At 63.7% G+C, this 109,129-nt stretch carries 118 protein-coding genes and 2 tRNA genes (2 of these 120 only partly in view); 49 read left to right on the top strand and 71 right to left on the bottom strand.

Going from position 1 to position 109,129, the window contains the following annotated elements:
* The 4 genes from AC04SH_RS22300 to AC04SH_RS22285 form a co-directional block, all read right to left on the bottom strand.
* Window positions 1–697, bottom strand: the 5' end (the start) of a protein-coding gene (locus tag AC04SH_RS22300) for an FAD-binding oxidoreductase (protein WP_488576654.1). 743 nt of this gene lie to the left of the window's left edge; the window shows 697 of its 1,440 coding nt (coding positions 1–697); it begins with the start codon at window positions 695–697; its stop codon lies beyond the left edge, outside the window.
* 280 nt (window positions 698–977) lie between these two features.
* Window positions 978–1,337, bottom strand: coding sequence for an ArsR/SmtB family transcription factor (locus AC04SH_RS22295; protein WP_203278147.1), 360 nt, complete (start codon window positions 1,335–1,337; stop codon window positions 978–980).
* A gap of 367 nt (window positions 1,338–1,704) precedes the next feature.
* Window positions 1,705–1,781, bottom strand: a tRNA-Arg gene (locus AC04SH_RS22290).
* A gap of 72 nt (window positions 1,782–1,853) precedes the next feature.
* Complete coding sequence (locus tag AC04SH_RS22285; RefSeq protein WP_112560867.1) at window positions 1,854–2,159, bottom strand: ETC complex I subunit; 306 nt, start codon at window positions 2,157–2,159, stop codon at window positions 1,854–1,856.
* Window positions 2,160–2,332: 173 nt separating this feature from the next.
* Here AC04SH_RS22285 and AC04SH_RS22280 point away from each other — a divergent pair, with 173 nt between their 5' ends.
* From AC04SH_RS22280 to AC04SH_RS22270, 3 genes are all read left to right on the top strand, one after another.
* Complete coding sequence (locus tag AC04SH_RS22280; RefSeq protein WP_488576653.1) at window positions 2,333–3,517, top strand: flavin-containing monooxygenase; 1,185 nt, start codon at window positions 2,333–2,335, stop codon at window positions 3,515–3,517.
* Between the two features lie 51 nt (window positions 3,518–3,568).
* Window positions 3,569–3,645: transfer RNA gene (locus tag AC04SH_RS22275), tRNA-Pro, on the top strand.
* Window positions 3,646–3,810: 165 nt separating this feature from the next.
* Entirely contained in the window at window positions 3,811–4,119 is a 309-nt protein-coding gene (locus tag AC04SH_RS22270) for a hypothetical protein (RefSeq protein ID WP_488576652.1), read from the top strand.
* A 116-nt stretch (window positions 4,120–4,235) separates the two neighbouring features.
* Here AC04SH_RS22270 and AC04SH_RS22265 read toward each other — a convergent pair whose 3' ends face one another.
* Entirely contained in the window at window positions 4,236–4,421 is a 186-nt protein-coding gene (locus AC04SH_RS22265; protein WP_488576651.1) for a hypothetical protein, read from the bottom strand.
* A 209-nt stretch (window positions 4,422–4,630) separates the two neighbouring features.
* On the opposite strand from AC04SH_RS22265, the gene AC04SH_RS22260 reads away from it, so the two are divergent.
* Entirely contained in the window at window positions 4,631–4,891 is a 261-nt protein-coding gene (locus AC04SH_RS22260; RefSeq protein WP_488576650.1) for a hypothetical protein, read from the top strand.
* Between the two features lie 211 nt (window positions 4,892–5,102).
* Here AC04SH_RS22260 and hdaA read toward each other — a convergent pair whose 3' ends face one another.
* The 4 genes from hdaA to AC04SH_RS22240 form a co-directional block, all read right to left on the bottom strand.
* Window positions 5,103–5,807 carry a DnaA regulatory inactivator HdaA gene (hdaA, locus tag AC04SH_RS22255; protein WP_488576739.1) on the bottom strand — a complete coding sequence of 235 codons (705 nt, stop codon included), beginning with the start codon at window positions 5,805–5,807 and terminating at the stop codon, window positions 5,103–5,105.
* Between the two features lies 1 nt (window position 5,808).
* On the bottom strand, window positions 5,809–7,002 hold the full coding sequence (locus AC04SH_RS22250; RefSeq protein WP_488576649.1) for an AI-2E family transporter: 1,194 nt from the start codon (window positions 7,000–7,002) through the stop codon (window positions 5,809–5,811).
* Window positions 6,974–7,531, bottom strand: a complete 558-nt coding sequence (locus AC04SH_RS22245; RefSeq protein ID WP_488576648.1) for a CDP-alcohol phosphatidyltransferase family protein — start codon at window positions 7,529–7,531, stop codon at window positions 6,974–6,976. Before AC04SH_RS22245 ends, AC04SH_RS22250 begins: the two co-directional genes overlap by 29 nt.
* A 231-nt stretch (window positions 7,532–7,762) precedes the next feature.
* Window positions 7,763–8,752 (bottom strand): methyltransferase, encoded by a 990-nt coding sequence (locus tag AC04SH_RS22240; RefSeq protein ID WP_488576647.1) that lies wholly within the window; start codon window positions 8,750–8,752, stop codon window positions 7,763–7,765.
* A 286-nt stretch (window positions 8,753–9,038) separates the two neighbouring features.
* Here AC04SH_RS22240 and purM point away from each other — a divergent pair, with 286 nt between their 5' ends.
* From purM to AC04SH_RS22225, 3 genes are read left to right on the top strand one after another with little or no spacing between them, the layout of a single operon-like run.
* Window positions 9,039–10,103 carry a phosphoribosylformylglycinamidine cyclo-ligase gene (gene purM, locus AC04SH_RS22235; protein WP_477234814.1) on the top strand — a complete coding sequence of 355 codons (1,065 nt, stop codon included), beginning with the start codon at window positions 9,039–9,041 and terminating at the stop codon, window positions 10,101–10,103.
* The gene (gene purN / locus AC04SH_RS22230; RefSeq protein WP_192248541.1) at window positions 10,100–10,807 is read left to right on the top strand and encodes a phosphoribosylglycinamide formyltransferase; all 708 of its coding nucleotides are present in this window, start codon (window positions 10,100–10,102) and stop codon (window positions 10,805–10,807) included. Before purM ends, purN begins: the two co-directional genes overlap by 4 nt.
* A 28-nt stretch (window positions 10,808–10,835) precedes the next feature.
* Window positions 10,836–11,345 (top strand): SixA phosphatase family protein, encoded by a 510-nt coding sequence (locus AC04SH_RS22225; RefSeq protein WP_488576646.1) that lies wholly within the window; start codon window positions 10,836–10,838, stop codon window positions 11,343–11,345.
* Window positions 11,346–11,398: 53 nt separating this feature from the next.
* Here AC04SH_RS22225 and AC04SH_RS22220 read toward each other — a convergent pair whose 3' ends face one another.
* The 7 genes from AC04SH_RS22220 to AC04SH_RS22190 form a co-directional block, all read right to left on the bottom strand.
* Window positions 11,399–11,644 carry a DUF680 domain-containing protein gene (locus AC04SH_RS22220; protein ID WP_488576645.1) on the bottom strand — a complete coding sequence of 82 codons (246 nt, stop codon included), beginning with the start codon at window positions 11,642–11,644 and terminating at the stop codon, window positions 11,399–11,401.
* Between the two features lie 387 nt (window positions 11,645–12,031).
* Complete coding sequence (locus AC04SH_RS22215; protein WP_477234822.1) at window positions 12,032–12,274, bottom strand: DUF680 domain-containing protein; 243 nt, start codon at window positions 12,272–12,274, stop codon at window positions 12,032–12,034.
* Window positions 12,275–12,595: 321 nt separating this feature from the next.
* Entirely contained in the window at window positions 12,596–13,378 is a 783-nt protein-coding gene (gene dapB, locus AC04SH_RS22210) for a 4-hydroxy-tetrahydrodipicolinate reductase (RefSeq protein WP_488576644.1), read from the bottom strand.
* 63 nt (window positions 13,379–13,441) lie between these two features.
* On the bottom strand, window positions 13,442–14,245 hold the full coding sequence (gene speB, locus AC04SH_RS22205; protein WP_488576643.1) for an agmatinase: 804 nt from the start codon (window positions 14,243–14,245) through the stop codon (window positions 13,442–13,444).
* 108 nt (window positions 14,246–14,353) lie between these two features.
* Window positions 14,354–15,526 carry a M20 aminoacylase family protein gene (locus AC04SH_RS22200; RefSeq protein ID WP_488576642.1) on the bottom strand — a complete coding sequence of 391 codons (1,173 nt, stop codon included), beginning with the start codon at window positions 15,524–15,526 and terminating at the stop codon, window positions 14,354–14,356.
* A gap of 14 nt (window positions 15,527–15,540) precedes the next feature.
* Complete coding sequence (locus AC04SH_RS22195) at window positions 15,541–16,767, bottom strand: allantoate amidohydrolase (protein ID WP_488576641.1); 1,227 nt, start codon at window positions 16,765–16,767, stop codon at window positions 15,541–15,543.
* Window positions 16,764–17,972, bottom strand: coding sequence for a diaminopropionate ammonia-lyase (locus AC04SH_RS22190; RefSeq protein ID WP_488576640.1), 1,209 nt, complete (start codon window positions 17,970–17,972; stop codon window positions 16,764–16,766). Before AC04SH_RS22190 ends, AC04SH_RS22195 begins: the two co-directional genes overlap by 4 nt.
* Window positions 17,973–18,047: 75 nt before the next feature.
* On the opposite strand from AC04SH_RS22190, the gene AC04SH_RS22185 reads away from it, so the two are divergent.
* Entirely contained in the window at window positions 18,048–18,554 is a 507-nt protein-coding gene (locus AC04SH_RS22185) for an Lrp/AsnC family transcriptional regulator (protein WP_488576639.1), read from the top strand.
* Window positions 18,555–18,560: 6 nt separating this feature from the next.
* Here AC04SH_RS22185 and AC04SH_RS22180 read toward each other — a convergent pair whose 3' ends face one another.
* The 6 genes from AC04SH_RS22180 to AC04SH_RS22155 all read right to left on the bottom strand — a co-directional run bounded on the left by AC04SH_RS22180 (window position 18,561) and on the right by AC04SH_RS22155 (window position 25,467).
* Window positions 18,561–20,669: a molybdopterin-containing oxidoreductase family protein gene (locus AC04SH_RS22180; RefSeq protein WP_488576638.1), complete on the bottom strand. Its 2,109-nt coding sequence runs from the start codon at window positions 20,667–20,669 to the stop codon at window positions 18,561–18,563.
* A gap of 158 nt (window positions 20,670–20,827) precedes the next feature.
* Window positions 20,828–22,705 carry an ABC-F family ATP-binding cassette domain-containing protein gene (locus AC04SH_RS22175; protein ID WP_023819154.1) on the bottom strand — a complete coding sequence of 626 codons (1,878 nt, stop codon included), beginning with the start codon at window positions 22,703–22,705 and terminating at the stop codon, window positions 20,828–20,830.
* A gap of 126 nt (window positions 22,706–22,831) precedes the next feature.
* A complete protein-coding gene (locus tag AC04SH_RS22170) occupies window positions 22,832–23,278 on the bottom strand; it encodes a Ros/MucR family transcriptional regulator (protein ID WP_488576738.1) in 447 nt (148 codons plus the stop codon).
* A gap of 168 nt (window positions 23,279–23,446) precedes the next feature.
* Window positions 23,447–23,665, bottom strand: a complete 219-nt coding sequence (locus AC04SH_RS22165) for a hypothetical protein (RefSeq protein WP_488576637.1) — start codon at window positions 23,663–23,665, stop codon at window positions 23,447–23,449.
* A complete protein-coding gene (locus AC04SH_RS22160; RefSeq protein WP_488576737.1) occupies window positions 23,658–24,584 on the bottom strand; it encodes a DMT family transporter in 927 nt (308 codons plus the stop codon). The genes AC04SH_RS22165 and AC04SH_RS22160 overlap by 8 nt, the downstream gene beginning before the upstream one ends.
* Window positions 24,585–24,633: 49 nt before the next feature.
* A complete protein-coding gene (locus tag AC04SH_RS22155) occupies window positions 24,634–25,467 on the bottom strand; it encodes a hypothetical protein (protein WP_488576636.1) in 834 nt (277 codons plus the stop codon).
* 111 nt (window positions 25,468–25,578) lie between these two features.
* Here AC04SH_RS22155 and AC04SH_RS22150 point away from each other — a divergent pair, with 111 nt between their 5' ends.
* Window positions 25,579–26,547: a LysR substrate-binding domain-containing protein gene (locus AC04SH_RS22150; protein WP_488576635.1), complete on the top strand. Its 969-nt coding sequence runs from the start codon at window positions 25,579–25,581 to the stop codon at window positions 26,545–26,547.
* 502 nt (window positions 26,548–27,049) lie between these two features.
* Here AC04SH_RS22150 and AC04SH_RS22145 read toward each other — a convergent pair.
* The gene (locus AC04SH_RS22145; protein WP_203278129.1) at window positions 27,050–27,208 is read right to left on the bottom strand and encodes a hypothetical protein; all 159 of its coding nucleotides are present in this window, start codon (window positions 27,206–27,208) and stop codon (window positions 27,050–27,052) included.
* A 139-nt stretch (window positions 27,209–27,347) separates the two neighbouring features.
* Between AC04SH_RS22145 and AC04SH_RS22140 the strand changes: the two genes are divergently transcribed.
* The 3 genes from AC04SH_RS22140 to AC04SH_RS22130 all read left to right on the top strand — a co-directional run bounded on the left by AC04SH_RS22140 (window position 27,348) and on the right by AC04SH_RS22130 (window position 30,140).
* On the top strand, window positions 27,348–27,512 hold the full coding sequence (locus tag AC04SH_RS22140) for a hypothetical protein (protein WP_488576634.1): 165 nt from the start codon (window positions 27,348–27,350) through the stop codon (window positions 27,510–27,512).
* 88 nt (window positions 27,513–27,600) lie between these two features.
* Window positions 27,601–29,682, top strand: a complete 2,082-nt coding sequence (locus tag AC04SH_RS22135) for an ATP-dependent helicase (protein ID WP_488576633.1) — start codon at window positions 27,601–27,603, stop codon at window positions 29,680–29,682.
* A 155-nt stretch (window positions 29,683–29,837) separates the two neighbouring features.
* Window positions 29,838–30,140 carry a DUF982 domain-containing protein gene (locus tag AC04SH_RS22130; RefSeq protein ID WP_436259147.1) on the top strand — a complete coding sequence of 101 codons (303 nt, stop codon included), beginning with the start codon at window positions 29,838–29,840 and terminating at the stop codon, window positions 30,138–30,140.
* Window positions 30,141–30,171: 31 nt separating this feature from the next.
* Here the strand turns inward: AC04SH_RS22130 and AC04SH_RS22125 are convergent, their stop codons facing one another.
* The 4 genes from AC04SH_RS22125 to AC04SH_RS22110 all read right to left on the bottom strand — a co-directional run bounded on the left by AC04SH_RS22125 (window position 30,172) and on the right by AC04SH_RS22110 (window position 33,224).
* Window positions 30,172–30,669, bottom strand: coding sequence for a sterol desaturase family protein (locus AC04SH_RS22125; RefSeq protein WP_488576632.1), 498 nt, complete (start codon window positions 30,667–30,669; stop codon window positions 30,172–30,174).
* 177 nt (window positions 30,670–30,846) lie between these two features.
* Complete coding sequence (locus AC04SH_RS22120) at window positions 30,847–31,635, bottom strand: GGDEF domain-containing protein (protein ID WP_488576631.1); 789 nt, start codon at window positions 31,633–31,635, stop codon at window positions 30,847–30,849.
* 271 nt (window positions 31,636–31,906) lie between these two features.
* The gene (locus AC04SH_RS22115; protein ID WP_488576630.1) at window positions 31,907–32,482 is read right to left on the bottom strand and encodes a hypothetical protein; all 576 of its coding nucleotides are present in this window, start codon (window positions 32,480–32,482) and stop codon (window positions 31,907–31,909) included.
* A 229-nt stretch (window positions 32,483–32,711) separates the two neighbouring features.
* The gene (locus AC04SH_RS22110) at window positions 32,712–33,224 is read right to left on the bottom strand and encodes a DinB family protein (RefSeq protein WP_488576629.1); all 513 of its coding nucleotides are present in this window, start codon (window positions 33,222–33,224) and stop codon (window positions 32,712–32,714) included.
* Between the two features lie 71 nt (window positions 33,225–33,295).
* Between AC04SH_RS22110 and AC04SH_RS22105 the strand changes: the two genes are divergently transcribed.
* Window positions 33,296–33,988, top strand: coding sequence for a glutathione S-transferase family protein (locus AC04SH_RS22105; protein ID WP_488576628.1), 693 nt, complete (start codon window positions 33,296–33,298; stop codon window positions 33,986–33,988).
* 122 nt (window positions 33,989–34,110) lie between these two features.
* Window positions 34,111–34,746: a 5,6-dimethylbenzimidazole synthase gene (gene bluB / locus AC04SH_RS22100; protein ID WP_488576627.1), complete on the top strand. Its 636-nt coding sequence runs from the start codon at window positions 34,111–34,113 to the stop codon at window positions 34,744–34,746.
* A gap of 6 nt (window positions 34,747–34,752) precedes the next feature.
* Here the strand turns inward: bluB and AC04SH_RS22095 are convergent, their stop codons facing one another.
* Window positions 34,753–34,953, bottom strand: coding sequence for a hypothetical protein (locus tag AC04SH_RS22095; protein WP_352558018.1), 201 nt, complete (start codon window positions 34,951–34,953; stop codon window positions 34,753–34,755).
* Window positions 34,954–35,279: 326 nt separating this feature from the next.
* On the opposite strand from AC04SH_RS22095, the gene ndk reads away from it, so the two are divergent.
* Together ndk and AC04SH_RS22085 are read left to right on the top strand one after the other, a co-directional pair.
* Window positions 35,280–35,702 carry a nucleoside-diphosphate kinase gene (gene ndk / locus AC04SH_RS22090; protein WP_192259008.1) on the top strand — a complete coding sequence of 141 codons (423 nt, stop codon included), beginning with the start codon at window positions 35,280–35,282 and terminating at the stop codon, window positions 35,700–35,702.
* A 135-nt stretch (window positions 35,703–35,837) separates the two neighbouring features.
* Complete coding sequence (locus AC04SH_RS22085) at window positions 35,838–36,449, top strand: class I SAM-dependent methyltransferase (protein ID WP_488576626.1); 612 nt, start codon at window positions 35,838–35,840, stop codon at window positions 36,447–36,449.
* Between the two features lie 2 nt (window positions 36,450–36,451).
* Here AC04SH_RS22085 and AC04SH_RS22080 read toward each other — a convergent pair whose 3' ends face one another.
* The gene (locus AC04SH_RS22080) at window positions 36,452–36,868 is read right to left on the bottom strand and encodes a MarR family winged helix-turn-helix transcriptional regulator (RefSeq protein ID WP_488576625.1); all 417 of its coding nucleotides are present in this window, start codon (window positions 36,866–36,868) and stop codon (window positions 36,452–36,454) included.
* 103 nt (window positions 36,869–36,971) lie between these two features.
* Here AC04SH_RS22080 and AC04SH_RS22075 point away from each other — a divergent pair, with 103 nt between their 5' ends.
* Window positions 36,972–37,448, top strand: a complete 477-nt coding sequence (locus AC04SH_RS22075; RefSeq protein ID WP_488576624.1) for a cupin domain-containing protein — start codon at window positions 36,972–36,974, stop codon at window positions 37,446–37,448.
* 80 nt (window positions 37,449–37,528) lie between these two features.
* Here the strand turns inward: AC04SH_RS22075 and AC04SH_RS22070 are convergent, their stop codons facing one another.
* From AC04SH_RS22070 to AC04SH_RS22040, 7 genes are all read right to left on the bottom strand, one after another.
* Window positions 37,529–37,798: a hypothetical protein gene (locus tag AC04SH_RS22070; protein WP_488576623.1), complete on the bottom strand. Its 270-nt coding sequence runs from the start codon at window positions 37,796–37,798 to the stop codon at window positions 37,529–37,531.
* A gap of 199 nt (window positions 37,799–37,997) precedes the next feature.
* On the bottom strand, window positions 37,998–38,765 hold the full coding sequence (locus tag AC04SH_RS22065; RefSeq protein ID WP_488576622.1) for a YbaY family lipoprotein: 768 nt from the start codon (window positions 38,763–38,765) through the stop codon (window positions 37,998–38,000).
* A 69-nt stretch (window positions 38,766–38,834) separates the two neighbouring features.
* On the bottom strand, window positions 38,835–39,308 hold the full coding sequence (locus AC04SH_RS22060; protein WP_488576621.1) for a molybdenum cofactor biosynthesis protein MoaE: 474 nt from the start codon (window positions 39,306–39,308) through the stop codon (window positions 38,835–38,837).
* 4 nt (window positions 39,309–39,312) lie between these two features.
* Window positions 39,313–39,570, bottom strand: a complete 258-nt coding sequence (gene moaD / locus AC04SH_RS22055; protein ID WP_112560833.1) for a molybdopterin converting factor subunit 1 — start codon at window positions 39,568–39,570, stop codon at window positions 39,313–39,315.
* Between the two features lies 1 nt (window position 39,571).
* Window positions 39,572–40,168: a CDP-diacylglycerol--glycerol-3-phosphate 3-phosphatidyltransferase gene (gene pgsA / locus AC04SH_RS22050; RefSeq protein ID WP_140710699.1), complete on the bottom strand. Its 597-nt coding sequence runs from the start codon at window positions 40,166–40,168 to the stop codon at window positions 39,572–39,574.
* A gap of 157 nt (window positions 40,169–40,325) precedes the next feature.
* Window positions 40,326–42,404 carry an excinuclease ABC subunit UvrC gene (gene uvrC, locus AC04SH_RS22045; protein WP_488576620.1) on the bottom strand — a complete coding sequence of 693 codons (2,079 nt, stop codon included), beginning with the start codon at window positions 42,402–42,404 and terminating at the stop codon, window positions 40,326–40,328.
* A complete protein-coding gene (locus AC04SH_RS22040; RefSeq protein ID WP_488576619.1) occupies window positions 42,401–43,165 on the bottom strand; it encodes an SDR family oxidoreductase in 765 nt (254 codons plus the stop codon). The genes uvrC and AC04SH_RS22040 overlap by 4 nt, the downstream gene beginning before the upstream one ends.
* Window positions 43,166–43,577: 412 nt before the next feature.
* On the opposite strand from AC04SH_RS22040, the gene AC04SH_RS22035 reads away from it, so the two are divergent.
* Complete coding sequence (locus AC04SH_RS22035; protein WP_477234886.1) at window positions 43,578–44,228, top strand: outer membrane protein; 651 nt, start codon at window positions 43,578–43,580, stop codon at window positions 44,226–44,228.
* A 63-nt stretch (window positions 44,229–44,291) separates the two neighbouring features.
* On the opposite strand, the gene AC04SH_RS22030 is transcribed toward AC04SH_RS22035, so the two are convergent.
* The 3 genes from AC04SH_RS22030 to AC04SH_RS22020 all read right to left on the bottom strand — a co-directional run bounded on the left by AC04SH_RS22030 (window position 44,292) and on the right by AC04SH_RS22020 (window position 46,716).
* Window positions 44,292–44,888, bottom strand: coding sequence for a glutathione S-transferase family protein (locus AC04SH_RS22030; RefSeq protein ID WP_488576618.1), 597 nt, complete (start codon window positions 44,886–44,888; stop codon window positions 44,292–44,294).
* Window positions 44,889–45,185: 297 nt separating this feature from the next.
* Entirely contained in the window at window positions 45,186–45,593 is a 408-nt protein-coding gene (locus AC04SH_RS22025) for a hypothetical protein (RefSeq protein WP_488576617.1), read from the bottom strand.
* A 592-nt stretch (window positions 45,594–46,185) separates the two neighbouring features.
* The gene (locus AC04SH_RS22020) at window positions 46,186–46,716 is read right to left on the bottom strand and encodes a DinB family protein (protein ID WP_488576616.1); all 531 of its coding nucleotides are present in this window, start codon (window positions 46,714–46,716) and stop codon (window positions 46,186–46,188) included.
* Between the two features lie 62 nt (window positions 46,717–46,778).
* On the opposite strand from AC04SH_RS22020, the gene AC04SH_RS22015 reads away from it, so the two are divergent.
* Complete coding sequence (locus AC04SH_RS22015; RefSeq protein WP_488576615.1) at window positions 46,779–47,405, top strand: TetR/AcrR family transcriptional regulator; 627 nt, start codon at window positions 46,779–46,781, stop codon at window positions 47,403–47,405.
* A gap of 31 nt (window positions 47,406–47,436) precedes the next feature.
* On the opposite strand, the gene AC04SH_RS22010 is transcribed toward AC04SH_RS22015, so the two are convergent.
* The 5 genes from AC04SH_RS22010 to AC04SH_RS21990 form a co-directional block, all read right to left on the bottom strand.
* Window positions 47,437–48,273 (bottom strand): EamA family transporter, encoded by an 837-nt coding sequence (locus AC04SH_RS22010; RefSeq protein WP_488576614.1) that lies wholly within the window; start codon window positions 48,271–48,273, stop codon window positions 47,437–47,439.
* Window positions 48,270–48,851, bottom strand: a complete 582-nt coding sequence (locus AC04SH_RS22005) for a TetR/AcrR family transcriptional regulator (protein WP_488576613.1) — start codon at window positions 48,849–48,851, stop codon at window positions 48,270–48,272. Before AC04SH_RS22005 ends, AC04SH_RS22010 begins: the two co-directional genes overlap by 4 nt.
* Window positions 48,852–48,980: 129 nt before the next feature.
* Window positions 48,981–49,433, bottom strand: a complete 453-nt coding sequence (locus tag AC04SH_RS22000; protein WP_454577135.1) for a hypothetical protein — start codon at window positions 49,431–49,433, stop codon at window positions 48,981–48,983.
* Window positions 49,434–49,732: 299 nt separating this feature from the next.
* Window positions 49,733–50,581, bottom strand: a complete 849-nt coding sequence (locus AC04SH_RS21995) for a 23S rRNA (adenine(2030)-N(6))-methyltransferase RlmJ (protein ID WP_488576612.1) — start codon at window positions 50,579–50,581, stop codon at window positions 49,733–49,735.
* Window positions 50,582–50,588: 7 nt separating this feature from the next.
* On the bottom strand, window positions 50,589–51,203 hold the full coding sequence (locus AC04SH_RS21990; protein ID WP_488576611.1) for a hypothetical protein: 615 nt from the start codon (window positions 51,201–51,203) through the stop codon (window positions 50,589–50,591).
* A gap of 352 nt (window positions 51,204–51,555) precedes the next feature.
* On the opposite strand from AC04SH_RS21990, the gene AC04SH_RS21985 reads away from it, so the two are divergent.
* Window positions 51,556–51,750, top strand: a complete 195-nt coding sequence (locus AC04SH_RS21985; RefSeq protein ID WP_488576610.1) for an NAD-dependent epimerase/dehydratase family protein — start codon at window positions 51,556–51,558, stop codon at window positions 51,748–51,750.
* Between the two features lie 46 nt (window positions 51,751–51,796).
* On the opposite strand, the gene AC04SH_RS21980 is transcribed toward AC04SH_RS21985, so the two are convergent.
* Entirely contained in the window at window positions 51,797–52,456 is a 660-nt protein-coding gene (locus AC04SH_RS21980; RefSeq protein ID WP_488576609.1) for a TetR/AcrR family transcriptional regulator, read from the bottom strand.
* Between the two features lie 85 nt (window positions 52,457–52,541).
* Between AC04SH_RS21980 and AC04SH_RS21975 the strand changes: the two genes are divergently transcribed.
* Entirely contained in the window at window positions 52,542–53,012 is a 471-nt protein-coding gene (locus tag AC04SH_RS21975) for a carboxymuconolactone decarboxylase family protein (protein WP_488576608.1), read from the top strand.
* Window positions 53,013–53,190: 178 nt separating this feature from the next.
* On the top strand, window positions 53,191–54,357 hold the full coding sequence (locus tag AC04SH_RS21970; protein ID WP_488576607.1) for an ATP-grasp domain-containing protein: 1,167 nt from the start codon (window positions 53,191–53,193) through the stop codon (window positions 54,355–54,357).
* 45 nt (window positions 54,358–54,402) lie between these two features.
* Here the strand turns inward: AC04SH_RS21970 and AC04SH_RS21965 are convergent, their stop codons facing one another.
* The 10 genes from AC04SH_RS21965 to AC04SH_RS21920 all read right to left on the bottom strand — a co-directional run bounded on the left by AC04SH_RS21965 (window position 54,403) and on the right by AC04SH_RS21920 (window position 63,287).
* A complete protein-coding gene (locus AC04SH_RS21965; RefSeq protein ID WP_477234909.1) occupies window positions 54,403–54,705 on the bottom strand; it encodes an addiction module antidote protein in 303 nt (100 codons plus the stop codon).
* 2 nt (window positions 54,706–54,707) lie between these two features.
* The gene (locus tag AC04SH_RS21960) at window positions 54,708–54,995 is read right to left on the bottom strand and encodes a type II toxin-antitoxin system RelE/ParE family toxin (RefSeq protein ID WP_352557993.1); all 288 of its coding nucleotides are present in this window, start codon (window positions 54,993–54,995) and stop codon (window positions 54,708–54,710) included.
* Between the two features lie 52 nt (window positions 54,996–55,047).
* A complete protein-coding gene (locus AC04SH_RS21955; protein WP_488576606.1) occupies window positions 55,048–56,052 on the bottom strand; it encodes a Rieske 2Fe-2S domain-containing protein in 1,005 nt (334 codons plus the stop codon).
* The gene (locus tag AC04SH_RS21950) at window positions 56,049–57,182 is read right to left on the bottom strand and encodes a GNAT family N-acetyltransferase (RefSeq protein WP_488576605.1); all 1,134 of its coding nucleotides are present in this window, start codon (window positions 57,180–57,182) and stop codon (window positions 56,049–56,051) included. Before AC04SH_RS21950 ends, AC04SH_RS21955 begins: the two co-directional genes overlap by 4 nt.
* On the bottom strand, window positions 57,179–58,435 hold the full coding sequence (locus AC04SH_RS21945; RefSeq protein WP_488576604.1) for a F390 synthetase-related protein: 1,257 nt from the start codon (window positions 58,433–58,435) through the stop codon (window positions 57,179–57,181). Before AC04SH_RS21945 ends, AC04SH_RS21950 begins: the two co-directional genes overlap by 4 nt.
* The gene (locus AC04SH_RS21940; RefSeq protein ID WP_488576603.1) at window positions 58,432–59,256 is read right to left on the bottom strand and encodes an MBL fold metallo-hydrolase; all 825 of its coding nucleotides are present in this window, start codon (window positions 59,254–59,256) and stop codon (window positions 58,432–58,434) included. Before AC04SH_RS21940 ends, AC04SH_RS21945 begins: the two co-directional genes overlap by 4 nt.
* Window positions 59,253–60,251, bottom strand: a complete 999-nt coding sequence (locus AC04SH_RS21935; RefSeq protein ID WP_488576602.1) for an NAD-dependent epimerase/dehydratase family protein — start codon at window positions 60,249–60,251, stop codon at window positions 59,253–59,255. The genes AC04SH_RS21940 and AC04SH_RS21935 overlap by 4 nt, the downstream gene beginning before the upstream one ends.
* Window positions 60,252–60,253: 2 nt before the next feature.
* Window positions 60,254–61,243: a 3-oxoacyl-[acyl-carrier-protein] synthase III C-terminal domain-containing protein gene (locus AC04SH_RS21930; protein ID WP_488576601.1), complete on the bottom strand. Its 990-nt coding sequence runs from the start codon at window positions 61,241–61,243 to the stop codon at window positions 60,254–60,256.
* Window positions 61,244–61,338: 95 nt separating this feature from the next.
* Window positions 61,339–61,788: a DNA polymerase III subunit chi gene (locus AC04SH_RS21925; protein WP_112397329.1), complete on the bottom strand. Its 450-nt coding sequence runs from the start codon at window positions 61,786–61,788 to the stop codon at window positions 61,339–61,341.
* 8 nt (window positions 61,789–61,796) lie between these two features.
* On the bottom strand, window positions 61,797–63,287 hold the full coding sequence (locus AC04SH_RS21920; protein ID WP_488576600.1) for a leucyl aminopeptidase: 1,491 nt from the start codon (window positions 63,285–63,287) through the stop codon (window positions 61,797–61,799).
* Between the two features lie 373 nt (window positions 63,288–63,660).
* Here AC04SH_RS21920 and lptF point away from each other — a divergent pair, with 373 nt between their 5' ends.
* The 8 genes from lptF to AC04SH_RS21880 all read left to right on the top strand — a co-directional run bounded on the left by lptF (window position 63,661) and on the right by AC04SH_RS21880 (window position 71,933).
* Window positions 63,661–64,860, top strand: coding sequence for an LPS export ABC transporter permease LptF (gene lptF / locus AC04SH_RS21915; RefSeq protein ID WP_488576599.1), 1,200 nt, complete (start codon window positions 63,661–63,663; stop codon window positions 64,858–64,860).
* Window positions 64,861–64,862: 2 nt separating this feature from the next.
* Window positions 64,863–65,945 carry an LPS export ABC transporter permease LptG gene (gene lptG, locus AC04SH_RS21910; RefSeq protein WP_192258973.1) on the top strand — a complete coding sequence of 361 codons (1,083 nt, stop codon included), beginning with the start codon at window positions 64,863–64,865 and terminating at the stop codon, window positions 65,943–65,945.
* A complete protein-coding gene (locus AC04SH_RS21905; RefSeq protein ID WP_488576598.1) occupies window positions 65,945–68,389 on the top strand; it encodes an LPS-assembly protein LptD in 2,445 nt (814 codons plus the stop codon). The genes lptG and AC04SH_RS21905 overlap by 1 nt, the downstream gene beginning before the upstream one ends.
* Before the next feature lie 76 nt (window positions 68,390–68,465).
* Window positions 68,466–69,395, top strand: a complete 930-nt coding sequence (locus tag AC04SH_RS21900; RefSeq protein WP_488576597.1) for a SurA N-terminal domain-containing protein — start codon at window positions 68,466–68,468, stop codon at window positions 69,393–69,395.
* A gap of 13 nt (window positions 69,396–69,408) precedes the next feature.
* Window positions 69,409–70,437, top strand: a complete 1,029-nt coding sequence (pdxA, locus tag AC04SH_RS21895) for a 4-hydroxythreonine-4-phosphate dehydrogenase PdxA (protein ID WP_488576596.1) — start codon at window positions 69,409–69,411, stop codon at window positions 70,435–70,437.
* The gene (gene rsmA, locus AC04SH_RS21890) at window positions 70,434–71,273 is read left to right on the top strand and encodes a 16S rRNA (adenine(1518)-N(6)/adenine(1519)-N(6))-dimethyltransferase RsmA (RefSeq protein WP_488576595.1); all 840 of its coding nucleotides are present in this window, start codon (window positions 70,434–70,436) and stop codon (window positions 71,271–71,273) included. The genes pdxA and rsmA overlap by 4 nt, the downstream gene beginning before the upstream one ends.
* Window positions 71,274–71,336: 63 nt before the next feature.
* Entirely contained in the window at window positions 71,337–71,645 is a 309-nt protein-coding gene (locus tag AC04SH_RS21885; protein WP_436261941.1) for a type II toxin-antitoxin system RelB/DinJ family antitoxin, read from the top strand.
* A 39-nt stretch (window positions 71,646–71,684) separates the two neighbouring features.
* A complete protein-coding gene (locus AC04SH_RS21880; protein WP_488576736.1) occupies window positions 71,685–71,933 on the top strand; it encodes a type II toxin-antitoxin system RelE/ParE family toxin in 249 nt (82 codons plus the stop codon).
* Between the two features lie 33 nt (window positions 71,934–71,966).
* Here the strand turns inward: AC04SH_RS21880 and gmk are convergent, their stop codons facing one another.
* The 7 genes from gmk to fabD all read right to left on the bottom strand — a co-directional run bounded on the left by gmk (window position 71,967) and on the right by fabD (window position 78,756).
* Entirely contained in the window at window positions 71,967–72,641 is a 675-nt protein-coding gene (gmk, locus tag AC04SH_RS21875; RefSeq protein WP_162712060.1) for a guanylate kinase, read from the bottom strand.
* A gap of 6 nt (window positions 72,642–72,647) precedes the next feature.
* A complete protein-coding gene (locus AC04SH_RS21870; RefSeq protein ID WP_488576594.1) occupies window positions 72,648–73,538 on the bottom strand; it encodes a YicC/YloC family endoribonuclease in 891 nt (296 codons plus the stop codon).
* Window positions 73,539–73,793: 255 nt separating this feature from the next.
* Window positions 73,794–75,053 carry an endolytic transglycosylase MltG gene (mltG, locus tag AC04SH_RS21865; RefSeq protein ID WP_488576593.1) on the bottom strand — a complete coding sequence of 420 codons (1,260 nt, stop codon included), beginning with the start codon at window positions 75,051–75,053 and terminating at the stop codon, window positions 73,794–73,796.
* A 202-nt stretch (window positions 75,054–75,255) separates the two neighbouring features.
* Window positions 75,256–76,518: a beta-ketoacyl-ACP synthase II gene (gene fabF / locus AC04SH_RS21860; protein ID WP_488576592.1), complete on the bottom strand. Its 1,263-nt coding sequence runs from the start codon at window positions 76,516–76,518 to the stop codon at window positions 75,256–75,258.
* A 34-nt stretch (window positions 76,519–76,552) separates the two neighbouring features.
* Window positions 76,553–76,789, bottom strand: coding sequence for an acyl carrier protein (locus tag AC04SH_RS21855; protein ID WP_006203723.1), 237 nt, complete (start codon window positions 76,787–76,789; stop codon window positions 76,553–76,555).
* A 221-nt stretch (window positions 76,790–77,010) separates the two neighbouring features.
* The gene (gene fabG, locus AC04SH_RS21850) at window positions 77,011–77,748 is read right to left on the bottom strand and encodes a 3-oxoacyl-[acyl-carrier-protein] reductase (RefSeq protein ID WP_488576591.1); all 738 of its coding nucleotides are present in this window, start codon (window positions 77,746–77,748) and stop codon (window positions 77,011–77,013) included.
* Window positions 77,749–77,808: 60 nt separating this feature from the next.
* On the bottom strand, window positions 77,809–78,756 hold the full coding sequence (fabD, locus tag AC04SH_RS21845; RefSeq protein ID WP_488576590.1) for an ACP S-malonyltransferase: 948 nt from the start codon (window positions 78,754–78,756) through the stop codon (window positions 77,809–77,811).
* A gap of 281 nt (window positions 78,757–79,037) precedes the next feature.
* Between fabD and AC04SH_RS21840 the strand changes: the two genes are divergently transcribed.
* From AC04SH_RS21840 to AC04SH_RS21780, 13 genes are all read left to right on the top strand, one after another.
* The gene (locus AC04SH_RS21840; RefSeq protein WP_477234950.1) at window positions 79,038–80,963 is read left to right on the top strand and encodes an LTA synthase family protein; all 1,926 of its coding nucleotides are present in this window, start codon (window positions 79,038–79,040) and stop codon (window positions 80,961–80,963) included.
* Window positions 80,964–81,278: 315 nt separating this feature from the next.
* On the top strand, window positions 81,279–81,779 hold the full coding sequence (rpsF, locus tag AC04SH_RS21835; protein WP_112560792.1) for a 30S ribosomal protein S6: 501 nt from the start codon (window positions 81,279–81,281) through the stop codon (window positions 81,777–81,779).
* A complete protein-coding gene (rpsR, locus tag AC04SH_RS21830; RefSeq protein ID WP_006203718.1) occupies window positions 81,779–82,027 on the top strand; it encodes a 30S ribosomal protein S18 in 249 nt (82 codons plus the stop codon). The genes rpsF and rpsR overlap by 1 nt, the downstream gene beginning before the upstream one ends.
* A gap of 262 nt (window positions 82,028–82,289) precedes the next feature.
* Window positions 82,290–82,874, top strand: a complete 585-nt coding sequence (rplI, locus tag AC04SH_RS21825) for a 50S ribosomal protein L9 (protein ID WP_488576589.1) — start codon at window positions 82,290–82,292, stop codon at window positions 82,872–82,874.
* A gap of 176 nt (window positions 82,875–83,050) precedes the next feature.
* A complete protein-coding gene (locus AC04SH_RS21820; protein WP_488576588.1) occupies window positions 83,051–84,400 on the top strand; it encodes a cyclopropane fatty acid synthase in 1,350 nt (449 codons plus the stop codon).
* Between the two features lie 164 nt (window positions 84,401–84,564).
* Window positions 84,565–85,542 (top strand): small ribosomal subunit Rsm22 family protein, encoded by a 978-nt coding sequence (locus AC04SH_RS21815; RefSeq protein WP_488576587.1) that lies wholly within the window; start codon window positions 84,565–84,567, stop codon window positions 85,540–85,542.
* Window positions 85,543–85,760: 218 nt separating this feature from the next.
* Window positions 85,761–87,251, top strand: a complete 1,491-nt coding sequence (locus AC04SH_RS21810) for a replicative DNA helicase (protein ID WP_477234959.1) — start codon at window positions 85,761–85,763, stop codon at window positions 87,249–87,251.
* A 126-nt stretch (window positions 87,252–87,377) separates the two neighbouring features.
* On the top strand, window positions 87,378–88,781 hold the full coding sequence (gene radA, locus AC04SH_RS21805) for a DNA repair protein RadA (RefSeq protein WP_477288147.1): 1,404 nt from the start codon (window positions 87,378–87,380) through the stop codon (window positions 88,779–88,781).
* Window positions 88,782–88,829: 48 nt separating this feature from the next.
* Window positions 88,830–89,501 (top strand): CvpA family protein, encoded by a 672-nt coding sequence (locus tag AC04SH_RS21800; protein WP_488576586.1) that lies wholly within the window; start codon window positions 88,830–88,832, stop codon window positions 89,499–89,501.
* Between the two features lie 129 nt (window positions 89,502–89,630).
* Window positions 89,631–91,112: an amidophosphoribosyltransferase gene (gene purF, locus AC04SH_RS21795; protein WP_112397309.1), complete on the top strand. Its 1,482-nt coding sequence runs from the start codon at window positions 89,631–89,633 to the stop codon at window positions 91,110–91,112.
* 30 nt (window positions 91,113–91,142) lie between these two features.
* Window positions 91,143–91,898 (top strand): SDR family NAD(P)-dependent oxidoreductase, encoded by a 756-nt coding sequence (locus tag AC04SH_RS21790; protein ID WP_488576585.1) that lies wholly within the window; start codon window positions 91,143–91,145, stop codon window positions 91,896–91,898.
* 79 nt (window positions 91,899–91,977) lie between these two features.
* Window positions 91,978–92,607, top strand: a complete 630-nt coding sequence (locus AC04SH_RS21785) for a hypothetical protein (protein WP_488576584.1) — start codon at window positions 91,978–91,980, stop codon at window positions 92,605–92,607.
* 193 nt (window positions 92,608–92,800) lie between these two features.
* Complete coding sequence (locus AC04SH_RS21780; protein WP_023689120.1) at window positions 92,801–93,022, top strand: hypothetical protein; 222 nt, start codon at window positions 92,801–92,803, stop codon at window positions 93,020–93,022.
* Window positions 93,023–93,177: 155 nt separating this feature from the next.
* On the opposite strand, the gene AC04SH_RS21775 is transcribed toward AC04SH_RS21780, so the two are convergent.
* Window positions 93,178–93,684, bottom strand: coding sequence for an OsmC family protein (locus tag AC04SH_RS21775; RefSeq protein ID WP_488576583.1), 507 nt, complete (start codon window positions 93,682–93,684; stop codon window positions 93,178–93,180).
* A gap of 137 nt (window positions 93,685–93,821) precedes the next feature.
* On the opposite strand from AC04SH_RS21775, the gene AC04SH_RS21770 reads away from it, so the two are divergent.
* Complete coding sequence (locus AC04SH_RS21770; protein ID WP_488576582.1) at window positions 93,822–95,327, top strand: S10 family peptidase; 1,506 nt, start codon at window positions 93,822–93,824, stop codon at window positions 95,325–95,327.
* 10 nt (window positions 95,328–95,337) lie between these two features.
* On the opposite strand, the gene AC04SH_RS21765 is transcribed toward AC04SH_RS21770, so the two are convergent.
* Window positions 95,338–95,769, bottom strand: coding sequence for a nuclear transport factor 2 family protein (locus tag AC04SH_RS21765; RefSeq protein ID WP_488576581.1), 432 nt, complete (start codon window positions 95,767–95,769; stop codon window positions 95,338–95,340).
* Between the two features lie 350 nt (window positions 95,770–96,119).
* On the opposite strand from AC04SH_RS21765, the gene AC04SH_RS21760 reads away from it, so the two are divergent.
* Window positions 96,120–97,043, top strand: coding sequence for a DMT family transporter (locus AC04SH_RS21760; RefSeq protein ID WP_488576580.1), 924 nt, complete (start codon window positions 96,120–96,122; stop codon window positions 97,041–97,043).
* A gap of 151 nt (window positions 97,044–97,194) precedes the next feature.
* Here AC04SH_RS21760 and AC04SH_RS21755 read toward each other — a convergent pair whose 3' ends face one another.
* Window positions 97,195–98,058, bottom strand: a complete 864-nt coding sequence (locus AC04SH_RS21755) for a LysR substrate-binding domain-containing protein (RefSeq protein ID WP_488576579.1) — start codon at window positions 98,056–98,058, stop codon at window positions 97,195–97,197.
* 117 nt (window positions 98,059–98,175) lie between these two features.
* On the opposite strand from AC04SH_RS21755, the gene AC04SH_RS21750 reads away from it, so the two are divergent.
* The gene (locus tag AC04SH_RS21750) at window positions 98,176–98,583 is read left to right on the top strand and encodes a tautomerase family protein (RefSeq protein WP_488576578.1); all 408 of its coding nucleotides are present in this window, start codon (window positions 98,176–98,178) and stop codon (window positions 98,581–98,583) included.
* Between the two features lie 168 nt (window positions 98,584–98,751).
* Window positions 98,752–100,974 (top strand): AMP-binding protein, encoded by a 2,223-nt coding sequence (locus tag AC04SH_RS21745; RefSeq protein WP_488576577.1) that lies wholly within the window; start codon window positions 98,752–98,754, stop codon window positions 100,972–100,974.
* A gap of 442 nt (window positions 100,975–101,416) precedes the next feature.
* Here the strand turns inward: AC04SH_RS21745 and AC04SH_RS21740 are convergent, their stop codons facing one another.
* Window positions 101,417–102,232 carry a CDP-alcohol phosphatidyltransferase family protein gene (locus AC04SH_RS21740; RefSeq protein ID WP_352585029.1) on the bottom strand — a complete coding sequence of 272 codons (816 nt, stop codon included), beginning with the start codon at window positions 102,230–102,232 and terminating at the stop codon, window positions 101,417–101,419.
* Between the two features lie 3 nt (window positions 102,233–102,235).
* Window positions 102,236–102,985, bottom strand: a complete 750-nt coding sequence (locus AC04SH_RS21735) for a phosphatidylserine decarboxylase (protein ID WP_488576735.1) — start codon at window positions 102,983–102,985, stop codon at window positions 102,236–102,238.
* 149 nt (window positions 102,986–103,134) lie between these two features.
* Here AC04SH_RS21735 and AC04SH_RS21730 point away from each other — a divergent pair, with 149 nt between their 5' ends.
* Both AC04SH_RS21730 and AC04SH_RS21725 read left to right on the top strand, forming a co-directional pair.
* The gene (locus tag AC04SH_RS21730) at window positions 103,135–103,863 is read left to right on the top strand and encodes a lysozyme inhibitor LprI family protein (RefSeq protein ID WP_488576576.1); all 729 of its coding nucleotides are present in this window, start codon (window positions 103,135–103,137) and stop codon (window positions 103,861–103,863) included.
* A 96-nt stretch (window positions 103,864–103,959) separates the two neighbouring features.
* A complete protein-coding gene (locus AC04SH_RS21725) occupies window positions 103,960–104,832 on the top strand; it encodes an SMP-30/gluconolactonase/LRE family protein (protein WP_488576575.1) in 873 nt (290 codons plus the stop codon).
* Here AC04SH_RS21725 and AC04SH_RS21720 read toward each other — a convergent pair.
* From AC04SH_RS21720 to AC04SH_RS21705, 4 genes are all read right to left on the bottom strand, one after another.
* Window positions 104,811–105,158, bottom strand: a complete 348-nt coding sequence (locus tag AC04SH_RS21720; RefSeq protein ID WP_488576574.1) for an antibiotic biosynthesis monooxygenase — start codon at window positions 105,156–105,158, stop codon at window positions 104,811–104,813. The genes AC04SH_RS21725 and AC04SH_RS21720 overlap by 22 nt on opposite strands.
* Window positions 105,159–105,438: 280 nt before the next feature.
* Window positions 105,439–107,319, bottom strand: coding sequence for an ABCB family ABC transporter ATP-binding protein/permease (locus tag AC04SH_RS21715; protein ID WP_488576573.1), 1,881 nt, complete (start codon window positions 107,317–107,319; stop codon window positions 105,439–105,441).
* A gap of 24 nt (window positions 107,320–107,343) precedes the next feature.
* Window positions 107,344–107,673 (bottom strand): ArsR/SmtB family transcription factor, encoded by a 330-nt coding sequence (locus AC04SH_RS21710; RefSeq protein WP_477234990.1) that lies wholly within the window; start codon window positions 107,671–107,673, stop codon window positions 107,344–107,346.
* A 229-nt stretch (window positions 107,674–107,902) separates the two neighbouring features.
* A protein-coding gene (locus tag AC04SH_RS21705; protein WP_488576572.1) for a LysM peptidoglycan-binding domain-containing protein crosses the window boundary here: on the bottom strand, window positions 107,903–109,129 show its 3' portion. The gene runs 264 nt beyond the window's last position; only the last 1,227 of its 1,491 coding nucleotides appear in the window; its start codon lies off the right edge, out of view; its stop codon occupies window positions 107,903–107,905.

The raw sequence follows: 109,129 nt of genomic DNA, 5'->3' as shown, positions 1-109,129 counted from the left end.
GATGGACGACGAGCCCCGACAGAACCTGCGGACCCATCTGGTGGAGTTGGAACTCGAACGCCGTGACGACACCGAAATTGCCGCCGCCGCCACGCAGCGCCCAGAACAGGTCCGGATTGTCCTTCTGGCTGACGCGCAGCAACTTGCCATCGGCGGTGACCACGTCGGCTGAAACAAGATTGTCGATGGTCAGGCCGAATTTGCGGGTGATCCAGCCGAAGCCGCCACCCAGCGTCAAGCCTGATATGCCGGTGGTCGAGTTGATACCCGTCGGCACCACCAGGCCAAAAGCCTGTGTTTCCCGGTCGACATCGACGAGCGTGGCGCCGGGCCCGACCCATGCCCGCCGCGCCACGACATCGACCCGCACCGACTTCATCGCCGATAGATCGATCATCAGGCCGCCATCGCAGACGGCACTGCCAGCAATGTTGTGGCCGCCGCCGCGCACGGAGACGAGAAGCCTGTTTTCCCGGGCGAAATTCACGGCACTGATGACGTCGGACGCGCCGACGCAACACACAATGAGACCGGGGCGCCGGTCGACCGTGGCATTCCAGACTGTGCGCGCTTCGTCGTAGGCGGCGTCGCCCGCCTGAAGCAGTGTGCCGCGCAATTGTGCCGAAAGCGCTTCAAGGACAGCAGCGTCGACGGTCGTCTTGCCGCGTTCAAGCGTGGTGAGGCTCATGCTGTTCATGGTTTCCTCCCGATTTGCTTATGAGCCGTTCTCCCTCCGCCCGCTTTTGAACTGTGCTCTTATATTAGATATCGCGCAAGTTCGACGCTGGCCGGCGTTGCGCCCATGTTGGCGCCCAACGACGTGCGGTCTGGCCGGCATGGACGACCCAACGCTGGGGGACGCAATATCTTCGAAAATACTGGCGATTAACGCCGGGATGGCGCCGACATCGACTTCGCGCGTTAGCGACAATGAAGCCAGGCCTAAGGGTTCAACCAACCCAGGCCGATGCCTGCCCTCAGGCTGCTCGCGCCCGGCGCAGCCTTTCGGCGACGTAATGCGGCCCCGGCCCCGTGAGCGGTCTTTCGGTCGCCAGGAAGCCATCCAGCATGGAAAGCAGTTCGCGCGCCGCGCCGGACGAGCAGAAATAGTAGACCATCTGGCCGTCGCGACGGGTGTCGACAAGGCCGAAGGCGCGGAGCTTGGCAAGATGCTGCGACAGGGCCGACTGGCTGAGCAGAACTTTCTCGGCAAGAACACCGACCGAAAGCTCGCCGCCGGCCAGGTGGTTCATGATCAAAAGCCGCTTCTCATTTCCCATCAAATTGAGAAAGGCGGCGACAGTTTCTGCATTGGCGGCAAGTGTTCTCGAAATCATCGATTCCAGATCTTTACTTTCGCGCTCATCCGGCGCCGTGCCAAACGCGACCTTTGGATAAACCGTTGCGATGATTTCGTCGCATCTCGCCCACTCAACCGAGGCGACCTATGCGGCGAAAACCAGCGCCAAGTTCCAGCTGGCATAAGCCGAGACTCCAGTCAGAATCATCAGACCAAAGTCCTAGCCAATGTCAGACCAAAGACTATCAGCGCTGCGCTCTTTCTACAAGACCATAACGATATCTGCCGGCGGCCTGCTTTCAGGCAGCACGCAGGGATGGCGCTGACGCCCACTTCTCGCCCCGCGGAAACAGGGTGAGATGTTGGAACTTTGGAGCGGCGCCTGAGCTAAACCGTTGATTTGTTGGCGATCCCGACAGGATTCGAACCTGTGACCATCGGCTTAGAAGGCCGGTGCTCTATCCAGCTGAGCTACGGGACCGCTGGCCGGACAAGCCATTTGATATCCTGGCCGGCTGATGTCTATGTGCCGGACGCTGCCCGGCGATGCCGGTCAATGCGTCCAGGGTATCCTGCGGTCATAGCGGAAATTTTCCGCATAGGAAATCTGCCGGCGCTTGGTCTCCTTCGGCTCCTCGACGCGGAAGGTCAGCCCCTGCTTTTCGGCGTAAGCCACCGCCTCTTCCCTGGTGTCGAAGGTGAGCCGGATCTGGCTCAGCATGTCGCCCGATGTGGTGTAGCCCATCAGCGGGTCGATCTTCTTACGCTGGGCGGGATCGAATTCCAGCACCCAATGGCCGGTCTTGGCCTTGCCGGACTGCATCGCGGTTTTGGCTGGGCTGAAAATACGCGCGGACATGGGCACCTCGTGGCTGCGTTGGCGGTAGCGCCGCCTTATTTCAGTCAATACTGTGCAACACTGCCGACGGCAAGGCCGAAGCCGCTTGCAACCGCGCCGCTTCGGAAGCGGCATAGGCCAGATACACTGGCGTGGCATCAAAAGTCATGGTCATGATGGCGACATATAGAGGCATGGACGCAGGGATTTTGCACGCCGAGGCCGGCCAGCCAGCGATTTTCAAGGGCGCGATCGTCATCGGCGCCGGCGGGGCCGGGCTGACCGCAGCCCATGCGCTGCTCAAGGCCGGCGTACAAGTGATGGTGTTGGAAAAGGAAGCCCGGCTGGCCGAGCCATGGCACCGGCGCCACCCACAGCTTCACCTCAACACGCATCGCGATCTCTCGGCACTTCCGGGCGTCGCGTTTCCTGCCGGCACCCCTGCCTTTCCGCACCGAAGCGCGGTCATCCGCCATCTCAACGAATTCCGCGCCATGCACCGGGTGCCGGTCGAGTTCGGCGTCTCGGTCGATGAGATCGCCTTCGACGGTGACCACTGGCTTGTGCAGACAAGCGCCGGGCCGCGACTGGCACGCCATGTCATAATCGCCACCGGGCGCGACCGGCAGCCCTTCATTCCGGCCTGGAAAGGTATGAAGGCCTTTGCCGGGCGCGTCATCCATTCGGCCGAGTTCGGCGACGCCAATGACTATGCGGGCCGAAAGATACTGGTCGTCGGCGCCGGCAATTCCGGTTTCGACGCGCTCAACCATTTGGTGCGGGTGGATACGGCGCAGATCTGGCTATCAGCGCGAAACGGTCCGGCGCTGCTGCCCAAGCGCATCGGCCAGATCGCTGTCCACCGCTTTTCGCCGATTCTGGCGCGGCTGCCGTTCAAGCTTGCCGACGCGGTGATGGCAGCGACGCAGCGGCTGGTGTTCGGTGATCTCGCCGCCTTCGGCCTGCCGCCGACGCCCTCGGGCGGGGCAAGCCGGCTGGCGTCGGATTATACCGCCATCGCCGCCGATGACGGCGCCGTCGACGCCATCAAGGACGGCAGGATCATCGTCGTGCCGACGGTGCGGGAATTCACCCGCGACACGGTCATTTTCGACAATGGCGTGACGATCCGGCCCGATATCGTCATCGCCGCGACCGGCTACCGCACCGGACTCGAGGCCATGTTGGGCAAGCTCGGCGTACTCGACGAAAAGGGCGTGCCGCTGTTCAACGGCGCCGACAGCGACCCGAAACTGCCGGGCCTGTGGTTCACCGGCATGCGGCCGAGCATCCGCGGCTGCTTCGCCAACGCCCGCATCCAGGCCAAGGCGATCGCTGCCAGAATTGCGCGGGAGCGCAAACCGCCGAGTCCAGTTTGACGTTTTAGGGGTTGCGCGGCAGGGCCCGGAACCTTATACGCCGCAGGGCCTCGGAGTGTAGCGCAGCCTGGTAGCGCATCTGGTTTGGGACCAGAGGGTCGGGAGTTCGAATCTCTCCACTCCGACCAATTTTCTCCCCCTGCAAAGTTTGCCTGTCGCCAACGGCGCCTCGCTGCCAGCGCATGGCGGTGCGCGTTCGCACCCAGCAGGCCTGCATTGGCTGACCTGCAATTTGTATTGGAACGCGAAGCTCTCCCGCGAGTTGAGTATTATTCGACCCAAGGAGAGATATAATGAAAACCCTGATAATCGCTTCCATGATCGCTTTTAGCGGAACGGCAGCTTTGATTGCGCCGGCGCAAGCCGCCAGCTTGATCATCCAGTCGGATGAAGGCGATCAATATTCACCCGACAATGATCAAATACAAATTCGCCGTTATCACGAACGCCAAAGAGTCTACGACGACGATGAATATAGCGACAATCAGGGCAATGACGGTCAATGGCGCCGCCACCACCGTCATCACCGCTGCCATATCGAGCTGGTGAAGCATTGGCGCCATCACCACAGGGTCATCGAGCAGGTCAGGGTCTGCGGTTGATCCGATTGCTTTATAACGTGCTCCGGCTGGGTTTTCGGCCAGAGCACCGGTTGATCTAAGCGTCAACACCGGCCGCCACCACCTCTGCCAAGGCTGGTGCGCCCTTGATCGTCCGCTTACCATTTCCCGAGAATGCGATTTTGCCCATTGAAGCCGTCGAGCATCCGCATTTGGGCAGAGGGGTTCAATCGTATCAGCGAACGCCATGGCGCCGTCATGGACGGCATCGGCGTAAGATTTTGAACGCCGCACTGGCGGCTCACCGAAAGCGCGTCGGTCAGACTTGCCGTCTGGCCAGTCATTTCGGACCTGCTTGTATCGGGCAAGGTCAAGCCGGTCGTGGCGAAGGTCTTCGCGCTGGAGGATGCCGCAGAAGGCTTGTGGTATTTCATCGAGGAGCGCCCGTTCGGCCGGGTGGCGCTGAAGATTTGACGCAAGGTGCTCCGCTCGGATTATCCCCTCGCTTCCATCGCTGCCGTCGGTCTAGACTTTGGCAAAGGGGAGATTCCGGATGCTTGGTCTTGAGGCATGGCTGTCGCTGATAGGCCCTGCCTACTTCGCCTATATCGGCATCGCGATTCCGTTCGTGGTCGTCTGGGCCATTATCTGTGCTGCCCTGTGGATCTGGAACAACCGGCCAAGCAAGAGGCAGGGCCCTCCCCGGTCGTGGCCCGCCAGCCTGGCGTTCTTTGTCGTCGTCGCCGCCTGCTACGTGACGGCGCATACAGCGGTCTACCTGCTGGTCCGGTATCTGGCCCCGTTGTGGGCATGACAGGAGCGCGTGCCTAGGGGCACTCTGACGACCATCCTGCCTGAAGGTAAGCTCGCCGGGCGAGAACCCCAATCATCACTCCCGGCGAGCCTACAACCCGATCAGGAACGCGATCAGGACCGGGGTCAGCCGGCAGGCGTAGTGTTGCAAGATGGATGCCAGAGGTTTTTTCTCGAAATGGGACAGGAGCGGACTCTTCTCCTTCCACTGCCTAAATTTCGAACTCGCCCTGCCCTTCATCCATCGCACTGACGATCTCGGCGGCGAGTGTTCTTGTAATCGGCGTCTTGCGTTCGAGCGCGGTGCGATCCAGCCGTTCGACCACCCGCATGGCGGTGGCCAGCGAGCGCTCGATGCGGCGCACGAGATATTGCACGACATGCTGTTCGACCTCGACCTGGCGGTCGGCGAACAATTTGGTGATGACACCGGCCAGAAGCAGGTCATCGGGTTCGTGGATTTCGACGGTTGCCGCTGCCTTCAGCCGTGAGGCGAGATCGGGCAGCGTCACCCCCCAGGCGGCGGGGAAGCGCCGCGCCGTCAACAGCAAGGTGGACCCGGCGCCGCGCACTTCATTGATGAGGTGGAACAGGCCCGCCTCGTCGATGGCTGTCTTGTCGACATCGTCGATGAGCGCCGGCCTGCCGCCGAGCCCGGCGATGGCATTGCCGATGCGCTGGGCATCGACCGCCACAGCGTTGGCCCGCGCGTGCCAGATCGAGCCCAGATGTGTCTTGCCGGAACCGGCCGGGCCGGCCAGCACGATCACCGGCGACGGCCAGTCCGGCCAGCGGTCGACAAGGGCCGCCGCCTCGCGATTGGTGGCAGACACCACCAGTTCGTCGCGCGAATAGCCGGTGCCGTGGCCGAGATCGAGCGGTAGCTGGCGCGGCGGTTCAGTTCTCTGGTCGGCCACGTCAGCCGCGCCGCGTCCGATGACCGCCGCCGCGATCGGCGGGTAGCGGCGGGACGGGCTCAATGGCGTGCCCCTTGTAGAGCGGCGATTCGAGATAACGGGCGATTGCAAAGCGCACCAGCACGGCAACCGCGGCCGAGGCCGGTACGGCAATCAGCAGGCCGACGAAGCCGAACAAGGCGCCAAAGGCAAACAGCGCGAACATCAGCCAGACCGGATGCAGGCCAACGCTTTTGCCGACCAGCCTTGGCTGCAGGATGTTGCCCTCGATGAACTGGCCGACGAAGAACACGCCGGCGACCAACGCCACCATGGTCCAGTCCGGCCAGAACTGGACGAAGGCGACGCCGACAGCCAGCACCAAGCCGGTCAGCGAACCGACATAGGGAATGAAGGAGATCAGCCCGGCGAACAGGCCGATGAGGATGGCGAAATTCAACCCGGTCAGCGTCAGGCCGGTGGCGTACATGCCGCCGAGCACCAGGCACAGCGTGCCCTGGCCGCGCACGAAGCCGGCGGTCGCGGTGTTGATGTCCCTGAAGATCGCCCTGACCGTCCCGACATAATCGCGCGGCACCCAGCTGTCGACCACCGCCACCATGCGGTCCCAGTCGAGCAGCATGTAGAAGGCAACGACCGGGGTGACCACGAACAGGCTGACGACCGAGACCAGCGCCACGCCGGAACTCCAGATCGAGGTGAAGACGGTGCTCAACAGGCCGAAGCCCGAGGTGAGCAGCGAGTTCAGCCCGTCGCGCAGGCCATTGGCGTTGACGCCGAATTTCTGCTCCAGCCATTTCGGGTCGAAGCTGGTGATCAGCGCCTGCAGCCGGGTCAGATATTCCGGCAGCTTGCTGGCGAAATCAGCCATCTGGGTCGCCAGCACCGGAACCAGGATGACGAAGGCCAGAACCAGCAGGACGATGAAGGTAATCAGGATGACAATCGTCGCCATCAGCCTGGACAGGCCGAGGCGCTGCAGCCGGTCGGCGACCGGGTCGAGGAAATAGGCAAGCACCATGCCGGCGACGAACGGCAGCAGGATGCCGGAGAAGATATAGAGGAACAGCGCCAGGAAGACGGCGGTTCCCAGCCAGAAGAATATCTGGCGGCGAAACGCCGTGGACGCAGCCGCGTCTGCTGCCGCAGCAGTCGCGGCACTGTTGTCAACTACCCGGGGTGGAGCCTTCGCCATAACCGCTCATATGCCTCAGCCAAGCCACGAGATAGGCCGCGGCCGAAGCCACGGTCAAGACCCCGGACAGCAATATGAGCGCGGGCCTGAGCGGGTCGAGGTGGAGGCCAAGGGAGAGTTCCCCCAGCACCACGGCCGCCAGCACGATCTGGGCGGCGGTGTTGGCCTTCGACACATAGAGCGGTTTCATCTCGACCGGATGCGCCATGACGGTAGACAACAGCACGGCGCAGATGATCAGCGCATCGCGCGACACCATGGTCACCACCAACCATAGCGGCAATTGCCCGATGAAGCCCATGACCACGAACACCGAAACCAGAAGCACCTTGTCGGCCATCGGATCGAGATAGGCGCCGAGTTTCGAATGCTGGTTGAAACGGCGGGCGATGAAGCCATCGACGCCATCGGAAATGCCGGCGACGAGAAAGCCGGCAAACGCCCAGTCCCAGCGCATGTTCAGCATCGCCAGCACCACCGCCGGCACCAGCAGGAAGCGCATGATGGTGATCAGGTTGGGGATGGTCAAGGCGATGTCCCGTCGCTTTTGTTTTGCTGATACATGATGGAGAAGGAGGGGGATCGCAAGGGAGAAGCGCCACACATGGTAAGGCTTTGTGTGAACCACCCCTATGCCCTGCCGGCCATCTCGACAGGCTTCCAATCTCGCATATGCGACGTCCCTGACGTTCATGGAAAAGATGACGGTCGCTGGACAGCTAAGTACCGCGCTCTGGGCTCGCGGCGAGAACTTCTTTGATCAGACCGCAGACGCCTCGAGGATGGAAATGGGTCCTCGGGTCTGAATCACTCGTTCCAGGCGTAGTCCAGCGGCGTCGAACAAGCTTGCATATTGGACCTGCGTTCTCTCCAGGCCGCCGGTGACGGCGAGCATGACCACGTCGATACCCTTGATTTGGTTCGGTTCGTCACCTGGCGGTACGAGGGTCTCGGCCACAAGCACCTTCCCGTTCGGCAGCATCGCCTTACGGCAATTTCGCAGGATCTCCGCGGCACGCCCATCGTCCCAATCGTGAACGACCTTCTTGATGACATAAGCATCACCGGTGGGAACGCTTTCAAAAAAATCACCGGCGACAAATTCGGTGCGCGGCAGGTCGCCTCCGGCACCCTGGCGTGCTGCCGCGACACCTGAAGACAGATCGAAAAGCACGCCGCTCAAATGAGGGTTGCGGGCCAGGATCGCCGAGAGAAGCTGGCCATGCCCGCCGCCAACGTCGACGACACGCGTGAACGGCTTGAAGTCATAAGCTTCGGCAACGGCCTCGTTGCTGCCTTGGCTCAAGGCGACCATGGCACGCTGAAACAAGGCAGCCTGCTCCGGGTGTTCCGACAGCCAGTCAAACCTTGGGCTCCCGAACACCTTGTCGAAGGCCGGCTTTCCGGTGCGAACAGAATGCAGGAGTTGCTCGAAGGCAAGATAGGCCTCGCTGTTGATCATGCGGACGAAGTCACCGGGACCCGGCCGATCGGAGCGCAGCACGGCACCAACCTCCGTCAACTCGAAATGACGGGGCAGTATTTCCCTAAAGACCCCTTCAGGCGCGAGAAGTCGCATTACACGATAAAGCGCGTCAGCGTCGGACTGGGTAGCAGCCGCTAGTTCATCCACCGACCGCTCGCTGGCAGCCAGCAGATCGGGGATACCGAGTTCGATAATGACGCGCAGCGCCTGTGACACGACGAATCCGAATCCCAGCCTCATGATCTGTTGCGACGGATTGAGCATGGCTTTTCCCCGAATGCCTGATGCGTGGCAACAGATCACCAACAACAGCTAGGCACAAGGACGCAAGGGGGGTGAAAGCGAAGATGGAGACGAGGGGTTTTGTCTCCGATAAAAAGCGAGGACAGAGGGATTTTGCACAAGGGGCGCTACCGCCGCCGAAAAACCCACTGCCCACGCTTTTATCGGGGGGCAAAACCCCGCCATTCCGCCGTCATCCTTGCGAGGCGCGGCCGTTCATGCGAAGAGCCCGCAAACGAGTGGAAACAGCGATGAGCAAGCGCCGGACATGAGCAAGCGCAAGAACGGGCTCACCTATGCCGAGGCTGGCGTCGATATCGATGCCGGCAATCTGATGGTGGAGAAGATCAAGCCGCTGGTGCGCGCGACGCGCCGGCCGGGCGCCGATGGCGAGATCGGCGGCTTTGGCGGCCTGTTCGACCTGAAGGCCGCAGGTTTCACGGACCCGGTGCTGGTTGCCGCCAATGACGGCGTCGGCACCAAGCTCAAGATCGCCATCGACGCCGGCAAGCATGACACGATCGGCATCGACCTCGTCGCCATGTGCGTCAACGACATCGTCGTCCAGGGCGCCGAGCCACTGTTCTTCCTTGACTATTTCGCCACCGGCAAGCTCGACCCCGACCAGGGGGCCGCGATCGTCGGCGGTATCGCGATAGGCTGCCGGCAGGCCGGTTGCGCGCTGATCGGCGGCGAGACGGCTGAAATGCCGGGCATGTATCACGACAAGGACTATGACCTTGCCGGTTTCGCTGTGGGAGCGGCTGAACGCGGCCAGCTCTTGCCCACCGACGACATTGTCGAGGGCGATGTGCTGCTCGGCCTTTCCTCATCCGGCCTGCATTCCAACGGCTTTTCGCTGGTGCGCCGCATCGTTGGTGTCAGCGGCCTTGCCTGGAGCGATCCGGCGCCGTTCAACGACGAGGCGACGCTGGCCGAAGCGCTGCTGGAGCCGACCCGCATCTATGTGAAGTCGATCCTGAAGGCGATCCGCAACACGCACGGCATCAAAGCGCTCGCCCACATCACCGGCGGCGGCTTCCCCGAAAACATCCCACGCGTGCTGCCGAAGGATTTCTCCGCCGAGCTCGACCTCAATGCCATCGATGTGCCGCCGGTCTTTTCCTGGCTGGCGAAAACCGGCGGCGTGGCGCCGGAAGAGATGATGCGCACCTTCAATTGCGGCATCGGCATGATCCTCGTCGTCGCCTCCGGCCAGGCCGCGCAAGTCGCCGCCGTGCTGCAGGAGGCCGGCGAGACGGTGACGCCGATCGGCCGCATCGTGCCGCGCCGCGACGCCGGCGTCATCTATCGGGGCTCGATCGGCCTATGAGCAGGAAACGCACGGTTGTCTTGATCTCGGGACGCGGCTCCAACATGACGGCGCTGATCGCGGCGGCGAGCGATCCGGCCTATCCGGCCGAGATCGTCGGTGTCATTTCCGACCGGGTGAACGCCGCCGGTCTCGGCATCGCAGCCGCGCGCGGCATCCCGACCAAGGTCATCGTGCGCTCCGACCATGCCAGCAAGGAAGCCCATGATGCGGCGATCGACGCCGCACTGGTTGCGTTCAACGCCGAGATCGTGGCGCTGGCCGGCTATTTGCGCATCCTTTCCCGCGGCCTGGTCGAGAAGTGGCAGGGGCGCATGCTCAACATCCACCCTGCCCTGCTACCGGCCTTCAAGGGGCTGGACACGCATGCGCGCGCCTTGCGGGCCGGCATGCGCATCCATGGCTGCACGGTGCATTTCGTCACGCCCGAGATGGATGACGGCCCGATCATCGCGCAAGCTGCGGTGCCGGTGATGGTCGGCGACAATGAGGATACGCTGGCCGCGCGCGTGCTGAAGGCCGAGCACCGGCTCTATGCGCTGGCGCTTGGGCTGGTCGCCGACGGCAAGGCGCGCATGGAAGGCGGCCGCACCGTGCTGGCGCATTTCGCCGACGACGCCGACAATGCCACGTCCGTAGTGATGGCGCCCGACCCGCTGCGCGAGGAACGTGACCTCGAGCATCTGGCGCGGATCACGCCTTGAGGGCCTAGACCCGCAACGAGCCGAACCTATGAAACAGCTGCTCCTGCTGCGCCACGCCAAGTCGAGCTGGGACGATCCGGCGCTTGCTGATTTCGACCGGCCGCTTGCCCCGCGTGGGCTGAAGGCTGCGCCGCGGATGGGGCGCGAGCTGGCCAAGCGCGACTGGCTGCCCGATCTGGCGCTGGTGTCACCGGCGCTGCGCACGCGGGAGACATGGCGGCTGGTCTCGGCCGAACTGCCGGCGAGAGTGCCGGTGGAGTTTGCCGAGGGGCTCTTCGAGGCCACGGCTGGCGATATTCTGGCCGAGGTGCAACAGGCAATGGCGTCGGCTGGCAGCGTCCTGGTGCTTGGCCATAATCCCGGCCTGGAGGATTTGGCACGCCGGCTTGCCGGTCCGCGATCGGATGCCGGGGCTCTGAGGAAGCTTGACGAGAAATTCCCGACCGGCGCCCTTGCACGCTTTGTCGTCGACGATGGCTGGGCAGACCTCGCCTTCGGCACAGCCCGGCTAACGCATTGCATCAGGCCGAAGGGCTGATGCTGTCCAAATCAAAAGCGGCGGACCACGCCCGCCGCTTTTGGTGCAAATGATCAATTGCCCCAGATGCCCTGGCCAGGATCCGGCGAGGCTTTCGACCCTGCCGATCCCGTTGTCGTCGTATCGACGTTAGCCGCAGGCTTGGTCATCCTGTGCTTGCGGATCGAGGCGGTGAAGCCGCGGTCGACGCCAGCGGTCGGCTGGTTAGCGCTGTCGGCGCCATAGTGATCGCTGCCGGCAGAGGCGCTGCCCATGGCAGAGACGAGCATCGCGGCCGCGACGAATGCAATCCTGGTCATTTCAGTATTTCTTGTCTGTCGTTTCACTGCGCGGGCGCCTTGGGAGGATGGTCCCGCTGTCGACAAGACCCGCCACCGCCCGGTTTTATTCCCGGGCGAAACGGATTCCTCGCGGTCAGTGCCGGTCACGGCTGCGCAAAGGAAAAGCTGCGGCCAAGACCGCCGCCTTTGGCTTAATGCGCTCAGCGGTTGCCGAAACGGTGCCGGTCACTGCCCGGCCTAACGAAGATCACCAAGCTTGACCTAGAAAGATGATGTGCAAACAAGAAGATAGAGTAGCTTGCTGCCGACTTGATTCAGACCTCGCGGAACCCAAGCCGGCTGCACAAAAAACAAGAGCGGCGGGCCAAGCCCACCGCTCTTTGTGGTCGTAAATCTCTCTGGAAATTAACGACCCCAGATGCCCTGGCCGGATTGCGGCTGGTTCGAGTCCGGCTTGATCGTGAAGCCGCCGAAGGTAGCCGGCTTCCCGATCGAGGCCGTATAGCTGTGGTCTATGTTGCCGGCCGGAGCGGTCGACGCGGTCACAGCAGGCTGGTTGACACCGTCAGAGCCGTAATGGTCGCTGCTTGCGAAAGCGGTGCCGGTGGCAACGAGGAGGGCAGCAGCGGTAAGAGCGATCTTGGTCATTTTAAGTACTCCAGATATCTGGTCCTGTCCGTCTAGTGGCGTGCCTTGGGAGGAATTCGCGTCGCTCGGACCACCCCGAGATGGGTCTGTCTTGCTGCCATTTCCAATCACTAAAATGTGTGAACCGAACCGTTCAGTTCGATCTTGAAATCCCCCGAATGACGTGGCGGTTGCAATTTTCTATCGTGATATCAAATAGTTAAGTTATAGCACTTGCTATATGGCGCGACCAATCGCTGAGCCGGCGTTCATCGATCACGATACAGTGCATCGATGGCGGGAAAACAGCGACAACCGCAGCCTTGCAAGGGATTGACAAGGTCAGTGGCCTGCCCTTTTGTCGAACCCCAGAACGTCGCGCATGTCGTATTCGCCGGGCGGACGTTCCACCAGCCAAAGTGCCGCTACAATGGCGCCCCGCGCGAACATCGAGCGGTCAGCGGCCGAATGCGAGAGCGTGAGGGTCTCGCCTTCGCTGAGGAAGCTCACGGTATGATCGCCGACAATGCCGCCGCCGCGCAGCACGGCAAAGCCGATCTCACCGGCAGGGCGAGGACCGGTGACGCCGTCGCGAGCGCGTCTCGCCACATCGTCGAGGCCGACGCCGCGCGCCCTCGCGGCCGCTTCGCCAAGCATCAGCGCCGTGCCAGACGGCGCGTCGACCTTCAGACGGTGATGCGCCTCCAGGATCTCGATGTCGGCGTCGGGGCCAAGCGCCTGCGCCGCCTGCTCGACCAACCCCGCCAGCATGTTGAGGCCGAGCGAGTAGCTGCCCGAGCGCACGATCGCGATAGACTTCGCCGCCTCGGCAATGGCGGCAAGTTCAGAGGCATTGAATCCGGTCGAGCCGATGACCAGTGCCGGGCCGCCGCGGGCCGCGCAGGCCTTTGCCAGTTCGACGGAGGCCGCCGGCGTGGTGAAGTCGATGACGACATCGGCAATCGCCAGCGCCTCGTCGCGTTCGACCAGGCCCTCGCCGGCGCTGCCCGGTCTGTGAAAGCGGGCGACGAGCGCCAGCCTGGGATCGGCCTCGACGGCCAGTGCCATCTGCCTGCCCATACGGCCGAGCGCGCCGGCTATGGCTATCTTCAATGGATGCGGCATGGCGGCTTTCGTTGGAAATGCGAGTCCGAACAATCGTCTACCATGCCGCCTTGCCAGATTGATTCAGGCGGCGCCATGCGTCTTCAGCATCATGCCGGCGATCTCTTTGACCAGCTTGGCGGCGACAAGCGCTGTCAGGTTGGAGACATCCTGATTCGCATTGTATTCGACAACATCGGCACCAATGATCGGTTGGTCGATCCGCTGGATCAGGCCGATCACTTGCCGGGTTGTAAGACCACCGGGTTCGCGATGCGACACACCGGGCGCACAGGCCGGATCGAGGCCATCTAGATCGACCGAGAGGTAAACCGGCGTCTTGAGGTCGAGCCGCAGATCCTCGCTGAAATGGCGCGCCTCGATCACCTCGACGCCGAAGAGTGTGAGCTGGTCACGAAGCTCGTCGTTGAGCGTGCGCAAGCCGATCTGGATCAGCCGGTCGGCCAGCCCTTCCTCCAGGATGCGGGCGAAGGACGAGGTGTGCGAGCGTTTGTTGCCCTGATAGGCATCGTAGATGTCGGGATGGGCGTCGATCTGGACGATCGTCAGGCTGGGGTGGCGGCGGCGCATGGCGCGCAGCAGGGGCCATGCGATCGCGTGGTCGCCGCCGAGGCTGATCAGCGGATGGCCGGCGTCGAGCGCTCGGCCGACCTCGGCCTCAATCCGCTCCCACGGGTCGCCAACGCCTGAAAAATCGATGTCGCCACGGTCGAGAAAACTGTCCGCCACATCGAAGCCGGTTTCGCTCCACGAGGAGTGCGCGTCGCTTTTGAGCTCGCGCCGGATCAGAGCCGGCGCTGCCGCAGCACCCTTGAGGTAGGACGAGTTCTCGTCATGCGGTATTCCCAGAAGCGAAACCCTGGCCATTGGCGTACGATCTCCGGCAACAGGCCTTGTGACTAAACCCGGGAGCTGGCTGGGACCAGCGCAGCCGCTTGGGCCAGCAGCGAAGGCGAACCGGCAATCAAGCCGTCGTCATTTGCCGGCCTCGCCGCCCAGTCTTTGCCTGACGATCGCGGCGTGGAAATTTGTGCCGTGCAACAGCCCGTCATCGTTGAAGTCGTAGCTGGAATTGTGCAGCGGCACTGACGCCTCGCCATTGCCGAGGAAAACGAAACAGCCGGGTACGTGGTCGAGGAAGCGGGCGAAATCCTCCGAACCGGTCATCGGCTCCGCCGCGACGCCGACTGCGTTCTCGGCCAGCACGCGCCTTGCGGCGGCAAATGCCTCGTCGACGAGTTCGGCATCGTTTTGCAGCGGTACGAACTCCCTGGTGTAGGTGATCTCGGCGGAGACATTGTAGGCGGCGGCCGTACCCTCGGCGATGATGCGCATCTGCCGCTCGATCTCGGCGCTGACCTCCGGCCGAAAACTGCGGGCATCGCCGAGGATGCGGGCAAGACCGGGCAATGCATTGCGCGTGCCGTCGGTGATCAGTTCGGTCACCGAAACCACCGCTATGTCGGCCGGGCTCAGCCGGCGCGAGACGATGGTCTGCAGATTGGTGACCAACGCGCAGGCGGCGACCAGCGTTTCTTTGCCCGAATGCGGTCGCGCGGCATGGCCGCCGATGCCCTTAAGCACGATCTCGAAATTATCCTCGGCCGACATGATCGGGCCGGCGCGGGTTTCGAAATACCCGATGGGCAGGCCAGGCATGTTGTGCAGGCCGAAAATCTCGTCGAAGGGAAAGCGCTGCATCAGGCCGTCGTCGAGCATCGCCAGCGCGCCCTTGCCCCACTCCTCGGCCGGCTGAAAGATGAAGCGCACAGTGCCGTCAAAACCACCCTCGGCCGCCAGCAGCTTTGCCGCGCCGAGCAGCATGGTGGTGTGGCCGTCATGGCCGCAGGCATGCATGAAGCCAGTGTTTTGCGAGCGATAGGCCGCCGCCGATTGCTCGGTGATGCGCAGCGCATCCATGTCGGCCCTGAGCGCAATCGCCCGGTTGCCGCTGCCGCGCTTCAGCGTGCCGACAACGCCGGTGCCGCCGACGCCTTCCGCGACATCGTCCAACCCGAATTCACGTAGCTTCGCGGCGACAAAGGCGGCCGTGCGCTTTTCCTCAAAGCCGAATTCAGGATGCGCATGCAGATCGCGCCGCCAGACGGTCATCTCCCGCTTCAGCGCATCACGATCGAGTTCAGCCATTTTTCTCCCCCGACCTATTTCGCAAGCTCACTGGCGACATCAAGCAGGATGTTGGTGCCTGCGACAAGCTCGGCATCGCCGGTATGTTCGCGCGGACTGTGGCTGATGCCGCCAGCGCTCGGCACGAAGATCATCGCGGCAGGCGCCATGCGGGCCATCATCTGCGCATCATGGCCGGCGCCCGATGTCATGCGCCTGACGCCGAGACCGCGATTTTTCGCGGCGGCCTCGATCCGTTCGACGATGCCGATATCGAACAGCACCGGCTCGAAGCGGGCGAGTTGCTCGGCTGAGATCGCCACACCCTCAGCCGCGGCAAGCTCTTCGAGATAGGCGGCAAGCGCCGCTTCATGTGCCTGCAGGCGCTGTTCATCGGGATCGCGCAGGTCGATAGTGAAGACGGCGCGCCCGGGAATGACATTGATAGCATTCGGCTCGAAGCGCATCGTGCCGACGGTGACGACCGTCGGCGTGTTCGAAGCCTTGGCTCGATCGTGCAAGAAGGTGATGACGCGGGCGGCAGCATGGCCGGCATCGCTGCGCATCGACATCGGCGTGGTGCCGGCATGATTGGCGGCGCCGTCGATGGTGATGCGCTGCCATGAGATGCCTTGCAGATTTTCGACGGCGCCGATCGGCACGCCTTCGCGCTCCAGCACCGGCCCCTGCTCGATATGCAGTTCGAGATAGGCATGTGGCTTGAGGAAGCCGGGGTCGCGGTCGCCGGCATAGCCGATCCGGGAAAGTTCCTGGCCAAGCACGCTGCCGTCGGTGCCGATGGCGGCCAACATCGCGTCCGCGCCGGCGCCACCGGCATGGACGAGCGAGCCCATCATGTCGGGCGTGTAGCGCACGCCTTCCTCATTGGTGAAAGCGGCGACTGCAATGGGACGCGAGGGCGAAAAGCCCGACGCCTTCAGCGTCTCGATCACCTCCAGCCCGGCAAGTACGCCATAACAGCCATCATAGATGCCGGCATCGATGACGGTGTCGATGTGCGAGCCGATCAGCAGCGGCGCCTGCCCCGCATTGTCGGCGCTTTGCCAGATGCCGAATATGTTGCCGACCCGGTCGATGGCGACTTCCAGCCCCGCCTGCCTGAGCCAACCGACGAAGAGGTCGCGGCCCTGCCTGTCAGTGTCGGAGGCGGCGAGCCGGATCAGCCTGCCGTCACCGTCACGACCGACGGCGCCGAGTTCACGGATGCGGCCGAGCAGGCGCTGTGCATCTATGCCAATCATGGCAAAGCCTCGGCAGGCACTTTGCCGACAAGAACATCGGCGGGGCTTTGCCCAACCAACTCCGCATAGCGATGCGGGTCGGTGGCGCCTTCCGTGTTGATCACCAGCACCCTGGATCTGCCATCGAGCCCGAGAGCAACCTTGTTATCGGTCACCGCGCGGATCAGCCCGGCAAGACCGACGCCACCGCTTTCGCCGGAAACGATCGCCGGATCGCCGCCCGCCGGCCGCGCCAACCGCCGTATCATCGCGACGGCCTCATCCTCGTCCACCGTCATGAAGGCGTCGGCAACCCGCGCCAGCACGCGCCAGGCGACCGGCGAGGCCTCATAGCATTCAAGCATCGCCATCACAGTCGGCTGGTCGTGCGCAACCTTGACCACGCGACCTGCCTGGGCCGCCGCGGCAACGCAGGCTGCGCGCGCCGGCTCGACCACGATGAAGATCGGCCTCGCATCGCCGAGCACGATGGCGAGATGACCAGCCACGGTAGCGGCAATGCCGCCGACACCGGCCTGCACGAAGACATGGGTTGGCGGTTGCGGCAACTGGCGCAGCGCTTCGCGCACGATCGCCGTATAGCCCTGCATGACCAGACCGGGGATGCGTTCGTAGCCCGGCCAGGAGGTGTCGGACACCACGGTCCAGCCTTTCTCCGCCGAAATCTCAGCGGCCTGCCTCACCGAGTCGTCGTAATTGCCGTCGACGCGGATCATCTGCGCGCCATAGCGCGCTATTGCCGCAATCCGCTCCTCGCTGACGCCGGCGTGAACGAAGATTGCCGCGCGCGCGCCGACTAACTGCGCCCCTTGCGCAACCGAGCGACCATGATTGCCATCGGTGGCGCAGGCAACCGTCATGCCGGCTGCGACCGCCCGGACGTCGGGCCGGTTGAGATCGGCAACGTCGACGGGCCGGCCAAGCGAGCGACTCGCCTCCTCCAGCACCAGGCGGAAGACGGCATAGGCGCCGCCCAGCGCCTTGAAGCTGCCGAGGCCGAGGCGAAAGCCTTCATCCTTGATGTGGATGGCGCCGAGGCCGAGTTCGCCAGCCAGCCCCGGCAGCGCACGCAGCGGCGTTGGCAGATGATTGTCGCGATGGGCCAGAAAGCGCTCGACCGTGTCGGCGCCGGCAACCCCCAGCGTTTCGGCATCGACCGGTTCGAGCGGTTCGCGGTGCAAGGCATTGCCGTTGAGCAGGAACACGGATGGCCTCCTTGAGGGTCAGACGAAATCATATTGCAGCAGAGGCGCAAAGAGCGCTGTAATTGGCGCTTTGAAATGCAAGTTTGTTTCGCCGGGACAGCGCCTTTGCCTACATCGCCTTCACTCGACAGTTTCGACCTCGCTATCCTTGCCGTCCTGCAGCGGGACAACACGACGCCGCAGCGGCTGATCGGCGAAGCCGTCAACCTGTCAGCGCCGGCGGTGCAGCGGCGCATCAAGCGGATGGAACAGAATGGCGTCATTGCCGGCAATGTCGCGGTCATCGATCCGGCGGCGGTCGGCCAGCCCATCACCATCTTCGTCGAGGTCGAGTTGGAGAGCGAACGCTCGGATCTGATTGACGCGGCCAAGCGGCAATTCTCGGCGGCTCCCGAGGTGCAGCAATGCTACTACGTCACCGGCGAGGCCGACTTCATCCTGGTCATCACCGTGGCCGACATGGGCGCCTATGAGGCGCTGACGCGCAAACTGTTCTTCGACAGCAAGAATGTGCGAAAATTCCGCACCTTCGTCGCCATGGACCGCGTCAAGGTCGGGCTCACCGTGCCTTTGCCCAGATAATAAGTTTCAGTCGGCCGGCCGCAACCAGACCTTGTTGTCGTGGAAGGCGGCACCGCCATAGGGCGCAGGCGCATCGGCGCTGGTCAGCACATTAATGCCCTCGCCACGCTCATGGGCGCTGTTTGGCCAGATGCCTTCGGCGATCACCACGCCGCGCTTGATGCCGTCGAACAGTTTTGCGTGCAGCACCACCTCGCCGCGCCGATTGCCGACCTCGATGCGGTCGCCATCGCCCAATCCAAGGGCAGCGGCGTCGTCTGGATGCAACAACAATTCCGGCCGACCCTCCTTGGCCTTCGACACTGGTGTCTCGGAAAAGGTCGAGTTGAGGAAATTGCGTGCCGGCGATGTCGTCAGCCGGAACGGATGCTCGGCGTCCGCGACCTCGATCAGGTCGACATGGTCCGGGAATTCCGGCAGCTCGGCCACCGGCCCGAACAGGCCCATGCTTTTCGGCGGCCGGTTGGGCGCCGCCTGCCCGCTCCAGTTGGCGCGGAAGTGGAATTTCTTGTCGGCGTGACCGAAGCCACTGATGAAATGCGCCGCCTCGAAATCCGGCTGCAGGTCGACCCATTTGTCTTCCTTCAGGCTGGCGAAACTGCCCAGCCCGCGTTTGCCGAGGATGATGTCGATATGCTGCTGCTCGGTGAGGCCAAAGCCCGGCCGGTCGGCGACGCCGAGACGTTCGGCCAGTTGCTCGATGACGAAATGGTTGGTGCGCGGACCTACAGGCGGTTCGATCAGCTTGGGGCCAAGCGTGATGTGCTGGTTGCCGCCACCCTTGTAGACGTCGTCATGCTCCAGGAACATCGTCGCCGGCAGCACGACATCGGCGAGTTTTGCGGTGTCGGTCATGAATTGCTCGTGCACGCAGGTGAACAGATCGTCGCGTAGGAACCCCTGTTTCACCAGCCGCTGCTCGGGTGCGACATTCACCGGATTGGTATTCTGGATCAGCATCGCCGTTACCGGCGGGCCGCCATAGAGCGCGTCCGCCGCACCGGTCAGCACCGGGCCGGTTCGCGACTGGTCGAGATAGCGGATGTTGGGATCGCGCATCGCGGTGCCTTCCAGCACATCCTGGTTGAGCTTGAAGATGCCGGAGTTGGAATGGAAGGCGCCGCCGCCCTCATATTGCCAGGCGCCGGTGACGGCGGCGATGCAGGACGCCGCATGCATGTTGACCGAGCCGTTGCGCTGGCGGGCAAAGCCATAGCCGAGGCGGAAATAGGTTTTCTTCGTCGCGCCGACGAGGCGGGCGAAGGCCTCGATCTCGGCAACGGCAAGGCCGGTAATTGTGGACGCCCATTCCGGCGTGCGCGTCTCCAGATGCGCCTCCAGGCCCTTGGGGTCGTCGGTGTATTTTTCGAGGTAGGCGCGGTCGGCCATGCCCTCCTTGAACAGCACATGCATGACCGCGCAGGCCAGCGCGCCGTCGGTGCCGGGCTTCAGCACCAGGCCCATGTCAGCCTGCTTCATCGTCGCGTTCTCATAGACGTCGATGACGACGATCTTCGCTCCGCGTTCCTTGCGCGCCTTGATGGCGTGGGTCATGACATTGACTTGCGTGACCACGGCATTGGTGCCCCAGATCACCACGCAGCCCGATTTGGCCATCTCGCGCGGATCAGGCCCACGCAAGGCGCCCGCCCCCATCATCCAGCCGGTCCAGGCCAGGTTGGTGCAGATCGACCCGAAGAAGCCGGAGTATTTTTTCGCGTGGCGCAACCGCTCGATGCCGTCGCGCTGCACCAGTCCCATCGTGCCGGCATAGTAATAAGGCCAGACCGTCTCGGAACCGTATCTTTCTTCCGCCGCGATGAATTTTTCGGCGACGAGGTCGAGCGCCGCTTCCCAGCTCGATTCCTTCCAGACGCCGTCGCCCTTGGCGCCGGCCCGCACCAGCGGCTTCAGCAGCCGGTCCGGATGGTGGACACGGTCGGCGTAGCGCGCGACCTTGGCGCAGACGACTCCGGACGTGTAGGTGTTGGCCTTGGCGCCATGGACGCGGCCAATGCGATTGCCGTTGAGCAATTCGACCTCGAGTGCGCAGGTCGACGGGCAATCATGCGGACAGGCGGAGTGGCCGATGCGGAGCTTGGCGTGCTGGTTCATGGCACGTGCTTAGCCGGTTCCGGACGCGGCCTGTAGGGCCAGATCTTACGCTCCCCTTGATGGGGAGGGTCGGCGCGTAGCGCCGGGGTGGGGTGCGGCGCAGACCCCCACCCCGCTCCGCTTCGCGGATTTACCCTCCCCACAAGGGGGAGGGTAAATCACTCCGCCGTGCCTTCCTCATATTCGGCCGACATGGTCAGCCACTTCTCCTCGTGGCCGGCAAGCTGCTGGGCCAGCTGCGAGCGCTCCTTGGCGAGCCGGGTCGCCGTCGACGGATCCTTCTCATAGACGGCCGGGTTGGCGAGTTCGTCCTCGATCAGGTCGATGCGCTTGCGGATGCGGTCCATCAGCGCCTCGGTGGCGCGGATCTCCTTGGCCAGCGGCTCGAAGGCGGCGCGGCGCGCCGCTGCATCGCGGCGGCGATCGGCCTTGGATGCCTTCTCGGCCTCGCGCTTGCCGCGGCGGTCGCCGGACACACCGGTGACCAGCGTCTTGTAGTCCTCCAGGTCGCCATCATAGGGATTGACCGCGCCGTCCTTGACCAGCCACAGCCGGTCGGCCGTCGCTTCCAAAAGGTGGCGGTCGTGCGAGATCAGGATGACGGCGCCGGGAAACTCGTTCAGTGCATGGATCAGCGATTCGCGGCTGTCGATGTCGAGATGGTTGGTCGGCTCGTCGAGGATAAACAGGTTCGGCCCCTCGAAAGCTGACAGGCCCATCAGGAGCCGCGCCTTCTCGCCGCCGGACAGGTCCTTGGCCGCCGTATTCATCTTTTCGGTGGTGAGACCAAACTGGGCGACGCGGCCGCGCACCTTGGATTCCGGTGCTTCCGGCATCAGCCGGCGGACATGCTCGTAGGCGTTTTCCTCCGGCCTGAGATCGTCGAGCTGATGCTGGGCGAAGATCGCCACTTTCAGCCCGGGCGCAACCGTCATGGTGCCGGTTTCCTGCTTCAGCCGGCCCGACAGAAGTTTGGCGAAGGTCGACTTGCCGTTGCCATTGGCGCCAAGCAGCGCGATGCGGTCGTCGGCGTCGATGCGCAGCGTCATCTTCTTCAGGATCGGCTGGCCTTCAGTGTAGCCGACATTGACGTTGTTGAGCGCAACGATCGGCGAGGCCACCGTTTTCACCGGTTCGGGGAAAGAGAACGGCCGCACGGTGTCGTTCACGATCGCCGCGATCGGCTTCATCTTCTCCAGCGCCTTGATGCGAGACTGCGCCTGCCTGGCCTTGGAAGCCTTGGCGCGGAAGCGCTCGACGAAGGATTCCATATGCTTGCGCGCGGCTTCCTGCTTGACGCGGCCCTTCTCCTGCAACTCCTTCTGCTCGGTGTACTGGCGCTCGAACTGGTCGTAGCCGCCGCGCCAGAAGGTCAGCTTCTTCTGGTCGAGATGGACGATGGAATTGACGGCGCGGTTGAGCAGGTCGCGGTCGTGCGAGATCAGAAGCACCGTGTGCGGATACTTCGACACATAATTTTCCAGCCACAACGTGCCTTCGAGATCGAGATAGTTGGTCGGCTCGTCGAGCAGCAGAAGGTCGGGCTCGGCAAACAGCACCGCGGCGAGCGCCACGCGCATACGCCAGCCGCCGGAGAAGGACGAGGCCGGGCGGCGCTGCGCCGCATCATCGAAGCCGAGGCCAGCAAGGATGGTGGCCGCGCGCGACTCGGCCGAGTGCGCATCGATATCGGCCAGCCGCATGTGGATGTCGGCGATGCGGTGCGCGTCGGTGGCGGTCTTTTCCTCCTCAAGCAGGGCAGTGCGCTCGAGGTCGGCCTTGAGCACGATCTCGATCAGCGGCTCCTCGGTGCCCGGCGCTTCTTGCGCCACCTGGCCGATGCGGGTGTTCTTGGGCAGGCTGATCGAGCCGGTCTCGGAAGGGAAATCGCCGGTGATCGCCTTGAACAAGGTCGTCTTGCCGGTGCCGTTGCGACCGACGAGGCCGGCCTTGGTGCCGGCCGGCAAGGTCAGCGAGGCATGGTCGAGAAGCAAGCGTCCGGCCATGCGGAGCGAAAGGTCGTTGATGATAAGCATGCCGGGGCTTTTGCACGGGAGGGCGGCGCTTCGCAAGGGCTTGGAGGGCCGGCGAGGGCATAAGGCATGAAAACGGCGCGCCTGAAGCGCGCCGTCCAAACTGATAACTTTCAGAGACGACCTGGGTCAGGCCTTCGTCTTGCGCTTCGTCACCTTGGCCGTGGCGGCCGGAACGGCCGGCTTGCGGCCGAGGCCCGAGGATTTGGCCAATGCCGAACGGGTCGCGGAATAGTTCGGCGCCACCATCGGATAGTCCGGTGGCAAGCTCCATTTGGTGCGATACTCGTCCGGGCTGAGGCCATGATCGGTCATCAAGTGGCGCTTCAGCGACTTGAATTTCTTGCCGTCCTCGAGGCAGACGATGTGGTCGGGAAACACCGAACGCTTCGGATTGACGGCCGGGTTAAGCACAGGGCTCTCCACGGCGGGGGCATTGCCCAACTTACGAACCGAGGCGCTGACGCTTGCGATCAAGTCCGGTAGACTAGAAGCTGGCAGTGGATTGTTGCCGACATAGGCCGATACAATGTCGGCGGTCAGTTCAATAGCAGTCTTATTGTCGAGAGTTTGCAATTTGTTTTTCTCCCGCCGGTGATGCAGTTGCCGGCTTTTTTGAAGAGTGTTCTCGATGTATCCACTTAACAGCACCTCCCCAGCGGGTCGTTAAGCGTCAGTAAATCATCAAGAATCGGTGCAGGAGGATGTTTCCACATCAGGTTGCAACGTTGCAAATTAGAAAATCTAATACTTCGAAGCCGCTGATTTCGCCGTTGCGGAACCGACGCATGTGGAGTCGGCCAATATCTCTAGAATACGTTTCCAGCGGGCGCACCGCCCGAAGTCTTTTTGCTCGATCGCCTTTTCGGCTTTCATCGCGGCATAGAGCGGCGCCTCGGCGCCGAACTCCTTGATCAGCCAGTATGCTTCCTGTCTAGCGAGGCGTTCATCGTCGTCAAGCATGGTTTTCAGCCTCCGAGCGTTCTATGCCCACCGCAATGCAACTACCGATGACGAGGACCGCACCGGCAATCGCGGTCAGCGTCAGCCTTTCACCGGACAGCGTCAGCAGCAGCGTCGAGGCGATCGGCGTCAGATAGGCGACAACCGCAACCTTGCCGCCGCCTTCGAGCTTCAAGGCGCGTGACCAGAAATAATAGCCCAGCCCCATCGGACCGGCACCGAGATAGAGGCCAAGCAGGAGGTCCGCGCCAGCTGGCCAGGCCGTGCCGTCGTGAACACACCACAGCAAGGTCAGGCCGACGCCGACCAGTGCCGAAGGCAAAAGCAAACGCTCCGACGGAGTGGCCAGGCGAGCGACCGCGATCGAATAGAACGCCATGCACAGCGCCGAGCCGAAGGCGGCGAGATAGCCGACGATGCTGCCCTGGAGAAATGGCTGGCCGCGACCACCCGAGATCACCAGCGCCACGCCGACAAAGCCGAGCACGGCAGTCAAGCCGAAAAGCACGGGGCGCTGCGGCTTGCCCAGCACGATGACCGCCGCCGCAACCATCAGCGGCCAGGTGTAGGCGACGAGATTGGCCTCGATCACCGGCATGGAGGCAAAGGCGATGTATTGCAGCACCATGGTGCCGACCAGGCCGATGATGCCGACCGCGACCGCCCGGGCGCCCGTGGCTGCCCTTTCGGGGGTCGCGTTCTTGCGGCTCGCCAAATGGATGACGGCGAACACCAGCGCCGCTCCGCAAAACTGCAGCAACTGCACCAGCGACACCGGATGGCTGGCCAGCAGGGATCTGCCGACCAGCGCGTTGGTCGACCACAGGGCGACCGCGCCGGCGGCGAAGACCAGGGCCGAGGGCGAGCCCGACCCGTCCCGGGAAGGCCGGGACGGCGCCCTGTCCCTGTCGCCGACCATGATTTCTTCCGAACCGACGGCCAAACCGGTGTCCACTTCTACGCTCTGACTACCATGATTCCCTTGACCCGCCTGGGAACGGCGCATCGGTCGCCGCGGCAACCGGACGTTCTTCTTCGAAGCGGCGATAGGCCGGCAGCTGGTTTGTCCAGACGTCTTCGGCCAGTTCGTTGACCCATTCGCGATCATGGTCATTGTCGGCTGCGAGATAAAACATGCGGTTGTCATCGACATAGGGCTTGGCCACCGAGCGCTGGTTGAGCACCAGCGTGACGCGGTCACCGAACTGGATCGGTGCCGTCCGGTGCAGAACGCCAAGAAACTGCCCGAGCGTCGCGTAGTTCATCTTGTGGTCGATGCGCATGATACGGTTGCGCGGGATCTCGCGGCCGGATTCGAGGATGGCGCGGCCGGTCTCGGAATCGTCGCAGTAGATTTCGAGATGGCCGCCAACCAGCGGATCGCTGATCGACAGCGGAATGAGTTCAGTGACCGGAACACCGTCACAATGCCAATCGACGGCGCCATCCTTGGGATTCATGAACGTGACGGTCGAGCCGACGATCGACAGCGGGTAAGGCTCGAGCTTGGTGCCCATCATGTCGGACAGACGTTCCAGGCGCAGCTTGTCATGCAGCAGTTCCTTGATCTCCGGAATGAAGCGATCGGCGCCGGTGATGAAGGTCAGATCGAGATGCTTGTGCACGGCGTGGCTGGCCTTGAGCTTCAACGCCGCCTCCTCGATCGCCGCCAGCAACGCCGGGTCGTAACCGTGCAGATACTGCGCAACGCCGAAACTCGACACTTTCCAGGCTGTCTCGTGACCGATAATGGCTTCACGGCTCATCGCATAGCGCAAATCGGGAATGGTATGGGCGTTCATTCTACTTCTCCAGGGTGGGGGCATCACTTGGTAAACAGTCGATTAGTTCCCCCACCCCTGTAAAATTAGGAATGCTGGTGCTAGTGTAAGCCCAGCTTAAGGTCGAAACCCGTGCGTCTGCTCAGTCAGGTCAACCTCAATTCGCTGAAGATTGTGGAAAGTGCCGCCCGGCACCGTAACTTTACGCGCGCCGGCGAAGAGCAGTTCATTACTGCTTCCGCGGTCAGCCAGCGCGTCAAAAGCCTTGAGGACCAGCTGCGCTTCAAGATCTTCCAGCGTGGCGGCAATGCAGTTTCGCTGACGCCCGAGGGCGAGACCTATGTGTCGCGCGTTCGCGAGGCATTGGAGCGGATCGTGGCGGCCAGCATGGAAGCGACCGGACAGTCGCAGGCACATGTGCTGAAGATTTCGGTGCTGCCGACTTTCGCCGCGCGTTGGCTGTTTCCGCGGCTGCCGCTGTTCCAGCGGCAATATCCCGAAATCGAGATGCGCGTCTCGACCTCCTACGCCACCAATGAGTCCGCCACTTCCGAGTTCGACCTGGAGATCCGTTATGGCGATGGCAACTTTCCCGACCTGGCGGCGGACCTCTTGTTCAAGGAGGATTTGACGCCGGTATGCAGCAGGAAACTGTTCCAGGAGATTCTCGGCGACAAGCCGGTGTCAAAGGTGACGCCGGACGACCTCAGGCACTTTACGCTGCTGCATTCCGACACCTGCACGCAGAACTGGCAGTCGTGGCTGGGTTTTGCCGGCGCGAGTTCCGTGCTCGGCGAGGCCAAGAGCATCTATTTCGATTCCTGCATGATGTCCTATGAGGCGGCCAATGCCGGCATGGGCTTTGCAGTCGCCAACCGCGCCTATATGGCGAGCGATATCCGCGCCGAGCGGCTGGTGGCGCCGTTTGCCGTGCATCACCCCAACAGTGCCGGCTGGTATTTCGTCAGTCCGGCCACCGCGCTCTACGCGCGCAAGGTGGACCTGTTCAAGCAGTGGATCATGGCCGAGGCGGCGCTGACGCAGGGCCAGCTGGACGCCGAGATCGCCAGCGGCCCGGTAATGCGCAAGGCTATGGCCTGAGGTCGCTCCTACTGAGAGCGTTCTTGCCCACAATGCAGCATCCCGGATTGAGCCTCATCAGCTCGTCGGCGGAACTGTATCTGATCGGGCCATGTGGAGATTTTACAGCATCGGCAACCGCTCTCGCGATCAGCTGACGGTCGCTCAGCCGTTCCCGATAATTGTAGACCACAGTCCAAAAGACCATCGCCGCGATTGTGATCGAGGCGAATATGAGGGCACCGGACAGAAGCTTTTTCATCTTTCCGGCTGTACCCGTGCAGAGCGGACCAGTCGTGGCGAGATGCTGCAGGATTTCAGGGTTTTCTGCTGATTTTGTGCAGGAGCGCCGTCATGAAGCAGGTCGATGCGGGCCACCTCATGACGCAGAGGAAAGACTCAGCTATCTTCGGTCGTGCGGCGGGCCTGTTTTCCCGCTTGGCCGGCGCTTTCAGCTTCCTCCCGAGCAGCGCCGGCCTTCTTCCCTCAGGCGCTGTTTCGCTTCACCGCTATTTTGAGACGATCATTGCGCCGGTGACGGTTGTTCGCCACCAGTTGCCGGCTTTGGCGCCGAATCCGTCTGCGGGGTTTGATCGAGCACCGGGGCTTTGGTTGGCTGGATGTCGCTGTCGCAGGCCGCGAGCGCCAGGCCTGCGGCAAACAGAATCAGAAGCCTCTTCATGGCAACCTCCTAGGTCTGCCCTCTCCTTCGTAAAGGCAACGAGGTGGTTCGGCTTTGGTTGCACGCCCGCAGGCGACGCCTCCCGCCGGCTGGAACCAAATGCCGCCCCCGGGGTTGGTTGCCCGAAGGAGATCGCGCCATGATCCGTCTGCTCATAACCGGCCTTGTCGCCTATGCGGCCTATCGCGCCGCCAGAAAAATCATCGACGAGGTGCCTGACGATTTCGAACCGCTGCCGATACCCGGCGACGAACGCGCCTTGCGACGCCAGTCGGCGGCAATGGGCGTCGCCCCGCGGAGATAGGCCAGCCATCCCCACAGGGATAAAGCCTGGTAGAGGCCGTACCGCTCTAGCCCGTTGCGAACAAAGCAGAAACGATGCTTGATGGGCGATGACCATCGCCATCAATGATTCGACCCTGCAGCCTGCCTATCTCGCCAAGCTCAACGCCGAGCAGCGGCTGGCCGTCGAGCATGGTGACGGCCAGGTCGCCGGGCCGTTGCTGGTGATTGCCGGCGCCGGCTCCGGCAAGACCAACACGCTGGCCCACCGGGTTGCGCATCTGATCGTCAAGGGCGCCGATCCGAGACGCATCCTGCTCATGACATTTTCGCGCCGCGCCGCCACCGAAATGGCCAGACGGGTCGAACGCATTGCCGGCGAGGTGCTGGGCCGCGATGCGTCCGTCATCGCCGACGCGCTGGCCTGGGCGGGTACCTTTCATGGCATTGGCGCCCGGCTGTTGCGCGACTATGCACTGACGATCGGCCTCGATCCCGCCTTTACCATCCACGATCGCGAGGATTCCGCCGACCTGATGAATCTTGCACGGCATGAGCTCGGCTTTTCGAAGACCGAAAGCCGGTTTCCGACCAAGGTCACGTGCCTGGCGATCTATTCGCGCACTGTTAACGCGCAGGCGCCGCTCGGCGAGGTGCTGGGCACGGCTTTTCCCTGGTGCTCGGGGTGGGCCGAACAGCTAAAAGAGCTGTTCGCCGGATACGTCGAAGCCAAGCAGGCGCAGAACGTGCTCGATTACGACGACCTGCTGCTCTACTGGGCGCAGATGGCGGTCGAGCCTGAAATCGCCACGCATCTTTCTTCCCGTTTTGATCATGTGCTGGTCGACGAATACCAGGACACCAACAGACTGCAGGCCTCGATCCTTTCAGCGCTGAAGCCGGACGGCGCCGGACTGACGGTGGTCGGCGACGACGCGCAGTCGATCTATTCGTTCCGCGCCGCCGAGGTGCGCAACATCCTGGATTTCCCCCAGCAATTCGCGCGAGCCGCAGACGTCATCATGCTGGAGCGCAATTACCGCTCGACCGAGACCATTTTGGCGGCGGCCAATGCGGTGATTTCCGAGGCGTCGGAGCGCTTCACCAAGAATCTGTGGTCGGAGCGCAAATCCTCGCAAAAGCCGAAACTGGTCAGCGTGCGCGACGAGGCTGAACAGGCAAATTATGTCTGCCAGGCGATCCTTGCCGAGCGCGAGGCCGGCACGGTGCTCAAATCGCAAGCGGTGCTGTTTCGCGCCTCGCATCACAGCGGGCCGCTGGAGATCGAGCTGACGCGCCGCAACATCCCGTTCGTCAAGTTCGGCGGGCTGAAATTCCTCGACGCTGCTCACGTCAAGGACGTGCTGGCGGTGCTGCGCTTTGCCGAGAACCCGCGCGACCGCGTCGCCGGCTTTCGCGTGCTGCAGCTTCTGCCTGGCATCGGCCCTTCGGCGGCCAGCGCCGTCGTCGAGACCATGGCGACATCGCTCGATGAGGCGATGGGGCTGGCCCGCTACCGGCCGCCGCAACGCGCTGCGGAGGACTGGCCAGCTTTCGTTTCGCTGTTTTCCGGCCTGCGCGCCAGGTCAGGCAAATGGCCGGCCGATCTCGAACAGGTCAGGCTGTGGTACGAGCCGCATCTTGAGCGCATGCATGAGGATGCAACGACGCGGCGAGCCGACCTCCTGCAGCTCGAGCAGATCGCCTCCGGCTACGCCTCGCGCGAGCGCTTCCTGACCGAACTGACGCTCGATCCACCGGATGCGACCAGCGACCAGGCCGGGCCGCCGCATCGCGATGAGGACTATCTGATCCTGTCGACCATCCATTCGGCCAAGGGCCAGGAATGGAAGAACGTCTTCGTGCTCAACACCGTCGATGGCTGCATCCCGGCCGATCTCGGCGTCGGCACCAAGGAAGACATCGAGGAGGAGCGCCGGCTGCTCTACGTCGCGATGACGCGGGCCAAGGACGGCCTGCACCTGGTGACGCCGCAGCGCTTTTATCCGCACAACCAGCCGGCGCGCGGCGACCGCAACGTTTATGCCTCACGCAGCCGCTTCATACCGGCCTCCATCCTCGGCGCCTTCGAGCAGACCTCGTGGGCGAGCGTCCACGCAAAGGACGATCCTCGCCACAGACCTGACGTTCGGGTCGACCTCGGCGCCCGCATGCGCGGCATGTGGAAATAGCCGCCGGCCGCAACCGCGGATGCCGACCGGGGGAGCGACGTCAAAAAGCAAAATTCTCTGTCATGGAACCTCGGGCCCCGCGCCGCGTTTTCTGGCGTCCAACCCTGATCGGAGAGCGGCGACCGCCTCCCCTCCGCCAATCCAGAGAGGCCAGAATGCACGACGCGATGTTCTTCACCCCGGTTGCCGTCACCGTTGGCGCCGGCCACAAACGCATGCTCGCCTCGCTGTTCGAAATGCATGATTTCCTGACCGAATTTCCGCCGTCGCGCCGACGCGTGAGCTATGGCGCCGCGGTGAAGGCCTGCGAGGCGGCACGCGCCGGCGAAATCTCGACTGAGGCCGCGCGCGATGCGCTGATCACCTTTGCGGTGACGGCCGGCATCCTCTGGCCACCAGTCCAGCCGATCATCTCGGTCAAGCCGGTCGCGCGCGGCTATGGCGGCTACGCCGCCTGAGACGGCGGATCAAACCTGGCCGGCGAAAAGATCAATCGGACTTGCCGGCCGGCGTAGGTGCGGCTTCGGCCAGCCTTGCAGCTTGCGCGAGCTGTCCGGTGCTGCCGACAAACAGATAGGCAAGCTGCTGATGATAGAGCGGCGGGACCGGATCATCGGTGCCGTATTTCTGCGGCATCCTGTAGGGCATGAACAACGTGCCTCCCAGCATGTCGAGCAAAGGCAGCTGCCCGGCGAAATTCTTGTCCCAGGCTTCACGCTCATTGGCATGATGCCAATGATGAAACTGCGGTGACGCCAGAAGCCATTTCAATGGTCCGACCTTGATACGCGTGTTGGAATGGATGAACAGCGACTGCCACTGATAGATCAGTGTGAAGATCAGTATGGCAGTGCTCGAAAAATCGAGCGCGAAAACCGGCACGAACGAGGCCGATTTGGTCAGAATCTGGTCGACAGGATGGACGCGGTGCGCGGCCAGCCAATCCATCTCCTCGATGCTGTGGTGGATCGAATGGAAGCGCCACAAGGGATGAACGGATTGTTGACGGGCCGCGCCGTGAACCGGCAGATTCAGACGCTCACGACAAGGAATGAGGCCCTGCTGCAGTCGACATCGTGGACGGCAACAGCTCCACTGCGCTTTGTCAGGTCGGCGTCGCAGCGATCCGCCTGATTAGGCCTGCTCCGACCCTATCGCTCAGTCTCAATGGAACGTTGCCGGGTCGCCAGTCAGCAGGCCGCGCGGCCCGGTTGTCTCAAAACTGACCTGGTCGCGCCCGTTCGACTTGGCCTTGTAGAGATGCCGGTCGGCCGTCAGGAACATGTCGGCATAGGTGGTAGGCCCGCTGAAGGCGACGCCGCCGATGCTCACCGAGAGCGGACAAGGTCGTCCACCCGGGGCAAATTCGACCTCGCGGATGCGCCGCCGGATCCCCTCGGCGACCAGCCAGGACTGCGACGGGTCGGCGCCGGGCAGGAAAACGGCGAACTCCTCGCCGCCGATGCGTCCGACAATGTCGGCGCCGCGCAGCTGGGCCTTGATCGTCTCGGCAATCAGCTTCAGCGCCTGATCGCCGCAATCGTGACCCAGTCGATCGTTGATGGTCTTGAAATGGTCGGCGTCGACGATCAGCAAAGCGCCGGCATTGACGACGGCCTGGCTGCGCGCCTGGTCGAGATAGGCTTCAACCAGCATTGAAAACGCGCCGCGGTTGAACACCGCCGTCAGGCTGTCGGTCGCCGCGACGATGCTCAGCTCTTTCTGGGCGATGGCCAGCTGACGCATCTTGTACATCAGGAAAGAGAAGAACGATCCACCCAGCACAAGCGGCAGCAACAGGTCGGTGAGTTGCGCCCAGCGCAACGCATCAGGCGACAGCGACGGAAAATTGTAGGAATCGACGAAGAAGGCAGCCGCGATACAGATCGCCGTGCCGACAACTGTGACCACTATGACCCTGCCCCAACTCGTGGGCGACAGATCGATCCGCATGCCATTCTCCACCGTGTCCGCCATTTTGCAGTAGGAACACAAATGAAACCCTAAAACCTTGCCTTCAATTGTAATGTGGTTAACAGCCCGTCGAAAGCACGGCCATCGCCGTGAAGATGCCGGCGGTCACAAAAAGCCCGCCACTCGCGTGGCGGGCTTTCCGACTGGCCGGAGGCTTCTCGTCAGCGCATGTCCTCGGGAAGTCCGGGGCATGCAGTAGGAGAGTGCCGTAAAGCCTCACGGCTGGTTCGACACTCCGGCGAACCCCGTCTCAGCGACGGGAGATCATCAGGCAGAGCTGCCGCAGGTCGCTGTCGTAGGTGCCCTCGCTGCTGAGCACATCGATGCAGCGCTTCTTCATGCGTGTCAGCTGGCTGCTCGACATGCTGGCGACGACGCCCGGCATAGCCGGCGTGGTGGCAGTTGCCGCAGTGCCGAGGGTGCCAGGAACCCCTGGCGTTCCAACTCCGACATCGGCGCTCGTGCCGCCGAGTGTCACGCCGACCGCGCTGTTGGTGCCGTTGCCCAAAGTCGCATTTGCTCCAGCGCCGTTGGTGCCACCGATGGATGCGGTAGCTGTGGAACTGCTGCCGCCGATGGTGGCAGTCCCGTCGGCGCCATTTGTGCCGCCGATCGAAACGTTGGCACTGGTTCTGCTACCGCCGAAAGATGCATTTGCGTCAGCTCCATTTGGCCCGCCCGCATTGGCGTCGGCTCTGTTTCCGCCGACGGATACGCCGCCAAGTCCACCAAGCCCGACGCTTTGGGCGTTCGCAGGCATGGCGAGAATAACGATGATTGCACCACTCGCCAATGTACTGGCGATTCTCTTTACGATACTGGCCATAACACTCTCCTGTGTGGTTTTTTATTTTCGCATTTCAGCACTCACAGATTTAAACGCACTCGTCCTTTTTCGAGGAGATACGCGGAGAGCGGTGTTTTGGTTTCTTTAGCTTTTGTGCATATGAAGAGTCGTGGTTTTTAATCTCTACGCTGCGGCAAGAAGAATTTAGACGAACTTGCTCAAATTTTTAAATTTGAGGAATCTACCACTCGGATTGCTGGAAGGTGCATCAGGCGTAGGCGCGGCCTTCCTCGCTGCGCTGGAACAGCACCAGATCGAGCGGCACGGAGGGCCGGCCAAGCACGGTCAGGATCATGTGGGCATGGCCGCGATGATGGGTCTGATGGTTGAAGAAGTGGCTGAGCGCCGGCGCCAGTCGCTGCGAAACGGTGCGCATATCGGAAAGCGTCATGTAGGAGAAGCGGCCGGCAAGCGCCTTGTCGCTCATGCCGTCGATCCAGCCGATGATCCTCTTGTCCTCCGCCTCGCGCGCCTGCCACAGGACAGGCAAAGCACGGTGGAGGATGGCGTCGGTTCGCGACGGTGCGTCGCCCGTGCCGGTGAAGCGCTTCATCCAGACGCGGTCCGCGGCCAGCAGATGATTGAGCGTGCCGGCCATCGAGCCGAAGAAGGCGCCGACGTCCCTTTCGAATTCTTCGTCCACGAGATCGGCGGCAGCATTGTAGATGCGGCCATTGGCCCATTGATTGTAGGCCGCAAACATCATGAAATGCTGTTTCATCTTTTCTTTCCCGCCGACGAGTTCCGCTTCAGCCGCAGGCGCCTAATTAGACCGCGAGGACGCAGCCGCCAATGACCATTCTGTTCTATGAACTCGTCGGACGCGACACGACCCGTCCGTTCAGCCCGCATTGCTGGAAGGTTGCCATGGCGCTTGCACATAAAGGTCTGGACAGATCCAGCCTGCCGACCCGCTTTCTCGACGTGCCCAAGGTCGAGGGCGGTGTCTCGAAGACCGTGCCGGTGATTCGCGACGGCGAGCGCGTGGTGGCCGATTCCTTCGCCATCGCGCTTTATCTGGACGAGACCTACCCCGAGCGGCCGACGCTGTTTGCCGGCGACGGCGGCAAGGCGATGGCGCGTTTCATCGAACGCTGGTCGCAACTCACCATCCATCCCTATGTCACCACGGCCGCGCTGCTCGACATCCACGCCATGCAGGACGACGAGAACGCCGCCTATTTCCGCTCCAGCCGCGAGCAGCGTTTCGGCAAGCCGCTGGAAGCGGTGACGGCCGCCCGCGATGCCGGGCTCGCCGGCTTCCGTGCCGCTCTGGAGCCGCTGCGTTCGATGCTCGGCTATCAGCCGTTCATCGGCGGCGCCTTGCCGCTCTTTGCCGATTACATCGTCTTCGGCGCGCTGCAATGGGCGCGCATCACCTCGCCCTATCGCTTGCTCGACGAAAGCGACGTCGTTGCGCAATGGTTCGAACGCTGCCTCGACCTTCATGACGGCCTCGGCCGTACGGTGGAGGCGGCACAATAAGGCAATAGGGCAATAAGGCAGTAGGGCAGTAGGTTACGGTGCTCGGACTGCCTCAACTAAACCTTCCCCTACTGCCCTACTGCCCTACTGCCCTACTGCCTTACTCCCCTAGCGAGACCGCCATGCCGTCACCTCCCGATTTCACCGCCGATTTTCGCGCCGGGCTCGTTACGCTGCTGCGCTGGCGCCGGGATGTGCGGCGCTTCGAGCGGACGGCCTTGCCCGAGGGGACACTGGAACGGCTGCTGGAGCTTGCCAGCATTGCGCCGTCCGTCGGGCTCAGCCAGCCGTGGCGCTTCGTTGTGGTCGACAGCGCCGAACGGCGCGCGGCCGTGAGAGGCTCTTTCGAGCGCTGCAATGCCGAGGAGCTCACATGCTTTTCCGGCGAGCGCGCAGCGCTCTATGCCCGGCTGAAGCTTGCCGGTCTCAACGAAGCACCTTGCCAGTTCGCGGTTTTCGCCGACCGTACGACGGAACAAGGTCACGGGCTTGGCCGCATGACCATGCCGGCGACCATCGACTATTCGGCCGTCATGGCGGTGCATACTCTGTGGCTGGCGGCGCGGGCAGAAGGCATCGGCATGGGCTGGGTGTCGATCCTCGACGCGGCCGAGATGGCCAAGATCCTCGATACACCGCCCGAATGGACGCTGATCGGCTATTTCTGCCTCGGCTATCCCAGCGAGGAGCACGACGTGCCGACGCTGGAACGCGAGGGCTGGGAAAGCCGACGGTCGCCCCTGGTGATCAGGCGATAATTCCGGTCACTTCGCCTCATCCTTGGCGATGAGCCTGACGCAGATCGGGTCGCCCTTCGGCATCGGCGTACATTGCCATTCCGGGCCGAAACCGAAGTTGGTATTCTTCCCGAGCCCGAGCAGCATGGCAACGACCAGACCGCCGAAGAGGGCAACCATCAGCAGGATCCCCTTGATATCCCCGGGTCTCAGATCGTGCCAGTTCATCTCGCCGAAGGTCCTCCGGTATCCGGCTTCCCATCCAACTGATTTCCCTGGAGATGATACCCCCGCCCCTGCGACCCGTCCATCTTCGCCCCGGCCGATCTGTCGCCCTTCGACGGCGACACCGTACCAGGACATGGGGCGACCCTATCAGTTCAGCCGCGAAGACAGCCGGCTCTACGGCCTGCCGCCGCTGCGCGACGTCGGCGCCGCCAGGGCGCCGGTCGCGGCGCAATAGCGCGGGTCGAGCGCCTCCCCTTGGCAATGGGTCGGGCGGCTTGTATAGAGCCCGCCACTCCCAATTCCACTCTTCATCACAAGGACGACCAATGGCGATCGAACGCACCTTTTCCATGATCAAGCCGGATGCGACCCGGCGCAACCTCACCGGCGCCATCACCAGGATGCTGGAAGAGGCCGGCCTGCGCGTCATCGCCTCGCGCCGTGTGTGGATGAGCCGCCGTGAGGCAGAAGGCTTCTACGCCGTCCACAAGGATCGCCCGTTCTTTGGCGAGCTGGTGGAATTCATGTCGTCGGCGCCGACCATCGTCCAGGTGCTCGAAGGCGAAAATGCCATTGCCAGGAACCGCGAAGTGATGGGCGCTACCAACCCGGCCAACGCCGCCGAGGGCACCATCCGCAAGGTGCATGCGCTGTCGATCGGCGAGAATTCGGTGCACGGCTCCGACGCGCCGGAGACAGCCGCGCAGGAGATCAAGTACTGGTTCTCCGACACCGAGATCGTCGGCTGAGCCGACGCGAACGGAATGCATGCAAAAGGCTGGCGTTTCGCCGGCCTTTTTCTTTGGCGTCGGACCTCGCTGCACTCCCCCCGAAGATCGGCCTGCGCTAAGGTCGGATCACGCACCAGCGGATCCGACCCGACCATGACCAGTGCCATCCCCGGTTTCTTCCAGGGCACCGAGATGCCGTCGAGCGGCTGGTGGGAGGCGCTGTGGCCGGATCCCGCCGGCGTGCTTGCGGCAACCGGGCTGAAGCCGGGCATGGAGGTGGTCGACCTCTGCTGCGGCGACGGCTGGTTTACGCTGCCGATCACCGCCGTCGCCCGCCGTGTCATCGCCATCGATATCGATGCCGACCTGCTGGAAGCCGCGCAACGACGGCTGACCGGCGCCGGCGTGACCAATTGCGAATTCGTCGCCGGCGACGCCTACGAACTCGCGAGCCTGGTGTCCCGGCCAGTCGACTTCGTCTTCATGGCCAACGCCTTCCACGGCGTGCCCGACCGGCCGCGCCTGGCGCGTGCCGTGCACGAAGCGCTCGCCCCCGGCGGACATTTTGTCATCGTCAACTGGCACCAGCACCCGCGCGAGACGACGACAGTGCTGGGCGAGCCGCGCGGCCCGCGAACCGAACTCAGGCTGTCACCGCAACAGACCATCGCGGATGTCGAAGCCGGCGGCCTGAAGCTTGTTAAACTGGTCGAGGTGCCGCCCTATCACTATGGGGCGCGGTTCGAGAAGGCGAAGCCGGTCTGAGCTCAACGAATGAGCGGCGTGTCCCAGAGGTCGCCGAGCAGCGTTTTCAGTTCCGTGAAACGCTTCTGCCCAAGCTCCTTGGCCCATTCGCGCTCGACGTCCAGCAAGATGTCGGCCATTTTCTGGTAGGCGGCGCGCCCGCGGTCGGTGAAATGGACAATGGTCCCGCCGCTTTCGTCGGGTGCCGCCGAGCGGATGATGTAACCCATCGCTTCCAGTGTCTTCAGCAGCTGGTTCATGGCCTGCTTGCTCATCCCGGCGCGCTCGGCAAGCGCGCTCGGCCGAAGGCCATCAGGGCCGGGATATTGGATCACCGCCATATGCGGCGGGCTCAGATCCTCGAAACCCGACGCCTTCAGATCCCGGATCAGTTTGCGGTGAATGGCCATGGCCGGCACGCGCAGCAGCGCACCGATCAACGGTGGCTTCCTTGGTGGATCTTCCGTGGATGACGGCATTGACACTCGAGTAAATTGAGTTTACTTGTTTTGGTAAATTCGATTTACCACATAGGAGGATGGAATGCTAGACAAAGCCGGCCAGGTTCGCGTCAATCCTGCGGAGGAGACAATCAGCCATGGCGGCCTTGCCGTGCACTTCCTGCTGACCGGCGACCAATCGAACGGCAGCATCGCCGCCTTCGAACTGACGGTCGCCGGTTCGCAGCGCCTGCCCGCCCCGGCACACAGCCATGACCACTATGAAGAGACGATGTACGGGATCGAGGGCGTGCTGACGCTGACCGTCGACGGACACCGGCACGATATCGGACCCGGCCAGGCGCTGTGCATTCCGCGCGGCGCGGTCCACCGCTTCGACAACGACACCGCCGAGAACGCCAAGGTGCTTTGCGTGGTGACGCCGGCGGCGATCGGTCCGGACTATTTTCGCGAGGCCTTCGCCATCTTCAGCGCCGGCGGCCCGCCCGACCGCGCCAGGCTCATGGACCTGATGCGCCGGTTCGCCCTGACGCCGGCGCCGCCGCCACCGCAGACGTGACGCTCTCCCAAGTGGTCAACTGGCGGCGCGGCGTATCGGACGAACAAGAGTTCCCGCCGCCCGTAGCGGCGGGTTTTCTGTCACTTCGCTTGGCGCTCTTTCACATTTGCATGATCGTTCGCCGCTTCGGTGTCGGTGGCCGGTGTCTGGGTGTCGTCGCCGACAAACGGACTGCCCTGCCCAGGCGCCAGGTCGCCACTATGGCCGGCCTTGTTGGTCTGGAAGGGTTGGCTGTCAGGACTGAGACCATGCTGAAGTGCATTGAACAAATGGTCGTCGGCCCTGGCAAAGCCGGCGAAGGTAATCAGCGATACGCCTGTGGTGGCAAGGATAAGCGCGTGCTTTTTCATGTCTGGACTCCTTTTGAGTGGCCAGATCGAGCCGCATTCGGTCTGGCGGCTTCAGTGAAGGGACATGTCCCTTTTGCCTACCCGCCATATGGGAAGTTAACGCTTCGCGCGGCCGGACTATTCCCGGCTGTCGCGTAGTCCGGGTCGGAAAAGTCGCGAAGACGATTCCCGCGCCGCCGCCACGCCAGGTCCGTCGACGTCAGCTTGCCGCGTTGAACCGCAAAATGTCGCGGCCGTCCTTGTTGGTGATGGTGAGCTTGCCAGCATCGATATGGTACGACGCCGCCTTGACCAACGCCTCGAACAGCGCCTTTTCCTCGGCCATCACCTCCGGCGCGCAGGCCTTGTAGGTCGAGCCGATGTCGCTGACGGCGATCGTCGAGCCCTCGACCTTGGCGGTGGCGAAATAGGCGTTGCAAGGGCCGCTGCCGCCGGCCTTGCCGGCTTCACTGACCCTGAACGTCGCTTTCGGTTGCGCGATCACACCGATGCCGTCGATATATTCGACCAGCCAGCTCTGATCGAACAGCGAGGCCGAGGTCGGCTTGTCGCTCGGCGCCACCATTTTCAACACGATCGTCTGCGGCGCATCGCTCAGCGGATCGACCTGATAGCGTGTGTCCGTGATGAACAGCAGCTTGTCGTCGGCGGTGATGCGCGCCTGCAGCGCGTAGGTCATGTTGGGCCGGATCACCGTTGGATCGAAGCTGATCTCGAACTTGATCGGCACCTGGCCGGCCGGCGCCACCTTGCGTTCGCCGACAATGGCGGCCGGCGCATCGGCCAAAGACACGTCGGCCAGCTGTACCGAAAGTACGGCGTTGGGCGGCAGCGCGATGCGCTCGCGATACATCACCTCGCCCTTCAGGGTTTTCTCGGCCGCGACAGACATTTCGGGAACGGCCAGCATGCCGACGACCAGCGGCACAAAACCGAAGACGAAGAATTCAGCGATCCTGTCCAGCATGCCCTTGCTCCCTTTTGCCAGATGCGATTTGGCCAAGGGAATGCGGTCAATACATGGCTACGCCGAGATTTATTCAGGCCGCGCCTTCCAGCGCGCCGCAGCCTGGTCGTCGGCGTCCTTGGCCTCGACCCAGCCGCCGTCGGTGCCGTCTAGGCGATGTTCCTTCTTCCAGAACGGCGCGCGCGATTTCAGGAAATCCATCAGGAAATTCGCCGCTTCGAACGCCGCCTGCCGGTGCGCGGAGGCCGCCACCACCAGCACGATGTTTTCGCCGGGTGCGATCTTGCCGTGGCGATGGATGACCGTGAGCCCTTGCAACGGCCAGCGTGCTATGGCTTCGGCGGCGATGCGGCCGATCTCGGCTTCGGCCATGCCGGGATAATGTTCGAGCTCGAGTGCCGACAGCTGACCTTCCTCGTCACGGCAGAGGCCTTGGAAAGACACCACGGCGCCGATGTCGGCGCGGCCCTGCGTCAGCCTGGCGATCTCGGCGGCAACGTCGAAATCCTCACGCTGGATGCGCACCATCGGCACGCCGGGCATGGCGTCAGCCCCCGGTCATCGGCGGAAACAGCGCGATCTCGCGCGCGCCGGCGACTTTTTCCCGATGCTCTACATGTTCCTGGTTGATGGCGACGCGGATCACGTCGGGATATTGCAGCGCGTGCTCATACTCCTCGCCGCGCGATTTCAGCCAGCGCAAGAGGTCGGCCACCGTCTCGATACCGGCCGGCAATTCGACGTCTTCCTCAGGCTTGCCGATCCGTTCGCGCACCCAGGCAAAATAGATGAGTCGCGTGGTCATCTTACTCGTCCATGATGTGCTTGAGGCCGGCGCGGAAATAGTCGTAGCCGGTGTACAGCGTGACCAGTGCGGCGATCCACAACAGCACCAACCCGGTCTGCGTGGTCAGCGGGAAGATCTTGTCGCCGGCAGGGCCGGCAAGCAGGAAGGCGATGGCGACCATCTGGATGGCGGTCTTCCATTTGGCGAGCTGGGTCACCGGCACCGAGACCTTCAGCGCCGCCAGATATTCGCGCAGGCCCGAGACCAGGATCTCGCGGCACAGGATGATGATCGCCGCCCACAGCGACCAGCCGGCGATGCCGGCGTGCCGGTCGGTGTCGGCGGCCAAGAGCAGCAGGCAGGTGGCGACCAGCAGTTTGTCGGCTATCGGATCGAGCATCTTGCCGATGTTGGAGGTCTGCTGCCAGGCGCGCGCCAGATAGCCGTCGAGATAATCGGTGATCGAGGCCAGCAGGAAGATGATCAGCGCCGACCAGCGGGCGAAGTCGCTCGATTTCAGATGCCCTTCGAGAAAAAAGCACAGCACCACCAGCGGCACCGCGACAATGCGGGCGTAGGTGAGCATATTGGGCAGGTTGAACGCGCGCTGGGCCATATCGGGGGGACTCTTTCTGCCTGCGTACTCAAATCAGAACCGGATGTAGGGGGTCAACAGCCGAGATTCGATTGGCCAGACGAAAATAGCACCCCGTCTTCCAAAGTGGACGCATATCGTTATCCCAAAACCGCTTCACACTTTTGGGCGATATGCGTCAGCTTTCGTGGAAATGGTTGTAGACCAGTTTCGCCACCTGCTCGGAAATGCCGTCGACCTTGACCAGATCCTCGACCGCCGCACGGCTGACCGCCTTGGCGGTGCCGAAGGCCAGCAGCAAGGCGCGCTTGCGGCCGGGACCGATACCGGCGATCTCGTCGAGCGGGCTCTTGACCAATTCCTTCTTGCGCCGCGCGCGGTGAGAACCGATGGCAAAGCGGTGGACCTCGTCGCGCAGCCGCTGGACGAAATAGAGCACGGGGTCACGCACCGGGAGCGAAAACGAGTCCCTGCCCTTGACGAAGAAGCGTTCGCGGCCGGCATCGCGGTCCTGGCCCTTGGCGATGCCGATCGCCACGACGCGGTCCTCGATGCCAAGATCGGCGAGGATCTTACGCACCGCACTCATCTGGCCCTGGCCGCCATCGATCAGGATGACGTCGGGCCAGGCCGGGAAACTGCCGGAAATGTCGTCCTCGATATCATCGGCTGCCTCGCCTGCGGCCGCATCGTCGGCCACGGCGACATCGCCATGCTCCTTCAGCAGCCTTGAAAAACGCCGCTCCATCACCTCGCGCATCATGCCGAAGTCGTCGCCGGGGGTGATCTCGGTCGAGCGGATGTTGAATTTCCGGTACTGGTTCTTCACAAACCCTTCCGGCCCGGCGACGACCATGGCGCCGACGGCGTTGGTGCCCATAATGTGCGAGTTGTCGTAGACCTCGATGCGCACGGGCGGCTTCGGCAGGCCGAAGGTCTCGGCAAAGCCGGCGAGCAGACGCCCTTGCGTCGAGGTTTCGGCCAAGCGGCGGCCGAGCGCCTCGCGCGCATTCTGCAGCGCGTTGTCGGTCAAATCCCTCTTCTCGCCGCGCTGCGGCACCGAGATCGACACTTTGCGGCCGGCGCGGGTGGACAGCGCCTCGGCCAGCAGTTCCTGGTCCTGGACGGCTCGCGACAGAAGAATGTTCCGCGGCGTCGGCTTGTCGTCATAGAACTGCGCCAGGAACGAGCCCAGCACTTCCGCCCCCTCCAGCGCCGGATCGGCCTTGGGGAAATAGGCGCGATTGCCCCAGTTCTGACCGGTGCGGAAGAAGAACACCTGGATGCAGACCTGGCCGCCCTCCTGGTGGATGGCGAAGACATCGGCCTCGTCGACCGTGGCGGGGTTGATGCCCTGATGGCTCTGCACATGCGACAGCGCCGCTAGCCGGTCGCGATAGATGGCGGCGCGCTCGAAATCGAGCTCCTGCGACGCCTGTTGCATGGCTTCAGAGATCTCGGTCTTCACCTTCTGGCTGCGGCCGGACAGAAAATCCTTCGCCTCGGCGACCAGCTCGGCATAGTCACTGTGCGAGATCTCGCCTGTGCAAGGACCGGCGCAGCGCTTGATCTGGTAGAGCAGGCACGGCCGCGTGCGGTTCTCGTAGAACGAGTTGGTGCAGCTCCTGAGCAGGAAGGCGCGCTGCAGCGAATTGATGGTTCGCCCGACGGCGCCGGCCGAGGCAAACGGGCCGAAATAGTCGCCCTTGCGCGAGCGCGCACCGCGATGTTTGTAGATACCGGGCGAGACATGATCGCCGGTCAACAGGATGTAAGGGAACGATTTGTCGTCCCGCATCAACACATTGAATCGTGGCCGCAAGCGCTTGATAAGATTGGCTTCGAGCAGCAGCGCTTCGATCTCGGTGCGGGTGACGACGAACTCCATCGTCGCCGTTTCGCGCACCATGCGGCCGATGCGGGCGGTGTGGAACCGGCCTTGCGCGTAGTTGGTCACCCGCTTCTTCAGGCTGCGCGCCTTGCCGACATAAAGCACATCGCCGGCGGCGTTCATCATGCGGTAGACGCCGGGCGCATTGGGCAGCCGCTTGACCAGCGTCTGGATGACCTCGGCGCCGACCATGCCGTCGGCGTCGCCGGCATGCGGCGCCCAGTCTATCGCGGTGAAGGCGACATCGGGTCCAGCGGCCTCGGGCTCGACGATCTCCTCGGCGGCCTCGTCCTCGAGGTCGATGTCCGGCGGCATATCGTCAGCGGCGCCGGCGCGCGTCTTGTGTTTCTGGTCTGCGGGACTCATTCCACCATGCCTGTCACATCCGGCGTCTGCCATGCAAGATGCTGGCCGCCGTCGAGCGCGATCATCTGGCCGGTCACCGAGCGCGCCTCCCAGAGATAGCGGATGGTGGCGCCGAATTCGGCCAGTTGCGGGCCGCGCTTCAGGATCAGGCCGTCGACCTGCTTGTCGAAATCGTGATCTTCCTGGCGCGCATTCCTCAGCGTCGGACCGGGGCCGATGGCGTTGACGCGGATGCGCGGACCGAGCGCCTGCGCCAGCATCTCAGTCTGCGTCCACAGAGCCGACTTCGACAGCGCGTAGGAGAAATAGCGCGGCGTCGGCCGCCAGACGCGCTGATCGATGATGTTGACGATCAGCCCCTCCTGCCCCTGCGGCAAGGCACGGGCGAAGTTCTGCGCCAACAGCGCCGGCGTCTTCACATGGATGGCGAAGTGGCGGTCCCATGCCACCCAATCGAAATCCTCGACGCTGTCGTCGACGAACAGCGAGGCATTGTTGACCAGAAGCGTGACCGGACCGAGCGCGGCCTCGGCGCGGCCGACGAGATCGCCGACGGCGGCCATGTCGGTCAGGTCGGCGGCAACCACGGCGGCGCGCCCGCCCGCGCCCCTGATGCGCGCGGCCAGCGCGTCAGCCTCGGCGCCCGAGCGATTGGCATGGATGGCGACGGCAAAGCCATGCGCGGCCAGATCCTCGACGATCGCCTTGCCGATCCGCTTTGCCCCACCCGTCACCAGCGCCACGCCTGTGGCTTCGATCATCTGTCAATCCTCAATCTACGCCCCAATTCCGCTAGCCGGCACATTGTGACGCGTCCAGGGGTTAAATGCCGTTTCCACCTGGGGCAGCAATGTGGCGAAACGGCTTTTTCAGCGCCTGGACCCGTCCGGATTCGGGCCGGCAGGACCGCAATATAGGACGCTGGACTCCTTGCACCAAGCCGAGTGCAGTGCAGCATCGCAAGCGTGCTGACATTTCGCTGTTGCGAAGATGCAACGTCAAGCTTCGGCCTCATTCGCGCCGGGGAATGACCCAGTTTCAGGTTCGCTGCCGCCGCATTTTGACACGACATTCGGAACCGTTGAGTGCCAGATCCGTTTCATCCCCCGGACGGGTTGATGGCGTTCAAGACAAACAAGCCTACGTGTCTTGTGGCTTAAGGAGTAAACAACAATGCAAGCCAATCTCAAATTCGCGCCAATCGCGGTCGCGCTCGGGCTCTTCGCCCTCAGCGGTACTGCTTTTGCCGCTGACGTCGTCTCGGAAGAGCCCCCGGCACCTGCCCCGATCGCCGAACTCCCCGTCGCTTCCTGGGCCGGCCCCTATGCCGGTGTCAGCGTCGGCTACGGTTTCAGCGGTCATGCCAAAGTCCATGACGGCGGCCCCGACATCAAGACCAAGGGCTTCGTCGGCGGCGTTTTCGGCGGCTACCAGTGGCAGCAGGAAAACTTCGTATACGGTGCTGAAGCCGATCTCGGCTACAACGGCGTCAAGGGTGACAGCGGCGGCGTCGATTCCAAGGGCGGCTTCGAAGGCTCGCTGCGCGCCCGTCTCGGCTACGCTGTGACCCCGGAAATCCTGCTCTATGGCACCGGCGGTGGCGCCCTGAAGAACCAGAAGATCTCGGTTCCGGGCGACAGCGACAGCAACACCATGCTCGGCTGGACGGCCGGCGTCGGCACCGACATCAAGATCACCGACAATGTGTTCGGCCGTGTCGAGTACCGCTACACCGACTTCGGTTCCAAGAGCTTCGACAGTGTTGGCACCAAGGTCAAGGAAAGCGACAACCGCGTCACCTTCGGCGTCGGTATGAAGTTCTAACTGTCGTTCAAGCCACGACACAAGAAAGCCGGGCCTCGCGCCCGGCTTTTTTTGTTTCGCCCGTCACGCCGGCACAGCCACCCTCAGCTCCGGAAACTTCTCGTCGAAGCGCGCTGCCCAGCGGGTCAGCCGGCCGCGGCCCTTTTCCCATTTGCCGGCGAAGCGCAGCGAGAGATAGCCAAGGCAGGCGCGCAGCGCCAACTGGCCAAGCGTGATCTTCTTCGGCAGTTTCGGCGGATTGGCGTTGAGGAGATCGAGCGCGGCGGTGATCTTCGTCCACTGGCGATCGAGCCAGGGCTGATAGACCATCTCGTCGGGCCGCGTGCGCCGCTCATAAACCATCGACAGCGCGCAATCGCAGATGCCGTCGGCCAGCGCCTCCAGCACTTCGGCTTCGAGCCGCTTGTCGGCATTGCGCGGCAACAACAGATTCTTCGATGCGCGGTTGAGGTGCTGGGTGATGGCGCGGCTGTCGTGGATCGAGCGGCCGTCGTCGAGCACCAGCACCGGGATCTTGCCGAGCGGATTGGCCGATATCAATTCGGCCGGCTTGTCCTCGGTCTTGATCGGCACCAGGTCAACAGCGATGCCGGCATAGAGTGCCGCCATGCGCACCTTGGAGCTGTAAGGGGATGAGGACGCGTAGAGCAGCTTCGGCATGATCGGTTCCCTGTTTTCGCAGACAGTGAGTTTCTACCGATCGATGTCTACAGGCAAATGCCAGCAGAAGAAAAACTGACCGCCAGAGGAACCGGTATATTGAGAGCCAGGCGGTCTGCTCAGGGCAACAAAAAAGCCCCACCGGACTTCGCCGTGAGGCGAAGTCCTGGGAGCTGCGAAAGATAGATTACGTTCGCCCCTCTTTTCGTGCGCCATAACGCCGAGGCGGAGAGCGCGGCGTATCCAAGGCGCCCGCCCTCATGTCCCGGCATCGTCCCCGGCGCGCGAGAAACGCGATTACTTTTTCGCGGCCTTCGCAGGCGCTGCCTTCTTGGCAGGCGCTGCTTTCTTCACGGCTGCGGTAGATTTCGCAGCGGCGGCCTTGGCCGGAGCCTTGGCAGGTGCCGCCTTCTTCGCGGCGGGTTTCGCCGCAGCCTTGGCAGCAGGCTTCTTGGCAGGCGCCGCCTTCTTTGCCGGCGCAGCCTTGGCCTTGGCCGGTACTGCTTTCTTCACTGCCGGCTTGGCAGCGGCCTTCGCAACCGGCTTCTTAGCCGGTGCTGCCTTTGCCTTGGGCGCTGCCGCCTTCGGCTTGGCAGCAGGTGCTGCCTTCTTTACTGCAGTTGCCGCTTTCGCCGCCACTGCCTTTACTGGTGCTTTCTTTGCCGGTGCCTTGGATGCCGGCGCTTTGGATGACTGCTTAGCCATGCGATGCCCCTTGCGTTTGTGCCGTTGGCCGTTAGTGACCCGGCGAGCCTATTCATATCTGACTCGCGCGTGTCTAGCCAGCGAAGCATTACACTGAATTTTGCAGATTAAATTTCGGTTACACCGAGAGCATGTTCGCGATGATCGATAGCGAAATCGGCAAAGAATCTTCGCGCGTCACAGCGAACTTTTGCAGCAGAATTTCTGAGCGTCGCGACTCATGCGATCTTCTCGTCAAGCTCACAATCTCTTGCGGCGGCGCCGATCGCGCGTGGTCATCGGTGGCTTGGCAGATCACAAAAAACCATCGTATCGCATAGACTGATCTTGCTTCATTCAGACGACGACAAAAACGGCGCCAAAGTGAACGCGAGTTTTTTGCTCGTATATAATTTGAGATTGGCCCGACATGATGAAAGGCAATATTTGAAGGAGCGGCGCCCGCTCTGTTCTGCCTAACATCTCCGCCAGGAGAAGGGACCTGCCCAGCCTCGGTGCGGGGAGTTTCCCCGGCGGGCAAAGGGGCCCCAAGGATCGCGGCGATCCTTATCCTGCGAAGCCTCGCACCCCTTGGAATCCAAGGCTTGCAGCTCTACACCCCAACGGGCTCACGTATCATCTGCAGCCGACGCGCAGGCTCGGTCTGGTGGAGATGCACGGCAAACGTATCCCATGGCGGAGTGACGCCAATCTGCACCAGGATCCGCCCGATCTCACCGCGATGGTAGCCGCCGTGGGTGACGACATGGATCAGCATTTCCTGGCGCGACATCATTGCCTTGTCACCGTCGGTGAAGATCAAGGGCACAGGCTGTGACAGAAGTTTAGGCGACACGGCTTCGAGATAGTCGAGATACCAACGATCCATCGCCGCGACATCGGCGCCGAGTTCATCGAGCGCCGGCGTGTCCTCGGTGTTGTCTGACGCGTAGGCGTGACGCGTGCCGGAAAGATGCGCCGCGAATATCCTCGACACGATGAGGTTGTGGTTGAGCAGACGGATGGCTGCGTGACGCTCCTGCGGATGCGCCCGCTGGTCGAGACCCGCGAGCTTCTCCAGCAATTCGCCATTGGCCCAGGCTTGATAGACGAAGAGACTGCGAAGCAGATCCCGCGCGCTCATGGTCTGTATCCTTTCCGAAAAATGTGAGTATGTTGTCTATATTCTCGGCTGATGGAGCAAGCATGTCTACTCGCATTGCAAAGCCGCGCTCGCGCATGCGCAAGCAGCCGCGCCAGGCGCGTTCGCGCGCTACCGTCGAGGCGATCATCGAAGCCGGCGCTCATGTTCTGAGCACGCTCGGCTGGGCCGGCTTCACCACCAACAAGGTGGCCGACGCCGCCGGTGTCAGCATCGGCTCGCTCTATCAATATTTTCCCGACAAGCTGTCGCTGGTCGAGGCAATCCGTCGGCGACATTTCGATCAGGTGTTGTCGGTGATCGCCGAATCAGCAGAAGGCGACAAGCCGCTCAAGCGATTCGCGCAGGAGCTGGTGCGCGGCATGATCGATGCGCACAGCATCCATCCGACCCTGCATCAGGTGCTGCTCGACGAGGCGCCAGGTGATCGCGGCTCGCGCGCCGCTCATGCCTCGTTTCAGTCGCGCTATCTCGACCACTATACGGCGGCGGTAGCGCAGTATCGCCGGCGCAGGAAGGACAATGAGACTGTGGCCCGCGTACTCTCCTCGGCGGTCGAGGGCGTCATCCACAATGCCGGGCGGCGCGACATGCTCGATGCGCCGGAGTTGCAGAAGCAACTCGTCGAGCTGATCTGCGCTTATGTGTCGGGTTCCGGCCGCAGCGCATGAACAGAATAGCGCGATCGAGATCCCTCACCGCTCACGGCTGATAGCCAAGGCAGACGGCGCCAAGCGCGACGACGGCGCAGGCGCCGACGCGCCGCGGCGTCAGTTGCTCGCCGAGGAAGAGCCGACCGATGAAGGCGGCAAAGACAACGCTGGTTTCGCGGATGGCGGTGATGGGGCCGGCCGGGCCGAGTGCGAAAGCGGCGACCACGACGGCATAAGCAAGCAGCGCGAACAAGCCACCGGCGAGAGCCTTACGGGTTTCGGGCGCGCTGAAGTTGACGACGAGCCTGCCGCGCAGGACGATGAAGGTCGCCGGCAGCAAGGCGCCGTAGATCAGCAGCACCCAGGCGGTGTAGGCGCCGCTGTCGCCCGCCACGCGCACGCCGATGGCGTCGACCGTCGCGTAGGCCGCGATGATCGCGCCGGTCGCCAGCGCGTAAAAGATCGAGGTCGTCGATGCCCTGCCCCTGCCGAGCGACAGGCCCATGATGCCGCAGGCGACCAGCGTGACGCCGACGATCTCGGGCATTGTGAGCTGCTGGCCGGCCAGCACGAAACCGCCGAGTGTAACCAGCAGCGGCACGCTGCCGCGCACGATCGGATAGACCTGCCCCAGTTCGCCATAACGGTAGGCGGCGACCAGGAACACGCTGTAGCCGACCTGGAGGCCGGCCGAGAGCGCGACATAGGGCCAGGCGCCGGTCGCCGGAAGCGCATGGAAAAGCGCCATTGGAATGGCGATGAGCGTGCTCGAAAAGCTCATGACAGTGACAGTCCACAGCCTGTCGGCTCCCGTTCGCAGGAAGGCGTTCCAGCCGGCGTGCAGAATGGCCGCGAACAGCGCGAGCGCAATGACCGTCGCGCTCATTGCGCTGTACGCGCGCTGGCGATGACGGCATCGGCCGCCTTGCGGGCGCTATCGATGGCGGCTTCGGCCTCACCCATCTGCGCCATCAGTGTCGCGCCCTCGATCAGCATCAGCAGCGCCGCCGCAGCACCCTCAGCCTGCTTCGGCGGCATCACCGCCTCGAGGATCGCCTGCATGCGCCGCTTGAGGCCGTTCTTCTGCCTGATGACGGCCTGGAACACCGGATGGGTGGGATCGCCGAACTCGGCCAGTGCATGCGCGAACAGGCAGCCGTGGAAATCAGGACTGCCGAACCAGCGCTCGTGCCAGTCGAAGATTTTTCCGATCTTGCGCTCCGGCGTGGCGACCTCTTGCGCAAGCTGGTCGAGCTGACGCTCGAAACGGCGGGCGCGATAGTCGAGCACCTGGACGATCAGTTCGTCCTTGCTCGGAAAGTGGCGATACATCGTCATCTTCGCCACATCGGCCTCGGCAATGATGCGGTCGATGCCGGTGGCATGGAAGCCTGCGCGCTTAAAGAGAGTGTAGGCGGTTTCTACGACGTGCTGGCGTTTGTCGATCGCAGGCGATGGCGTCATGGTCTTCCACCAGTAGTGAGACAGGTCTGTCTCGTATTTATGAGACCGATCAAGCCGGCTGTCAACACGCCAAACGAAAACGCCTGCGGGTCTCGCCGCAGGCGTTAAAGGCGAAGAATGGTATTGCTCTCAGCGCAGGACGCGGCAGCGACCGTTGTAGACCATCCAGCGGTCGAAGCCCGAAACGCAGAATTCGACATTGTCGCCGATCGAGGCGAAACCCTGGCCTTCCTCGATCAGGTACCAGATGGTGCGGGCACGGCCATCGGAGAGGCTGACGGTGGCGCCGCAATAGCGGCGGCCGATCGGCCATTCCTCGCTTGCCGGCAGGTAGCGATGCTGGTGAATGCGCTGGAAATCGGTGATCGAGACATCAGGCAGATGCGGCACGTGATGCACCTGGTAGGAGAAGCGGCTGGAGATCTTGTTCAGCACCCAGGCCTGCCCGCAGACGCCGCTGTCCTCGTCGGAATAGACGGAAAGATCGGCGGCCTGCGCCGCCTGGGTGATGCCAAGGGGTGCGGCCAGCGGCGTGCAAAGCGAAATCAGGGCAGCAAGAGCGGATTTGGCAAAGCGAGTCATGGCAGCCTCTCAAAGGTCGATTGCGCGCACTCTGCGGATTCGGCGGCGCGCGGTCAAGCGGTTGCGCGGACGATGGTTTCCGGCAGCGGCCGGGTCCATCCACATCGCTTCCTAGATGTGGCCGTCAGGATCGGCCAGGCGGCGATTGTACACGAAGCCATAATCCTGCTGGGCATTGATGTCGGCCGTGCAGCCATGTTTCGCCGCCGCCTCGTTCATCGCACGACCGCCGCGCGGCTGTCGCAGGACACGGCAAGCATGACTTCGCTGGAGGTTGCGGCGCCCGCAGCGAAGCGTTGCTATTCCCCGGCCAGCCATTCCAGCGACCAGTGCGCCGGCTTTTCGACCGCCAGCAGTCTGTGCAGAGCCGGCAGCACGATGCGCAGGTCGCGCTCCAGCGTGAAGGGTGGGTTGACCACCACCATGCCGCTGCCGTCGAGGCTCGGCTCCCGCGACGCAGGCCGGATCTCGAACTCGATGTCGAGCAGCTTCGCGACGCCGGATTGCTTGAGCGCCTTGCGGAAGGCGATAATCGCCTTGCGGTCCTTGATCGGATACCACAGCGCATAGATGCCACCCGGCCAGCGCTTGTGCGCTCTTTGCATCCCGTCGACGAGGCGGTCGAATTCGCCGGCTTCCTCGAAGGGCGGATCGATAAGAACCAGCCCACGCTTTTCCTTCGGCGGCAGATGCGCGCCGAGGGCCAGCCAGCCATCGAGTTCGATCACCCTTGTCTGGAAATCGCCGGCAAACAGGGTCTTCAGCCTGGCGGCATCATCGCCATGCAGTTCGATCGCCGACAGCCGATCCTGCTTGCGCATGAGATGGCGGGCGATGAGTGGTGAGCCTGGATATTTCCCCACGCCACCATCGGGATTGAGCGAACGCACGGCTTCGAGATAGGGGGCAAGCAGCGCAGCCGCCGATTTGTCCAACGGGGCGTCGATCAGGCGGCCGATGCCGCCCTGCCATTCGCCGGTCTTTTGCGCTTCCGTCGACGACAGATCATAACGGCCAATGCCGGCATGAGTGTCGATGACACGGAACGCCTTGTCCTTCTGCTTCAAATATTCGAGCAGAAGGCTGAGCACGACATGCTTGACGACATCGGCGAAATTTCCGGCGTGATAGGCGTGACGGTAATTCATGCCGCGCTCATTTCGAGGAGCCTCTGCCCCAGCGCGGCGGCGGCGGCTTCGAGTTGGGGTTCTCCGGCCGGCTGCCGCCGAAACGCAACGATAGCAGGAAGCCGATCAGGCCGACGGCAATCAACCCATAGCCCACCGGCCGGGCGCGGCCGTCGATCTCGCCGGTACCGGCGCGCAGCACCAGGTCCACCGCCCGCATCGGGATATCATCGGCATCGCCCGGGCCGACGGTGAAGAGATAGGAGCCGGGGCTGACGGGCGCGATCACGCCGGCCTCGTCGCGAAAGATCTTGTCAGGCAGTTGCGGGCTGACCTGGCGCGGATTGTCTGAGTGGTTGAACTGCAGCGTCGAGGCCAGCACAGTCTTGCCACCGGTAGCCGCGGTCAACGTCAAGATAGTGCGCTGCTGCGAGACGATGCGCTCGGCCCGCGCCGTCAGGTCGACCAGCACCCTGACCGGCGCGTCGCCTGCCGAGAGCGTCACCGTCTCCGGTTTGAAGCGGCCCTGCTCGTAGACCCTGTAGCTGCCGATCTCATGGCCGGAGAAATTCGTCATCGCCCAGGGATAGACGACGCCGATGGCGATACCGGCGAGCAGGATCAGGAAGAAGAGAAAGCGCATTGAGAATAACCCGAGTGTTCGACCAGCTTGCCAATAGCGCTCCAAGGATCAAAAGGCGATGGCCTACGCAGCGAGCCTCGTCCGTCCAAGACAAAGATGATAGCCAAATGAATGTTTGTGCGGATTTGGCCAAGGCGAGCTGCCCGCCGTCGAACCGCATCGGGGCGTATCGAATGCTGAACGGCAACCAATAGCCGCATGGCGTCGCCCAGCGAACTCAGAAAGCAATCAACAGACATCAGGAGTGACGATTCCGCCGAAGCGGAGGCTTTGCGACGTCCGCAGGGGCGTGGCCGGGCAACGCTATGTCCAGGCGGTAGCGTGCGCAGTGCGTAAGGCGAAGGGGTGGAACATGGGTAGAACTGTCAACGTTCTGAAAGTCGAGTCCGGGAACAGCCGAAGGCGCGCCAACATCAATCGGGGCCGCGCCCTGGTTGCCGGCGGGGCAGGATTTCTCGGTTCGCATCTGTGCGAGCGTCTTTTGCTGGATGGATACGACGTTGTCGTGCTGGACAATAGTCGTCAGGCAACGGCGTCCCTGATGTAACGGCCCGCGAAATCTGGATTGGCCGGCGCCTTTCGGATGCTTGACACTACCTTGTGTTGGCGCTGTCGCGCAGCCGCTCCATCTCATCCAGCAGCATGTCGAGACCAAGCTCGAATGTCGCGTCGAATTCGGCGGTGCCGAAATAACGGCCCGCGGCCATGACATTGGGAAAATCGCGCGCCAGTTGCTCATCGCTGACCGTGCTGACCGCCGACGGCCCCCGGGCATAGCCTGATGTCTCGTCGAGGATGGCGCCCATAAGGTAGTATCCGGTAGTGCGGAACAACCGCGCTCCCAACTCGGTGCCAAAGCCGCCGGCTTCGAACAGACCGATGACGCTGTTTAGCCAGGCAAGGCAGGTTGGCGAATTCATCCGGTAGGTGACAAGGAACGGCGCGAAGGCCGGATGCTCGCGGCCGACGCGGCGGAAATCCTGCATGGCCATGCGCATCCTTTGCCGCCACGGCAGGCCGGCGTCAGGCATTTCGAGCGCGCCGATCAGCCGGTCGACCAGGGCTTCGTGCAGATGCGCCAGCGAGGGGAAGTGATGATAGATGCTCATCGCCTCGCAACCGAGCTCGGCAGCGAGCTTGCGCATCGAAAAGCCGGTCAGGCCCTCCCGCTCGATCACTTCGAAGGCGGCGTCCTCGATTATTTCACGGGACAGCCGGCCGCGTGCTCGCTTTTTTTTGATCGGTGAGTCCATGGCGTCGCTTGACAACTTACACTGTAAGGTTCACGTTCCATATCACCTTACATCGTAAGGCTAACAAACACCAGAGGAGAAAAACATGTCCGCTTATCGCACGCTTTCATCGACCCATTCCCTCGTTCGCTCCCTGCTCGCGGCCGCCGCTTGTACGCTGACCTTGACCCTGGCCGCCGCACCGGCCCAAGCCGACGACTATGACGCAACCATCCAGGACATCCAGTCGACCATGGGCGGCGTGCCGAGCTTCGTGAAGCAATTCCCTAGGGCTGGTCTGCCCGGCGCGTGGGCCGAGGTCAAGGCGATCGAGCTCAGCGACAAGACGGCGCTGCCGCCTAAGGTCAAGTCGCTGATCTCGCTGGCGGTGGCAGCCCAGATTCCGTGCACTTACTGCGTCTGGTCGGACACCCAGGACGCCAGGCGCGCCGGCGCGACTGACGAGGAGATTCAGGAGGCCGTGGCGATGGCGGCTCTGACCCGCCACTGGAGCACCATCTTCAACGGCATGCAGGTCGATTTCGATACGTTCAAGAAAGAGATGGGTGGGGAGTAGCGCCGATCTGGCCAGCACACAGCCGGCATGCGCGTAAGCAACGTGCCATGCCGGCGGCTTCGATGACGGCGTGCTTCGCCTCGCGCCAAGTGCATCGGGACGTTGTCAACACCGCCGATTTCGCGCAAGCCTAATTGAGAGAATCGCTATGGGCGTGCGGGGTTGATGCAGGTCTTCGATGGCAGGTAGCACCGTGCTGGTCACCGGGGCGCGGGCGCCGGTGGCGCTGCATCTGGCGCGGCTGCTGCACGGCGCCGGGCGGCGGGTGATCCTGGCCGACAGTCCGGCCCGGCCGATCGCCGCGGCGAGCACGGCATGCGCCGCCTACCATCGCCTGCCGCCGCCACGCTTTGCCGCTGATGCCTATGCAGGGGCCGTCGCATCTCTCGTCCGTACCGAAGGTGTGGAACTGGTCATCCCGACCTGCGAGGAGGTCTTCTATCTCGGCCGCCTGTGGCAGGATCGCGCCATGCCGGTCCGCCTGTTCGCGCCCGACATGGCGATGCTTTCCCGCGTCCACGACAAGCATGCGTTCATCCGGCTGGCGCAAAGCCTCGGCCTCGACGCGCCGGAGACGACGCTGCTGCAAAGCGATGCCGATCTCGAAAGCGTGCGCGGCCATTCGCGCGAGCAGGTGTTCAAGCCGGTGTGGTCGCGTTTCGCCCGTGACGTGCTGCTGCGGCCATCGCCGGGCGAACTCGACGCCGTCCGCCCCTCGCCCGCCGCCCCATGGGTGGCGCAGCGCTTCATCGCCGGCGACGAGATCAGTGCCTATGCAGTAGCGATTGAGGGCAAGCTCAAGGCACTGGCGTTCTACCGGTCACTCTATCGCGCCGGCAAAGGCGCCGGTATCTGCTTCGAGCCGGTCGAGGATGCGGCTGCCCGGCGCTTTGTCGAAATCTTCGTCGCCGGCACCGCTTGGACAGGCCAGATCTCCTTCGACCTGATGCGCGAGAAGGACGGCACGGTGCTGCCGCTGGAGTGCAATCCGCGCGCCGTGAGCGGCTTGCATCTCTTCCGCGATCCGCAGCGCTTTGCCGACGCTGTGCTGGACGACGGTCCGGAGGTGAAGCCTGATGTCGCCAAGCTGCAGACGGTGCGGCTGGCGATGTGGATCTACGGTCTGCCGGCGGCGCTGCGCTCCGGCGGTCTTGGCCGCTTCCGCCAAACTATGCGCGAGGCCGATGAGCTGCTCGATTGGCCGGGCGACCCCGCGCCCAGAAAAGCGCAATGGCGCGCACTAGCCGAGATCGCCGGCACCGCACTGCGCCAGCGCATCAGCCTGCAAGCCGCGTCGACGCGAGACATCGAGTGGAACGGGCCGCTTCAGGAGCAGCCGCGTTGAATCAAGGTCTTTCCGGTTCCTGCCTTCCGAGCGTGCAACCGCTGGTCAAGGCGCCTCGACGGGATGAACTGGCCTGGCGGAGAGTTGCAGGCCCAGTGCCCTGGTGACGCCCAGCAGCGTGCTGAGGCGTGGATCACCCTTTTCGCTCAGCGCCTTGTACAGCGCCTCCCGGGTAACGCCGGCTTCCTTGGCAACGGCTGTCATGCCGACAGAACGCGCTACATCGCCGAGAGCGTGCGTTATGAGTGCCGGATCACCATCCTCAAAAGCGGCTTCGATATAGGCAAAGCGGTCCGCCGGCGTCTTGAGGTGATCAAGAACATCGAAGCGGGTGGTTTTGAGGGGCATTGTCATATCTCCTTTGCCATCTGTTTCGCTTTGGCGATGTCGCGCTTCTGGGTGGACTTGTCGCCGCCGCAAAGAAGTATGATCACGGAGCTCCCAGCCTTCACGAAGTAGAGCCGGTAGCCGGGGCCGTGATCGATACGAAGTTCGCCAATGCCGTCAAAATACTTGGCGTCACCGATGTTGCCGATCTCGACCCGGCGGATGCGAGCAACGACCCGTAACCGCGCTGCAGCGTCGCGAAGGCCGTCGAGCCATCTGGTGAAATCGGCCGTCAGCCTGACTTCGATCATTCGTGAACTATAATTCACGAAGCAGACAAAATCAAGCGCTGTGAACTTTAGATTACAGCTCGATCTGATACACCCGCGGCTCCGCTGCCGCCGGCGGCATCTTGCCGTCCATGATCGCCGCTATGTCGCGGCGCAGGAAGTCGAGCGGGCCGATCGCCGGCTGGACTTGTGGCGGGATGCGGGCGTTGTCGCTGGCCGATTTCAGCACCCGGCGATCCTGCTGGAGCGCGAAGGCAAAGAGCGGCCGGAAGGCCAGCGCCTTGAGCTCGCCGAACAGGCCCTGACGTGGGCCGATGAGCCAGCCGACGCCTTCGACGGTCCGTTCGTCCGCCTGACGCAGATGGAAGGTGGTCGCCAGCGCTAGACCGCCCTTGCCCCAATATTCCAGTTCGACGATGCCCGGATGGCGATAACGGCCGATGGTCCTGGCGCGCTCGCCTTCCAGCAGCCGGCTGACCAGCCCCTGCTGGCGGTCCTCGCCGGTGTAACAGCTTTCGACCCAGCCCTCGCCGCCGGTCACCTCGACGCGCACGAGATGGCGCTTTGCGGTGAGACCACGCAGTACGCCCTTGTGGGTGAAGTGGGTGTGGGTGGCGTCGAGAATGTTCTCGGCCGCGTCGAGCACCGTCGATTGCGCCGAACTGCGCACCCGCTTCACCACGACATCCTTGCCCTGCATGCAGTGGAGATAGGGCTCGACTTCGGGCGTGCCTGACGAGACGAAGACGACGCCGTCGCGTTCGATCGCGGCGTAGCGGCGGACGCGATAGTGCGGGATATCACCGACATGGCCGGGAATGGCGGTGCATCGCCCTTCCCCATTGTAGCGCCAGCCATGGTAGGGGCATTCGATCTCACCGCCAATGACCTTGCCGGTCGACAGTTCGACCAGCCGGTGAGCACAGCGGTCGAACAGGGCAGTGATCCCTTGCGCCGAGCGGAACAGCACCAGCGGCGCGCCATCAACCAGGATGCGCTTCGGCTTGGCTTTGATATCGGCAGACCGCATCACCGCCTGCCAATGGTCTTTGTCTTTTTGCTGCCGTGCCTCGCTCAAAGTTCAAATCTCCTGAGCAGGGGAATGCCGATCTGCGCGAGCACAAATTCCATGATCCGCACTGCCATGCGTTGGCTGCGCGGCAGATGGCCGGCATAGACGGCGTTGTATTCCAACGTCGCCACGGCGCCGCGCAAGCGTTTGAAGGCGGCGGCACCGGCGCTCATGTTGAAGAACAGGCCATGCGCCGTGGCATCATCCTGCGCCAGCGCCATCATCATGCGGTAGAGCCCCTCACTCACCGGCAGGCCGGTGTCGTAGCCGACGATCGGCTGCGTCAGTGTCCTGCCGTTTTTCGACAGCGCGGCAACGGCGACCAGTTCACCGCCGGGACGGCGCAGACCCGCCAGCTTGAGGATGCCGCGACGGTGCATCTCGCTGATATAGCGAGCGGTGTAATGCGGGTTGAGCGGCGTGTATTTGTCGAGATAGAGCATGCGATAAAGCGCTTCGCTGCGCGCATAGTCAGCTTCGGCAAAGTCGGCATCGCCGACCATCTCGAACGGCGTCGTGCGCAGTCGCTTGCGGTCGCGCTTCATGTCATTGGTCGTGGCGGAACCACGGTCGGCGAAGATATAGATCTGCCGCGCCGCCAGCAGGCGAAACCCTTCCGCCTTCAGCGCCGCGATGGTCGAGCGATCGGCGATCTCGTTCAGCGAGCGGATGAGAACAGCGCGGTCGGGAAAACGCACCTTGAGATCGTCGCGGATCGCAGCGACCGTCTTGCGGTCGAGCAACGGCACCGGATTGGTGGAATAGAGCCAGTTGTTGACCTGCACCTGATGGTCGAGGCCGCTGGCCCTGACCAGCGGTGCGCATAGGCCGATCAGCATCCGGATCGCCTTTTGCAACAAGGGCGATGAGACGAAATTGCGGGTCTCGTCGATAGCATAGTCGATATAGGCGCTCGACGGGCAGCAGATGTAGCAATTCGGCGCTTCGCTTCTGTCGTTCAGCGTCAGCGGAAAGGAGCGGCCGGCGATCTCGAAAGCCTCGACGGCCACCGTCAAATTGCGGACGAGGTCGCGCACCGGCACGTCGTTGAAAAGCCGCACGAAGGCTTCGACCTCGCGCGGATTGTTCTCCACCCGGTCCGACTCATCGAGCGGGAATGCGCCAGGCCGGTTCACGGCCCAGCTCCCAGCCGGCATTCAACCCGGCGCAGCTTGCGGCCTGTCTCCAGCGGCAGGTCCTTACGCACAAGGCCGACCGAAGCCGTCGCCTGTCGCGCCGCCAGCAGCGTGCGCACGGCCTGATGCGCGGCGGCGGCGGCTTCGTCGGCAAGCTCGGGCGCAAGGCTGAGTTCGATCGCATCGGCAGCCGTCTGGATCAGGCGGAAATCGTCGATGCGCCGATCCGCGTCGAGCACCGCATTGCGCAATATGTCGGGGGTGACCAGGATCTGCCCGTGCGGCGATGCCAGCCGGAAGGCATCATCCATGCGTCCGACGATCTCATCCACCGTGCGCAGCGGCGAGCCGCAGCGGCATGGAGTTTCGGAGAGCCGCAACAGATCGTTCATCCGGTAGCGCGCCATGATCTGGGTCCGGCGGCGAAAGGCGGTGACCAGCGGCATGACCAGCCCGTCGCCCGCCGGTTCGAACTCGAAGAACACCGAATCCTCGGCCAGATGCAGCCCGCCCTCTCGGCACGTGACGGCGAACAGCCCTTCCGTCGCCATGTAGATCTGGTCCAGTGGCAGCCGGAAGAATGTTTCGATGACCGGGCGGTCGACCGGGTCGAGCGTTTCTGCTGCGCAAAAGACGCGTTGCGGCTTTAGCCGAAATTTCTCGGCAGCGAAGTGCCGCAACATTTTCGGCGGCGCAATGATCACCGTCGGCGCGAAATCCTCGAGTGCCGCACGCCAGCTCTCCGGCCCGCGCGTCAGGTCGAAGAAGCCGAGATCGATGCGCCGCGATTTGCGCGCGCTGTCGTAGAGCCCGGTGTTTTGCGGCAGGATCACCGCCACGCGCTGGCGCCGCCAGATGAGATCGGGCACGGCCTTGGCCAGGATCGTGCCCAGCCACCGATATTTTTCCGCTTCCGAAATGACGAATAGACCGCGATTGCCCGACGTGCCGGTGCTGGCGCCGACCGTCAGTTCGCCGATCCGGCCATCGCCGGCCTGCGCCTTCCAGGCTTCGGCGGCCGAGACGCCATGGATGTTGAAGCGCTCGAAACTGCCCATCACCATCGCCTTGTCGGTCACCGGCAAGTCGCCGAGATGGTACGGCGCCTTGCCGTAGAACCGCGCGCCCGGCAGGTCGCGGTCGAGAAAGCGGCGCAGGGCATGCGCCTGCCAGCGTTCGAAATTCTCGCGGCACTTGCGCGAGAGCCATTGCGTCAACACAAACGCACGAACCGCCTCGGCCCGCCCGTTCATGCGCCTTCTCCGGCAAGATCGTGGGACGTCAACGCCGGATCATGGCAAAGCATGACCTCGCCGCCGGTTGCCAGAAACCGTCGCAACGTCACGCTGGTCGGCTCGAGCGCGGCGGCGTCCTCGGCCAGCAGGGTTGCCGGCAGACCGGGCGTCCGGTTTTCGACCAGCGCTCTGATCAACCATTGCGCATCGACGGCGTAGAGCAGCGGCCGCTCCATGTTGGGAAACAGCAGTCCGAACTGGCCATCGGCATGGCCGGGCAGATCGACGGCGACAACGCTGCCGTCGCCGAACAGGTCGGCACCGCCGGGCACGCCGCCGTGCGGCTCGATTTGCCGCTTCGACGACAGCCCGTCGAGCCGTGCCTCGAAATCCGGCGGAAACAGTTCCTTGAACACGCCATGCCGCAGATTCTGCCGAGCTGTCTTGGCCTTAGCCCGCACCCAGGCGGCGTCATTGGCGATGAGGCGGGCATGGGGAAACAGCGACAGGCCCGACATGTGGTCGGCATGGAAATGCGTAACAATGACGGTGCGCACGTCCTGCAAAGACAGGCCGAAGCGCGTCAGCAGCGGCAGCGGCTGCTCGGCCTCGTTGAGCTCGGGCCGGAGGATCGCACTGTAAAGACGCAGCGCGGTGCTGCGCTCGCTCCCTTGAGTCACATGCGGCGTGTAACCGGTGTCGATCAGCACCGGACCCGACTGCGGATGCAGGATCAGCCCGTAGCGGACACGCAGCCTGACCTTCGCCCAGCTGCCGCCGCGCAAAATCAGGCGCTCGGCCGCGCTGACAGAGGCGCTGTTGGCGAAGACGATCTTCACGCCGACCCCCGATTTTCCGCCACCTTGCCGAAGGTGCGATCGAGCCCTTCCTCGAAGGACACTTTCGGCGCCCAGCCGAGGATGCGGCGGGCCTTGGCAATGTCGAGGCTCTGGGCGTAGGCGAACAGGCCAAGACCGTAGCACGTCACCGGCGGCTCGGGCCGGCCGGGCAGAAGTTCAGCCACCGTCTCCGCCAACCCGGCTGCCAGCATTGCGGGCAAAAGCGGCATTTTGCGCCAGCGTGGCTGTACACCGGCGCGGGCGCAGGCCACCTCGGCAATGCGCCGCACCGGCACCACCTCGCCGCCGGAAACGTTGAAGATCTGCCCCTCGGCAGTGCTGCCAACGGACAGGGCGGCAAGCACCGCATCGACCACGTCCTCGATATAAGTGAGATCGATACGCGCCTTGCCGTCGCGAAACAGCGGCAGCGGGCGCTGCCGCGCCACCTGCAGCAGGCGGGGCAGCAGCGTGCGGTCGCCCGGGCCGTAGAGGCCGCGAGGACGCAGCAGCACCGGGCCGATTTCAGGCGCGGCCAGAACGATTTCCTCAGCCTGTCGCTTGGTGCGGGCATAGTGGTTGACCGGAGGGGGCAGGCCGGCGTCCTCGCGGACGCCGAGCTGGTCGCGATAGGCAAAACAGACCGTAGGGCTGGAGATATGGACGAGGCGGCGTACGCCTTGCCGGCGGGCAAAATCGACGAGGTTGTGGGTTGCCACGACATTGGCCGTCTCGAAATCCGCCAGCCTGCCGAAGGGCGCCGAAAGGGCAGCGCAATGGACGATCGCATCGAGGGCTCCGAGATCGTGTTCGGCAGCGGCATCGAACGGTTTGGACAGATCAAGGCGAATGATCTCGTGACCGGCGGCTTCGAGCGCCGCACAACGCTCGGCATCGCGGCCAAGGCCGAGCGCCGGTGTGCCCATTGCCGCCAGCCGCGCCAGGACATGCGAGCCGAGGAAACCGCTGGCGCCGGTGACGAGCACGCGCCCCATGGTCAAGCTTCCAGCGCCATGCCGCCGAACGACACGCCGGCTGAGGTGCCGAGGAACAGCAATTTAGCGCCCGGCGCGACGCGGCGTTCGCGGCGTGCGACATCGAGCGCAAAGGGGATCGAAGCGGCGATCTGGTTGCCGTAGCGCGCCGCGATATCGATCAGCTTCTCCGGCACAAAGCCGGTCTGACGCGCCATGTGGGCGAGCGCGAACGGGCTCGCCTGATGCGGCACGACGACATCGACATCGTCCCGCCGCCAGCCGGCACGATCGAGCAATTCGGCAACGAAGCCGTTGAAATGGCGCGACGTGACGCGGAACAGTTCCTTGCCGTCCATGTGGAAGAGGCTGTGGTGGGCGAATTCCTCCGGCTGACGGTGAAAGTCGAAACGCGTGCCGCCGGAGCCGATGCTGCAGGCTTCATAGACTGAGGGATAGGTGCGCATCAGATTGGCCGCCACCCTGCCCTCGCCGGGCGCTGCCTGCTGCAGCACCGCGGCCGCCGCGCCATCACCAAACAAGGCCGCGATTTCCGGCTGATCCTGCCACGGCAGAGCGCGCGAGGCGATCTCGGACGAAAACACCAGCGCGGTGCGGCATTGCCCGGCCTCGATCAGCCGCGACGCCGTCTCGAAAGCGGTGAGGAAGCCGAGGCAGGTGCTGTTGACGTCGAAGGCGGCGGCCGATCCATCCGCCAGGCCGAGACGCTGCATGACCAACGGCGCGGTCGACGGCAGCGGCTGGTAAGGCACGCCGCAACCGCCGATCACCAGATCAACGCTGCTGGCATCGATGCCGGCATCGGTGAGTGCGAGGCGCGCCGCCGCACAGGCGAGATCGACCTGCGATTCGGCCTCGCAGACATAGCGCTCAATGACGCCGGTGGCAGCTTCGAGATGGCCATCGCCAAGCCCCAGCCGCGCGTCGAGACTGCGCGACGTCACGCATTGAGCCGGCACGGCTCGCCCGGTTCCGATGATCTTGACCCGCATTCTCAGCCCGCCGCGTGAGTTGCGCTGTTCGCAATCCTTAGATCGGATCGTTCGGAGATAACAGCGTCGTTTTCAAGACGGGCCGGCGCAACCCTCTAAGCTTTGCGCTCCCAGCGCCGGTCGGGCGTCTGCTGCCAATAGGTGACCGCGTGGCCGGCCTCTTTCAACGTCTTCCAATGCGTGCGGGCGCCTTCGACCTGGGCTGCGTCATGGCCGTCGAACAGGAACACGGCGCGCTCGTAGCCGGCGAGATCGGCGGGTGCTGCGCCATCGACGAGGAAGCGGATCTGCGCCTGGTTCGGATTGGCTTCGCTCGTGGTCAGGAGGATAGGCTGCTCGGCCGGATAGGCCTCGCGGTCGGTCGCATGGGCCAGGAACGAATCGTCCCGGAATGTCCACAGATGCTGGTCGAGCGCGTCGCGCCGCTCCTCGGTGCCGGTCTGCACCACGGCGCGCCAACCGCGATCGACGCTGCGCTCGAGCAGGCCGGGCAGCGCATCCTCCAGCGTCGATTCGGTCAGGTGGTAGAAAAGGACGTCGGCCATATCCGGCCCTATCCCTCGTAATTGTCGCGCACCAGGCGGTCGAGCAGCCTGACGCCGAAACCCGAGCCCCAGGACTGGTTGATCTCGCTCGGAGGCGAGCCCATCGCGGTGCCGGCGATGTCGAGATGCGCCCACGGCGTTTCCTTGACGAAGCGCTGCAGGAACTGCGCGGCGATGATGGCGCCGCCATAGCGGCCGCCAATGTTCTTCATGTCAGCGCTCTTGGAATCGATCAGCTTGTCGTATTCGGGCCCAAGCGGCATGCGCCACAGCCGCTCCTGCGTCGCCTGGCCGGCCGTCGTCAACCTGTCCGACAGTTCGTCATTGTTGGAGAACAGGCCGGCATAGTGCTGGCCAAGCGCGACCATGATGGCGCCCGTCAGCGTCGCCAGATTGACCATGAATTTCGGCTGGAAGCGGTCGTTGCAGTACCATAGCGCATCGGCCAGCACGAGGCGGCCTTCGGCATCGGTGTTGAGCACCTCGATGGTCTGGCCCGACATCGAGGTGACGATGTCGCCCGGGCGCTGGGCGTGGCCGTCGACGGCATTCTCCACCAGCCCGATGATGCCGACGACATTGGCCTTTGCCTTGCGCGCCGCCAACGCCTGCATGAGCCCTGTGACTGCGGCAGCACCGCCCATATCGCCTTTCATGTCTTCCATGCCGGAAGCCGGCTTCATGGAATTGCCGCCGGTGTCGAAGGTGACGCCCTTGCCGACGAAGGCGACCGGTGCATCCTTGGCCTTGCCGCCTTTCCATTGCATGACAGCCATGCGGGCGCCGCGCGGCGAGCCTTGCGCGACACCGAGCAGCGAGCCCATGCCGAGCTTCTTCATTTCCTTCTCGGTGAGGATTTCGACCTCGACGCCGAGGGCTTCCAGTTCCTTGGCGCGGGCGGCGAATTCTACCGGGCCGAGCGCATTGGCGGGTTCGTTGACTAGGTCGCGCGCGAGAAGCACGCCGTCGATCACCGCCACTTCGTCGGCGAAGGCCTTTTTCGCGGCGGCCGGATCGGCGGTGTGGATGGTGACCTTGACCCGTTTCTTCGGCTCGGCCTCGTCCTTGTCCTTCCTAGTCTTGTATTTGTCGAAGGCGTAGCTGCGCAGGACGATGCCGGCAGCCAGGTTCGCCGCTTGCTTACCGCCAATTTTTGCGCCCGGCACATCGAGAATGATGGCCACTTCGGTCGCCTTGCGCAGGGACGCCGCAATGGTGCCGCCAAGCTTCAGCCAGGCAAAGTCATCGACACCGGCAACCTTGCCGGCGCCGATCGCCACCAGCCGGTCGAGCGATGTCCCCTGCGGCGCCAGCACTTCGACGACACCGGCAAATTTTCCGGAAAAGTCCGCCACCGGAAACGCCCGCGCCAGCGTTCCATCCGGATCGCAGGCCTTTGCCGGCTCGCCAAGACCGCCATCGTCGGCCGCCAGCACGAAGACGCTGCCCTTTTTAGGCGCGGCAAATTTGGCGAAGGCGATCAATGGTCTCAAAGTCATCAGGTCCTGCTTTCGGAAACGGCTCAGATTTTCAGGGAGAATGCGTTTTCAGGGAAGATGCGCGACATTTGGTCGTTTTCCTTCATTTGGCAAGACTTTGCCGGAATCGGGCCCCATATGCGCTGTGGAATCGATGACGATTCGTCGCGGCACGGCCCCGCTCTCCCGCCGCAACCTGTTGTTAACCATCGATGTTCTCCCTTTCTTATCCATTGCCGCCGACACTCCGGCCCGCGGGACGGGCGATGTGGGACGGGAAACGGATCGATCCGCCTGAAGGAAATGGCCAAACACACCCAGTTGTACAGGCGCAGTCGGACGACTACCTTGTCTGCGGGCATGATGCCGTTCGGCAAATCGAGAAAAGCCTTACATGAAGGTCGTTGAACGCTACATCATGCGTCGCGCGCTGGCGGTGTTTCTCGCTGCGCTGATCTGGACGCTGGCCATTGTCTGGACGACGCAGGTGCTCGCCCGCATCGATCTCGTTACCGACAGCGGCCAGTCGGCGCTGACCTTCTTCGAGGTCGCGGCCCTCATCATCCCCACGATTATCCCGATCGTGGTGCCGTTCGCCCTGGTGGTGGCGGTGGCCCAGACGCTCAGCGTCATGAATTCCGATTCCGAGCTGGCCGTCATCAACGCCGCCGGCGCCTCGCGCTGGACGATCGTGCGGCCGGTCTTGCTGATCGCTCTGGCGGCCAGCGTTTTTTCCTTCGCCGTCGACAATGGCGTCGAACCCTATGCCAGGCAGAAGAACCGCCAGCTGATCGCATCCTCGCGCGCCGATCTTTTGTCGCTGATCATCCAGGAAGGCACATTCCGCAAGATCGACGACGGGCTGTTCCTGCAGGTCGGCGAGCGGCTGCCGGACAACCGGCTTGGCGGCATCTTCGTCGCCGATTCGCGCGAGGAAGGCGCCAATCTGATCTACTATGCCAAGAGCGGCAGCGTCGTCGAAAAGGGTGACGAGAAGGTGCTGATGATGAATGACGGCGTCATTCATCGCAAGACGCTGACCGGCGACCTGTCGGTCATCCGCTTCACCTCCTACGCCTTCGATCTGTCCGCCTTCATGTCGGCGGCCAACGATATCCTGCTCCTGCCCAAGGACCGAACGACGCAGTATCTGCTCAACCCGGACCCCAACGACAAGATCTTCCAGCGCAGGCCCGGCGCCTACAAGGCCGAGCTCGACCAGCGCTTTTCCGAATGGTCGTACGCGCTGGTGTTCGCGCTGATCGCGTTGGCCGTGGCAGGCGATGCGCGCTCACACCGCGAGGCGCGCATCCATCCGCTGATCACAGCCATTGCCATTGCGCTGTTCGTGCGCTGGCTGGGCTTTTTTGCCGCCGGGAAAGCCGACAAGATCCCGCAATATACCTACATGGTCTATGGCGTGCCGATCGTCGCCTCGGCGATCGCCATCTGGTTCATCGTCACCTCACGAAGCATGGAACTGCCCGGCAGCTGGGCCGACTGGCTGACGAATTTCGCCGGCCGCGTCAGTGATGGCTGGACGGCGCTGAAGCTGCGCCTCACCCGGCGCTACACATCCGGCCAGGGAGCCTGACGATGGGCTGGACCTTGGGCCGCTACTTCTTCTTTCGCTACGTGTCGATCACGATCTGGTTCTTCATCGGCCTTCTGGCGCTGGTGTTCCTGATCGACTTCACCGAATTGTCCGGCCGCATCACCGGCCTGCCGGGCTTCACCTACGGCACGGCGGTCGCCATCTCGGCGCTGCGGATGCCGATGATCATGCTGCAGACGGTGCCGTTTGTCGGCCTGTTTTCGGCGATGGCGACGCTGGTGTCGCTCAACCGCAAATATGAGCTGGTGATTGCGCGTTCGGCCGGCGTGTCGGCCTGGCAGTTCCTGTTGCCCTGCTGCATCGGTGCGTTGTTATTCGGCGCGCTGTCGGTCGGCGTGCTCAATCCGATCGCCGCGCACGGCTTTTCCTGGTCGGAGCAGATGGAAAACCAGCTGCGGTCCGGCAATTCGAACGCGGTGGCGGCCGATGCCACGCCGTGGATTCGCCAGAAAACCGCCACCGGTGACACCATCATCGGCGCCCGCGCCATCCTCAACCAGGGCCTGGAAATGGCCGACGCGGTGTTCTTCGTTCTCGATCCGCGAGGCAATATCGTCGAGCGCAAGGACGCGGCGCGGGCTTTCCTGCGCGACGGCTACTGGGAATTGCAGGACGTCAAGGTGTTCAAAGACGGCAACATCCGCTCGGAAACGACGGACCAGTTGCCGACCAACCTCAAGCCGGAGTTCGTGCAGGAAAGGCTGGCGCGCCCCGAAACCATTCCGTTTTACGAGCTTCCCGGCAAGATTGAGGTTGCCCGCTCCTTCGGCCTCAAGGCAAATGCCTTCGCCATGCAGTTCGATTCGCTGGTGGCGTTACCGTTCCTGCTTGTGGCCATGACGCTGATTGCGGCAACAGTTTCAATGCGATTTGCGAGGATGGGGCAGTCGGCAACGATGATTCTGGGTGGCGTCCTCGCCGGGTTTCTGCTTTATGTCGTTTCGGTATTGGTCAAGGCATTCGGCGTGGCGGGATTCGTGCCCACAGCCGTGGCTGCATGGGTTCCGGTTGTCGTGGCTATGTTCTTTGGGGTGACATTCCTGCTATACAAGGAAGACGGCTAGTGAGGGAGGCGGCTTTGCGCAGCCATAGGCAGGCTGGTTTGGCGCGCCTTTATTCGGCGAGCGCCTTGGTATGCCTGCTCGCTTGCGGCGTGCCGATGGCTCCTGCGCTGGCGCAGGATGTCACCGACGTGGCAACGAAGGTTCCCTCCGGCACCCAGATGCTGTTGGCGGCCGACACGCTCGTCTATAACAACGACAACCAGACGGTCACCGCCATCGGCGGCGTGCAGATCGACTATGGCGGCAACAAGCTCGTCGCCCAGCGTGTCGTGTATGATCGCAACACCAAGCGGCTCGTCGCCAGCGGCAATGTCGAGATCGTCAACAGCGACGGCACTAAGATCAACTCGCAGCACATCGATATTACCGACGATTTCGCCGACGGTTTCGTCAACGCGCTGCGCGTCGAAACCCCCGAAAAGGCCTATTTCGCCGCCGAAAGCGCTGAACGCATGGGCGGCGTGCTGACGACGTTCCATAACGGCGTCTATACCGCCTGCGAGCCTTGCGAGGACAAACCGGACAAGGCGCCGACCTGGCGGGTCAAAGCCAGGAAGATCATCTGGAACGGCGAAAAGAAGACGGTTCGCTTCGAGAACGCGAATTTCGAATTCTTCGGCTTCCCGCTGGCCTATCTGCCGGCATTTGAGATCGCCGACCCGACGGTCAAGCGCAAAAGCGGCTTCCTGATCCCCAGCATCGCCTTCAACAACGAACTCGGCGTCGGCGTCAAAGTCCCCTACTATTTCGCATTGTCGCCGACCTACGATCTCACCGTCACCGGCAGCGGCTATACCAAGCAGGGTTTCCTCGGCGAGGCCGAGTGGCGCCAGCGCTTCAACAATGGCCAGTACACGCTGAAGATCGCCGGCATCCGTCAGGAAGACCCCAACGCCTTCATCGATGGCTCCGCTTTCCCCACTAGCGCTGGCCACAATGTCAATTCGGGCGAAGTCGGCGATCCCAACAAGTTCCGCGGCATGATGGGCACCAAAGGCCAATTCGCCATCAATCCGCGCTGGGACTTCGGTTGGGACATCCTGCTGCAGACCGACAAGAATTTCTCGCGTACCTATACGATCGACGGCTACAATGACGCCGTGCATCAATCGTCGGTCTACCTGACCGGCCTCAACGGTCGCAATTATTTCGATGTGCGCGCCATGCGCTTCCAGGTTCAGGAAAACGCACTGGACAGCAACATCTCGTCGCGCAGCGACAAGCAGCCCTGGGTGCTGCCGTCGCTCGACTATGCCTATATCCCCGACATGTCGGTGGCCGGTGGCCAACTGTCGTTCAACGTCAATGCGCGGGTGATCCGCCGTGACGATCTCGATCAGGCCTATTTTACCCCCTACGTGCCGGCCTCGGGCGTCCAGCGCGTGCGCGGCATCGAGGGCGAGTCCGGCCGCTTCACCGCCGAGGCCGAGTGGAAGCGCACCTTCACCACGGACGGCGGATTGCAACTGACGCCTCTCTTGGCTCTGCAGGGTGACGTCGACTATCTCAATGCATCCTCAGGTTCGCTCGCTGCCATTAATGCGATGGCCGCCGATCCTCGAATAGACACCACCGCCGACATGCGGTCTTCCTTTGCCCGTTACATGGCGACCGCAGGACTAGAAATGCGCTGGCCGGTGCTGTTTTCGATGACCGGCTCCAGCCATATCGTCGAGCCGATGGCGCAGGTCTTCATGCGCCCAAACGAACAGTATGTCGGCGGCCTGGCCGTTCCCAACGAGGATGCACAGAGCTTCGTCTTCGACGCCACGACGCTGTTCGAGCGCGACAAGTTCTCCGGCTACGACCGCGTCGAAGGCGGCAGCCGCGCCAATGTCGGGTTCCGCTATTCGGGCGCCTATGACAATGGCTGGGGCACCAACGCCATCTTTGGCCAATCCTACCAGCTGGGCGGACGCAATTCGTTCGATTCACCGGATCTGGTCAATGCGGGTGCCGATTCCGGCCTGGAGACTTCGACCTCCGATTATGTCGGCCTTGTCGGCTTCAGCAGCCCGAGCGGCTTCTCAGGCTCGTTCAGCGGCCGCTTCGACGAGCAAAGCTTCGAAGTTCGCCGCGCCGAAGTGAAGGCCGCCTATTCCGGCCTGCCGGTTTCGCTGAGCGCCAAATACGCCTTCATCCAGGCGCAGCCGCTCTACGGTTTCACCACCGATCGCCACGAAGTCACGCTCGGCGCCTCGACGCACCTGGCCGAAAACTGGCGCGTCTTCGGCACAGGCACCTACGACCTGCAGCAAAGCGTGCTGGTCAAGGACGGCGTCGGCTTTGCCTACAACGATTCCTGCTTCACCTATCTGATGACGTTCTCGGAATCGCGCGACATCAACACCAGGGAAGTGTCGCAGAATGTCGGCTTCAACCTGTCGTTCCGCACGCTCGGCGATTTCGGCTCGTCACAAAGCTCGATCGACACCATCCAGTAGAGCCGGCTGACGACATCGTTTTGCCGCATAAAGCGGGCACGGGTTTCGGTCATCCAAAACCGGGCTTAGAATTGGGATGCTTTCGATGAGGAAATACCTGTTTTCGGCAGGATTCGCGCTCCTGATAGCGGCGACCTCGATCTCAGTCACCATGATGGCGCCGCCGGCCTTCGCCAGTGAAATCAAGTATGTCGTCAACAACATACCGATCACCAGCGGCGACATTGCGCACCGGGCTGCCTTCCTGAAACTTCAGCGCAAGAAGGGCGATGCAGGCCAGGAGATGATCGACCAGACGCTGCGCATGGCCGAGGCCAAGCGCCTCGGCATCCGCATCACCGACGCCCAGGTCGAGGCCGCCTATCAGCGCTTTGCCTCGACCAACAAGATGCAGCTCAAGCAATTGGACGGCGTCATGACGCAGTCCGGCGTGACCAAGGAGCATTTCAAGGAATTCATCCGCGCCCAGATGGCGTGGAACCAGGCGCTGAGCGCACGCTATAGCGGCGGCGGCGGACAGATGAGCGAACAGGACCTGGTCAAGCACATGCTCGAAAAAGGCGGCGCCAAGCCGAGCGCCACCGAGTACATGCTGCAGCAGGTGATCTTCGTGGTGCCGAAGGCCGAGCGCAGCGCCACACTCGCCAAGCGGAAGCGTGAGGCCGAGGCCATGCGCGCCCGCTTCAACGGCTGCGCCACCACGCGCGAATTCGCCAAGGGCCTGGTCGACGTCACCGTTCGCGATCTCCCCAGGGTGCTGGCGCCGCAACTGCCGCCGGACTGGGCTGAGCAGATCAAGGCCACCAAACTGGGCGGCGCCACGACTGTGCGCGAGACCGATCGCGGCATCGAATTCATCGGTATCTGCTCGTCGCGCGAGGTCTCTGACGACAAGGCTGCCCAGATGGTGTTCCAGAGCGAAAGCACCGGCGACAAGAACGCCGACGACCTCTCGGCCAAATATGTCGAGGAGCTGAAGGCGAAAGCCAAGATCGTCACGCGCTGAAACCGGCCTGGCCGTGCGTGAGACAGAGCTTCCGCTGGCACTGAGCGTCGGCGATCCGTCCGGCGTCGGGCCGGAAATCGCCATTGCCGCGTGGCAGAGCGCCCGCGATTCGGGTGCGGCACCCTTCTATCTTCTCGCCGACCCGGCGCTGATCGCCGCGCGGGCGCGCCGGATCGGCGCCGAAGTGGCAATCGCGGAGACGGTGCCGGCGCAAGCAGCTGATGTCTTTCAACACGCTTTGCCCGTGGTGCCGCTGGCGGCCCGCTTCACCGACGATCCCGGCCGGCCTGACCCGACCAATGCCGCCGGCACCATCGAAGCCATCGACCGCGCCGTCGCCGACTGCCTTGCCGGCCACGCGGCCGCGGTCGTCACCTGTCCGATCGCCAAGAAGCCGCTTTACGATGCCGGCTTCGGCTTTCCCGGTCACACCGAATATCTGGCGCATCTGGCCTCTCTGCACACCGGTGGCGCGGTGACGCCGGTGATGCTGCTCGCCGGCCCCGAATTGCGCACCGTTCCGGTCACCATCCACATTGCGCTTGCCGAGGTGCCGAAGGTGCTGACGACGGAGCTGATCGTTGCGATTTCGCGCATCACCGCCGCCGATCTTGCAAGCCGCTTCGGCATCGCCAGGCCGAGGCTCGCGCTTGCCGGCCTCAATCCGCATGCAGGCGAAAGCGGCGCCATGGGAACGGAGGATGAGCGCATCATCCGTCCGGCGGTCGAGATTCTGCGCGCGCAAGGCATCGACGCCTTCGGGCCGCTGCCGGCCGATACGATGTTTCATGCGCGCGCTCGAGCCGGCTACGACGTGGCGATCTGCATGTATCACGACCAGGCGTTGATCCCGGCCAAGGCGCTGGCCTTCGACGAGGCGGTCAACGTCACGCTTGGCCTGCCGTTCATCCGCACTTCGCCCGATCACGGCACAGCCTTCGACATCGCCGGCAAAGGCATCGCACGTCCCGACAGCCTGATCGCGGCGCTGAAGCTGGCCCGCCGGCTGGCCGATACCGGCACAAAGGTCGCAGCCGCATGAGCATTGATGGGCTGCCGCCACTGCGCGAGGTGATCGAGCGCCATGGGCTGCAGGCGAAGAAGGCGCTTGGCCAGAATTTCCTGCTCGACCTCAATCTGACCGGCAAGATCGCGCGCGCCGCCGGCAACCTTGGCGACAGCACGGTGATCGAGGTCGGCCCCGGCCCCGGCGGGCTGACCAGGGCGCTGCTCTCTGCCGGTGCCCGGCGTGTCATCGCCATCGAACGCGACGAACGCTGCCTGGCGGCGCTTGCCGAGATCTCCAACCACTATCCGGGCCGGCTTGAGGTGATCAGCGGCGACGCGCTGAAGACGGATTTTGCCACTCTTGCCAGTGCCGCGTCGCAAGGCGGCGGCCCGGTGAGGATTGCCGCCAACCTGCCCTACAATATCGGCACCGAGCTGTTGATCCGTTGGCTGACCGTCACCGACTGGCCGCCCTTCTATCAATCGATGACGCTGATGTTCCAGCGCGAGGTGGCCGAGCGCATTGTCGCCGGCGCCGGCAGCGATGCCTATGGCCGGCTCGGCGTGCTGGCGGGCTGGCGGACCGAAGCGAGGATTGCCTTCGACGTGCCACCGCAAGCGTTCACGCCACCGCCCAAGGTGACCTCCTCGGTGGTGCATCTGGTGCCGCGTGCCAGTCCGCTGGCTGCCGACGTGAAAAAACTCGGCCGCGTCACCGAAGCCGCCTTCGGCCAGCGCCGGAAGATGCTGCGGCAGAGCGTGAAGAGCCTTGGGGGCGAGGCACTGCTTATGCGCGCCAACATCGATCCGACCCGGCGGGCGGAGACGCTCAGCGTCGAGGAATTCGTGCGGCTGACGAACGCTGTTTGACCGCCGGTGCCGGCCTAGCAATCGTCATTCAAACGCATTACATTGATGTCGAAGGAGATTGCCATGCCAGCAAATGCACTGGTCCAGACGCGTATCGACGCCGACATCCGGGATCGGGCTTCGGCGGTGCTCGAAAGCATGGGGCTGACGGTCTCGGATGCGGTGCGGATATTGCTCACCCGAACCGCCAACGAGGGTGCGCTGCCTATCGATCTCGTCACAAACAACGAGGCGTATGACGCGTGGTTTCGCGCCAAGGTGCGCGAAGCGCTCGACGATACCCGATCCGACATTCCCGACGATCAAGTCGAAGCGCATTTTGCCGAGAGACGCGCCGCGGCGCGGCGCTCGGCTGGTGAACCTAAATCTTGAAGCGTCTGGTCGCCATTCGCGCTTTCAGATCGCGACGGCATCTTCACGCATATCGAGGCTGACAATCCTGCGGCCGCGATCGCCGTCGATGAACGGATCGTCGCCGCGATCAGCCGTCTTCGAGATTTTCCCCAAAGCGGCCGGACCGGCCGCCTCGTTGGGACGCGAGAGCTTGTCATCGTCGGCACGCCATACGTCGCAGCCTATCAGCCGACCGACAGCACAATTCGAATCCTGCGCGTGCTTCACGGAGCGCAGCGTTGGCCGGACGATCTGCCAGACAGCTGAGGTGACTAGATTACCCAACGGTGGAGGAGCTACTTACTCCGTCTTCTCGTCCAACAGCCCCGATACGAAATCAAACAAACCCGGCCGGCGGTCGCGCCGAAGCCGTTCTGCCGTCACGATGCCGCGCACTTCGGCGAAGGCGCGGTCGAGATCGTCGTTGACGATGACAAAGTCGTATTCCTTCCAGTGCTCGATCTCGTTGCGGGCGTTCTTCAGCCTGGTCTCGATCACCTGCTCCTGGTCCTCGGCGCGGCGCTTCAGCCGCGCCTTCAATTCCTTCATCGACGGCGGCAGGATGAAGATCGAGACGATGTCGGCGCGCATCTTTTCCTTGAGCTGCTGGGCGCCTTGCCAGTCGATGTCGAACAGCATGTCGCGCCCTTGCGCCAACGCCAGTTCGGCCGGCTCGCGCGGCGTCGCATAGCAATTGCCGTGCACCTCGGCCCATTCCAGCAGCGCGTCGGAATCGCGCAGCCGCTCGAACTCGCGCATGGTGCGGAAGTGGTAGTGGACGCCCTCGATCTCCGAGCCGCGGCGTGGCCTGGTGGTGACCGAGACCGACAGTTCCAGGCTGCCGTCGCTTTCCAGCAGGTTGCGCGCGATCGTCGACTTGCCGGCGCCGGACGGCGACGACAGGACCAGCATCAGCCCGCGTCGGCGAATGCGGGACCCCAGATCCCTGGCAACCATCGGCTCCTTGGCACCCATTTTGGGCTACTCCAGATTCTGGACCTGTTCGCGAAATTGGTCGACCACCGCCTTGAGCTCCAGCCCGATGGCGGTGACAGTGGCGGCGTTCGACTTCGAACACAGCGTATTCGATTCGCGGTTGAATTCCTGCGCCAGAAAATCGAGCTTGCGGCCGATGGCGCCGCCATTTGCCAGCAGCGCCCGGCCCGACGCCACATGTGTCTTCAGCCGGTCTATTTCTTCGCGGATATCAGCCTTGGTGGCCAGAAACGCCGCTTCCATGTGCAGCCGGCCGGCATCGAGATTGGCCGACGCATCCATCAGCAGCCGCACCTGTTCGGCGATCCGTTCGCGGATCGCCGCCGGTTCGCGCGACGGATCGGCTTCGGCCTTGAGCGTCAGCGTCTCGATGGCGTCGATATGGCCGGAAAGCAGCGAGCGCAGCGCTTCGCCTTCGCTTTGGCGCGCCTGCTCGAGACCGGTAAGCGTCGCCTCCAGCGCCGACAGGATCGCCGTGTCGAGCGCTGCCCGAACCTCCTCGGTTTCGCTGGTTTCGGGGACATCGAGCACGCCGCGCAGGGAAAGCAGGCCGTCGGCAGTCGCCGGGGCAACACCGAACTGCTCCTGCAGCCGCTTGGCCAACCCGGCCAGATCCCGGAGGAAGACTTCGTTGACCACCGGCTGCACCTGCTGGCCGGCGGCGCGGCCGACGGTCAGCGTCGCCTGGAAATTGCCGCGCGAAAACCGCTTTTGCAGCGTCTGCCGGACCGCCGGCTCCAGCCGCTCGAAACCTTGCGGCAGCCGCAGCCTCACCTCGACGCTCTTGCCGTTGACCGACTTGACCTCCCAGGCGATCGAAGCGCCGTCGTGCTCGGCGACGGCGCGTGCAAATCCGGTCATGCTCTGCAAATTCATGATGCGGCTCGTGTCTCCTGATGTTCCAATTCTGAAATCCCGCTCGCGTTCGATATCACGGGGAGCGCGAATGTCAGAATCGGAATACCGGCAAGGTGTTGATTTCCGGTATCGTTTTGATCTCGCAGTGCTGAAATCTGCAGAGCCATCGGAGCAAAGCCAAAGACGCTTCGAACCGCGCTGGGCGCTCAAAGCACCAGCGCGTCGCCCATGTTCGCAAGGCGCAAGGTCACTCCGCCAAAAAGCGCCGGCCTGCTACTGGGCGGCACCCGCATCGCCGCCGGCATCCCCACTGTCGCCGCCGGTATCGCCACTGGCGTCACCGCTGTTGTCGCCATCCGCCGGCGCATCGGTCTGGCCCGGGGTCTTGGCACCTTTGGCGGCGTCTTCAGCCTGCTTCTTCTGCAGCGCCCGGTAGCGAGCCACGTTCTCATTGTGCTCGGCAAGCGTGGTGGCAAAGACGTGGCCGCCGGTGCCGTCGGCGACGAAATAGAGATCATCGGTCTTCGACGGGTTGGCGACGGCTTCGAGTGCGGCGCGGCCGGGATTGGCGATCGGCGTCGGCGGCAGGCCGTTGATCAGATAGGTGTTGTAAGGCGTCTGCTTCTCAATGTCCGACTGGTAGATCGGCCGGTCAGCGGGTTTGCCCTTGCCGCCGAACAGCCCGTAAATGATGGTCGGATCCGATTGCAGCCGCATGCCCTTGGCCAGACGGTTGAGGAAGACGGCGGCAACGCGCGAGCGCTCGTCACCCCGACCGGTTTCCTTTTCGACGATCGAGGCCAAGGTGACGAAGTCGTCGACATTGGCCAGAGGCAGGTCGGGCGCGCGCCGCTGCCAGACTTCGTCGACCAGCTTTTTCTGGTCGGCGAGCAGCTTGTCGACCATCTGCTGGCGCGTGGCGCCGCGGGTGAAGCGCAACGTATCGGTGGCAAGGCTGCCCTCGGCCGGCGTGGTCGCAGGCATGTCGCCGGTCAGCGCATCCTGTTCGGCAATGCGCTGCAGCGCCTGCTCGACCGTCAGGCCCTCGGGAATGGTCAGCGAATACATCACCGACTTGCCGCTCTTCAGAAGCTCCATGATGTCGCGCATGGAGGCGCGCGGCTTGACTTCGTATTCGCCGGCCTTCAGCGCTGAATCATTGCCATAGACGCGCACGCCAATGCGGAAGATGCGGGCGTCGCTGATCAATCCACGCCGTTCGAGCTGGTCGGCAATATCCTGTACGCCGGTGTTCGGCTTGACCAGGAAGGTGTCGCCATTGGCGGACGGACCAGGTTCGTTGAAGGCCTGTTTGCCGAAATAAAGCGAGACGCCGGCGGCGAGGATCATCAACATCACCGCGGAGATGACGAAGTTCATGAACACTACGACCTGGCTGCGCGAGGCGCGCGAGCGCTTCGGCGGCGGCGTGCCGGCTTCCGGCCGCAAGGCCTCGGCCGCAGTCTTCGGCACGATCGGGCCGGTCTGCTGGTTTTGTCCGAATTGTCCGCTGCCGCCCGGATTGGTGTTCATAAGCGCCCTACCATCTGATCTCTTAGAGCGACCACACGTCCGGTTGGACGCACAGCGTGCCCTAACATTTCAAGCCTACGCATCGTGCTTTTAAAAAAAGCGCCTTCGGTTTCAGGCCGATGCGACGAATCCCCAGCGGCAGAGTAGGCTCGAATATGGCAAAATTGACGACAGACCGCTGGCGCGCCGGTCGATACCGCAATCAGCCTATATAGCGCTGGAAGACCAGCGAAGCGTTGGTGCCGCCGAAACCGAAGGAGTTGGACAGCGCCACGTCGACCTGGCGATGCCGTGGCGTGTTGGGTACCAGATCGATCGCGGTTTCGCGTTCCGGGTTGTCGAGATTGATGGTGGCGGGAGCGATGTTGTCGCGGATGGCGAGGATCGAGAAGATCGCCTCGGCGGCCCCCGCGGCACCCAGGAGATGGCCGATCGACGACTTGGTCGACGACATCGAGATCTTCGAGGCGGCATTACCGACCAGCCGCTCGACGGCACCGAGCTCGATCGTATCGGCCATGGTCGAGGTGCCGTGCGCGTTGATGTAATCGATATCGGCGGGCGTCAGCTTGGCCCGGTTCAGCGCCGCCGTCATGCAGCGGAAGGCGCCGTCGCCGTCTTCGGCAGGTGCGGTGATGTGATAGGCGTCGCCGGTCAGGCCGTAGCCGGTGACCTCGGCATAGATCTTGGCGCCGCGCGCCTTGGCGTGTTCGAGCTCTTCCAGCACGACGACCCCGGCGCCCTCGCCCATGACGAAGCCATCGCGGTCGCGGTCATAGGGGCGCGAGGCCTTTTCAGGCGTGTCGTTGCGGTCAGTGGACAGCGCCCGGCAAGCGGCGAAGCCGGCAAGCGAAAGCCTGGTCACCGGCGATTCGGCGCCGCCGGCCAGCATCACGTCGGCATCGCCGAAGATGATCAGCCGGGCGGCATCGCCAATGGCGTGCGCGCCAGTCGAGCAGGCGGTGACGACGGCGTGATTGGGACCCTTCAGCCCGTGCCGGATCGACACCTGACCGGACACCAGATTGATGATGTTGCCGGGAATGAAGAACGGGCTGATGCGGCGCGGGCCGCGCTCGTGCAGGATCAGCGCGTTTTCGGCGATGCCTTCGAGGCCGCCAATGCCGGAGCCGATCATGACGCCGGTGGCGCAACGCTCGGCTTCTGTGCCGGGCTCCCAGCCGGAATCCTTCAAAGCTTCGTCGGCGGCCGCAATCCCGTAGAGGATGAAGTCGCCGATCTTGCGCAGTTCCTTCGGCTCAAGCACGGCTTCGGGATTGAGCGTGCCGTTGGAGCCGTCACCGCGCGGAATGACGTGGGCGATCTTGCAGGCAAGATCTTCCACTTCAAACTCGGTGACGCGCTTGGCGGCGCTGCGGCCGGTCAGCAATTCCTTCCAGCTGTGCTCGAAGCCCATACCGAACGGCGAAACCAGGCCAAGGCCCGTGACGACGACACGCCTCATCGCAGGTCCTCCCCGGTGATGACTGCGGATAGCGTCAGGCCGAAGCCTTGTCGATGTACTTCACGGCATCGCCGACGGTCAGGATGGTCTCGGCCGCATCGTCCGGAATCTCGACGCCAAACTCTTCTTCGAACGCCATGACGAGTTCGACCGTATCGAGGCTGTCCGCGCCCAGATCATCGATGAAGCTCGCCTGCTCCGTCACCTTGTCGGCATCGACGCCAAGATGTTCGATGACGATCTTCTTGACGCGCTCTGCGGTGTCACTCATTTGGGGCATCCTCGTCTTTTGTTTGTCTGTCTTCGTTAGCGGGCAGAATGCCGCTAATCAAGCTGAAAGATGGTCCTGCCGGAAACGCAACGGCACCGGACCGGTTTTTGCCCGAACCGCCGGGTTGCGGGCCGCATTACACGAAAATTGGCTAAGGTCCAAGGCGAAATGGTCTCTTTTCACAAGCCGGCCACGTCTTCTTATAACCCGGCCATCTCCCGTCAAATCATCGCCATGCCGCCGTTGACATGGATGGTCTGGCCGGTGACGTAGGCGGCTTCGTTGGAGGCGAGATAGGCGACGGCCGACGCCACTTCAACGCTCGTGCCCATGCGGCGTGTCGGAATCGCCGCCATGATCGCGTCTTTCTGCTTGTCGTTGAGCTTGTCGGTCATGGCCGATTCGATGAAGCCCGGGGCGACGCAGTTGACGGTGATGTTGCGGGTGGCGATCTCCTGCGCCAGCGACTTGGAAAAGCCGATCATGCCGGCCTTGGAGGCGCAGTAATTGGTCTGGCCGGGATTGCCGGTGACGCCGACCACCGAGGTGATGTTGATGATGCGGCCATGCCGGCGGCGCATCATCGGATGGGTGAGTTCACGGGTCAGCCGAAACACGGCGGTCAGGTTGACCTCAAGCACACTGTCCCAATCGGCATCCGACATGCGCACGAACAGGCCGTCCTTGGTGATGCCGGCATTGTTGACCAGTATGTCGACGCCTTCGAGTTCGGTTTCCGCCTTCTGGCCAAGCGCCTTGACCTCGTCGCGGTCGGCAAGATTGGCCGGAAACAGCTTTACCCGGTCGCCGAGCTCGCCGGCCAGGGTCTCGAGTTTCTCGATGCGGGTGCCGTGCAGGCCGACAATGGCGCCTTGCGCATGCAGCACGCGGGCAATCGCCTCGCCAATGCCTCCCGATGCGCCGGTGACGAGCGCCTTGCGGCCGGTCAGTTCGAACATTTTCGTCTCCTGATCTTAAGAGAACACCCTTCCCACGGGAGGGGTCAAATCGCCAGAGGATTATGCAAGCGCGGCCAGCGCCGCCTCGACGTCGGCCGGGGTGCCGACGGCTGATGTGGCGATGTCGCGGTTGATGCGCCGCGCGAGGCCCGACAGCACCTTGCCGGCGCCGATCTCGTAGAGCGTGGCGACGCCGTTGGCGCCGAACCACTCTACCGTTTCGCGCCAGCGCACGCGGCCGGTGATCTGCTCGACCAGGCGCCGCGCGATCTCGTCGGGATCGCTGGTCGGGGTCACGGTGACGTTGGAAACGACGGGAACCACCGGCGCATGCTTCGTTACCCCGGCCAGCGCCTCGCGCATCACATTGGCGGCCGGCGCCATCAGCGCCGAGTGGAAGGGGGCGGAGACCTGCAGCATCAGCGCCCGCTTGGCGCCCTTCTCGGTGCACAGTTTCGCGGCGAGTTCCACCGCCGCCTTGGCGCCGGAGATCACCAGCTGGCCGCCGCCATTGTCGTTGGCGATCTGGCAGACCTTGCCGGAGCCGGCTGCCGCTTCAGTGCAAGCGGCTTCGACGTCAGGCTGTTCCAGTCCGATGATCGCCGCCATCGCGCCCTCTCCGGCCGGCACCGCCTCCTGCATGGCATTGCCGCGAATGCGCAGTAGCCGGGCGGCATCGGCGACCGAGATGAAGCCGGCGGCGGCAAGGGCGGAATATTCGCCGAGCGAGTGGCCGGCAACGTAGGCGACCTTGTCCTTCAGCGAAAAACCGCGCGCTTCCAGTGCCCGCACCGCAGCCAGCGATACCGCCATCAGCGCCGGCTGGGCATTGGCGGTCAAGGTCAGCGTCTCTTCAGGGCCTTCCCAGATCAATGTCGACAGCTTTTCGCCCAGCGCGCCATCGACTTCCTCGAAGACCCTGCGCGCCTCCGGGAAGGCGTCGGCGAGGTCCTTGCCCATGCCGACAGCCTGGCTGCCTTGTCCCGGAAAGGTGAATGCAACGGCCATTTGGGCTCTCTCCAGCGGCTGATTTTTCCTGCCTGTGACGCAAGGCGGACCGCCAAGTCAAGCCCGCGAGCAGCATTTCGGCCCTCGTTCCACCCGGAAGCTGACCTCGAGTCCCTGTTCTGAAAGGCTTTTTGCCGATCACTCCTGATGAAAACCGCTCACGAATCGTTTGCTGGCTCTTCTTATTTCCGCCACAGGCGCTAGCTTTTGCATGACAGTTCTATGACAGAACGGTGACGCGAGTGGAAAAACGCGTTGCTTGGGCCGGGGGAAGAAGAGAAGTGGCAAGGATCAGGAAGGGCGCGGCAGTACCCGCGCCACAGTTCTTGGAAGACGATCCGTCCACCGGCTACCTGCCGGGGCGCCGATGGCCTGTCATCCGCTACGGTCTGGTCACGCTGCTTGCTTCCGCCGTCCTGGTGTTCGCCATCGAATGGATCGTGCGCGGCGACTTTTTCGGCACGGTCGACTTCTTCCTGCAACCCTTCAAGCCGGGCTGGACCACCATCATCGTCTTTGCGCTGGTGCTGATCGGACTGGACGCCGTGCTTGGCCGCAGCCACCAGAGCCTGATGATCGTGGCGCCGCTGACGCTGGCGCTGGCCTTTGTCGGGCACCAGAAGTCGCACTATCTCGGTGATCCGCTCTACCCGACCGATTTCCTCTATTCGCGTCAGATCATGGCGCTGATGCCGCTTCTGGTGCGCGAGCGGCCCTGGACGGCGGTGGCCATGGCGGTCGGCATCGTCGCCGGGCTGTCGCTGCTGGTCTATGGCTGGCGGCGGTGGCGCCGCAAGGTGCCGATCCTCAGCCGCAAGGGGCGCCTGGCGCGGTTGACGCTGGCAGTGCCGCTGCTCGCCTTCTTCGTCTCGATCATGGATTACGCCACCTTCTCGTGGACCCGCGACCGGCTGCAGATCATCCCGATCATGTGGGACCAGAAGGAGAACTACGCCTCCAACGGGTTTGCGCTGGCTTTCGCGCTCAACGTGCCGATGGCGCATGTCTCTGCACCGGCCGGCTATTCCGACAAGGCGATCGATGCGATCGACAGACCTGATGTGACGGCCTCGGTGCCGGATGAGAAACCCGACATTATCGTGGTGATGAGCGAATCCTTCTGGGATCCGACCAAGCTGCCCGGCGTCACCATCACGCCGGACCCGATCCCCAATGTGCGGGCTTTGCGCTCCGGCTATATGTTCTCGCCGGAATTCGGCGGCATGACCGCCAACATCGAATTCGAGGCGCTGACCGGCTTTTCCAATGCCTTCCTGCCGGCGGGCTCTATCCCTTACCAGCAATATGTGCGCACGCCGACGCCGTCGCTGGCGACCTTCCTGAAAAGCGAGGGCTACCGGGCGCGCGCCATCCACCCCGGCACCAACTGGTTCTGGAATCGCGGCGCGGTCTATGCCGATTTCGGCTTCAACGATTTCCGCTCGGAAGAGACGCTGCCACCGTTGGAAAAGCGCGGGCCGCTGGCCTCCGACGCGGCAATGACCGACGAGATCATCGCAGAGGCCGACGCCAGCGAGGGCCCGGTGTTCTTCTTCGCCGTCAGCCTGCAGAACCACGGCCCCTACGAGCCGTACCGCTATTACAACCCGACCCACAAGGTCGCGGCTCCCATCAGCACATGGGCGCGGGAATCGCTGCTCAGCTACGCCGAGGGTTCGGCCGATGCCGACCGTGGCCTCGAGCGGCTGATCGAATGGGCGAAGAAGCGCGAGCGGCCGACGGTCATCGCCTTCTTCGGCGACCATCTGCCGCCGCTCGGCCCGGTCTATGTCGAGACCGGCTTCCTCAAAGACAATGTCGCGCCGCGCAAGGAGCCGACGCCGGAGGCAGCACTTGAGCACCACCAGACGCCGCTGATCATCTGGTCGAACCGCACCGGCCCGGCGCAGGATATGGGCGCGGTCAGCCCGGCCTTCCTGCCCTACCACATCCTGACCACCGCCGGGATCACGCACCCCTACTACACCGGCTTCCTCGGCGCGCTGCGCGAACGCTACCGCGTCGTCGATCGCAATCTCCTGCTGACACCGTCAGGCGAAGCGACGCCCGACTGGGCTCGGCAGAAGGACATCGATCCGGCGATCAACGATTTCCGCCTGCTGCAATACGACATGATGTTCGGCAAGCGTAAGGCCGCGCCCGACTTCTTCCCCGAAACGGTGGACAAGCTCGCCCATACAAGTTGACGCCCGGCGTTTTTCGATCCCGCGACGCCAAGGATGCTGTCTGGAACGGTGCCCCACCCTTGCCTTCCCGCCAAATTGCTGTATAGACGCCCGCAATCTGCCGGTCCTTGCTGGGGGCTGAACGGAGGGCCGTTGTTTTCCTAGGGGAAAGCGGCGTGTGAAGCCAGAAGCGCTTCCGCCTCCCGTGTCTCCGCTCTCGACCGTCTCGAAATGCTCCTTTCTTCCCCGCCCCTTCGGGACCAGCGGGTCAGAGAAGTTGCAGAGGCTTTTGCCGCGAGGATCCGGGAGAGAAACGAAGAAAGGCACTGAACCACTATGGCTCTATACGAACATGTGTTCCTTGCCCGGCAGGACCTCTCGCAGCAGCAGGTCGATGCGCTTGTCGAACAGTACAAGGGCGTCATCTCCGCAAATGGCGGGTCCGTCGGCCGGGTCGAGAACTGGGGACTGAAGTCCCTCACCTACCGGGTCAACAAGAACCGGAAGGCTTACTACACGCTTATGGACCTCACCTGCCCGCCGGCAGCGCTCAACGAGATGGAGCGCCAGATGGGTCTGTCCGAAGACGTGCTGCGTTTCCTGACCGTCAAGGTCGAGGCGCATGAGGAAGGCCCGTCGGCCATGATGCAGAAGCGCGAAGAGCGGTCGGAACGCGGCGGCTTCGGCGACCGCGACCGTGGCGATCGTGGTCCGCGTTCGTTTGGCGATCGTGATCGCGGCGACCGTGGCGATCGTCCGCCGCGCTCATTTGGCGACGCCGGTGGCGATCGTGGTCCGCGCCGTCCGCGCGAAGGCGTTGAAGGGGGTGCAGAATAATGGTCGACATCAATCAGATCCCGACCCGGCGCCCGTTCCATCGCCGCCGCAAGACCTGCCCGTTCTCCGGCGCCAACGCGCCCAAGATCGACTACAAGGACGTGCGTCTGCTGCAGCGCTACATTTCCGAGCGCGGCAAGATCGTGCCGTCGCGCATCACCGCCGTCAGCCAGAAGAAGCAGCGCGAACTCGCCAAGGCGATCAAGCGCGCCCGCTTCCTCGGCCTGCTGCCCTACGTGGTTCGCTAAGACTTTCGAGCGGGCGGTTCGCCGCCCGCTCTATTCTCCCACGGCGACGGGCGCCGCGGGGAGTATTTTGATGATGCATGTCGTTGTCCCAAAACCGGCCTTTGCGCGACATGCATTGAAATCCCGAGTTGAGGTGAAAAGCCTCTAACTGCCGCGACAGGCAGGACAGCGACACCGGCGCCAAGGCGCCCGAGCTTCCTGACCTGTTCCACTCAATTCGGCGCCGACCTTGTGATCGGTGCCCAGACGAAGGAACAAAACCATGGAAGTCATTCTTCTCGAACGCGTTTCCCGCCTCGGCCAGATGGGCGATACCGTCAAGGTCAAGGACGGCTTTGCCCGCAACTTCCTCTTGCCGCAGGGCAAGGCGCTGCGCGCCAACGAAGCCAACAAGAAGAAGTTCGAAGGACAGCGCGCCCAGCTCGAAGCCCGCAACCTCGAGCGCAAGTCGGAAGCCAGCCAGGTGGCCGAAAAGCTCGACGGCAAGAGCTTCATCGCCGTGCGTTCGGCCGGCGAGACCGGCCAGCTCTACGGTTCGGTGTCGACCCGCGACATCGCCGAGCTGCTGACGGCGGAAGGCTTCTCGGTCAACCGCAACCAGATCCAGCTCAACCAGCCGATCAAGACCATCGGCGTCACCAATGTGGCGATCGCGCTGCATCCGGAAGTCGAGGTCACGATCAGCCTCAACATCGCCCGCACGGCCGAGGAAGCCGAGCGTCAGGCCAAGGGCGAGACGCTGACCACCGCCGAAGCCATCTATGGCGACGACATCAACGACAATGCGCGGCCGGAGAACTTCTTCGACCCGAACACCGAGTTCGAAGGCGGCGAAGACAACGCCTGATCGCTTAACGACAAGCGAAGGAGCGCTCGCTCCAATCACATTGTCGTCATCCATCCCTTGTGGACCAATGCCCGGGCGCCTCGCCCGGGCATTTTTGTGCCAAATGGAACTTTTCGAGCCCCTATATATTGAGGCAGAATTGTGCAGCCAGTCTGACCGTGAGGGGACATTTGGTTATGAATATTCTGCTGAAGCGCGTTCTCGACCGCCTGGTGCGCACGGGCAATCTCAAAGTCACCGGGCCGAAGGGCTCGACCGTGGTTTTCGGCGACGGCAGCGGCGAGCCGGTGCACATGCACATCAAGACCAGGCATGCCGAGCGCGCCATCTCCTTCGATCCGATGCTAGCGGTGCCGGAAGCCTATATGGACGGCGAACTCGACATCCTTGAGGGCGGCGTGCTGGGTGTGATGCGCATCGCCTTCCAGAACATGGGCAGCGGCGGCATCGACGCCACCTGGTCCAAGGCGATCGAAGGCCTGCGCCATGCTTTCCGCCGCCTGCAACAGATCAATACCGCCTCGCGGGCGCGCCGCAACGTGCAGCGCCACTACGATCTGTCGGGCGATCTCTACCGGCTCTTCCTCGACGAGGACATGCAGTATTCCTGCGCCTATTTCGAGCAGCCGGACATGACGCTCGACGAGGCGCAAGCCGCCAAGAAGCGCCATATCGCCGCCAAGCTCAGGCTGAAGGCCGGCCAGACCGTGCTCGACATCGGCTCCGGCTGGGGCGGGCTCGGCCTTTACCTCGCCAAGGCCTTCGATGTCGACGTGCAAGGCGTGACGCTGTCGACCGAACAGCACGGTGTCGCTACCGACCGTGCGCATGCGCAGGGCCTGCAGGACCGCGTGCATTTCGACCTGAAGGACTACCGCGAACTCAACGAACGTTTCGACCGTATCGTCTCGGTCGGCATGTTCGAGCATGTCGGCGTCAACCACTACCGCACCTTCTTCGACAAGTCGGCGACGCTGTTGAAGCCGGACGGCGTCATGCTCCTGCACACGATCGGCCGCTCGGGCGTGCCGTGGGCGACCAGCGCCTTCATCCGCAAGTACATTTTCCCGGGCGGCTACATACCCTCTCTCTCGGAGGTGATGCCGGCGATCGAGAAGTCGGGGCTTGTCGTTACCGATGTCGAGATGCTGCGCCTACACTATGCCGATACGCTGAAGCACTGGGGCCAGCGCTTTGCCGCCAACCGCGACAAGGCCAAGGCGATCTATGACGAGCGCTTCTGCCGCATGTGGGAGTTCTATCTGGCCGCCTCGGAAGCCGCCTTCCGCTGGCAGGATCTGGTGATCTTCCAGATCCAGATTACCAAGAAGAACGACACGCTGCCGATGACGCGCGACTACATAGCCAAATGCGAAAAGGCGCTGGAGATGCGCGACATGGGGCATCGCCAGGAAACGGCGGCCGCCGAGCCTGCTGTTGCCCGGTCGGTTGCTGCAAGGTCGGTTGCCACAAGGTCCGCGGCTCCCAAGCCGGCGCGCCGCCGCAAGGTGGCGGATCGGGAATAACGCCTCGATTGCGGATTGCCGCTTGCCATTGCCGGTTCTGACACGGAAAAAGGTCTCGTTTTTGCGAGGCCTTTTTTGATGACCACCCTCCTCTCCATCGCAGCCGCCCCTGCCGGGATCGCCGGCGCCTCGGTCATCCTGCTCGCACCGCGGGGAGCCTGAGCGTGGAACTTCCGGCACCGCTCAGACAAGGCGTCGAGCGCCTGCTCGAAACGATACCGCTGCCGGCACTGCGCCAAGCGGCCAAGACGCTGTCCGACCGCTACCGCGCCGAACTGCGCGACGGCCGCCTGCACATAGCCGAGGAGATGGCGGTAAAAGCCTATCTGGCGACACGGCTGCCGGCGACCTATGCGGCCGCGCGCGCCAGCCTCGATGCGCTCGCCGATGCACGGCCCGATTTCCGGCCAAAAACCCTGCTCGATGTCGGCGCCGGCCCGGGCACGGTGCTTTGGGCCACCACGGACCAGTGGCCTGATCTCCAACAGGCGGTGCTGTTTGAGGCCAGCGCCGCGGTGCGCAAGGTCGGCCAGGCGCTCGCTCTAGACGCCATCGCCGCGAGCATCGACTGGCGCGCCGGCGACGTCACCATCGACCTTGCAGATCTCAAGTCCGCCGATCTGGTCACCTGCGCCTATGTGCTGGACGAGATCGCGCCGGCATCGCTGCCGAAGCTTGTCGCCCGGCTCTGGCAGTTGACCGGCGACACTTTGCTGATTGTCGAGCCGGGCACGCCGGCCGGCTGGCAGCGCATTCTTGCGGTGCGCCGGCAATTGCTTGAGGCTGGCGCGAATGTGCTGGCCCCTTGCCCCCACGACGCCCCCTGCCCGCTTGAGCCGCCAGACTGGTGCCATTTTTCGCGCCGCGTCGCCCGCTCGCGCCTGCATCGCCTGGCCAAAGATGCGGATGTGCCGTGGGAGGACGAGAAGTTCATCTACGTCGCGGCGTCGCGGCAGCCGGCGCCTGCACGTCAGCCGCGCGTCATCGCGCCGCCGAAATCGGGCTCCGGCAAGGTGCTGCTCAAATTGTGCCAGCCGGACGGCAGCGCCGGCGAGACGCTTTTCACCAAGCGCGACGGCGAGCTGTTCAAGGCAGCGCGGCGGTTGGACTGGGGCGATACATTGGACGAGAGAAGCGGATAGCCGCCGAGATTGTTCTTGCTTCGTTCCTGTCGAGCCAATACAATCACCATTTGCGAGTCAATCGGAATCAGAGCACGGGAATTCTGTCCTGTGGACGGTTTGCCGTCCCCTGTGGACAGCGGGCATCAACGCCGATTGGACGCAACTGATGCATATAAGTCAGCATCGGATCTTTCGCGTTCTGGTATCGAGAAGCCGGGATCGAAATCGGGGACATCATGGCAGAGGCAGCACGAAAATTCGGCGTGGCGGAGCAACCGCTTTATCGTGAGGCGCCAAACAACATCGAGGCCGAGCAGGCGCTGCTCGGCGCCATCCTCGTCAACAACGATGCCTTCTACCGCGTCTCCGACTTCCTCAAGGCCGGCCATTTCTACGAGCCGCTGCACAGGAAGATCTTCGAGGTCGCGGCCGAACTCATCCGCATGGGCAAGGTGGCGACGCCGATCACGCTGAAGACCTTCCTGCCGGCCGACGAGAAGGTGGGCGACATGACGGTGGCGCAATATGTGGTGCGTCTGGCGGTCGAAGCCGTCACCGTCGTCAACGCCACAGACTATGGCCGCGCCATCTACGACCTTGCCACGCGCCGGGCGCTGATCACCGTCGGCGAGGACATGGTCAACATCGCCTATGATGCGCCGGTCGACATGGCGCCGTCCGAGCAGATCGAGGATGCCGAGCGGCGGCTGTTCGAACTGGCCGAAACCGGCCGCTACGATGGCGGCTTCGAGAGCTTCACCGACGCGGTCAAGACCGCCGTCGACATGGCCAACGCCGCCTATATGCGCGACGGCCATCTCTCGGGCATCGCCACCGGCCTGCGCGATCTCGACCGCCGCATGGGCGGGTTGCAGCCCTCCGATCTGATCATCATCGCCGGCCGTCCGGGCATGGGCAAGACATCGCTCGCCACCAACATGGCCTTCAACATCGCCGAGGCCTATGTGCCGGCGCAGCAGGCCGACGGTTCGTTCAAGGCCGCCAATGGCGGCGTCGTCGGCTTCTTCTCGCTGGAAATGTCGTCCGAACAGCTGGCGACCCGTATCATTTCCGAGCAGACCGAGATCCCATCGTCAAAAATCCGCCGCGGCGAGATTTCCGAGATGGATTTCGAAAAGCTGGTCGCCTGCTCGCAGACCATGCAGAAGATCCCGCTGTTCATCGACCAGACCGGCGGTATCTCGATCGCGCAGCTTTCGGCGCGCGCACGCCGGCTGAAGCGCCAGCGCGGCCTCGACCTTATCGTCATCGACTATATCCAGCTGATGCAGGGTTCCAGCGCCAAGGCCTCGCAGAACCGCGTGCAGGAAATCACCGAGATCACCACCGGCCTCAAGGCGCTGGCCAAGGAACTCTCCGTGCCGATCATCGCGCTGTCGCAGCTGTCGCGTCAGGTGGAAAGCCGCGAAGACAAGCGCCCGCAGCTCTCCGACCTGCGTGAATCCGGCTCGATCGAGCAGGACGCCGACGTGGTAATCTTCGTCTATCGCGAGGAATATTATCTGAAGAACCGCGAACCCAAGCCCGGCACCGACGAATACATCAAGTGGGAACACGAGATGAACGAGATGCGCGGCAAGGCCGAAGTCATCGTCGCCAAGCAGCGCCACGGCCCGACGGGTTCGGTCAGCCTCGCTTTCCAGGGCGAATTCACCCGGTTTTCCGACCTCGCCGAAGAGCATCATATCGCGGAGAGGTTTGAGTAGCCGCTTGTCAGAAGTCGCATCAAATATCTGGAAGGGCAGCTCTCCACGGCGCCCCCCTCTGTCCTGCCGGACAGAGGGGGGCGCTGTCCCGCTAACCTGTCTTTCTTTGATCGCCGGCCGCGCCTGATGGCTAAATCCCGCGTCCAGTTCATCTGCCAGAATTGCGGATCGGTGCATCAGCGCTGGGCCGGCAAATGCGATGCTTGCGGCGAGTGGAATACCCTCGTCGAGGAAGGAACGTCGGGCGGCATTGGTTCGGGGCCGGCCAACACGCGCAATGCCCGCAAGGGCCGCGCCGTGGTGCTGACCAGCCTGTCCGGCGACATCGAGGACGCGCCGCGCATCATCTCGGGCATTGGGGAGCTCGACCGCGCCACCGGCGGCGGGTTCGTGCGCGGCTCGGCGCTGCTGGTCGGCGGCGATCCGGGCATCGGCAAATCGACGCTGCTCACCCAGGCCGCAGCAGCACTGGCTTCAAAAGGCCACCGCATCGTCTATGTCTCAGGCGAAGAGGCCGTCGCCCAGATCAGGCTGCGCGCGCAACGGCTTGGGGTCGCCGACACACCCGTCGAACTTGCCGCCGAGACCAATGTCGAGGATATCCTGGCAACTATCGCCGATGGCAGGCGGCCGGACCTCGTCATCCTCGATTCCATCCAGACGTTGTGGACCGACATGGCCGATTCGGCGCCCGGCACCGTCACCCAGGTGCGCGCCGCCGCCCAGGCGATGATCCGCTATGCCAAATCCACGGGTGCAGCCATCGTGCTGGTCGGACATGTCACCAAGGAAGGCCAGATCGCCGGCCCGCGCGTCGTCGAGCACATGGTCGACGCCGTGCTCTACTTCGAAGGCGAAGGCGGCCATCACTACCGCATCCTGCGCACGGTGAAGAACCGCTTTGGACCGACCGACGAGATCGGCGTCTTCGAAATGTCGGACAAAGGCCTGCGCGAAGTCGCCAACCCGTCGGAGCTTTTTCTCGGCGAGCGCCATGCAAAGTCGCCGGGCGCGGCGGTTTTCGCCGGGATGGAAGGCACGCGGCCGGTGCTGGTAGAGATCCAGGCGCTGGTGGCGCCGTCCTCGCTGGGCACACCGCGCCGCGCCGTCGTCGGCTGGGACGGCGCGCGGCTGTCGATGATTTTGGCCGTGCTCGAGGCCCATTGCGGGGTGCGCTTCGGCACCCATGACGTGTATCTCAACGTCGCCGGCGGCTACCGGATTTCCGAGCCGGCTGCCGATCTGGCGGTCGCCGCTGCACTGGTTTCGTCGCTCACCGGTCTTGCCCTTCCCGCCGATTGCGTCTATTTCGGCGAAATCAGCCTGTCGGGCGCAGTGAGGCCGGTTGCGCATGCGCAACAGCGCCTTAAAGAGGCCGAAAAGCTGGGTTTTGGAAGTGCGGTTCTGCCCTTGGGCAGCGAGGAGGTTGTCGGGGGGATCGGGGCCGGCGCTTTCCAGCCAACCGAACTTGCCGATCTCGTGGCGCGCATAGCCGGCTCCCGGCGCAGCCGTGTCGACGAGGAAGACTAACGCGGCTCGGCCGAGCCGTGAAAAGACAATCGGAGTGGGGCGAACAACATGCCGATTACGCTGCTTGACGGAATCCTCGTCGGCTTCACCCTGGTCTCGGCGATGCTCGCCATGGTTCGCGGCCTGTCACGCGAGATCCTGTCCGTCGTTTCCTGGGCCGCGGCCGCCGCGGCGGCGTTCTTCTTCTACAAGCCGGTGCTGCCTTACGTTCAGCCCTATGTCGAAAATGACAAGATCGCCATGGCGGCGTCCGCCGGCATCGTCTTCGTCATCGCGCTGATCGTCGTTTCCGTCATCACCATGAAGCTTGCCGACTGGATCATCGATTCCAGGATCGGCGCGCTCGACCGTACGCTCGGCTTCCTCTACGGCGCGGCGCGCGGCATCCTCGTCGTCGCGGTGGCGCTCTTGTTCTTCAACTGGCTGGCCGGCGCCAAAGCTCCGGCCTGGATCGCCAACGCCAAGTCGAGGCCGCTGCTCGAAACCATCGGCGCCAAGCTGGAAAGCCTGCTGCCCGAGGATCCGGAAAACGCCATCCTGAAGAAGCTCAACCCGAATCAGCCGGCGGCACCCGAAACGCCCCCGGCAGCCGATGCACCGGCCGCGGATGCGCCGGCAACAGGCGAGGATGCGCCGGCGCCCGACGACGAGACCGATGCCCCGGCCGACAATGCACCGGCACAGCCCGCTGCTCCGGCCCCGGCCGCGCCGGCAAACTGACCTGGAACGGTATGGCGCCCACTGGGCGGGCGCCATTTATGAGCTGACTATGGTGTGAACGGCGCACGGCGTGCGTTGCTTTCGCGGCGCTCTCGCCTTATATGGCCATTTTAGCGGAGCTTGAGCCCAATGGCAGTTTCGAAGGCAGACGCAGACGACGTGCTTTCCGCCGAAGCAGACGATCATTTTCACGACGAATGCGGCGTGTTCGGTATTTTCGGCCGGCAGGACGCCGCAGCCATCGTCACACTTGGCCTGCATGCACTGCAGCATCGCGGCCAGGAAGCGGCCGGCATCGTCTCCTATGACGGCACGCAGTTCCATGTCGAACGCCATGTCGGGCTGATCGGCGACACCTTCACCAAGCAGCACGTCATCGACAGCCTGCAAGGCAATCGCGCCATCGGCCACACGCGCTACGCCACCACCGGCGGCGCCGGCATGCGCAACATCCAGCCCTTCTTCGCCGAACTCGCCGATGGCGGCTTTGCCGTCGCTCACAACGGCAACCTCACCAACGCCATGACCGTGCAGCGCGCGCTGCAGAAACAGGGCGCGATCTTCTCGTCGACCTCCGACACCGAAACGCTTTTGCATTTGGTCGCGACCAGCAAGGAGCGCGATCTCAACTCGCGCTTCATCGACGCCGTGCGCCAGGTCGAAGGCGCCTTCTCTCTGGTGGCGATGACCTCCAAGAAGATGATCGGCTGTCGTGATCCGCTCGGCATTCGCCCGCTTGTGCTGGGCGACCTCGACGGCGCCTGGATCCTGGCCTCCGAAACCTGCGCGCTCGACATTATCGGCGCCCGCTTCGTGCGCGACCTGAAGCCGGGCGAGATGGTCGTCGTGACCTCGAAAGGCATCGAGAGCCTGTTCCCCTTCGAGCCACAGAAGACCCGCTTCTGCATCTTCGAATATGTCTATTTCGCCCGTCCGGACTCCTCGGTCGAAGGCCGCAACGTCTATGAGGTGCGCAAGCGCATCGGCGCCGAACTGGCGCAGGAAAGCCCGGTCGAGGCCGATATCGTCGTGCCGGTGCCGGATTCCGGCACGCCGGCGGCGATCGGCTTTTCCCAGGCTGCGGGCATCCCCTTCGAGCTCGGCATTATCCGCAACCACTATGTCGGCCGCACCTTCATCCAGCCCGGCGATTCCATCCGCCACATGGGCGTCAAGCTGAAGCACAACGCCAACCGCCGCATGATCGAGGGCAAGCGCGTGGTGTTGGTCGACGATTCCATCGTGCGCGGCACCACCAGCCAGAAGATCGTGCAGATGGTGCGCGACGCCGGCGCCCGGGAAGTGCATATGCGCATCGCCTCGCCGCCGACCAGTGCGTCGTGCTTCTACGGCGTCGACACGCCGGAGAAGTCGAAGCTTTTGGCGTCGCGCATGTCGATCGAGGAAATGGCCGAATTCATCCGCGTCGATTCGCTCGGCTTCCTCACCATTGACGGGCTCTACCGCGCCGTTGGCGAGGCCGGCCGTGACAATGAGCAGCCACAATTCTGCGATGCCTGCTTCACCGGTCAGTACCCGACCCGCCTGCTCGACTTCGAAGGCCACGACAATGTGCGCACGCTGTCGCTGCTGGCAAACAACGGGGCCTAAAGCCCAACTGCCATCCTTGAAAGCGCTCGCATGACCCTCGACCTCTCCGGCCGCGTCGCGGTCGTTACCGGCGCCTCGCGCGGCATTGGCTATTTCATCGCGAAAGAACTTGCCGCCGCCGGCGCGCATGTGATTGCGGTCGCCCGCACGGTTGGAGGGCTGGAAGAGCTCGACGACCAGATCAAGGCCGAGCGCGCCAGGACCGGCAAGGGCGAAGCAACGCTGGTGCCGCTCGATCTTGCCGACATGGCCGGCATCGACCGGCTGGGCGGCGCCATTCATGAGCGCTGGGGCAAGCTCGACATACTGGTGGCCAATGCCGGCGTGCTCGGCGTCATCTCGCCGATCGGCCATGTCGAGGCGAAAACCTTCGAGAAGGTGATGACCATCAACGTCACCTCGACCTGGCGGCTGATCCGTTCGGTCGACCCGCTGCTCAGGCTCTCCGACGCCGGCCGCGCTATCCTCATGTCCTCCGGGGCCGCGCATTCGGCGCGCGCCTTCTGGGCGCCCTATGCGGCATCGAAGGCGGCGGTGGAAGCCATGATGCGCTCCTGGGCGCATGAGACGCAAAGCCTGGCGCTGCGCATCAATGCCGTCGACCCCGGCGCCACGCGCACTGCCATGCGCGCGCAGGCGGCACCCGGCGAAGATCCGGAGACGCTGCCGCATCCATCGGAGATTGCGAAGCGCATTGTGCCGCTGGCCAGTCCCGAGCTGAAGGAGACGGGGCTGATCTTCCAGGCCAGGCACAACCGCTTCGTCGCCTACCGGCAGCCGGAATAAAAGCTGGGCTGAAGCGGGATTAAACAGGCCTCCAGTTACGTTTCTTCGAATGTAGGACATTCGAAACCGGAGGACCGACATGCGCAGACTTGTTCTCGTTGCCGCCGCAGCGCTTGCAGCCACAGCTGGCGCAGCCCTCGCCCAAGACGCCAAGATGAGCTTCTTCGTCACCAGTGTCGGGTCCGGCAAAGGCGCCGACCTCGGCGGCCTCAAGGGTGCGGACGCCCACTGCGCGTCCCTGGCGGAAGCGGCCGGGGTTACCGGCAAGGAATGGCACGCCTATCTCTCGACCGCCGATGTCGATGCGCGCGACCGCATCGGCAAGGGTCCGTGGGTCAATGCCAAGGGCGAAAGGATCGCCGATGACGTCGCCTCGCTGCACGGCGACGCGAACGCCATCACCAAGCAGACGGCACTGAACGAGAAGGGCGGAGTGGTGAACGGCCGCGGCGACAAGCCGAACCGGCACGACATTTTGACCGGCTCGAAGCCCGACGGCACCAAGATCGCCGACCAGACCTGCGGCGACTGGACCTTGAGCGGGGCGGAAGGTGCGGCAATGATGGGCCATCACGACCGCACCGGGCTGGACGAGTCGGCAGCGGCCAAATCCTGGAACTCCTCGCACGCCTCGCGCGGCGGCTGCAGCCAGGAGGCGCTGAAAGGCACCGGCGGCGACGGCCTGTTCTACTGTTTTGTAACGAACTGAGCGCAAGCTCGAGCAATTCCAGGAAAAGTGTGAACGGTTTTCCGTCCGGAATTGCGTAAAAACAAATGGAGCGGTTCGTTCACGGGTCTGTGATGCTCCGGCGGGCCGCTCCCCCTTCGCCCTGCTTTCGCCATCAGCCGGGAGTTGCTAGGGTTCGACCCGAATCCGACATCCAGCAAAGCGAGGAATTCCCATGGCTGCTCCCAGCGTAGCATTGGTCTGGTACCTGGTGATCGCCGGCCCGCAAGGCGGCATGGTGGTGCTGCCCAGCACCTTCGACACCCGCGAACAGTGCACCAACGCCATCACCGAGTACCAGAAGCAGCCGACCCCGGCCGGCTGGGCGGTGAACTGCGTGCCAAGCGCCTCGCCGTTTACGGATGAGGGCGATGCGGAAGAGCCGGCGGCGCAATAATTGGGTATCTCCCCCCTCGAGGGGGAGATGGCCGGCAGGCCAGAGGGGGTCGTCTCGCGTAGAGTGCCAACCTGCTTTTGCACAAAGGGCGTCGCGTCCAGTCGGCCCGACCCCCTCTGTCGCCTTCGGCGACATCTCCCCCTCAAGGGGGGAGATCAGCGCTGCGCTGAAACCCTCAGCTCCGGCTTACTGTTGATCGTCTGAAATACCACGCAATAGCGTTCCGTCAGCTTGATGAGCGAATCGATGCGCTCCTGCGGTTCATCCGTGTCGAGGTTGAAATTCAGCCGGATGGCGCGGAAGCCGACCGGGGCATCCTTGGCCACACCCAGCGTGCCGCGAAAGTCGAGATCGCCTTCGGCCTCGACGGTCGCCGCGCCGAGCTTGAACTCCAGCGCCGTCGCCACGGCCTTCAGCGTCACGCCGGCGCAGGCGACCAGCGCCTCGAGCAGCATATCGCCCGAACAAAGTTCGAGCCCGGAGCCGCCCGTTGCCGGATGCAGCCCGGCCACGGCAATCGCCCTGCCCGTCTCGACCTTGCAGGCGATCGACTGCTCGTCGATCGAACCCCGGGCGCGAAGCGTGATCAGCGCCTGCGCGGCATCGCCGCGATAGGCCTCCTTCAGCGGCGCCTGCATGGCTTTGAGTGCGGTGGCGTCCATGGTCTTTCCTTTCGAGTCCTTCACGCTTTGATAGCACTGATATGCCGGCGGGACAGAGGGGCCACGACACCGCGAATCGTTACTTTGACTTCGACCGCCCAGACCTTACCTATGCGGGAGCCATTCCCGGAGGTGTCATGCGTGCCAAGCTGAAGCTTATTCCCGCAATTCTCCTGGTGCTTGTCGCCTTCGCGCACCCGACCCTAGCCGAAACGCCCGAGCGCCCCGCACCCACGGGCGGCGTGCTGTCGCTGTTGCCGGCGCCGCAGGCGACCAGCCATTCGATCACCATTGCCGGGCACAAGCTGGACTACCAGGCAAAGGCCGGCACGTTGTCGCTGCTTTCGGGCAAGGGCGAGGTCACGGCGGAAATCTTCTATGTCGCCTACACGCTGCCGCCACCTGCGGGTGCGGAGAAGGCTCGTCCCATTACCTTCGTCTTCAATGGCGGCCCGGGCGCGGCGTCCGCCTATCTGCATCTCGGCGCACTCGGCCCGCGCGTCATCGCGACCGGGGCTGATGGGCAATTCCTGCCGCCGCCGCAAAAGCTGATCGACAATCCCGACAGCTGGCTCGATATGACCGATCTCGTCTTTGTCGATCCGGTCGGCACCGGCTACAGCCGCGAGGCGCCCGGCCAGGACACGAAGGACTTCTGGGGCGTCAGCCAGGATGCCAGTTCGATCGGCGCCTTCATCCGGCTTTATCTCGCCCAGAACGGCCGCACCGGATCGCCACTCTTCCTTGCCGGCGAAAGCTATGGCGGGTTCCGGGCAGCACTCCTGGCCAGAACCCTGCAGGAAGATGTCGGCCTGAGCCCGAACGGCATCGTGCTGATCTCGCCGGCGCTGGAATTCACGCTGGTGCTGCCGGACGAGTTTCAGCCGCTGCATTGGGCGCTGGAACTGCCCTCGCTGGCGGCGGTGCGGCTGCGCAGCGAAGGCGTCAGCGGCGAGGCGCTGCGCGAGAAACTCGCCGGGGTCGAGCACTATGCGTTGGGTGACTACCTCACCGCTCTGACCAGCGGGCTGGAACAGGGCGGGCGGCTGGCCAGCCAGCGCGTGGCCGAGATCACCGGCCTGCCGCTCGAGCTCGTGCAGCGCAATTTCGCCCGCATCCCGACCGGCCTTTTCGCGCGCGAATTCCAGCGCGCTGGTGGCAAGGTGCTCAGCCCTTACGACGGCACGATCGCCACCAGCGATATCGCCCCCGAGAGCGCGCGCATCGCCGGCCCGGATCCGGTGCTCGACCGCAGCGTGCCGGCATTGACCTCGGCCTTCGTCTCCTATGCACGCGACGAGCTGAATTTTCGCACCGACGTCAGCTACCGGTTGCTCAATGGCGACGTCACTCACAATTGGGACTACGGCAGCTCGCGGCAAGGCTATGCCGGAGTGATGGACGATCTGCAGCGCGCACGTTCGCTGAACCCGGCGCTCGGCGTGGTGATCGTCAATGGCGAAACCGACCTGGTCACGCCCTATCTCGCCTCGCGCTATCTGGTCAACCAGGTCCCGACGCTCGCCAACGCCAAGCCTATCCGCCTCGACGTCATAGAGGGCGGCCACATGATGTATTTCAGGCCGGACGGAAGGCGCGCGCTGAAGGAGGCCGTTGCGGAGCTCTACCAGGTAACGCAGTGAGGTGGCGAGGTCACGAACCGGTTCCACTGCTGGCCGTTGGCGGACGGCGCCCGGAGAGGGCTTCAACCGCGTCTTCGATGCCGACAACCTGGCGCTCGACGTCCTCCAGATACAATCGCCCGGCCGCAATCTGACCGTCGATGATCTCGAACAGCGTGACCCCGCGCACCTCGAAGGGTTGCCCGTCGCTGCGAGTCCCTGACCAATGCCATTCGATCCAGGTCGTGTCACCGTCTTGGACCGAGCGCGTGACCGCCGCGTGGAAGTCAGGTATTCCCGTGAACATGGCCTCCCAGTTGGCGCGCATCTGGTCACGCCCAACGAAGGCTCTGCCCGGGTGCGCCGGCTGTACGCTCCGATAGTTCTCGTGGATGAGAGCGGTGACAGCGTCGAGATGATGCGCGTTCATCGCCGTCACCAGTCGATCGATCACTTCGGTCATCGAACCTCCCGGACTTATGCAGCGCACGCATTGGCGCGCCCTCTCCGTAGTCCGCTGCCGGGGTGAGCCGCGCCGATCAATCCGCGAGCCTCAAAATTACCTGATTGGGCTGGGGCCGTCCAGCATTGCAAGACGCCGAACATGCGCGTCCGCCGCCGCGCGCAATAGCGTCAGCGACCACTGTTAAGTGGCTTTTGTCCGCGTAAAAGCCCTTTGTCAGCATCAGCGAATGCCGCCGGCCCCTGCCCCAACGTAAGCCCGAAGCTGGCGCAGAGGCGCGCCAGCTGTGCCACGGGATGATGCCCGCTGCTGACAGCCAGGTGCCAGGACAGCAAGCGTAGTCTGGTGACATGACGGATTCCCTCGACAAGCCCGACACGCTCATGAACAGCGCGGCCAGCATCGCTGCCGAGCGCACGCTCGGCATCGCCCTGGTCTCGGCGTCGGCCGTCGCATTCGGCCTCACCGGAGTACTCACCAAATCGATCCATGCCGATCCACTGACCATCACCTGCTGGCGCGGTTTCGTCGGGTCGATCCTGATCGCCGTCTATGTGCTCTGGCGTCGCCGTCGCTCCGGCGGGCGGGAAAGCTTGCGACTCGGTTGGCGCGGCTGGCTGCTGGCGGTCGAGGGTGCGGCGGCCAGCATCGCCTTCATCTCGGCGTTCAAGTTCACCTATGTCGCCAATGTGGCGGTCATCTATGCCACCGCGCCCTTCATCACCGCGCTGCTCGCCTTCGTGCTGGTGCGCGAGCCTTTCCGGGCGCAGACGCTTGTTGCTGCAGCAGTGTCGCTATGCGGCGTGGCGATCATGGTCGGTTCCGGCTTCGGCAGCGGCCATCTGTTCGGCGACGGGCTCGCACTGCTGATGACCACGGGCAGCGCGCTATACATGATCATGGTGCGCGCCTTCCGCGACACGCCCGTGGTGTGGGCGGGCGCGGTATCGGCCTTCCTGCTGTTCCTGTTCGGCTGGTTCGTCACCGACCCGCTGGCGGTTTCGGCTCGGGATGCCGTGCTGCTCGTCGCCTTCGGAGGATCGTTTGCGGCGGCGTCGATCCTGTGGACTGAGGGTTCGCGGCTGATCCCGGCGCCTGAATCCGGCCTGCTCGGTGCGGCCGAAGTGCCGTTCGCGATCCTGTTCGCCTTCCTGTTCCTGGGCGAGATCGCACCAGCCGCCAGCCTCGCCGGCGGCGCCATCGTGCTGTGCGCGGTTTTTGCCCATGCCGGGCGCGATTGGCAGGTGGCGAGAAAAAGTGCGGCAACCCCATAATTATTTTCGGAGTCATGGAACCATCATTCGGCTCAGGCATTATTGGTGCGACGGGTCACCCCCCAAGTCCCCCCAAACCCCTCGACCCGTCCTCCTTAAAGCCGACCGTAAAGGTCGGCTTTTTCTTTGGACATCAGCCGGCAAGCGGAAATCAGCCGGTAAGGCCGGGCAAAGCCAGATTGTCGCTGAGCAAGGCGGCAAGGTCGCGCGCCGGCCGTTCGGCGCCCTGGCCGAGCCTTATGGCGAATTGCGCAATCGGCACCGGCGGCAGGCCGAGCTCGCGCGGCGCTTCGACGATGCCGGAATGGGCAAAGCGGGCGGTGCGCAAGGTCAGCGCTATGCCGGCGTTGACTGCGGTTCGCAGGCCCGCAAGGCTGGCGCTGCCGGCGGCGATGCGATAGCGGCGGCCGGCTGCATCGAGGGCTGCGAGTGCCGCTTCGCGAAAACCGCAATAGGGGTCGAGCAGCGCCAGCGGCAATTCCTCTTCCCGTACGGCAAGCCCCTTTTGCGAGCACAGCCACAGCATCGGCTCGCTGAACAGCCCGACTTCGTCATTGGCCGGGGTTTTGCGCATGATGATGGCCAGATCGAGCTGCCCGGTCTGGAGCGCGTCGCCAAGCTCAGCCGAGCGGCCGACGCGCAGTTCAATCCTGACGCGCGGATGGCTGGTGGCGAAGGCGCGCAGCAACTCTGGCAGGCCGCTATCGGCGAAATCCTGCGTGGTGCCGATGGCGACGCGGCCGGCGGCACGCGCGCCTTTCAGTGCCAGCCAGGCCTCGCTGTGCACGGCAAGGATGCGACGGGCATGGCCGACCAGATCCTCGCCGGCCGGCGTCAGCCCACGGCCACGCCCCTGCGCCACCAACAACGGTTCGCCGACGACCTCCTCCAGCCGCTGCATCTGGGCCGTCACCGCCGAGGGCGAGCGGTCGACAGCGGACGCAGCCTGGGCCAGCGAGCCGCTATCGACAAAGGCAAGGAAGGTTTTGAGCAGATCGGGATCGAGCGCTTGCATACTTCGATAATACAGAACCTTTTGTTCGAAACAATTCGATTTTTTTGATTCTAGGATGATGGCATGGTCTCTCCAACGGCAAAACAGAAGCCGCTCGCTCAACCAAAGGAGAGAAAAATGCCGATCATCAACATCAGCGTCACCGGCAAGCCAGACGCCAAGCTGTCCGCCGCAATTGCCAAGGAAATCACTGGCCTGACCGCAACCCATCTGCGCAAGGATCCGACGATCACCGCCGTCGCCGTCAGCTATGTCGACCCGCGGCACTGGTTCGCCGGCGGCAAGTCGCTGGCCGAGCACGGCGCCAGCACCTTCTGGCTCGACATCAAGGTGGTTGACGGCACCAACACCAAGCTGGAGCTGGAGGCCTATCTGAAGGCGATCTTTGACGCTTTTGGCCAGTTGCTGGGTGGCGTGCATGAGGAGAGCTATGCTTTCGTGCACGAGGTGCCAGCGGCTGCCTACGGCTATGGCGGCAAGAGCCAGGAGTTCCGGTTCATCAGCGGGCGGTTGAAGGCGGCTTGAGGAAGCCAACGAGCGCAGCGCCCGCCCCTCATCCGCCCTTCGGGCACCTTCTCCCCGTGAACGGGGAGAAGGAAAAAGGCTCGACATTGACCTTGCCCCCCATTGCGTTACCCTCTGCTGCGAAGCGGACGAAGAGCCGCGATACCGGAACGTTGGGAGAGACGCGGCATGATCCTGACACTGGCGCTGCTTGCAGGCCTCGTGCTGGCCTGGCTGCTGATTGCCGCGATCGAGACCTTTCGCCTCGACCTGCGCTTCACCCAGGCGCTGCTCTACGTGCCGTTCAAGCTTGCCTACCAGATCGAGGACAGGCGCATCCGTATTGCCCGCAACGCGCCGACGCCGGTGATCTATGTGGTCTCGCACCAGTCGCGCTTCGAGCCGGCACTGATGCTGTCGCTGCTGCCCGACGACACACTGCACATCCTGGACGAGGCCTCGGCGCGCTCGCCCTGGCTGGAGCCGTGGCGCGAGCTTGGCCGCACCATTGCCTTCAACGCCGAGCATCTCTTTGTCAGCCGCCGGCTGGTCAGGGTGCTGAAGGGCAAAGGCCGGCTTGCCGTCTATCTGCCCGACGACGTCGAGCCCGATGTGAAGTCATTTCGCCTCTTCCGTGCCGTCACCCGCATTGCCATGCAGGCCGACGCCGCCATCGTGCCGATCTTCGTCGCCGGCGCGCGCGACCTGCCGGTGTCCTTGACGCCAAAAGACCGGGCGCCCCGCCACTGGTTCCCACAACTGTCGATCAGCGTGCTGGAGCCGATGACGATTGCCGAACTGGTGGCGCGCAATCCCGACCAGGCTTCCAACACCAATGCGCTGTTCGACCGCATCGCCGAGGCCAGGCTTTTCGGCAGCAACCTCGATCGCGGCCTGTTCCTGGCCATGCGCGATGCAGCGGACCGCACCGGCGCCTCGCATCCGATCATCGAGGATGTGATCAGCGGCTCGCTCAGCTACCGAAAAATGTTCATCGGCGCGCGCGTGCTCGGCCGCCGTTTCGAGGCGGTGACAGCACCCGGCGAAGCGGTCGGGGTGTTGCTGCCCAACGCCAATGGCGTGGTGCTGTCCTTTGTCGGCCTGCTATCAGCCGGCCGGGTAGCGGCGTTCATCAACTACACCGCCGGGCCGGCGAGCGTCACCGCCGCGGTGCGCACGGCAGTGATCCGAACGGTGATTTCCTCCCGCGCGTTCGTCGAGAAGGCCGGGCTTGCCGACATCATTGCCGCGGTCGAGGCCGGCGGCGCCAAAATGCTGTGGCTGGAGGATGTGCGCGCAAGCGTCACCGCGCTGGAAAAGCTCAGCGCCGCCGTGCTGTGGCGGTTCCCGCTGCAACGGCAGGACGCCGCCAAACCAGCGGTGATCCTGTTCACCTCAGGCTCGGAAGGCACGCCCAAGGCCGTGGTGCTGTCGCACCGCAATCTCCACGCCAATGCCATGCAGGCTGAGGCGCGCATTACCATCTCGCCGTCCGACATCCTGCTCAACGTTCTGCCGGTGTTTCACTCTTTCGGCCTGACCGGCGGCACCATCCTGCCGCTGATGACCGGAGTAAAGCTGTTCCTCTACCCCTCGCCGCTGCACTACAAGATCATCCCGGAGATCGCGCGCAAGGTGAAGCCGACCATCATGTTCGGCACTGACACGTTCCTCGCTAATTATGCCCGCACCGCCAAGGACGGCGATTTCTCCAGCCTGCGCTTCGTCGTTGCCGGCGCCGAAGCGGTGAAGCCGGAGACGCGGCGCGTCTACCGCGAGCGCTTCGATGCCTCGATCATCGAGGGGTTCGGGCTGACCGAGGCAGCTCCCGTGGTTGCCGTCAACACCGCCATCCATGGACGCGACGGCACGGTCGGGCGGCCGTTGCCGGCGATGCGCATGAAGCTGGAACCGGTCGAGGGCATCGAGGATGCCGGGCGTCTGTGGCTCGACGGGCCGAATTTGATGATGGGCTACATGACGGCGGACCGCCCCGGCGAATTGCAGCCGCTGGACGGCTGGCATGACACCGGCGACATCGTCTCGGTCGACCGCGAGGGCTTCATCACCATTCGCGGCCGGGCAAAACGCTTCGCCAAGATAGCCGGCGAGATGGTGTCGCTCGGCGCGGTCGAGATGCTGGTGCAGTCGCTGTGGCCGGAAGAGCGCCACGCCGCAGTGGCAGTGCCCGACAAGAGGCGCGGCGAGCGCATCGTGCTGGTCACCACTGCCGACGACGCCGATCCGGAAGAGCTGCGCAAGTTCGGCAAGCAGGCGGGTGCGGCCGAGCTGATGGTGCCCAACGACATCGTCAAGGTCGAGGAGATTCCGGTGCTGGGCTCCGGCAAGACCGACTACGTCTTGACCCGCAAATTGGCGATCGATCGGCTGGGGCTGAGTGCTGCGGCCTGAGAGGCCCTTGTCTAAAGGACCGCCGCCGACAACAGCATGATAAGGCCGACCCCCATCATTAGCAGGCCAGGCCAGTTCTGCGACAGGCCGAAGAAACCGAGCCCGCGCCGCCGCGGCTCAAGTGTCGGGCCTGTCGTTGCGAAATTTGGCGCCGGGCGATCCGGGGTAGCGCGAGAGGACTTCGGATCGCTGAGCCGCCCGCGCCCGAGGACCGCACCCGCTATGTACACAACGCCAGCGACAGTGAGCAACGCGCCAATGAGGATGACAGTCATTTCTCCTCGCTCTTCTCCAGGGCCTGCCTGACGCAAGTCGCTTGCGGTATTAGCGTTTCGGCGCCGCACCTCGCTGCTCATGGCTACCGATATAGCGCGACGGCTTCTCCCGGTCGCCCATTGAGACACAACGGTCAAGATGCCCGGCAGGTTCCGACAGGGGCCTGTCAGCCGATATCCGAGGGCGGCACCTTCTCACCCTCGCGCAGGGCGCGTTTTGTATAGGCGCGCACGCTGAAGGGTAGGAAGATGAGATAGCCGGCGACCGAGGCGGTCAGCGTGTACCAAGGATAGGTCATCAACAGCAGCACATAGAGGACGACCGCAAGGATGATCGGCAGCACCTTGTCACCCGGCACTTTCAAGCTTTTGCCGGAGTAGACCGGCAGCCGGCTGACCAGCAGGAAGGCGACCAGGATGGTGAAGCCGGTGGCGACGAAGGCGGCGGGGCGGCTGGGCTCAATGCCAACGCGCAGGAACGACAGGTAAAGCGGCAGCATCACCAGCACGGCGCCTGCCGGCGCCGGCACGCCGACGAAATATTCGCTCTGCCAGATCGGGCGATCATTGTCCTCGTCGAGCACGTTGAAGCGCGCGAGCCGCAAACCGCAGGCGATGGCGAACAGCAGCACCGCAATCCAGCCAGGCGATCCTGCGCGGTCGAGCAGGAAGGCATAGAGCACCAAAGCGGGCGCCACGCCGAAATTGACGATGTCGGCAAGCGAATCCATTTGCGCGCCGAATTTGGACGTCGCCTTCAGCATGCGCGCCAGGCGCCCATCTATGCCGTCGAGGAAGGCGGCGAGCAGCACCATCACCACAGCCGGCTCGAAACGGCCCTCGAAGCCGAAGCGGATGCCGGACAGGCCGGCACAGATGGCAAGCACGGTGACCAGATTGGGCAGCACCATGCGCATCGGAATTTCGCGGATGCGCGGGCCGCCGCTGCCGTGAGCCTCGAATTTTTTGAACGGCGCGCCCACCGCTTACGAAATCCTGACGAGCGGTGTTGCGGCGATACCGCCGAACTCGGCCAGTACGGTTTCGCCGCCGACCGCCGTCTGGCCGACGGCGACGCGCGGCACGGCGGTCGATGGCAGGAAGACGTCGACGCGCGAGCCGAAGCGGATCAGGCCAAAACGTTCGCCAATGGCGATCGAGCCGCCGGTCTCGGCCCAACAGACGATGCGACGCGCCACCAGGCCGGCGATCTGCACGGCGGCCACGGTGCCGTTGGGGCTGTCGATGACCAACCCGTTGCGCTCATTCTCCGAGCTTGCCTTGTCGAGTTCGGCGTTGAGGAATTTGCCTGGCCGGTGCTCGATCTTGGAAATGCGCCCGCGCACCGGCGCGCGGTTCACGTGACAGGAAAAGACATTCATGAACACCGAGATGCGGGTCATTTCGGTGTTGCCGAGGCCGAGTTCGCGTGGTGGCACCGCCGGCCCGACCGCCGAGATGATGCCGTCGGCGGGACTGACCACCAGCCGGTCGTCGACCGGCGTGACGCGCTCGGGATCGCGGAAGAAATACACGCACCAGGCGGTCAGGATCAGGCCGATCCAGAACAGCACCGAGGAGAAATAGCCGAGGAACAGCGTGCCCGCGCCGAAGGCGGCAATGAACGGATAGCCCTCGCGATGGATCGGAACGAAGGCATTCTTGACCGAGTCGACGAGGCTCATCGGATGGGGCTCATGGGGTGGGGCGGTCCCTGTTTCAGGTCCGGCCTCAATACCGGAAAGGCTCCGTCGTCGCAACGCAACATTGGGCAAGGCTCATTGGCCGCGGCCGGCAGGAGCGGCGACGTCCTTGCCTGTAGGCGGCTTTGCCGCCAGAATTCCAGCCACCGCTGGCTCAGTGCGCGGCGAAAGGCCGACCACCCATGATCTCAAAATCAGGGAAAACGCACCTCACAGTCTTCCGATTGGCGGTCATCGGCGGCGTTCTGAGCGCATTGCTGGCTGCCGATGGCAACGCAATGGCGCAAGGCAAGCCATCCTTCGACTGCGCCAAGGCCGCCAGTGTCGCGGAAAAGGCAATCTGCGCCGATCCGGCTCTGGCGCAAGCCGATGCCGAGGTGGCGAATGCCTATGCCGCGCTGCTGAAGACGCTCGATGCTGCCGCTGGCAACGACCAGAGCGATTTCATCGTGTATCGCGATCAGATTGCCGGCTTCAACGAGAACACACCAAAGGACCAGCAGACTTTCGATCTCGGCGAATTCCTGCGCGACCGCGCGATCTTCCTGGCCGGCATCCGCAAGCCGGCGGATGCAGGTTTGATCGGCACATGGAGCAGTGTCCGTGGCTCGGTCGAGATCATGGCAGCGGACGCCGGCAAGTTCGAGATTTCGGCAGAAATCGTCATCAATCCTGTCTCGGGAAGCGGTGCGTGCGACATCGGCGGCACCGTCGAGAAGCGCAAGATTTTGCGGCTGATCGACACCGACGACAACGACAAGCCGACCGGCTTCGTCTTCACCTTCCGCCGCAACGGCGATGCGCTTGTCGTCGAACAGAGCGGCGCCGGCAAGGATGACAGATCCGAATCACCATCATGCGGCGCCAACGGCCATGCCGATGGCGCGTTCTTCCTGAGCGAAAAGCCGTAAACCTGCTGTCGGCGAACCACCCCCTCGCCCGTCCTTGATGAGATGGCGCCGGATCATGGTCCCCCATGATGGCGCTCCAACAAGGAGTTTCCCCAAATGCAGAACCAAACGCATCTCGTTACCGCCGGCCTCGCGTTCGGGGAGTCGCCGCGCTGGCACGACGGACGTCTGTGGCTCTGCAATTGGGGCACCGGCGAGATCGTCGCGGTGGATGAGGACGGCAAGAGCGAGGTGATGCTCACCGTGCCGGCGATCCTGCCCTATTCCATCGACTGGTTGCCGGATGGCCGGCTGCTGGTCATCTCAGGGCGCGAGGGGCTGCTGCTGCGGCAGGAGGCGGACGGCACCCTCGCCACCCACGCCGATTTGAGAGAGCTGTCGAAAAGCCCGTGGAACGAGATCGTCGTCGACGGGCGCGGCAACATCTATGTCAATGGCGGCGGACCGGCGCCGGCTGCGGGCGAGCATTTCGGGCCGGGCACCATCGTGCTGATCACGACCGACGGCAAGGTCCGGCAAGTGGCCGAGAACATTGCCTTTGCCAACGGCATGGCGGTGACGCCGGACGACAAAACGCTGATCGTCGCGGAATCGCATGCCAACCGGTTGACCGCTTTCGATATTGCGGAGGATGGCGGTCTCTCCAACCGGCGCATATGGGCCGATCTCGATGGCTTTCCCGACGGCATCTGCCTCGATGCCGAAGGTGCTGCCTGGTATGCGGATGTTCCCAACAAACGCTGCGTGCGGGTGCGCGAGGGTGGTGAGGTCTTGCAGACCGTCAATGCCGATCGGGGCTGCTTTGCCTGCATGCTTGGCGGGCCCGACGGTAGGATCCTGTTCATCGTCGCCGCCGAATGGCGCGGCTTCGAGCACATGGTCAGCGATGCCCGCACCGGCCAGGTGCTGAGCGTCGAAGTGCCCGCACCTGGCGTCGGCTGGCCCTCTTATAGTTCGGGCAGACGCTGATAGTTGGCGATATCGGCCTTCACGCCAAGCCGGGCGATGGTCTCCTGCGGGTTGAAGCCCGCCCGCTCATGCGCCGCCTTGACGATCGGTACGACATTGTCGACGGCCGCCTGGTTCTCCCATTCGACAATGGTGACGAGGTTGAATTCGCCCGGCCCCGAGAATTGCTCGAGCACGAAGTCCTGCACGAAGCCTTGTTGCACGCGCAGCAGCTCATGCGTCGCCTTGACCTTGCGAAGGATTTCCTCGCGCGCCTCGGCGGGGACGACGAATTTGTCGACCCTGAACACGGCTTCACTGCCAAACTGTTGATTGAGTTGATCCATTTCAATTGTCTCCGTTCTTGAACGACTTGGGTTCGGTGGCTCAGGAACGGGTTTGCGATCTCAACTTAGGTTGAGGTCAAGAGGGAATTTTTGGTGAAGGGTGGCGCGGCAGCGACGCTGCAATCTCCCCCCTTGAGGGGGAGATGGCCGGCAGGCCAGAGGGGGTTGGTTCGACCGCATGCGACCTCTTTTCGGCCAATGAAGGTTAGCGCTCCACGCGCAACGACCCCCTCTGTCGCCTTCGGCGACATCTCCCCCTCAAGGGGGGGCGCTCCGCCGCCTACGACACCTCCGAAGTGCGCCTCCGCACGATCACCCCCAGCTCATCGCTCTCGCGCGCAATACGCAGCCTCTCTTCGGCTTCTGTCGCTTCGCGCTGGCGGTCCCACATCGAAGCGTAGAGGCCGTGTTGGCGCATCAGCTCGGCATGGGTGCCGCGTTCGGCGATCTGGCCGTCCTTGAGCACGATGATCTCGTCGGCAGTGATCACGGTCGACAGCCGGTGGGCGATAACGATGGTGGTGCGGCCCTTGCTGACCAGGTCGAGCGCCGCCTGGATCTCCTGTTCGGTGTGGCTGTCCAGCGCCGAGGTCGCCTCGTCGAGCATCAGGATCGGCGGCGCCTTCAAAATGGTGCGGGCGATCGCGACCCGCTGCTTTTCGCCACCCGACAGTTTCAGCCCGCGCTCGCCGACCATCGAGCGGTAGCCCTCGGGCAACCGTGCGATGAACGGCCCGATCTGGGCCAGTTCGGCGGCCTTCTCGACATCCGCCTCGCTGGCGCCGACGCGGCCGTAGCGGATGTTGTAGGCGATGGTGTCGTTGAACAGCACGGTGTCCTGCGGCACCATGCCGATGGCGGCACGCAGGCTCTCCTGCGTCACATCACGGACATCCTGGCCGTCGATCAGCACCTGACCGCCCTGGACGTCATAGAAGCGGAACAACAGCCGCGAAATGGTCGACTTGCCGGCGCCGGACGGGCCGACAATGGCCACCGTCTTGCCGGCCGGCACTTCGAAGGAGACGCCCTTCAGGATCTTGCGGTTCGGATCATAGGCAAAGTGCACATCGCGGAACTCGACCTTGCCGGCCGAGACGGCAAGCGGCCTGGCATCGGGCTTGTCGGTGATCTCCTGCGGCACATCGAGCAGGTCGAACATCTGCTCGATGTCGGTCAGCCCCTGGCGGATTTCGCGGTAGATGAAGCCAATGAAATTGAGCGGCACCGACAGTTGCACCAGCATGGCGTTGATGAAGACGAAATCGCCAACGCTCTGCGTACCGGCTTGCACCTCCAGCGCCGACATGCACATGACGATGACGGTGCCGAGGCCGAAGATGATGCCCTGGCCGAAATTCAACCAACCGAGCGACGTCCAAATCCTGGTCGCAGCCATTTCATAGCGTGCCATCGAACGGTCAAAGCGCTCGGCCTCCATACCCTCGTTGTTGAAGTATTTGACGGTCTCGTAGTTGAGCAGCGAATCGATCGCCTTGGTGTTGGCGTCGGTATCGCTGTCGTTCATGTCGCGGCGGATCGAGATGCGCCAGTCGCTGGCGCGGACCGTAAACCAGACATAGAGCCAGACGGTGAGCGCCACCACGGCCACATATTTCCAGCCATAGGTGTAGGCGAAGATGCCTGTGGTCAGCGCGAATTCGAGAATGGTCGGCGCTGTGTTGAGCATGATGAAGCGCACGATCGTCTCGATGCCCTTGGTGCCGCGCTCGATAATGCGCGACAGGCCACCGGTGCGGCGCTCAAGGTGAAAGCGCAACGACAGCTGATGCATGTGGACGAAGGTGCGGAAAGCGAGCTGGCGCACCGCATACTGGCCGACGCGGGCAAACAGCGCGTCGCGCAGCTGGTTGAAGCCGAGCTGCACCAGCCGCACGACATTGTAGGCGACGACCAGCATGACCGGCGCCAGCAGGAAGGACGGTAGCGGCGGTGGCGATTTGGCGTCGCCGGCCAGTGCATCGGTCGCCCACTTGAAGAAGTACGGACCCGCAACCAGAGTCAACTTGGCCACGACCAGAAGCAGCGTCGCCCAGGTGACGCGTGCCCTGAGATCGGCGCGATCGGCGGGCCACATATACGGCCACAGATTGCGCAAGGTACTGAAGGTCGAGCTATCGGAAACGGTTTTTTCTGCCACTTGTCTTGCCTTTTGGGTGGGAGTTCAGCGGCCGGAGCAGCAGGAATTGACGAGCGCGGTCAGCGATGCGGAAACGTCTGCCAGCGCTGCGCGGTCGACCTCATAGCGGGAGCGCTGGCGGTCGGGCTGGAAGCGGACCAGACCGGCCTCGACCAGGATCTTCAGATGCTGGGAAACGGTGGACTGCGCGAGGTCGAGATGATCGACCACCTCGCGGCAGCAGCAGGAATTGCTGGCCGACAAATGTTTCAGGATCTCGATGCGCGCCGGGTGTGAGAGTGCTGCAAAGCGAGCGGCAACCGCGCGGCTTTCGGGCGGTGCGCGGTTTGCGTGGTCTGGTTCGGACAGGGTCATCGTTCATCGGCGATAGACGATGAACGGATGTGGGGCAAGCTAATCCGATGGGTAGAGTGACCTAATCTCCCCCCTTGAGGGGGAGATGTCGCCGAAGGCGACAGAGGGGGTCGGTGCGTCCTGACGCGACGTCGTTAGCAGCGAAGAGAAGGCTAGCGCTCCACGCGCAGCGACCCCCTCTGGCCTGCCGGCCATCTCCCCCTCAAGGGGGGAGATACGCGCTCGACCGCTACTGCGCCTTCATCGGCGCCGTCGTCGCTTGCTCGCCCATCGCCTTGAGGTCGGCGGCTTCGCCTTCCTTCGACTTTTCCGGGACCTTGAACACCTGCCCTGGCCAGATGCGGTCGGGATCGCTGATCTGGTCCTGGTTGGCGAGATAGATGGTCGAGTAGCGCACGCCATGACCATAGACCCGCCGCGAAATCCGCCACAGCGTGTCGTTGCGGCGGATGATGACGGCGCCGTCGGCATGTTCGAGTTTCGGCGCCACCGACTCGGGCACGTCCGGCGTTGCTGCCGCTCCGACAGCCGGAGCCTCGGTAGCGGGCGCTGCCGGCACCGCCGGTGCCGGCGCCTCGGTCGCCGGAGCGGCAGGAGCCCCTGCGGGCTCGGCGGGCGCAGCCGCAACCGTGGCTGGCGCTGCGGGAGCGGCCGGCGCTTCGGCAGCAGCCGGTGCGGCCGGCTTTGCCTCGGCCGGCTTGGTCTCTGCAGGCGCCACGGCGGCAACCGCTTGGCCCGGTTCGCGCTCGAACGGCACGGCGGCGCGGGCAACCACCTTCACGCCGTCAGCATCGAGACCGTCGACATGGATGGTGTAGCTGCCAACCGGGATGTCGCGCGTCGCCTCAACCAGGAAATGGCCGTCCCGCGACGTCACCGCGTCGCCGAGCAGGATATCGTTGGCGTAGGCGCGCACCTTGCGGCCGGCGTCAGCCAGACCGGCAACAAAGATCTTGTTGCCGTCGATCTCGACCGCCTCGACGACGATCTTGGGTTCAGCCGCTGCCGCAGCCGGCGGTGTCGCCGGAGCCGGAGCGGCCGGGGCGGCAGGTGCCTCAGCAGCAGGAGCAGCGGCCTGATCGCCGGCAGCCGGTGCCGCAGGCTTGGTCTCAGGCGTGGGAACAGTCAGCAGCTCGGCCGGCTTGCCCGGTTCCTCAACCATCGCCAGCACCTGGCCGGCGGCATCCTTGGGAACCGAAACGACGGCAGTCTGCATCGAAGGCGTTACGACATCTCCGGCCGTCGAACGCAGTGCGATCGTATAGTCGCCGGGCTTGAGCGGATCGTCGAGGACGATGACGAAGGCGCCGTCCGGACCGGCGACGGTCGACCCGAGCACCGTCGAGCCGTTGAGGATTTCGACCTTTGAATTGGGCGCCGCATTGCCGGCAACGACGATCGAGCCGTTGCTTTCGACGCGTACGACATCGAAGCTCGGCACAACCGAGCCGGCCGC

It is taken from the genome of Mesorhizobium sp. CNPSo 4688, assembly GCF_057784295.1.
The sequence above is the reverse complement of the archived record's forward strand: the minus strand, read 5'-3'. Positions and strand labels throughout refer to the sequence as shown.

Bases quoted from the DNA above. Each gene is read 5' to 3' on its own strand.
- AC04SH_RS21980 (WP_488576609.1), bottom strand. From the start codon at position 52,456: ATGGACTCACCGATCAAAAAAAAGCGAGCACGCGGCCGGCTGTCCCGT.
- AC04SH_RS22160 (WP_488576737.1), bottom strand. From the start codon at position 24,584: ATGGTCGGCGACAGGGACAGGGCGCCGTCCCGGCCTTCCCGGGACGGG.
- rpsF (WP_112560792.1), top strand. From the start codon at position 81,279: ATGGCTCTATACGAACATGTGTTCCTTGCCCGGCAGGACCTCTCGCAG.
- speB (WP_488576643.1), bottom strand. From the start codon at position 14,245: ATGGCCAGGGTTTCGCTTCTGGGAATACCGCATGACGAGAACTCGTCC.
- AC04SH_RS22265 (WP_488576651.1), bottom strand. From the start codon at position 4,421: ATGACTGGCCAGACGGCAAGTCTGACCGACGCGCTTTCGGTGAGCCGC.
- AC04SH_RS21755 (WP_488576579.1), bottom strand. From the start codon at position 98,058: ATGCAAGCGCTCGATCCCGATCTGCTCAAAACCTTCCTTGCCTTTGTC.
- AC04SH_RS21975 (WP_488576608.1), top strand. From the start codon at position 52,542: ATGTCCGCTTATCGCACGCTTTCATCGACCCATTCCCTCGTTCGCTCC.
- AC04SH_RS22200 (WP_488576642.1), bottom strand. From the start codon at position 15,526: ATGGCTGAACTCGATCGTGATGCGCTGAAGCGGGAGATGACCGTCTGG.
- rpsR (WP_006203718.1), top strand. From the start codon at position 81,779: ATGGTCGACATCAATCAGATCCCGACCCGGCGCCCGTTCCATCGCCGC.
- AC04SH_RS22010 (WP_488576614.1), bottom strand. From the start codon at position 48,273: ATGAGCGCGACGGTCATTGCGCTCGCGCTGTTCGCGGCCATTCTGCAC.
- AC04SH_RS22225 (WP_488576646.1), top strand. From the start codon at position 10,836: ATGAAACAGCTGCTCCTGCTGCGCCACGCCAAGTCGAGCTGGGACGAT.
- AC04SH_RS22180 (WP_488576638.1), bottom strand. From the start codon at position 20,669: ATGAACCAGCACGCCAAGCTCCGCATCGGCCACTCCGCCTGTCCGCAT.
- purM (WP_477234814.1), top strand. From the start codon at position 9,039: ATGAGCAAGCGCAAGAACGGGCTCACCTATGCCGAGGCTGGCGTCGAT.
- AC04SH_RS21785 (WP_488576584.1), top strand. From the start codon at position 91,978: ATGCGCAGACTTGTTCTCGTTGCCGCCGCAGCGCTTGCAGCCACAGCT.
- AC04SH_RS21750 (WP_488576578.1), top strand. From the start codon at position 98,176: ATGCCGATCATCAACATCAGCGTCACCGGCAAGCCAGACGCCAAGCTG.
- AC04SH_RS21725 (WP_488576575.1), top strand. From the start codon at position 103,960: ATGCAGAACCAAACGCATCTCGTTACCGCCGGCCTCGCGTTCGGGGAG.
- AC04SH_RS21945 (WP_488576604.1), bottom strand. From the start codon at position 58,435: ATGAACGGGCGGGCCGAGGCGGTTCGTGCGTTTGTGTTGACGCAATGG.
- moaD (WP_112560833.1), bottom strand. From the start codon at position 39,570: ATGACCACGCGACTCATCTATTTTGCCTGGGTGCGCGAACGGATCGGC.
- AC04SH_RS22280 (WP_488576653.1), top strand. From the start codon at position 2,333: ATGGACGCAGGGATTTTGCACGCCGAGGCCGGCCAGCCAGCGATTTTC.
- lptF (WP_488576599.1), top strand. From the start codon at position 63,661: ATGAAGGTCGTTGAACGCTACATCATGCGTCGCGCGCTGGCGGTGTTT.
- mltG (WP_488576593.1), bottom strand. From the start codon at position 75,053: ATGAACACCAATCCGGGCGGCAGCGGACAATTCGGACAAAACCAGCAG.
- AC04SH_RS21800 (WP_488576586.1), top strand. From the start codon at position 88,830: ATGCCGATTACGCTGCTTGACGGAATCCTCGTCGGCTTCACCCTGGTC.
- purN (WP_192248541.1), top strand. From the start codon at position 10,100: ATGAGCAGGAAACGCACGGTTGTCTTGATCTCGGGACGCGGCTCCAAC.
- AC04SH_RS21780 (WP_023689120.1), top strand. From the start codon at position 92,801: ATGGCTGCTCCCAGCGTAGCATTGGTCTGGTACCTGGTGATCGCCGGC.
- AC04SH_RS22260 (WP_488576650.1), top strand. From the start codon at position 4,631: ATGCTTGGTCTTGAGGCATGGCTGTCGCTGATAGGCCCTGCCTACTTC.
- AC04SH_RS22185 (WP_488576639.1), top strand. From the start codon at position 18,048: ATGCAAGTTTGTTTCGCCGGGACAGCGCCTTTGCCTACATCGCCTTCA.
- AC04SH_RS22035 (WP_477234886.1), top strand. From the start codon at position 43,578: ATGCAAGCCAATCTCAAATTCGCGCCAATCGCGGTCGCGCTCGGGCTC.
- AC04SH_RS21710 (WP_477234990.1), bottom strand. From the start codon at position 107,673: ATGACCCTGTCCGAACCAGACCACGCAAACCGCGCACCGCCCGAAAGC.
- AC04SH_RS22215 (WP_477234822.1), bottom strand. From the start codon at position 12,274: ATGACCAAGATCGCTCTTACCGCTGCTGCCCTCCTCGTTGCCACCGGC.
- AC04SH_RS22070 (WP_488576623.1), bottom strand. From the start codon at position 37,798: ATGAAAAAGCACGCGCTTATCCTTGCCACCACAGGCGTATCGCTGATT.
- dapB (WP_488576644.1), bottom strand. From the start codon at position 13,378: ATGCCGCATCCATTGAAGATAGCCATAGCCGGCGCGCTCGGCCGTATG.
- AC04SH_RS22175 (WP_023819154.1), bottom strand. From the start codon at position 22,705: ATGCTTATCATCAACGACCTTTCGCTCCGCATGGCCGGACGCTTGCTT.
- rsmA (WP_488576595.1), top strand. From the start codon at position 70,434: ATGAGCATTGATGGGCTGCCGCCACTGCGCGAGGTGATCGAGCGCCAT.
- radA (WP_477288147.1), top strand. From the start codon at position 87,378: ATGGCTAAATCCCGCGTCCAGTTCATCTGCCAGAATTGCGGATCGGTG.
- rplI (WP_488576589.1), top strand. From the start codon at position 82,290: ATGGAAGTCATTCTTCTCGAACGCGTTTCCCGCCTCGGCCAGATGGGC.
- AC04SH_RS21985 (WP_488576610.1), top strand. From the start codon at position 51,556: ATGGGTAGAACTGTCAACGTTCTGAAAGTCGAGTCCGGGAACAGCCGA.
- AC04SH_RS22145 (WP_203278129.1), bottom strand. From the start codon at position 27,208: ATGAAGAGGCTTCTGATTCTGTTTGCCGCAGGCCTGGCGCTCGCGGCC.
- AC04SH_RS22220 (WP_488576645.1), bottom strand. From the start codon at position 11,644: ATGACCAGGATTGCATTCGTCGCGGCCGCGATGCTCGTCTCTGCCATG.
- AC04SH_RS21970 (WP_488576607.1), top strand. From the start codon at position 53,191: ATGGCAGGTAGCACCGTGCTGGTCACCGGGGCGCGGGCGCCGGTGGCG.
- AC04SH_RS21960 (WP_352557993.1), bottom strand. From the start codon at position 54,995: ATGATCGAAGTCAGGCTGACGGCCGATTTCACCAGATGGCTCGACGGC.
- AC04SH_RS22020 (WP_488576616.1), bottom strand. From the start codon at position 46,716: ATGAGCGCGCGGGATCTGCTTCGCAGTCTCTTCGTCTATCAAGCCTGG.
- AC04SH_RS22000 (WP_454577135.1), bottom strand. From the start codon at position 49,433: ATGACTCGCTTTGCCAAATCCGCTCTTGCTGCCCTGATTTCGCTTTGC.
- ndk (WP_192259008.1), top strand. From the start codon at position 35,280: ATGGCGATCGAACGCACCTTTTCCATGATCAAGCCGGATGCGACCCGG.
- AC04SH_RS22060 (WP_488576621.1), bottom strand. From the start codon at position 39,308: ATGCCCGGCGTGCCGATGGTGCGCATCCAGCGTGAGGATTTCGACGTT.
- fabD (WP_488576590.1), bottom strand. From the start codon at position 78,756: ATGGCCGTTGCATTCACCTTTCCGGGACAAGGCAGCCAGGCTGTCGGC.
- AC04SH_RS22130 (WP_436259147.1), top strand. From the start codon at position 29,838: ATGCACGACGCGATGTTCTTCACCCCGGTTGCCGTCACCGTTGGCGCC.
- AC04SH_RS21930 (WP_488576601.1), bottom strand. From the start codon at position 61,243: ATGCGGGTCAAGATCATCGGAACCGGGCGAGCCGTGCCGGCTCAATGC.
- AC04SH_RS21745 (WP_488576577.1), top strand. From the start codon at position 98,752: ATGATCCTGACACTGGCGCTGCTTGCAGGCCTCGTGCTGGCCTGGCTG.
- bluB (WP_488576627.1), top strand. From the start codon at position 34,111: ATGCCGTCACCTCCCGATTTCACCGCCGATTTTCGCGCCGGGCTCGTT.
- AC04SH_RS22085 (WP_488576626.1), top strand. From the start codon at position 35,838: ATGACCAGTGCCATCCCCGGTTTCTTCCAGGGCACCGAGATGCCGTCG.
- fabG (WP_488576591.1), bottom strand. From the start codon at position 77,748: ATGTTCGAACTGACCGGCCGCAAGGCGCTCGTCACCGGCGCATCGGGA.
- lptG (WP_192258973.1), top strand. From the start codon at position 64,863: ATGGGCTGGACCTTGGGCCGCTACTTCTTCTTTCGCTACGTGTCGATC.
- AC04SH_RS21965 (WP_477234909.1), bottom strand. From the start codon at position 54,705: ATGCCCCTCAAAACCACCCGCTTCGATGTTCTTGATCACCTCAAGACG.
- AC04SH_RS21810 (WP_477234959.1), top strand. From the start codon at position 85,761: ATGGCAGAGGCAGCACGAAAATTCGGCGTGGCGGAGCAACCGCTTTAT.
- AC04SH_RS22075 (WP_488576624.1), top strand. From the start codon at position 36,972: ATGCTAGACAAAGCCGGCCAGGTTCGCGTCAATCCTGCGGAGGAGACA.
- AC04SH_RS22270 (WP_488576652.1), top strand. From the start codon at position 3,811: ATGAAAACCCTGATAATCGCTTCCATGATCGCTTTTAGCGGAACGGCA.
- AC04SH_RS21730 (WP_488576576.1), top strand. From the start codon at position 103,135: ATGATCTCAAAATCAGGGAAAACGCACCTCACAGTCTTCCGATTGGCG.
- AC04SH_RS21820 (WP_488576588.1), top strand. From the start codon at position 83,051: ATGAATATTCTGCTGAAGCGCGTTCTCGACCGCCTGGTGCGCACGGGC.
- AC04SH_RS22005 (WP_488576613.1), bottom strand. From the start codon at position 48,851: ATGACGCCATCGCCTGCGATCGACAAACGCCAGCACGTCGTAGAAACC.
- AC04SH_RS21995 (WP_488576612.1), bottom strand. From the start codon at position 50,581: ATGAATTACCGTCACGCCTATCACGCCGGAAATTTCGCCGATGTCGTC.
- gmk (WP_162712060.1), bottom strand. From the start codon at position 72,641: ATGGGTGCCAAGGAGCCGATGGTTGCCAGGGATCTGGGGTCCCGCATT.
- AC04SH_RS22140 (WP_488576634.1), top strand. From the start codon at position 27,348: ATGATCCGTCTGCTCATAACCGGCCTTGTCGCCTATGCGGCCTATCGC.
- AC04SH_RS21900 (WP_488576597.1), top strand. From the start codon at position 68,466: ATGCTTTCGATGAGGAAATACCTGTTTTCGGCAGGATTCGCGCTCCTG.
- AC04SH_RS22110 (WP_488576629.1), bottom strand. From the start codon at position 33,224: ATGAAACAGCATTTCATGATGTTTGCGGCCTACAATCAATGGGCCAAT.
- AC04SH_RS21920 (WP_488576600.1), bottom strand. From the start codon at position 63,287: ATGACTTTGAGACCATTGATCGCCTTCGCCAAATTTGCCGCGCCTAAA.
- pgsA (WP_140710699.1), bottom strand. From the start codon at position 40,168: ATGGCCCAGCGCGCGTTCAACCTGCCCAATATGCTCACCTACGCCCGC.
- AC04SH_RS21790 (WP_488576585.1), top strand. From the start codon at position 91,143: ATGACCCTCGACCTCTCCGGCCGCGTCGCGGTCGTTACCGGCGCCTCG.
- AC04SH_RS22195 (WP_488576641.1), bottom strand. From the start codon at position 16,767: ATGATTGGCATAGATGCACAGCGCCTGCTCGGCCGCATCCGTGAACTC.
- AC04SH_RS21765 (WP_488576581.1), bottom strand. From the start codon at position 95,769: ATGACCGAAGTGATCGATCGACTGGTGACGGCGATGAACGCGCATCAT.
- AC04SH_RS22065 (WP_488576622.1), bottom strand. From the start codon at position 38,765: ATGCTGGACAGGATCGCTGAATTCTTCGTCTTCGGTTTTGTGCCGCTG.
- AC04SH_RS22135 (WP_488576633.1), top strand. From the start codon at position 27,601: ATGACCATCGCCATCAATGATTCGACCCTGCAGCCTGCCTATCTCGCC.
- AC04SH_RS22095 (WP_352558018.1), bottom strand. From the start codon at position 34,953: ATGAACTGGCACGATCTGAGACCCGGGGATATCAAGGGGATCCTGCTG.
- AC04SH_RS21720 (WP_488576574.1), bottom strand. From the start codon at position 105,158: ATGGATCAACTCAATCAACAGTTTGGCAGTGAAGCCGTGTTCAGGGTC.
- uvrC (WP_488576620.1), bottom strand. From the start codon at position 42,404: ATGAGTCCCGCAGACCAGAAACACAAGACGCGCGCCGGCGCCGCTGAC.
- AC04SH_RS22115 (WP_488576630.1), bottom strand. From the start codon at position 32,482: ATGGCCAGTATCGTAAAGAGAATCGCCAGTACATTGGCGAGTGGTGCA.
- AC04SH_RS21870 (WP_488576594.1), bottom strand. From the start codon at position 73,538: ATGAATTTGCAGAGCATGACCGGATTTGCACGCGCCGTCGCCGAGCAC.
- AC04SH_RS21760 (WP_488576580.1), top strand. From the start codon at position 96,120: ATGACGGATTCCCTCGACAAGCCCGACACGCTCATGAACAGCGCGGCC.
- AC04SH_RS22120 (WP_488576631.1), bottom strand. From the start codon at position 31,635: ATGCGGATCGATCTGTCGCCCACGAGTTGGGGCAGGGTCATAGTGGTC.
- AC04SH_RS22165 (WP_488576637.1), bottom strand. From the start codon at position 23,665: ATGCTTGACGACGATGAACGCCTCGCTAGACAGGAAGCATACTGGCTG.
- AC04SH_RS21775 (WP_488576583.1), bottom strand. From the start codon at position 93,684: ATGGACGCCACCGCACTCAAAGCCATGCAGGCGCCGCTGAAGGAGGCC.
- AC04SH_RS22240 (WP_488576647.1), bottom strand. From the start codon at position 8,752: ATGCTCAATCCGTCGCAACAGATCATGAGGCTGGGATTCGGATTCGTC.
- AC04SH_RS22015 (WP_488576615.1), top strand. From the start codon at position 46,779: ATGTCTACTCGCATTGCAAAGCCGCGCTCGCGCATGCGCAAGCAGCCG.
- AC04SH_RS22295 (WP_203278147.1), bottom strand. From the start codon at position 1,337: ATGATTTCGAGAACACTTGCCGCCAATGCAGAAACTGTCGCCGCCTTT.
- AC04SH_RS22105 (WP_488576628.1), top strand. From the start codon at position 33,296: ATGACCATTCTGTTCTATGAACTCGTCGGACGCGACACGACCCGTCCG.
- purF (WP_112397309.1), top strand. From the start codon at position 89,631: ATGGCAGTTTCGAAGGCAGACGCAGACGACGTGCTTTCCGCCGAAGCA.
- AC04SH_RS22030 (WP_488576618.1), bottom strand. From the start codon at position 44,888: ATGCCGAAGCTGCTCTACGCGTCCTCATCCCCTTACAGCTCCAAGGTG.
- AC04SH_RS22025 (WP_488576617.1), bottom strand. From the start codon at position 45,593: ATGGCTAAGCAGTCATCCAAAGCGCCGGCATCCAAGGCACCGGCAAAG.
- AC04SH_RS22285 (WP_112560867.1), bottom strand. From the start codon at position 2,159: ATGTCCGCGCGTATTTTCAGCCCAGCCAAAACCGCGATGCAGTCCGGC.
- AC04SH_RS21925 (WP_112397329.1), bottom strand. From the start codon at position 61,788: ATGGCCGACGTCCTTTTCTACCACCTGACCGAATCGACGCTGGAGGAT.
- fabF (WP_488576592.1), bottom strand. From the start codon at position 76,518: ATGAGGCGTGTCGTCGTCACGGGCCTTGGCCTGGTTTCGCCGTTCGGT.
- AC04SH_RS21855 (WP_006203723.1), bottom strand. From the start codon at position 76,789: ATGAGTGACACCGCAGAGCGCGTCAAGAAGATCGTCATCGAACATCTT.
- AC04SH_RS21935 (WP_488576602.1), bottom strand. From the start codon at position 60,251: ATGGGGCGCGTGCTCGTCACCGGCGCCAGCGGTTTCCTCGGCTCGCAT.
- AC04SH_RS21885 (WP_436261941.1), top strand. From the start codon at position 71,337: ATGCCAGCAAATGCACTGGTCCAGACGCGTATCGACGCCGACATCCGG.
- AC04SH_RS22250 (WP_488576649.1), bottom strand. From the start codon at position 7,002: ATGGCGAAGGCTCCACCCCGGGTAGTTGACAACAGTGCCGCGACTGCT.
- AC04SH_RS22155 (WP_488576636.1), bottom strand. From the start codon at position 25,467: ATGAACGCCCATACCATTCCCGATTTGCGCTATGCGATGAGCCGTGAA.
- AC04SH_RS22040 (WP_488576619.1), bottom strand. From the start codon at position 43,165: ATGATCGAAGCCACAGGCGTGGCGCTGGTGACGGGTGGGGCAAAGCGG.
- AC04SH_RS21990 (WP_488576611.1), bottom strand. From the start codon at position 51,203: ATGCGCTTTCTCTTCTTCCTGATCCTGCTCGCCGGTATCGCCATCGGC.
- AC04SH_RS21770 (WP_488576582.1), top strand. From the start codon at position 93,822: ATGCGTGCCAAGCTGAAGCTTATTCCCGCAATTCTCCTGGTGCTTGTC.